Raw genomic sequence first — 111,049 nt, 5'->3', positions numbered from 1 at the left:
CAGCATCACCGGGCGCGGCACCTTCTTCGAGGGCGTACTGACCTCCGGCTACCCGTCGGCGGCCACTGAGAACGCCGTGCAGGCCAACATCACCGCCGCCGCGTACGCCCCGGCGACCGGCAGCAACCCGCAACAGAACGTCCAACTTCTGGGCGGGCAGTCCGGTCGCTGCGTCGACGTGCCGAACGGCGTCTCCACCAACGGCACCCAGGTGCAACTGTGGGACTGCATCAGCAACAGCACGGCCCAGCGCTGGACCCATACCGCGGCCAAGCAGCTCCAGGTCTACGGCAGCAAGTGCCTCGACGCGAACGGAGCCGGCACCAGCAACGGCACCCAAGTGATCATCTGGGACTGCCACGGCGGCACCAACCAGCAATGGAACGTCAACGCCAACGGCACCATCACCGGCGCGCAATCCGGACTCTGCCTGGACGCGAACGGTGCCGGGACCGCGAACGGCACCAAGCTCATCCTCTGGTCCTGCAACGGCGGTGCCAACCAGCGATGGACCCCGCGTAGTTGATCCCGGTCGGGTGCGTCGCCCTCGTGAACGCCACGAGGGCGACCCCGGCTGGATCAACCGATGCCGTCGACCGCAGCCCTGAGTGCGTTGATCGACGGGTCCCAACTGAAGTTCAGGACCGGGATGCCGGAGGCGGCGGCGTTGCTGTCGCCACCGAGGACCACCGCCCGCGGCTTGCTGGTGCCCTGAGGGACCACCAGGTACCAGTTGCCCTTCACATTCGCGATGAACACTTCATCTACCTCCTGGTCGGGCGGGTTCGGGTTGGTGACGTCCCCGACGTGGTTCTCGAAATCCACCGTCGCGCCGAAGTTCGTCGGACTGCCGGTGTTCAACCACAGACTCGTGTGTACATGCGGTCCGACGCCGGAGTCACTGCCGCTCGCCGAGGCGCCGGAGTACGCGATGGTCTGGCCCCGCGACACACGTTGTCCGGTGGAGACGGTGATCGACGACAGGTGCAGGTGCCGGGTGTAGTTGCCGTCGTCGTGGGCCATCCCCACGACGCGTCCGGTCGCGGTGGAGGTGTCGGTCTTCACGTACCGGATCGTGCCGTTCGCCGCGGCCATGACGGGAGTGCCGGTCCCGACCGCGTAGTCAGTGCCCGGCTCGCCCGAGGGAGGCGTCCGGTTTCGGTGATCCTGCCAAGAACTGGAGATCCGGACATTTCCGCATGGCCTCTGATAGCTGCCGGCAGCCTGAGCGGAGCGGGGCAGCAGACCGAAGGCGGCCGACACCCCGGACGCCGCCAGTGCGGCGCTGGTGAGGAAGCCTCGTCTCGAAAGTCCACGCAGGTAGGCGACGCCGCCGAGATCCTCGGGCCGCGGGCCGCCGGGGCCGACGAGCCGGGAAGGGTTCGGGCGAGGCTCCTCGTAGAGGATCATCGATGAAACGTAAGGCTACTCGTGTTGAACGGCAAGGGCCTATCCCGGGTCTGGGCGTCGTGCGGCAGCCTGCACCACTGTCCGGGTCCGCATCTCCCGTGCCGCCGCCGCCCCGCGCGCCGGGTAGGCGGAGACGACGGCGCTCCCGGTGACGTGGTCCGCAGGCCGATGACCTGCGGCTTTCCCGTCTTCCCCTGTTGCGTGCCGGTCGCTTCGCGGGCTCGCTGCGATCGCTTGCCGGAGATCAGCAGGCCACGCCTCTCGTTCTTCGGTAGCCCTTAGGGGCTGAGGAGTGACTTGGTGAGCGGGCTCAGTCTGTTGTCGAGGCGGAAACCTCCCACAGGGCGCTGACAGGCATCGCGCGGAGCCTGTCGCCGAACGGCAGCGTGGAGGTTCCGGTGTAGAGGACGATGCCGGCGATGAAGTCCTCGCCGAGCCGGTCGGCGAGGCGGCGTAGCCCGCGGAAGTCGTCGGGTCCGACGGTGGTGGCTGCTTTGACTTCGATCCCGACCACCTGACCAGCTCGGTTCTCGAGCACCGCGTCGACTTCGTACCTGCTCTGATCGCGGTAGTGAGAGAGGTCGACGGGCTGCTCGGACCAGGTGAGCTGGCGGGAGAGTTCGGACAGGACGAATGACCCGAGGAGTGGGCCGAACGGTGCGCCCGGCCGGAGCAGTGCCCGGGCGTCGGTCGCGGTCTCGTTGGCGGCGATGCCCGAGTCGACAAAGATCAGTTTGGGCGCGGCGGTGGTGCGGGTGCCCAGGTTGCGGGACCAGCCGGGGATCCGTTTGACCAGGAATATCTCTTCCAGGGCCTGGAGGTAGCGGGCGATCGTCGGTCGACTGAGCCCGAGGGCGGATTCGAGGGAGTTGGCGGCGATGATGGTCGCGGACCTGGCCGCGAGCAGGCGTACCAGTTTGCGTAGCTCGCCCTTGTGCTGGATGTCGGACAGCTGCCGGACATCGCGGTCGATGAGCGCCTGGACGTAGGCGTCGAGGAACCGTTGGCGGCGGCGCGGGTCGGTACGGGTGGTGGCCTCGGGTAGGCCGCCACGCACTATCCTGGCCGCGTAGTCGGCGCGGGTCACCTCCGACTCGTGTCGCAGGTCCGGACCGAGCGTGAAGACGGCGTCGACGAATCCGTCCGGCGCTGCGTCGAGTTCTCCTTGGGAGAACGGCCAGAGCTCCACGGTCTCCATCCGGCCGGGCAACGCGTCCGGTGCAGCCACCATGCCGAACAGCCGTGACGATCCGGTGAGCAGGTACCGGCCCGGACGGGGGTCCTCGTCGACCGCAGCCTTGATGGCCAACAGGAGTTCCGGAGCGCGTTGGATCTCGTCGATGACCAGGAGTTCGGAGGAGTCCACGAACCCGACGGGATCGGCGATAGCCGCTGCCCGGTCCTGAGCACGATCAAGATCGCGGCGTTCGGCTAGACGATCGCCGGCGACGAGGCGGACCAGGGTGCTCTTGCCTGCTTGACGCGCTCCGCTGATCAAGACGACGCGAGTGTCCGCCAGAGCGGCATTGACCTGCGCGGCGGCGCGGCGGGGGATCAGGTGCCGTGTGGGCACGGCAGCAGCATAACGGGCGAACCTTCGATCTGCGAGGGACTCGGCTTTCGATTTGCGGCACCAGGTGCGTTCGTTATGCGGTCATCTGGTGTTCGATCTGCGGGCCCGTCAGCGGGGGCGGCCGTGGAAGAGGTCCGCCGCTACGCCGTGTTGCTGCGGGTCGCGGCGAGTTCGGGGGAGGCTTCTTCCCAGCGCTGCCGGAGCTGGGGTGGCAGCCAGAGGGTGGGCCAGAGCCGCCGGAGGAGTTCGGCGTTGAGCCAGGTGTTCAGATCCTCGGTCGTGCTGGCTTCGGTGAGCACCACCTTGTACATGCTGGCCAGGCGTGCGGGTCGGTTCAGGTCGTATTCGGCGTGCCCGGACCAGTCAAGATGGCGCGGAAGCGTCACCGTCCCGTCGGTGGGACCGTGCAGCGCGGCAAGGGCTGCACGCCCGCAAGCCCAGCCTGCTCGAACGCAACCTCGCAGGCCTCGACACCTGACGGCATGGTGCGCCGCCCGGTGACTATCACCGAGGCGCGCAAGATCGTGAACCGCTCGGCGTTCCGGCGCGACGCCCCTGACGGCGGCGGCTTGTGCTCCGGGTGTCCGCAGGACCGCAACCGTACATCGAAGTTCGTCGTTTGCCGTGTGGACCCGGAGGGTCGGGTGACTGTCTGGGTGTGTGCTGCCGATGTCATGGCCAGCTTGGAGTAGGACGCCCCGGCCCTCGCTGACGACCGCTGCATCAGCACTGGATGGAGACTTGCGACCGATCGCCCTTTCCGAAGTTGTGGCTACTCGCCGCCCACGCCGGGCTCGCCCCGGTATCCCGCGACTCCGGCCGCAGGCAGGGTCACCAGATCCGACCGCACCGCTACCACCGCGGCCTACGCCGGGTGTTCAGCATGTCCAGCTTCACCGCCCTGACCCACTGCCCACGATCACGCGCCTACTACGACAAGAAACGAGCCGAGGGGAAGACCCACCGCCAAGCCACCGCCGCCCTGTCCAGACAACGCCTCAACGTCCTCTGGGCCTGCATCCGCGACAAGATCCCCTACCAGCCCAAACAACCAAGATCAGCAGAGCTGGCACCATGCGAACTCGCGTAGAGACTCCCTGGGCTGGGAGAACGGCGGTCCGGGGAACGTGGGTGAACGGGGGCCGCTCCCTGCCACCCCAGGTGAACCCCAAGGTCGCTAGACTGTGCCCTCGCGCCCCCGTAGCTCAGGGGATAGAGCATCGGTTTCCTAAACCGTGTGTCGCAGGTTCGAATCCTGCCGGGGGCACCCAGAAGGGCCATCTGAGCCGGCAATACCCATCCCGTTCCATGGAAACAGGTGTGCGACACCGCAGGCCGGGGCCCGGCCGCTGTCGGTCACCGCATGGTCCCGTCTCACCCGGCCCAGCGTGTACGGACGTCGCCTGCTCCGTCGGCGGCGGTGGCCCTGGCCGGACCGATGATCCTGCCGCGCCGTGTCGCTCTTTACGCCGAGTGCCGAATCACGCGAGGCTGACACCATGCGGGAACTGACCTTCGGTATGAGCGTGAGCCTGGACGGCTACGTCGCCGCCCCCGGCGACGATCTCGGCTGGGGTGTGCCGAGCGACGAGCTGTTCCAGTGGTGGTCCGACCGGGTGGCGGCGACGGGCACGGCGCTCTACGGGCGCAGACTGTGGGAGGCGATGAGTTCCCACTGGCCGACCGCCGACCAGCGGCCGGGCGCCAGACCGGCGGAGATCGAGTTCGCCGGCCGCTGGCGGGACATGCCGAAGGTGGTGTTCTCCTCGACGATCAGCTCGGTCGACTGGAACGCCCGCCTGTTCAGCGGCGACGCGATCAGCGAGATCACCCGGCTCAAGGCCGAGGACGGCGGCACCCTGGACATCGCCGGCGCCACGCTCGCCGCGGCGGCCATGCGGGAGGGGCTGATCGACGAGTACGCGGTCGTCACCCACCCGGTCCTGATCGGTGGGGGCAAGCCGTTCTTCACGGCCCTGGACAGGTGGGTGAACCTGACCCTGGTGGAAACCCGCACGTTCCCCGGCGGTGTGGTCTTGACCAGGTACGAGACCAGGCGCTGAGCACCCGTCTGAACCGGGTCACCAGTGGTGGGCGAGGTTCACCACCAGCGCGGCGATCGAGGTCACGAAGAAGACCGCCCATCCCACGAGTTTGCGCGAGCCGACCCGCAGGTGTGCGATGAGCGCGCCGACGAAGTACAGGACGAGGCCGGCGGCGGCGAGTGTTCCGAGCAGTGGCACGGCGAACCCGACGAGCAGTCCCAGGGAGCCGGCGGCGAGCGTCGCACCCAACCGCGGTAACCACGAGTGCGGCACCCGCTTCATGTCCGCCTGGGCCTTCGGGTAGTCGTGGCCCATCAGGTAGGTGACGGCGGCGATGCCGGTGAAGACCGAGGCGAGGATGGTGACGGTGACGTACGTGGCGAACATGTGCCCTCCCTTGTGGCTGTCTGCCTCAAGGACGGGGTGGGGCTGCGAGATGTTACGAGCGAGGCTGTGACCTGCGGCACAGCGTGGGCTACGGGAGGTCCGCAGCCCACGCTGGGCCGGTGCGGCCGAGGTCGTACCGGCGGGTCAGAGGAACTTGTACATGTCCGCGGAGGCCGCTTCGGTCTCCGCGGCGGGCGGTGCCTCCACCGTGACGGGCTTGCCGAAGTCGCTCATCCGCATGTCGGTGACGAGGTCACCCAGGGACTTCGTGGCGATGGTGTAGGAGAGCGCGGTGAGGCGCCCGTCGGCGTCGACAGCCGCTTCGAACGGGATGGCCTTGGGGTCCTTCGCCAGCTTGGCGGTCGATTCGAGGCCGGCGCGCATTCCGCCGTCCGTGTTGGCGGCGGCAGCGGCCTTCTCCAGGTCGGCGACGCCGGTGTAACGGCCGTTGCCCACCTCCTGTGCGGAGACGACGCCGCCGATGAGGCCGGTCTGCGCCTTCAGGTCGAAGGACTGGCGCAGCGAGCTGTTCGGCCTGAGCTTGGTGAGGTCGATCTTCATCCACGGCTTCTCGCCGTCGGCGGAGTCCGACTTGATGTAGGCGGCGTCGCCGATGATGCGCGCCTCGACCGGTTCCGGGGCCTTGCCGGTGACGTGGAGGGTGCGGGCGACCGTGTCGATCTTTCCGCTCATGGTGATCGACTGGTTGCCGGCCTTCACCGAGGCGTCCATGGTGAGCGTGCCGGCGAGGCTGCTCTCCATGCCCTGCTGGACGGCGGCCACCGGCTCCAGTTTGGGCGCGGCGGAGGAACCTGACGCCGCAGGTGTGCCGGAGTCGGTGCCGCAACCGGCCACCAGGGTCGCGGCGAGGGCAATCGTGAGGGCGGGGATCAGTCGACGCATAGACGTGACCCTAACGGGCGACCGCCACCCGATTTCGCGAGCGGCAGTCGCCACGCGGGTCGGCCGGGGCGGCAGGGCGGGGATCAGACGGTCGCCAGCTGGTCGGCTCGGCTGAGCACATGGTCGACGAGGCCGTACTCCCGCGCCTCCTCGGCGGTGAACCACCGGTCCCGGTCCCAGTCGCGTTGGATCTCCTCGAGCGTCCGTCCACTGTGCTGGGCGATCAGCTCCTGCATCGTCCGCTTCACGTGCAGCATGTTCTCCGCCTGAATGGTGATGTCCGAGGCGGTGCCGCCCATCCCTCCGGAGGGCTGGTGCATCATGATCCGCGAGTGCGGTAACGCGTACCGCTTGCCGGCCGCGCCCGCGCAGAGCAGGAACTGCCCCATCGAGCCGGCGAATCCGAGCGCCAGCGTGGCCACGTCGTTGCGGACGTAGCGCATCGTGTCGTAGACCGCCATCCCGGCGCTCACCGAACCGCCTGGGGAGTTGATGTAGAGGTAGATGTCCGAGTCGGCGTCCTCGGCGGCGAGCAGCAGGATCTGCGCGCAGATCTGGTTGGCCGACTCCTCGGTCACCTCGGTGCCGAGGAAGACGATCCGCTCCCGCAACAGCCGCTCGAACACCTGGTCGCCGAAGGACGGCTGCCCGCCGTCCCGCATGGTCGTGTCGTACCAGATCATGTGCCGCCACCCTCCACCGTGCCGGCGGGCGGTCGAGCCACCCGGGGGACCGGCCTCTCCAGCGTGCGGCCAGCGGTGGCGGCCGGCCCAGTGATTCTGCCGCCGGCAGATCCGCCGACGGCAGAACCCGCGCGGCCTACGCGACTGTCACCCGCCGCGCACCCGCCCGGGCCCGCACACAGGCCGACAACGCGGCGGTACGCGGACCGGGGCGTGCGCCACCAGCGGAGGCCGCCGCCCCGACGCGGAGGGTCGGCCCGGTCGCACCGGGGGCCCGGTGCAGGACGGGTCGGCTCGTCCGGAGGGCGTGTTGGCTCGCGTCGCGTCGGGCCACCCCGGCCTGCTCGAAGCGGCCGAGTGTCGCCCGTGGGGTGGCCGGGATGCGCGGCTCGACGCGGCGCAGGTCGTCGCGGGCCTCCTCCAACAGGTCGGAGAGGCGGATGCCGAGCGCTCGGCAGATCGCCGCGAGCACCTCCGAGGAGGCTTCCTTGCGGCCCCGTTCCACCTCGGACAGGTAGGGCACGGAGACCCCGGCGGCAGCGGCGACCTCGCGCAGCGTGCGGCCCTGGCTCTGGCGTAGTCGGCGCAACACTCCGCCGATGACTCGTCGCAGCAACGACATGCCGGCCTCACTCTCGCGGTCGTCGTCGGGAACACCCTCATCATGCCTGTCCACGGCCGTCCGGGCCGACCCATGCGGGGCCCGTACCGTCTCGTCGGACGCGACCCGGACGTGCGAACCGCGGCGTACCCGCTATGTTGTGGGCGTGCAGGCGACGGCGGGGGAGCAGGTTCGACGGTGATCCATTTCCCCGCGCAGCGTCGGGGCCCGCTGAGCGCGCTGAGCCTACGGCTCGCCGCCGCCCTGGGCCTGGTCTTCGCCGTGGTCGCCGCGGTCTACCTGGGCCGGGACGGCTACCGCGACGTCAACGAGGACGGCCTCACCCTGCTCGACTGCTTCTACTACGCGGTCGTGTCGCTCTCGACCACCGGTTACGGGGACATCACCCCGGCGACGCCGTCGGCCCGGCTGGTCAACGTCCTCTTCATCACCCCGGCCCGAGTGATCTTCCTGATCATCCTGGTCGGCACCACCCTGGAAGTCTTGACCGAGCAGTACCGGACCGGCCGTCGCCTGTCGCGCTGGAGGAGAGCCGTGAAGGACCACGTCATCATCTGCGGCTACGGCACCAAGGGGCGCAGCGCGGTCTCCGCCCTGATGGAGAACGGTCTGGACCGCTCCCGGATCGTGGTGGTGGAGCGCAGCGCCACCGCGCTGCGGCAGGCCACCTCCGCCGGGCTGGTCGCCATCGAGGGTTCGGCGACCCGCTCGTCGGTGCTGAACGAGGCGCACGTCAAGAGCGCCAAGGCCGTGATCATCGCGACGGACAGCGACGACGCCTCGGTCCTGGTCGCGCTGACCGTTCGGCAGCTCACCGCCGGCCAGGTGCGGATCATCGCGGCGGCACGGGAGGCGGAGAACGCCCCGTTGCTCAAGCAGAGCGGCGCGCACCACGTGATCGTCTCCTCGGCGACCGCGGGCCGGCTGCTCGGTCTCTCCACCTCGGCACCGCCGCTGATCGACGTGGTGGAGGACCTGCTGACTCCGGGGCAGGGCATGGCGTTGGCGATGCGTTCGGCGGAGCGGGACGAGGTGGGCCGATCGCCGCGTGAGCTGGACTCACTGGTGATCGCCCTGGTGCGGCGGGGCAAGGTGGTCACCCTGGCCGACCGGGCCGGTGCGGTGATCGAGACCGGCGACATGCTGGTGCACGTACGCGACGACCGCCCCCAGTCGGCGACGACCGCCTGACGGCTACCCGCGCCCCGTCAGCAGGAGTCGACGTCGGCGCGGAGCGCCTCTGTGCAGATGGCCGGTGACGTGTTGACGGCACGTCGAAGCAATTCGTAGAGCGTTTCCCGGTCGGCGGGCCCCAACGCTCCCAGCACCTCGTCCTCAGCACTCGCGAGGGCGCATTCCGCCTCGCTGAGGCGTTTCGCACCGTCTTCGGTGAGTTCGACGACGTGTCGCCGACGGTCCTCGGGCGAACGGCGTCGCTCGACCAGTTGGTCGGCTTCGAGGTCGTTGAGCAGCCCGACGATGTTGGTGCTGTCCATCTCCAGTGTGCTGGCGAGCGCCTGCTGGCTGCTCCCGCCGCTGTCGCGGAGCACGGTGAGCGCGACCAGGTGCCGGGGGCGGAGCCCCAGCGGTGCCAGCACCGACTCCGACCGCAGCCGCATGCGCCGGGCCAGGTGGTCCAGGAGTGCGCCCGAGCGGTGCTCCGAGGTGTCGAGCGGCTGCGCGGACATGTGACCCAGTCTACCGACTCGGAGGAACATCGGCCTGCTATAAATAGTTGGTGCTGCACAGACGATCCTTGGAGGAGGAATAATGCATCTGCTGCATATCGACTCAAGCATTCGGGGTGACTGGTCGGTCAGCCGGAAGCTCACCGCACGCGCCGTCGCCAACTGGCGCGCGGCTCACCCAGACGGCACGGTGGCCTACCGAGATCTGGGCAAGGACCCGCTGCCGCACCTGGACGCGGATGGCGGTCTGGCTCGGATGACGCCGCCGGAGCAGCACAGCCCGGCGCAGCGCGAGTCCTGGGAGCTCAGCGAGCGGCTGGTCGACGAGGTCAAGCAGGCCGACGTGGTGCTGCTCGGCCTGCCGCTCTACAACTTCGGCGCGCCCAGCAGCGTCAAGTCCTGGGTCGACCACCTGATCGTGCCCGGGTTGGCCTACGACCCGACGACCCAGCAGGGCCTGCTCGGCGACCGCGAGTTCGTGGTGCTGGCCACCCGGGGTGGCGGCTACGGCGAGGGCACCCCACGAAACGGCTGGGACCACGCCGAGCCGTGGCTTCCGCACGGCCTGTCGATGACCGGCCTGCAGCCGCGTTTCATCAGCGCCGAGCTGACCCTGGCGCCGTCGGTGCCGGCGATGGCCGAGTTGATCCCGCTGCACGAGGCGAGCCTCGCGGCGGCCGAGAAGGAGATCGACAACCTCTGGCTGCCGGCCTCCGCCCAGCGCTGACTCAGCTCCGGTACGACGAGAGCGGCCGCCCCCGGACCGGGGACGGCCGCTCTCGTCACGAACCGTTGATCAGAGAATCGTCCAGGTGTCGCCGCTGCCCAGCAGGCCCGCGAGCTGCTGCTCGGGTGTCTCGGTGACCGTCGCCTTGGCCGCCGCGAGCTGACCCTGCACCACGCTGTCGTAGGACGGTCGGTCCACCGAGCGGAACACCCCGATCGGCGTGTTGCGCAGGTCCAGGCCGGGCAGCCGGGACAGCGCGAACGCGTACGCCGGGTCGTTGACCGTCGCGTCGTGCACGACGATCTCCTCGGGGCTGACCGAGTTGGTCTCCCTGACCTCCAGGCCGAAGCCGCCCGGCGGGTGAACCACGCAGAACCGCCCGTCGCCTCCGCCGGGCTGGCCGTTCGGCTCGCGAGCAGCGCCGAAGGTGATCGGCTTTCCGTGCTCCAGGCGGATCAGGTAGTCGTCCCGGGTGGACGGGTCCTTGAGCTGGTCGAACGCCCCGTCGTTGAAGATGTTGCAGTTTTGGTAGATCTCCACGAAGGCCGAACCCTCGTGTTCGGCGGCGGCCCGCAGCACCGACTGCAGGTGCTTGCGGTCGGAGTCGATGGTCCGGCCGACGAAGCTGGCCTCCGCGCCGAGCGCGAGCGAGAGCGGATTGAATGGCGCGTCCGCCGAGCCGGCCGGGGTCGACTTGGTGATCTTGCCGACCTCGGAGGTGGGCGAGTACTGACCCTTGGTCAGACCGTAGATCCGGTTGTTGAACAGCAGGATCTTGAGGTTGACGTTGCGCCGCAGGGCGTGGATCAGGTGGTTGCCGCCGATGGAGAGCGCGTCACCGTCGCCGGTGACCACCCAGACCGACAGGTCCGGCCGGGACACCGACAGGCCGGTCGCGATCGCCGGGGCGCGACCGTGGATCGAGTGCATGCCGTACGTGTTCATGTAGTACGGGAAGCGGGACGAGCAACCGATCCCGGAGACGAAGACGGTGCGCTCCCGGGGGATGTTCAGCTCCGGCATGAACTGCTGGATGGCCGCCAGGATGGCGTAGTCACCGCAGCCGGGGCACCAGCGCACCTCCTGGTCGGACTTGAAGTCCTTGGCGGTGAGCTTGAGGGCGACGGGCTCAGACATTCTTCAGGACCTCTTCCAGCGTCGTCTCCAGCTCGGCGGCCGTGAACGGAAGGCCGCGGACCTGGTTGTAGCTGATCGCGTCGACCAGGTAGCGGGCCCGGATGACGTGGGCGAGCTGGCCCAGGTTCATCTCGGGGATGACCACCTTGTCGTACGAGCGCAGCACCTCACCGAGGTTGGCCGGCATCGGGGCCAGGTGCCGCAGGTGCGCCTGGGCGACGGACAGCCCGCGCTGGCGCACGCCGCGGCAGGCGGCGCCGATCGGCCCGTACGTCGAGCCCCAGCCGAGGACCAGCACCCGGGCGTCGCCGTCCGGGTCCTCCACCTCGATGTCCGGCACCGGGATCGTCTCGATCCGGGCGGCCCGGGTGCGCACCATGAAGTCGTGGTTGGCCGGGTCGTAGGAGATGTCGCCGGTCTTGTCGGCCTTCTCCAGACCGCCGATCCGGTGCTCCAGCCCCGGGGTGCCGGGGATGGCCCACGGACGGGCCAGCGTCTCCGGATCGCGCAGGTAGGGCAGGAACGTGCTGCCGTCCTCGCCGTTGGGCCTGGTGGCGAACTCGACCCGCAGGTCGGGCAGCGACTCCACGTCGGGCAGCAACCACGGCTCCGAGCCGTTGGCGACGTAGTTGTCGGACAGCAGGATCACCGGCGTGCGGTAGGTCAGCGCGATCCGGGCCGCCTCGAGCGCCGCGAAGAAGCAGTCCGACGGCGAGCGGGGCGCGATGACCGCGACCGGTGCCTCGCCGTGCCGACCGAACAGCGCCATGTTGAGGTCGGCCTGCTCGGTCTTGGTCGGCATGCCGGTCGACGGGCCGGCCCGCTGCACGTCCACGATGACCAGCGGCAGCTCCAACGCGACCGCCAGCGAGATCGTCTCGCTCTTGAGCGCCACGCCGGGGCCGCTGGTGGTGGTCACGCCGAGCGAACCGCCGTACGACGCGCCCAGCGCGGCACCGACGGCGGCGATCTCGTCCTCGGCCTGCATGGTGAGCACGCCGAAACGCTTGTGCTTGCTCAACTCGTGCAGGATGTCCGACGCGGGAGTGATCGGGTACGCGCCGAGGAAGACCGGCAGCCCGGAGCGCACCCCGGCGGCGACCAGCCCCAACGACAGCGCGGCGTTGCCGGTGATGTTGCGGTAGGTGCCCGGCTTCATCTTCGCCGGCTTGACCTCGTAGCGGACCGCGAAGTCCTCGGTGGTCTCGCCGAAGTTCCAACCGGCCTTGAAGGCGGCGACGTTCGCCGCGACCAGCTCCGGACGGGACGCGAACTTGCGCTCCAGGAAGCGCAGCGTCGACTCGTAGGGCCGGGAGTACATCCAGGAGAGCAACCCGAGGGCGAACATGTTCTTCGACCGCTCGGCGTCCTTCTTGGACACCTCGAACGCGGCGAGCGCACCGACGGTCATCGAGGTCAACGCCACCGGGTGCACGACGTAACCGGCCAGCGACTCGTCGTCCAGCGGGCTGGTCTGGTAGCCGACCTTGGCGAGGTTGCGCTTGGTGAACTCGTCGGTGTTGACGATGATGTCCGCGCCGCGCGGCAGATCGGCCAGGTTGGCCTTGAGGGCCGCCGGGTTCATCGCCACCAGCACGTTGGGCGCGTCGCCCGGGGTGAGGATGTCGTAGTCGGCGAAGTGCACCTGGAAGCTCGACACGCCGGGCAGGGTGCCGGCGGGGGCTCGGATCTCGGCGGGGAAGTTTGGCAGCGTGGAGATGTCGTTGCCGAGCTGCGCCGTCTCCGAGGTGAACCGGTCGCCGGTCAACTGCATGCCGTCGCCGGAGTCACCGGCGAACCGGATGACGACCCGGTCGAGTTGACGGATCTGCTTGGTCACTGTGCCACCTTCGTTCGCGACTGCGGGGCTCTCGCCTTGCCCGGCCACGGAACCTCCTCGACGCAACGTGTCACCGCACCGCCCCAGGCTGGTCCGGCCGTTGTCGTACCTCACCTCAGAGCCTACTTCTAAGGGAGCCCTAACAATCCCCGGAGGTCCGCCGACTGGGACCAGACTCGATGGAGGTTTGCCCCGGTTCACGGGCTTACGCCCCGGCCGCCGTAATTCAGATCACCACCGGAACCCTCCGGTGGCCCCGCCGCGCGGGTCGGGGTCACCTCGTCCGCTCAGTCGACCGGCTCCGGTGCCGGCCCGGGCACCGGGCCGTTGAGTCGGCGCCGTAGCGAGGTGGTGGCCAGCGCGATGGCGAGCACCACCAGCAGCGCGGAGACCACGATCAGGGCGATCGCGGTGCGCCGCACCGAGGTCGTCCCGCCACCGTCACCGGCGGCACCCCCGGGGAGTACGCCCTGGGAGCCGGTCGGCGCGGGCGGCGAGACCACCGGCGTGGCCAGTGCGGCCGCCGCGGTGATCCGGAAGCTCATCTGCACCTGGCGGGTCGCGCCGCTGCGCGGGTCGAGTCGACCGATCACCGCGCCGGACAGCGGCGCCTCCCGCTGGGCCTCCGGCGTCGCCTCCACCGGCAACCGCAGCTCGGCCGTCCTGCCCGCCGCCACCACGCCGGCGTCGCAGCGGGTCCGGGTCGGGTCGACCGCCACGCAGCCTTCCGGTGGAGTCGGAACTGTCACCCCGGCCGGCAGCACGACCTCCACCCGTCCGGCGGCGTCCACCGATCCGGTGTTGCCCAGCCGGAGCGCGAGGACGCTGGCGGCGCCGCTGATGTCGAACGCCACCTCGTCGGCGGCGAGGGCGATCCCGGGCACCGGCGGGCCGGGCGGGAAGAGCACCGCGAAGCCCTGGTCGTCGGACGCCTCCCCGGGTGCCCCCGGCGAGTCGGCGACGACCCGGACCGAGCCGGCCAGCGGCATCCTTTTCCACGCCTCGCCGTCGACCCGCAGGCGGAGCAGGGCGCTGAAGCGCGCGCCGGCCTCGGTCGCCCAGGCCCCACAGCGGTACGTGCCGGCACCGGCGTCGGCGCAGCCCTTCGTCCCGGCGTCGGACAGCCCGGTCGGCAGCGTGTACGACAGGCGGATCCGCTCCGCGGTCGTGCCGGTGTTGTGGACGGTGACCTGCAACGTGGCGGCCGTGCTGGCCGCGTTCCAGTACGCCTCGCCGAGGGTGACGTCCTGGGTGGTGACCTGGACGCCCAGTGGGCTCGGCGGTGGCACCGGACCGGAGGCGGGCGGGCGGACGGGCGGCACCGGCGGCGCCGGCGGCGTCGGCGGAACGGGCGGCGCGGCCGTGGTCGGCCCACCCGGTGCGGGTGCGGTGGCGGTCGGCGCGGGCGGCACGCCCGGAGCAGTGGTCACCGGTGGCGGCGGTGTCGTCTCCGGTGCGGGAGCGGTGGTCTCCGGTGCCGGATCGCTCGGCGTCGGTTCGGCCGGCCCCTCGGTCGGGGGTGGCTCCTCCGAGGCGGTGGCCTCCGGTTCGCTGACCGGGTCGGTCGCCACCACCACCGGTTCCGGCTCCAGCGTCGCCGCGCCTGCCCAGGCCGGTCCCACGGCGAGCGCCGCGAGAAGGCCGAGCGCGAGCGCGGTCGCCAGCCGGGGCGCGGTACGTCGCCCCTCGGCCCGGAGACCGGGCGATGCCTTCAGGCGGGCCATCTGTCCTCCGGTGCCATGGGTGGGGGTCCAGTATTCGGTAACAGTTGCCTGGGAGCACTAGTCCCGTCTGGAAACGAATCCGTAACGTGTTTGGGACGGCGCTTCCAGGCGGGCGGTAGGCTCCCGAACTGTGACCGGATACCTGGGCTCGTACGCGACGCTCGGGCTCTTGCTGCTCGCCAGCGTCCTGTTCTTCGTTACGGCGTTCTCGGCCAACCGGGTGTTACGTCCGGCGCGTCCGGCCGACCCACCCGGCAAGCGGGCCGGCTACGAGTGCGGGCTCGACCCGGTGGGCGCGGACTGGGCGCAGATGCAGATCCGCTACTACGTCTACGCGTACCTGTACGTGCTGTTCGCGGTCGAGGCGGTCTTCCTCTTCCCCTGGGCGGTGGTCTTCGACCGGCCGGGCTTCGGCCTGGTGACGGTGGTGGAGATGGCGGTGTTCGTGGCGGTGCTCGCGCTCGGCATCCTGTACGCCTGGCGTAGGAACATCCTGCGCTGGACCTGAGCGTCGAGACCTCCGGCGATCGTGCCGGTCGCCCCGACCGTTCGCGGTCGGTGACGGCGACGACAGTCAGGCCAGGCCCCGGCGAGTCGCAGCCGGGGGGCGGTCGCCCCGGATCGAGGCCACCATGTCCAACACCCGGCGGGTGGGGCCGACCTGGTGGGCCCGGAAGACCCGGGCGCCCAGCCAGGCCGACACCGCCGTCGCGGCGAGCGTCCCCTCCAGGCGTTCGGCCACCGGCAGGTCCAACGTCTCCCCGACGAAGTCCTTGTTGGAGAGCGCCACCAGCACCGGCCAACCGGTCGTGGTCAGCTCGTCCAGTCGTCGGGTGATCTCCAGCGAGTGCCTGGTGTTCTTGCCGAAGTCGTGTGCCGGGTCGATGAGGATCCCGTCGGGGCGTACCCCCTCCGCGACCGCGCGCTCGGCGAGCCCGGTCACCGTCGCGACCACGTCGGAGACCACGTCGTCGAAGGCGGCCCGGTGCGGCCGGGTCCGCGGGACCAGGCCGCCGGCATGCGAGCAGACCAGCCCCGCGCCGGTCCGCGCGGCCACCCGGGCCAGCGCCGGGTCGGCGCCCGACCAGGTGTCGTTGAGCAGGTCGGCGCCGGCGGCCACGGCCTCCGTCGCCACCTCGGCGCGCCAGGTGTCGATGGAGATCACCACCTCGGGGAACGCGGTCCGGACGGCGGCGATGGTGTCCACCGTGCGGCGGATCTCCTCGGCCACGTCCACTTCCACGCCGGGGCCGGCCTTGACGCCGCCGATGTCGATGATGGCCGCGCCCTCGTCCACCGCCCGCTCCACCGCGCGCAGCGCGTTGTCGGCGGCGAAGGTGGCCCCCCGGTCGAAGAACGAGTCAGGTGTGCGGTTGATGATCGCCATCACCACCAGTTCGCCGGGGGCGAACGTGCGCCCACCCAGCCGAAGCGCCCCCGCCATGCCCGCCTCCTGACAGTCCGCGCCGTCGCCGCGGCGGCCGAACCCGACGCTAGTCGGTCGTCGGTGGCGAACTGTGGGCGGGCGTCGACACCGATCATGATCGGGACGGGTGGCGGGGTCGCTCCCGGACGGCTGCCATGCCACGATCAGTACATGGGTCAGCTTCTGCTCCTCCTGGTCGTGGCATTGACCGTCGCGGCGGTTGTCTTCGGCGTGACGGTGCTGGTCAGCGGCCGTGATCCCGGCCTGGTGCCGGCCGAGCCGGATTCCCAGGCCGTGGCGTTGCCGAGCACCCGCCCGCTGCGCGAATCCGACGTGGGGGCGGTCCGTTTCGACACCGCCCTGCGCGGGTACCGGATGGCCCAGGTCGATCAGGCGATGCGCCGTGCCGCCTACGACATCGGCTACAAGTCCGAGCTGATCGGCGTACTGGAGTCGGAGGTCATCGCGTTGCGTGAGGGGCGCACCGACGACGCGGACGCGCTGCGTCAGGCCCGCGAGCAGTCCGCCGTCAAGGTGACGGACGCCGACGCGGCACAGCCGCGCGAGGACACGCCGCTGGACGGCGACGCCGGGTCCGGCTCGTCGCCGGTCGGCTCGGCCGGCGCGGCGGAGCTGCCCGCCGCAACCTCGTCCCCGGCGGATTCCGACGGCGTCGCACCGGCCGTGGCGCCGACCGGCGGTGACCCGGCCGACCGTGAGCAGACCGACGGCGTGCCCACCGACGGTGCCGGGCAGCGCGACGCGGTGGTCCGGTCGGAGACGGCGTGACCGACCCCGGAGGCGTCGACGACCTTCGGGAGGCGGCCCAACCCGGTGCCGGTGAGGTGACCGCCACGGTGATCGTCGACGCTCCGGCGGAGCGGGTCTTCGCCGCGCTGCTCGCCTGGGAGCGTCAGTCCGACTGGATCCCCTTCACCCGCGTGCGGGTGGTCGAGGGCGACGGCCGCGAGGGCAGCCGGATCGAGGCGGTGACCGCGCTCGGCCGGGCCACGCTGCGCGACGAGATGCGGGTGGTCCGGGTCGACGAACCCTACGAGATCGGCGTGGTGCACCACGGCCAGTTGCTGCGCGGCCCGGGGGTGCTGCGCTGCACCCAGCTCGGCCGGGCCCGCACCCAGGTGGTCTGGCACGAGTGGTTCCACCTGCCGGGTGGCCGGGCCGGTCGGGTGGCCTGGCCGCTGCTCTGGCCCGGCTCCAAGATCGGTCTCACCCAGGCGCTGAAGAGGTTCGCCCGTCTGGTCGAGCAGGGCCGGCTGCCCTGACCACACCCGGTACGGGCTGCCAGCCCGGCGCCCGGAAGAGGTACCCCGCCCGATGCCGCCAGGTCACCGCGGCGCGGAGGTCCCGGGCGATCGAGGCGTACTCGTGGAAGGCCACCCGGAGCGGGTTGTAGCTGCCCACGTTCTTGGTGAGGCCGTACACGCAGCGCTCCCGCTCCGGCGCGAACGAGCCGAAGAGCCGGTCCCAGACGATCAGGATGCCGCCGAAGTTGCGGTCCAGGTAGCCGCCCTGCGAGGCGTGGTGGACCCGGTGGTGCGACGGGGTGTTGAAGACCGCCTCGTACCAGCGCGGCAGCTTCTCGATGCGCTCGGTGTGGATCCAGAACTGGTAGAGCAGGTTGACCGAGCCGCAGAACGCGACCACCGCCGGGTGTACGCCGGCCAGGATCAACGGGATGTAGAAGACCCAACTGGTCAGCCCGGTCCACGGCTGGCGCAGCGCGGTGGAGAGGTTGAACCGCTCGGATGAGTGGTGCACCACGTGCGAGGCCCAGAGGATCCGGATCACGTGGTGGCCGCGGTGGGACCAGTAGTAGCAGAAGTCCTGGGCGAGCAGGATCACCGGCCAGGTCCACCAGATCTCGGCCACCCGCAGCGGGGTGAGCGCGTAGAGCAGCGCGTACGCGGCGGCGATCGGCACCTTCCAGAGCAGGTCGGTGAAGATGCTGCCCAGACCCATCGCCAGGCTGGTCGCGGTGTCGGCGGCGCCGTAGCCGACCTCGTCGTCGTCGCGGTGCAGCAGGTAGGAGACCCGTTCCAGCACGATGAGCAGCACGAAGGCGGGGATCGACCAGGCGATGACGTCGGGGAACTCCTTCATCGCGCGGCCTCCGCTCGCCGTCGCCGGGCGGGACGCACCGCTGCGTGACCCCGACTTACCGGCCGGTAACAAGCACCATAGGCAGCCGAACGGCGGGTGGCAATGGGGTGTCGGTGCGATGCCCTAGCGTGTACGAGGTGACGGACCTGGTGATCGGTGCCGACGGGTTGGCTCGCTGCGCGTGGGGGTCGAGCACCCCCGACTACGCCGTCTACCACGACACCGAGTGGGGGCGGCCCCTGCACGGCGACGACGCGCTCTACGAGCGGATGACGCTGGAGGCGTTCCAGTCCGGGTTGTCCTGGCTGACCATCCTGCGCAAACGTCCGGCGTTCCGGCTGGCCTTCGACGAGTTCCACCTCCCGACCGTCGCCGGATACGACGACGCCGACGTGGCCCGGCTGCTCGCCGACGCGGGCATCGTCCGCAACCGGGCCAAGATCGAGGCGGCGATCGCCAACGCCCGTGCCGCCCTGGAGGTGCCGGAAGGGTTGTCCGCGCTGCTCTGGTCCTTCGCGCCGGAGCGCCGACCGGCCCGCCCCGCCTCGTTCGCCGAGCTCGCACCGATCACCGCCGAGTCGACGGCGATGGCCAAGGCCCTCAAGAAGCGCGGCTTCCGGTTCGTCGGGCCCACCACCGCGTACGCGCTGATGCAGGCGACCGGCATGGTCGACGATCACATCGTCGGCTGTCACGTCACCCTCCCACCGGCGGCATGATGGGATGGCAGGCATGACGACCGAGACCGCGTACCGGGCCGACGGATCCGGCCGCGCCGACGGGGTGGGCACCTGGGCGGTGCTGCTGCCCGCCGAGCGGTACGAAGCCGAGCGGCTCGTGCACCACGAGACGTTGGAGCTGACCGGGCTGGCCGACGTCGCCCGGCCGGGCCCGGGGGATCAGGTGGCGGTGCTGGTCGACGCGCCACCCCGGCTGGTGGCCCTCGGCCGGGTCGCCGCCACGGGTCGACGCCACCGGGAAGACCCGGACGACCCGCAGTCCGCTGTCGAGCCGGGGGCGCTCGTCGTGGCGTACACCCGTCGGGCCTTCGACGAGCCGGTGCCGGCCGACCTGCTGACCCTCGACGGGCCGGTGAGCCCGCTGGACCCGGCGGCCTTCCGGGCGTTGGCCGACCAGCTCGGCCCGCCACCGGCCCGGCGCACCTGGCTGGTCAGCCTCGACCTGCCGATCGAGGCCGGCACACCGGCCGAGGCGGTCCGCCTGTTCTGGTCCTACGTGCAGGAGCTGGGCCCGCGTGAGCTGCCCGCCTTCGTGTCACCGGCCGGCGACGAGCTGGCCATGCAGGCGTTCGTGCTGGGCGCCGAGGCCAACCAGGACCCGGAAGAGGACGATTAGAAGAGCTTGTCCAGTCGGCCCTTCCAGTCGGCGAGGACCGGGCCCGGGTCGGTGTCCAGCACGCGTTCGAGCAGCGTGGCGTAGACGTCCCGGAAGTCGGTGGTGAACTTCAGGTCCCCGTCGTCGAGGTCGGTGAGGCTCGGCGCTGCCCCGTGCCAGCCGCCGCGGACGCCCGCGCCGAGCAGCAGCACGTCCGACGCGGTGCCGTGGTCGGTGCCGTCGGAGGCGTTGGCCCGGACGCGACGGCCGAACTCGGAGTAGACCGCGACCACCACCTTCCGCCCCGCCTCGGTGCGACTCATCCGCTCGGCGAACCCGGTCAACGCACGGTCGAGCTGACCCAGCAGGACGGCCTGCAACTGCTTCTCGTCGGCGTGCGTGTCGAAACCGCCGAGCGACACCGAGAAGACCCGCGTGGACACTCCCGCCTCGACGCACTGTGCGACCAGGTCCAGTTGGGCGTCCAGCGGGGTCTTCGCCCCGCCGGTGGCGGTCGCCGGGGCCTGCTCGCCGTCCGCGTCCGCCAGGTCCGGGTCGTCGGAGTCGCGGACCTCGCGGATCATCTCGTCCACCGAGCGCAGGTCGGCGAAGCAGGCGGCGGCCCGGGCCCGCGCGGCGGACTCACCCGGCTCGGCGGCTTCGAACGCGGTGAGTGTCTGCGCCGGCAGCCCCTTGGCGGCCTTCCGGTCGGTGACCGGCACCGCGGCACCGGCGCTCTGCGCCCCGGCCAGCAGCGGTGGCAGCGCCGGCTCGAAGGAGACCGCCAGTCGGGGGTCGCCACCTGCCCGGTCCAACCACCGCCCCAGCCACCCGGTGTTGCCCGGCCGGTCCGGCTGCGCGGTGTGCCAGATGTCCATCGACCGGAAGTGGCTGCGGTCCGGCTTCGGGTAGCCGACCCCGCGCACGATCGCCAGCCCACCCTTCGACCAGCGCTGGTGCAGACCCTCCAGCGCCGGGTTGAGGCCGAAGTCGTCGTCCAGTCGCCGCACCTCCGAGTCCGGGTACGCCAGCTCGGGGCGGGCCGCCCGGTAGGCCGGGTCGCCGTACGGGATGACCGTGTTGAGGCCGTCGTTGCCGCCGTAGAGGGTCACCAGCACCAGCGTGCGGGCCTCTGGATCGCGGTCGCCGCTGGTCTCCAGCAGGTCCCGCATCGTGTACGCGCCGGCCCCGGCGGCCAGCGCACCTGCGCCGATCACACCGCTGGTCACCAGGAACCTGCGTCGGGTCACCGTGTCCATGTCGACTCCTCCGCTCAGCTGACTGTGTACTCGGGGCTGACCAGGCCGGCGGCCAGCAGTTTGCGGGGTTCACCGGCCAGCGGCGTCAGGGCGGCCCGGGTGCGTGGGCCCCAGCCGTCGACCACCAGCAGCCGGGCCAACGCGTCCGGACGGCCGGCGGCGGGGGCGGCGGTCAGTCGGGCCAGCACCGTCGGCGCCGTGGCGGCGGCGAGCATCCCGGCCGTCCGCAGCCGGGCCTGCAACGACGAGGTGGTCAACCAGGCCGCTCCGGCGGGCCAGCCGCCCACGCTCGGCGGTCGCAGCGGCACCTGGTCCAGCGCGTTCAGACCGGCCAGCAGTTGTTTGCGTTGCTGCTCGGGCAGCTCCTTCGGGCGGATGCCGAGCTGCCGTAGCGCGCCCACCAGCCACTCCACCGGCTGCTTGACCAACGTGCCCCGGGTCTGCGCGAACGCCGGGGACGAGAAGATCGCGCGCAGTGTCGCCACGGTGTCCGCGCCGGCCAGGCCGCCCGGTGCCGGGATCTCGGTGCCGGCGTAGCGGAACCAGAGCCGACCGGCCACGAACGTCGCGGCCGTGGGTTGGGCGGCGAGCAGCCCGGCGTACGCCGGAGCGTCGAACCGCCCGGTCTGCCCGAGGATGGTCTTCTCGGAGGGGTCGTGTCGCTTCGCCTCGAAGCGGGCCACGCCGGTCTGCCGGTCGACCAGCCAGCCGGTCAGGGCGCGCGCCCCGGCCTTCACGTCCGCCTCGGTGTAGTTGCCGATGCCGAGGGTGAACAACTCCATCAGCTCGCGGGCCAGGTTCTCGTTCGGTGCCTTGCGGGTGTTCTTCTGCCCGTCCAACCAGATGATCAGGGCAGGGTCGCGCACCATCGCGGCGACCAGCGGGCCCAGCGGCCCCCGCCCGTGCCGCCGCAGCGTGTCCAACTGGCCCAGCATCGTCCCGGCGGACTTGACCTTCTGGGCGCTGGTGGCCCAGTGCCCGTGCCAGAAGAAGAGGAGCTTCTCGGTCAGCCCGTCCTCGGCGGCCACCATCCGGTCCAGCCACCATCCGGTGACCTGCTGGAGTTGCTCGCGGCGTTCCGCGTTCGCCTTCTGCCGCTGCTCCCGGGTGGATTCCTTGGTCAGCGCGGCGTACGGGTCCGGGGCCAGGGTGGGCGGCGGGGTGGCCGCCGCCCCCCGGTCGGCCCGACCCGGGTCGAGCAGCCGATCCAACGTCGCTGCCGGCCCGGCCCGCTCGGCCGCGTCCACCTCGTCGGCGGTCGGACCGAAGGTGGCCCGGCGCAGCAGGTGTGCCACCGCTTCACGATCGCTCATAGCGGCCGACGTTAGGCGGCCCGTGTTCGAGGACGGTAAGGGCGGTGTCCGAATCGCGTTCAGCGTCCCTCGAACACCGGTTTCTGCTTGGCGACGAAGGCGAGCGTGGACGCCCGGTGGTCGGCGGTGGCGCCGCAGATCGACTGGGCCTGCGCCTCGGCCGCGAGGGCGTCGGCGAGGGTGCCGGCGTCGGCGATGGAGAGTTGCCGCTTGATCGCCCCGTACGCGATGGTGGGCCCGGCGGCGAGGCGGGCGGCCAACTCCTGGGCGGTGGGCAGCACCTGCTCGTCGTCGTCGGTCAGCCGGTTGAGCAGCCCGAGCCGGCAGGCCTCCTCGGCGCGGACCGGCTCGGCCAGCATCAGCAACTCCACCGCCTTGGCGTGGCCGACCAGTCGAGGCAGTGTCCACGAGGCGCCGGTGTCGGCGGCGAGGCCGACCTTGGCGAAGGCCATCAGGAAACTCGTGGTCGGACCACCGATGCGGATGTCGGCGAGGAACGCCAGCGACGCGCCGGCCCCGGCGGCCATTCCACGGACCGCGGCGATCACCGGCTTGGGCAGGTTGGCCAGCCGGGCGGCGATCGGGTTGTAGTGCGCCCGCACGGTGCCCAGCGGGTCGCTCGCGGAGCTTTCCAGGGTGGCGACGTGTTCGCGCAGGTCCTGACCGGCGCTGAACGACCCACCCGCACCGGCCAGCACGACCGCGCGGCAGGACCGGTCGGTCTCCAACTGCGCCAGGGTGTCGCGCAACGCCTCCTTGAGCGCCACGTCGAGGGCGTTCATCGCGGTGGGCCGGTTCAGCGTGAGGGTGACGACGGCGTCGGTCCGGTCGACCAGCAGCGGCTCGGTCACGTGTCTAACGACCCTTCTGTCGTACGAGGCGGTTGCCGGAGTCGAGGCACTGCTCGACGTACCGGTCGGCGGCCGGACGCAGACGTGCCGCGTGCCGGTCGAAGAAGCTGGCCGCGGCGGTGCCCGGCCAACGCTCGGGCAGCAGCGCCGGGGGCAGTTGCGGGTCCCGGAAGAGGAACGTACGCCACGCGTGCACGAGTCGGAACCGCGTCGCGTACGCCTCCTCGTCGCTGCTGCGTACGGTGACCGCCGCGAGCAGCGGACGCTGGTCCGCGACGAACCGCTCGTAGGCGTGGCCGATCTCGGTCAGGTTCCACGCGCGCCGGACCACGCCCATGGCGCCGGGGGTGCCGGCGTGGTGCGCGGCGGTGAACCGCTCGAAGCGGATGCCGGCCTCGGCGAGGAGCAGGTCCACGTCGTCGGCCGGGCGGGTGGCGACCCAGGTCTGCTCGTCGAGCGTGCCGTAGCCGAGGAAGCTCAGATTGGCGGCGAGCCGCTGCCGGTCCCGTCGGGAGCCGGGTGCCTCCAGCACCAGCAGATCGAATCGGCCGTCCCAGGTGACCCGGCCGGTCCGGTAGATCCGCGCCGCTGCCTCGTCGAGTCGGCGCGCTGCTTTCGGTGTGATCGAATATCCCGGTCCGGAGACCAACCGGAGGGGTTCGAGCCAACCCTGGCGCACCATCCGGGACACGGCGGTGCGAACGGCGGGCGGTGCGATTCCCAGCGGTGCCAGTAGCTTGACCAGGGCAGCGACCGGTGCCCGGCCACCCCTCGGACGGAGGTGGTCGCCGTACAGGTCGAAGAGTGCCGACCGTGCCTGCATGACCGCACATTGTGACAGGCCTTCTCAAGATAAGCTAGATGCTGTTACATCAATGCTGCTCCGGTTTGGGTCCGGCGGTGTTCATCAGGGAAAATCGTCTGTCGACACCCCCGCGACCGTTGCGGGTGGTCGTGACGAAGTGGCTGTGGGGCAACCCACCGACCCTGGTGTAGGTCTGAGGGGAGACAACATGGCGGCGATGAAGCCGCGGACGGGCGACGGTCCGCTGGAAGTCACCAAGGAGGGTCGGGGCATCGTCATGCGGGTCCCGCTGGAGGGCGGTGGCCGGCTCGTCGTCGAGATGACTCCCGACGAGGCCAACGCGCTCGGTGACGCGTTGAAGGCAGCGGCCGGCTGAGTAAGGAGTGGTCCGGGCGGCGCAGGCCGCCCGGAGCGTTCTTTCGGACCCTGAGCCACCGGTACCGCCGGTGGCTCAGGGTCTTCATCGCTGCGGGCAGGCGGGTTGGGTTCCGCTCCGCGACACTTTCCTGGAGGTACGGTCCCGCGTGCTCGCCATCCGTCTGATCGCCGAGCCCGACCGGCTCGACGTCCTGGTTCTGCCTGTCCGTGCCGCCGACCCGGCCGAGCTCGTCCCGACCGCTGTCGCGCCCCCGGACGGCACTGTCGAGGAGGCCGCCGCGCTGGTGCCCGCCGCCCGACTGACCGGCCGGGCCGGCGAGATCCACACTCAGCTGCGTCCCGGGCGTACCCCCGGTCGGATGCTCCTGCTCGGCGTCGGCGACGGTGGCGAGGCGGCCTGGCGGACGGCCGGCGCCGCACTGGCCCGCTCCGCCACGGATGAGACGCATATCACCATCGCGCTGCCGATCGGGGTGACTCCGGCCGAGGTCCGTGGGTTCACCGAAGGGCTGCTGCTCGCGCCGTACCGGTTCCGACTGACCGAGGCCGACACCGCGCCGGCGCTCGACAGCGTCGACCTCCTCCTCGCCGATCCCACCTCGTTCGAGGCCACCGTGGCCGCCGCCCGGACCACCGCGACGATGACCCACCTCGCCCGGGACCTGACCAACACCCCCTCCTCGGTGAAGACCCCGCAGTGGTTCGCCGACCAGGTGACCTCCGCCGCCGCCGACCTTCCTGACCTGCGACTGCGGGTCCGTGGGCCGGCGGAACTCGCCGCCGAGGGCTTCGGCGGAATCCTCGCCGTGGGGGGCGGGTCGGCCAGCACCCCACGGCTCCTCGAACTGGACTGGCACCCGGCCGACGCACGCACCCACGTGGTGCTGGTCGGCAAGGGCATCACCTTCGACACCGGCGGCATCTCGATCAAGCCGGTGCCGGCGATGAAGCTGATGCGCAAGGACATGGCCGGCGCGGCGGCGGTCGTCGCCGCCACCCTCGGAGCCGCCGAGCTGCGGCTGCCGGTCCGGGTCACCACGTTGGCTCCGCTCGCCGAGAACATGGTCAGCGGCGCGGCGTTCCGGCCCGGCGACGTCATCACGCACTACGGCGGCACGACGAGCGAGACGACCAACTCCGATGCGGAGGGCCGCCTGGTCCTCGCCGACGCGCTGGCGTACGCGGTGCGGCAGCTCAAGCCGGACCTGCTGGTCGACCTCGCCACCCTCACCGGCGCCAACGCCGTGGCCCTGGGCAAGCGCACCGCCGCGCTGTACAGCGAGAACGACCAACTGGCCGCGGACGTGCTGGCCGCAGCCGAGGCGGCCGGCGAGTCGGCGTGGCGGATGCCCCTGCACACCGACTACGTGGAATACCTGGGTAGCGAGATCGCCGACCTCTACAGCGCCCCCACGCAGGGTGCCGGTTCGGTGCTGGCCGCCCTGTACCTTCGCGAGTTCACCGGCGACCTACGGGACCGTTGGCTGCACCTGGACATGTCGGCCCCGTCCTGGGCCGACGGTGACCACGCCGAGGTCAGCCGAGGCGCGACCGGCTGGGGCGTCAGGTCGTTGCTCCGCTGGTTGGCCGGCATCGACTGACCCTGGTCAGCACCTCACCTGACCAGGGTCAGCACTTCACCGCGGCGAGCAGCCCGTGCCCGACCGGAAGCAGCGCCGGAATCCAGTGCTCCGACTCCCGGACCGCCTTGATCGTTTCGCGGACGGTCACCGTCTCGGCGTCCCGAGCCGCCGGGTCGCCGATCCGGCCGCCGGCCAGCACGCCGTTGAGCGCGAGCACTCCCCCCGGGCGCAACAGCCGCAGCGCCGCCTCCACGCAGGCGTGGAAGCCGGTCGCCTCCGCGTCCACGAACACCAGGTCGTACGCGCCGTCGGCGAGCCGGGGTAGCACGTCCAGCGCACGACCGGTGATGATCCGCGTACGGCCGGCGGGGAAGCCCGCCTCGCTGAAGATGCGTCGGGCGATCCGTTGGTGCTCCACCTCCACGTCGATCGTGGTGAGCACCCCGTCCGCGCGCATGCCACGCAGCAACCAGACCCCGCTCACCCCGGTGCCGGTGCCGATCTCCACCACGGCGCGCGCGTTGCCGGCGGCGGCCAGCAGCCGCAGCGCGGCCCCCGCGCCGGGGGTGACCGCGTCGAGGCCCACCTCCCGGGCCAGGCTACGGGCGGTACGCAGGACGAGATCCTCGGTGACGTACGACTCGGCGAACTGCTGAGCCTGGGCCGTCGAACTGCCGGAACCGGCGACCGTGGCGATGGGGCACCTCCGGGGCGGTGCGTGGTGCGGGGGCGGGTTGGCACTGTGAGCGTAGAGGCGACCGCCGTGGGGCGCAGCCGCGCCTCCGACTGTCGCGATCGGCGGGGCAACCGGTGACTCCACCGCGTACATCCGTGCAATCCTGGAGGCGGTATCCCGTCAGGCGCGACCGAACCGGCCCGTGGCCGGGCGACGCGGGCGCGGGATCCGGGACGGACTGGGAGGCACCGACGTGACCGACGGCTGGGACTGGCGCCGGGGCGGTGAGACTCCGGCGCGACCGCCCGGGGCGGGGAATCCTCCGGCCGGGTCGCCGACCACGCCGGAGGCCGGCTACGCGTCAAGCGTGCCGTCAGGCGGGCCGGGGCCGACACCCGGGCATCCTCCGGTGGCCGGTGCGCCGTCGCCGAGTCGGCCGGCACCCGGGCACCCTCCGGCGGCGGGTGGGCCGAACGCCGGGCCGGCGTCGAGCTGGCCGGCCGCGTCCGCGTCCGGGGCGTCGCCCTGGTGGTCGGACGCGCTCGCCGATCCCTGGCGGGACCCGGCGGCCCCGACCGCGGTGGTGGTTCCGGGGGTGGCGGTGGCCGGCATCGAGCCGGAAGCGGTCACCGACCCGGACGCGCCGGGCCGACCGACACTGCGTCACCTGCTGCTCATCCCCGTGATCACCGCGCTGCTGGCCGGCACCCTCGGCGGCGCGCTGGGCTACGCGTTCGCGGTTCGCGGTAACGCGGGTGGGACGGTGCTCGGCGGGGCGCCGGCAGAGGCACCGGCGCTGGCCCAGCGCAAACCCGAGTCACTGGCCGGTGTCGCCGAACGGGTCCTGCCCAGCGTCGTCACCGTCCGGGTGAGCAGCCTCGGCGGGACCAGCGAAGGCTCCGGCTTCATCGCCACCGCCGACGGCCACGTGATCACCAACGACCATGTGGTGGCCGGCGGCACCGGCAAGGCCTCGGTGGTCTTCAACGACGGCAGCAGCGCGCCGGCGACCATCGTCGGTCAGGACCCGGAATCGGACATCGCCGTGATCAAGGTGAGTCGTCCCGGGTTGCAGGCGGTGGAGTTCGGCGACTCGGACGCCCTCGCCGTCGGCGACCCGGTGCTCGCCATGGGTTCGCCGCTGTCGCTCGCCAACACGGTGACCGCCGGCATCGTCAGTGCGCTGGACCGGACGATGCAGGCAGGCGAGCCGGGCGGGCCGGTGCGCTACTACGCGGCCATCCAGACCGACGCCGCGGTCAACCACGGCAACTCGGGTGGCCCGTTGGTCGACGGCGCCGGGCGGGTGGTCGGCGTGAACTCCACGATCAAGTCCCTGGTCGCCGAGGGGCAGGAGGCGGGCAACATCGGCCTCGCCTTCGCGATCCCGATCAACCAGGCCAAGCGGGTGACCCAGGACATCATCGGCACCGGCAAGGCCCGGCGTACGGTAATCGGCGCCCGGGTGGAGGGCCCGACCGGAGTCGTCGGGGGTGGCCTCCGGTTGGCGGCGGTGGAGCCGTCCGGCCCGGCGGACAGCGCCGGCTTGAAGGTCGGCGACGTGATTCTCAAGATCAATGGGCGGCCGATGACCGAGCCGACGGACCTGACCGCGCTGGTCCGCAAGTACGCGCCGGGCTCGGTGGTGACGGTCGAGTTTCGGCGAGGCTCCGCCCGGCAGAACACCTCGGTGAGACTTGCCGCGGACGCGAAGTGAACAGCGGCTCACCCCTTGCCCGAACGCCGCCCGGCGTGCGTAGTCTTGCTGCTGACGCCGAGAGGAGGCCAACGGGATGCTCGACAACCTGAACTGGTGGGAGATCGGAGCGCTGCTGCTTCTGGCGCTACTGATCTTCGGGGACCGGTTGCCCGCGGTCATCACCGACGGCCTGCGGTTGGTGCGCAACCTGCGCAACATGGCCCGCAACGCCACCGGCGACCTGAGTCGCGAGCTGGGCACCGACATCCAGCTCGAGGATCTGCACCCGAAGGCGTTCATCCGTAAGCACCTCCTCAGCGAGGAGGACGAGGCGGCGATCCGCAAGCCGTTGCAGGGTGTCTACGACAACCTCCGCGCGGACGTCAGCAGCGTGCACGACGACCTGAAGGACGTGGCCAACGCCGCCGACGTGCGCTCGGGCGGGGCCCGGCCCAGCACGGCCACCAGCACCCCCTCGGCGCCGGCCCCCCGCGTCAGCTACGACGACGCCACCTGACCGACCCGGCGGCGCCGTCCGTCGCGCCCTCTGCCCGCCCCTCCGCGTCCTCTGCCGGGGGTGATCGACTCGGGTTTCAGGAAGTCGGCCCATCAACCGGCGCGGGATACCGCGACATCTTGAAAACCGAGTCGATCAAGAGCCGATCACGGGCCGGGTCGAGTCGGTCACGAGACGGCTCAGCCCGCCGACCGGTGGGCGGCCGACGGGCTGACGATGTTCGCGCCGGTCAGCGGCCGGCGGGCTTGAGGCCGAGCGGCTTGCCGAGCAGCGACTCACGGCGTACCGCGAGCCGGTCGGCGATCGTGCCGAGCGCCGTCGCGGCCGGGGACTCCGGCTCGGCCAGCACGATCGGGTTGCCCGCGTCGCCGGCCTCACGGACCCGGGTGTCCAGCGGGATCTGCCCGAGCAGCGGCACCTGGGCGCCGATGGTCCGGCTCAGCGACTCGGCGACGGCCGTGCCACCGCCCGCCCCGAAAATCTCCATCCGGGAGCCGTCCGGCAGCTCCAGCCAGGACATGTTCTCGATGACGCCGACCACACGCTGGTGGGTCTGCAGGGCGATCGCACCGGCCCGTTCCGCCACCTCGGCGGCGGCGGCCTGCGGGGTGGTGACCACCAGGATCTCCGAGTTGGGCAGCAACTGGGCCAGCGAGATGGCCACGTCACCGGTGCCCGGGGGGAGGTCCAGCAGGAGCACGTCCAGGTCACCCCAGTAGACGTCGGCCAGGAACTGCTGCAACGCCCGGTGCAGCATCGGGCCGCGCCACACCACCGCGGCGTTGCCGGCGGTGAACATGCCGATCGAGATGACCTTCACGCCGTGCGACTGCGGCGGCATGATCATGTCTTCGACTCGGGTGGGTCGGCCGTCCGCGCCGAGCATCCGGGGCACCGAGTGGCCGTAGATGTCGGCGTCGACCACGCCGACGGAGAGCCCGCGGGCGGCGAGGGCCGCCGCCAGGTTGACGGTCACGCTGGACTTGCCGACGCCACCCTTGCCGCTGGCCACCGCGTAGACCCGGGTACGTGAGCCGGGCTGGGCGAACGGGATGACCGGCTCCTCGGTGGCGCCGCCGCCGCGTAGCTGCGACTGCAACGACTGCCGCTGCTCGGGCGTCATCACCCCGAAGTCGATCTCCACGCCGGTGACGCCGGGCACCGCGGCGACGGCGGCGGTGATGTCGCCCCGCAGCTTGTCCTTGAGCGGGCATCCGGCGACGGTGAGCAGCAGCTCGACGCGTACGACGCCGCTGGCAGCGATCGTGGCGGAGCGGACCATGCCCAGCTCGGTGATCGGCCGGCGGATCTCCGGGTCGTTGACGGTGGCCAGGGCGGCCTGGATCGCGTCCTCGACGGTGCTCACGGGTGCTGACATGCCCGCAATGCTACGTCGCGGGGCATCCCCTGCCGCCGCTGCCCGGGGCGGTGTGAGCCAATCGATGGCCCGCCGGTCAGCCGTCGGACCGGCGCGGCCCGGTGCCGTCCGGTCGGGCCTCGCGGGTGACGTCGCCGTCCAGGTCGTCGCGGGGTTCGTCCAGGCCGACACCGTCGGTCGACCGCTGCCCACGCCGCTCCTGCCGGCTCTCCTTCTCCTGCTGCCGGCGTTCCAGCCGTTGCCGGCGCTGCCCCGCCTCGTCCAGCTCCTCGGCCAGCCGGGTCAGCTCGGAACGGAGGAAGTCGCGGGTCGCCACCTCACCCAGCGCGATCCGTAGCGCGGCGATCTCCCGGGCCAGGTACTCGGTGTCCGCCTTCTGCGCGGTGGCCCGCCGCCGGTCCTCCTCCAACGCCAACCGGTCCCGGTCGGCCTGCCGGTTCTGGGCCAGCAGGATCAGCGGCGCGGCGTAGCTGGCCTGCAACGACAGCACCAGGGTCAGGAACGTGAAGGTGTACGGGTCGAAGCGCAGGTCCGCCGGGGCCAACGTGTTCCAGACGAACCAGATGGTGATCACCACCGTCATGACGACGATGAAGTTCGCGGTCCCCATGCCCCGCGCGATGCCCTCCGACCACCTGCCGAACGCCTCCGCGTCGAAGCGGGGCAGCTTGATGCCCCGGGGCTCGCGGGGCTGGTCCAGCCGTTCGGCCCGCCGCTGCTCAGCCATCCGCGCCGTCCAGCACGACGTCGGTGGCGCCCGGGGCGGGCAGGGCGTCGCGGTCGCGCCAGTCGCGGGGCAGCGAGTGGTCCAGCACGTCGTCCACCGTCACGGCGCCGACGAGCCGGTTGTTCCGGTCGATGACCGGCATGGCGACCAGGTCGTAGGTGGCCATCCGGCGGGTGATCTCCGGCAGCGGCGTGGTGGGGCGCAGCGGGTCGATGTCGTTGACCACGACCTTGCCGAGCAGGTCGGCGGGTGGTTCGCGCAGCAGCGCCTGGAAGTGCACCATGCCCAGGTAGCGCCCGGTCGGCGTGTTCTGCGGCGCTCGGGTCACGAAGACCTGGGCGGCGACGGCGGGGGAGAGTTGCGGTTCCCGGATCCGGGCCAGTGCCTCGGCGACCGTGGCGTCCGGCGGCAGGATGACCGGCTCCGAGGTCATCACGCTGCCCGCGGTGCCGGGGGTGTACTTCAGCAGCTGACGTACCGGGTCGGCCTCGTCCGGCTCCATCAGGTCCAGCAGGACGTCCTGCTCCGGCGGGGGTAGTTCGTTGAGGAGGTCCGCGGCGTCGTCGGGGTCCATCTCCTCCAGGACGTCGGCGGCCCGTTCCCGGTCGAGGGCGGCGAGGATCTCCACCTGGTCGTGCTCCGGCAGCTCGCTGAGCACGTCGGCCAACCGCTCGTCGTCCAGTGCGGCGGCGACCTCGTTGCGTCGCAGGTCGGGCAGGTCCTGCAACGCGTTGGCGAGGTCGGCGGGACGCATGTCCTCCAGTACGGCGAGCAGGTTCGCCGTACCCCGGTTGTCGGCGATGCCGCTGAGCCCGCGCACCCGGTCCCACTCGACCTGGTGCAGGTGGCCACGACGGGTGAGTCGACCGGTCTGCTCCCGTACGGCGACCCGGGTCAGTGACCACTCGCCGCCCCGGGAGCACTCCATCGCGACGTCCACGACCGCGCCGGGCTGGCCGCCCGGGTCGAGTTGCACCCGCCGGTCGAGCAGTTCCTGCAGCACCAGCAGCTCGTTCGGGCGCTTCTCGAACCGGCGCAGGTTGAGGGTGCCGGAGCCGAGCACGACGGCGTCCGCGTCGATGGAGGTGATCCGATTGATGGACAGGAAGATTCGGCGACGCATCGGCATCTCGGCGACGAGGCCGACCACCTCCGGCGGGCGTGTGGTCGCCCGCAGCCGTGCCACGGCGTCACGAACCCGCCCCACCTGGTCACCGTTCGGGTCGAAGACGGCGACTCCGGCGAGACGGGCGATGTAGACCCGGGTCGGCGTGCTCACGGGCACCAGCCTAAGCGCCTAGTGTTTATCAACATGTCGACCTTGGCCTACGAGATCGTGGACGTCTTCACCGACCGCCCCTTCGCCGGTAACCCGCTGGCCGTGGTGTTCGGCGCGGAAGGGCTGGCCACGGAGCAGATGCAGGCACTCGCGCTGGAGTTCAACCTCTCCGAGACGGTGTTCGTGCTGCCACCCACCCAGGTCGGCGTCACCTACCGGGCCCGGATCTTCACGCCGGTGGAGGAGTTGCCGTTCGCCGGGCATCCGAGCGTCGGCGCGGCGGTCACCGCGAGCCGGCGGGGGATGTTCGGTGTGGGGCCGGTCACCCAGGAGTGCCACGCCGGGGTGCTGCCGATCGAGGTGACCTCCTTTGGTGCGACGTTGACCGGTGGCACACCCACCCTCGGGCCGGAGTTGGATCCGGAGCCCCTGCTGGAGATCGCCGGGCTGGTCGCGGACGACCACGTCGGCCCGGCACCACGCGTCGCCGGTTGCGGGTTGGAGTTTCCGTACCTGCCGGTGCGTCCGGAGTCGCTGGCCCGCGCCCAGGTGAACGCGGCCGCGGCGCAGCGGTACGGGGTTTCGCACGTCAGCGTCTTCTCCTGGGACGCGGCCGCCCAAACCGCACACGCCCGGGTCTTCGTGCCGGGGATCGGCATTCCGGAGGACCCGGCGACCGGCTCGGCGGCGCTCGGCCTGGGCGTCTGGCTGGTGGCGACCGGCCTGCTGCCGGGCGAGGGGCTGTCCCGCTTCGCGGTCCGTCAGGGTGTGGAGATGAACCGTCCGTCGGCGCTGGCCTGCACGGTCACCGCGGCGAACGGCGTGGCGGTCGGCGCGACGGTCGCCGGGCAGGTGATGCCGGTGGCCCGGGGTGAGATCGCCGTCCCGCCGTTCGTGGGCTGAGCCCGGACGCCGATGCGGGAGGATGTCACTGTGACTGACGACGGGCACGGGTCGACGCCGCTTGTCGACGAGGCGATGAAGAAGGCCGCGGTGGCCTGGGTGAGCGTCTCGGGTGGGCCGGCGCTCGCGCTCTGGTGCGCGCCACTCGAAGGCGCGCTCCTGGTGGTCAGCGGGCCGGGTGAGCAGGCGGCGCCGGGTCTGGCCGACGCGACCGAGGCACAGGTGTCGCTGCGTGGCGACCACGGCGGTCGGATCGTCACCTGGCCGGCGACGGTGAGCCGGGTGCAGCCGGGCACCGAGGCGTGGGACACCGTCGCGCCGCTGGTCGCGGCGAAGCGCCTCAACGCTCCCGGCCCGACGGCCGACCTGGTGGCCCGCTGGGCCGCCGACGGGTGCGCGGTGAACCGGCTCGTCCCGGCGGGAACGCCGCTGGCCGGCGCGGACCTGCCGGCCGACCCGCAGACCGAGCCACCCCGGGCCACGCCGGCGGTCCGGGCCACCCGCAAGCCGTTCCGCCTGCACCGGGTCCGTCGTCGCTGATCGGTCGTCACCCCGCCCGGCCGCCGACCCCCATCACCTCGGCGTCGCTGTCGACGAGGTCGAGCACCTCGCCCAGGGTGCCGAGCGTGGGCCCCTGCCAATCCAGGTCGGCGTTGAACACCATGTGCGTGGCCAGATCCGGCGCGGCGAGCCGAACGGCGGTCATCCCGGCCCGTTCGGCGCCGGTCAACTCCTGGCTGCCGCCGTCGCCGACGTACAGGCAGTCGCCGGGCGTCAGCCCGAGTCGCCGGCAGGCGGTCAGGTAGAGCGCCGGATCCGGTTTGCACCGTCCGACCTGCACCGAGAAGACCCGCACGTCGAGCAGGGGGGCGATGGCGAGCTGGGGCAGGAAGGCCGGAAGTTCGTGCGTACAGTCGCTGATCACGCCGGTGCGCAGGCCGCGCCCACGGAGGGCCGCGAGCACCGGCACGGCGTCGGCCCGTAACCAGGTGTCCGCGCGGACCGCCCGGTGTCGGGACGCCACGGCCGCCCGCACCGCATGGTCACTGGGGTGTACACCGGCCTGGGCGCACACCCAGCGAAGGGTCGCCTCCGCGTTGCCGAGCAGGCCGGTGGCCCGTTCGTAGTACGTGCGGTCCAACACCTCGGTCAACGTGTCGGTGTGACAGCCGAGCAGCTCGGCGGTGCCGGCGTGCGCGACTCCGCGCTGCACCGAGCGGGTCAGGGTGCCGAAGAAGTCGAACAGCACCGCCTGGTAGGTGGGCATGGGGGAGCGCCTCCGGGCGGTCGAGGGTCGCCGGCGCGGACGCGCGTGATCGTAACGGAGTGATGACCCTCCGTGCTGTCCGTCATACGTGTGAGGATTACGTCCCGTGCCCCCACCTTCGCACCGGCCCTCCCTGGACCCGCTGACCACCGGCGCCGTCGGCCTGGCCGTGGTCGCGGTGTCGTCGTCCGCGCCGCTGATCGCGTACGCCGCCGCGCCCGCGCTGGCCATCGCGTTCTGGCGCAACCTGCTCGCGGTCGCCGTGCTGGGCCCGTTCTCGCTGGCCCGGCGTCGCGCCGAGTTCCGTCGGCTGACCGTCGGCGCGGGCCGTCGGGAGGGCCTGTTCTGCGTCCTGTCCGGGGTCGCGCTGGCCGGGCACTTCGCGACCTGGGTGCCGAGCGCCCAGCTCACCACGGTCGCCACCTCCACCGCGCTGGTGGCCACCCAGCCGGTCTGGCAGGGGCTGATCGCCCGCGCCCAGGGGCGACCGCTGCCCCGGGTGGTGTGGATCGGCATCGCGGTGGCGGTCGGCGGCGCGGCGATCGCCACCGGTGTGGACGTGGGCGTCTCCGGCCGGGCCGTCCTCGGCGACGTGCTGGCGCTGACCGGCGCCATGTTCGCCGCCGTCTACACCGCCTTCGGCGAACGGGCCCGGACCAGCATCAGCACCACCACCTACACCACCATCTGCTACGGGATCTGCGCGCTGATCCTGCTGGCCATGTGCCTGGTCGGCGGCGTACGCCTGACCGGGTTCGACGGGCGCACCTGGCTGGCCATCCTCGCTCTGGTGGTCGGCGCCCAACTGCTCGGGCACTCGATGTTCAACTACGCCCTGCAGAAGATCTCGGCGACCACGGTGAGCGTGCTGATCCTGCTGGAGGCACCCGGCGCGGCAGTGCTCGGGTGGGCCTGGTTGGGGCAGGTCCCCCGCCCGTACGCGCTGCTGGGGATGGCGTTGCTGCTGGCCGGTGTGGCGGTGGTGGTGCTCGGTGGCCGGCGGACCGCCCCCACCGCGCTGCCGACCGACCCGACCCCGCTGCACGACTGATCGCCCGTTGGTTCCCTCCGTGACGGACCCGCCGCGCGTCTATCCCGGTGAGGAGGGCGATCCGTTGACGACTGAGGACCGCACCCGGGACGGCTTCGCCGACTTCGTCCGGGCCGAGACCGCCGGGCTGACCCGGCTCGCGTACCTGTTGACCGGTGACCGGCACCACGCCGAGGACCTGGTGCAGGTGGCGCTGGCTCGGGTCGCGGTGCGGTGGGAGCGGGTCGTGGACCCGCACGCCTACCTGCGTCGGGTGCTCTGCACCCAGGCGGCCAGTTGGTGGCGCCGGAGGCGGGCCCGCCCACCCGAGCGCCTGGACGGGGTGGTGCCGGAACGACCCGACCCGGGTGACGACACCGACGTGCGCCTGGTGCTCTGGACGGCACTGGCCCGGCTGACCGCGCGGCAGCGTGCGGTTCTCGTGTTGCGCTACTACGAGGACCGCACCGAGACCGAGACGGCCGCACTGCTCGGCTGCCGGGTGGGCACCGTGAAGAGTCAGACCCGGCACGCCCTGGGCCGGCTGCGGACACTCGCCCCCGAGTTGGCCGAACTCGTCGGCCGGAGCGCGCAGGAGGTGACCTCCCGATGACCGCCCGACTCTCCGAGACGCTGCGCCGCCTCGCCGCCGACGTGCCACCGGCACGCGTACCGGACGGGCTCTTCGACACGGCGCGGACCCGGCACCGTCGTCGCCGGGCCGTCGTCGCCGGTGCGCTCGCCGTCCTGGTCCTGCTCCTCGGCACCGGGTACGCGCTGCACCCGGTGGCCCTGCCGCTGCCCGCCGGCCCGCGTCACGACAACCCCGGCCTGCCGACCAGGCTCGTCGATCCACCGCTGCGGACCGCCTCCGTGGGCTACTCGGCACCTGGCGTGGCGGCGATGCTCTTCGGTGGTCCCGCCGTGCGCACCAACTGGTTCGAGACGCGGATGGGTGTGGTGGCCGCGGACGACGACCGCTACCGCGTGCTGGACGGCGATCCGGCCGTGGCGGGTTTCGAGGCAGTGCTCTCCCCGGACGGTCGGTACGCCTGGGTGGGTGACTCCCTCATCGATTTGAAAACCGGGAAGACCAGCCCGGAACGCCCGGACGGATACCCGCTCGCCTTCGCGCCGAACGGGAAACGCCTGGTCTACGCCGACCCCGACACCACGTTCACGTCCCCGAACACCTATTCCACCCCGCTCGTCGGGGTCTACGACCGGGATCGGGCGGAGGACGTGCTGCGGGTGCCTGTCGACAGCGCCTGGATCCCGCCGGGGCGCACGGCCGCGCTGTCGCCGGACGGCGGCGAACTCGCCCTCCAGGTTCGCGATGAGGTCTGGCTGACCCGGGTGGACGACGCGGGTGCGGATCGGGTCGCCGAGCCGTACCGGAAGCTGCCGTTGGCCGGCGGGCGGCTCGCCGGTGCCGGCTCCTGGCTGCCGGACGGGCGGTCGGTGGCGATCCTGGGCCGGTCCACCTGCACCGACTGCCCAGTGCCGTCCTACCGGCGCACCTGGACACTGGCAGTGCGGTCCAGTGCCGACGGCACCCCGTCGGTCGGTGCGGCGTTCCCGCCGCTGCGTTCCCGTTCGTTCGTGCAGGTGCTCGGCTGGCGCTCGGCGGACGAGGCGGTCGCGTTGGTCGGCGTGCCGGGGCCGGAGGCGGAGGACCTCCCGGAGGAGCACGACATCGCGTGGGGGCCGTATCACGAGGTCGGCACGGAGGCCGTTGAGCTCGTGGTGCTCCGTCGTGGCGCGACAGCGCCGGACGTGCTCTTCCGGACCCCGGAGGGCATCACCGACCTGTCGGTCGCCGCCGACCTCGCGATCAGCGGAGCGGTACGCGAGTCCGGCCGCCCCCACTACGGGCCGCCGCCGTTCTGGGCGCTCGCGGTGGGGTTCGTCCTGGCGGTCCTGGTCGCTGTGCCCCTGCTGTCGGGACTGCGACGCCGTCGCGACCGGCGACGGGCTCGTGCACCTCGATGACCCGGGTGGTCGGGGCGGCTGACTCGGCAGCGGCGGCGAACTCGACGATCGCGACGAGTGTCAGCATGGCGGCCACGCTAGCCGTCGATGCCGACCGCCTTGGCGCTGGCCTCCCAGAGCCGGGCCGCGAGGTGTGGGTTCGTGGCCTTGCGGTACGGCCGACGCAGCCGACGGTCGACGTAGTAGCCCCCGTCGACCAGCCGGGAACGGTCCTGGTTGGCCAACCACACCAGGGTCTCGGCGCCCTTCTCCGGGCTGCGGAACGGCATGAACCGCATACCGATCGCCACCAGCCTGCTGTCGTTGCCGAAGCGGGTACGCACCACCCCGGGGTGGAAGCTGTACACGGACATCCCCGGCCAGCGCCGGGCCGCCTCGACGGTGAACAGGATGTTCGCCTGTTTGCTGGTGCCGTACGCGCCCGTCGATCGATAGCCGCGCAGTGGCGCGTTCAGGTCGTCCGGGTCCACCGCGCCGAAGCGGTGTGCGCCGGAGGCGGTCACCACGACCCGGTCCACCCGGTCGGCGAGCAGATTGGTCAGCAGGAACGGGGCCAGGTGGTTGGCCTGGATGGACATCTCGAAGCCGTCGACGGTGGTGAGCGGCTGCAACGCGATCGCCCCGGCGTTGTTGGCGAGCACGTCGATCCGGTGGTACGTCGCCCGCAACTGCTCGGCGAGCCGGCGCACGTCGTCGAGGACCGCGAAGTCGGCCCGGAACAACTCGGGACGCTCGCCCGAGGTCTCGCGTACCCGTTCCGCTGCGGCCTGGAGGCGCGCCGGGTCCCGCCCGACCAACGCCACCTGGTCACCGCGGCAGGCCAGCTGCACGGCGGCGGCCAACCCGATGCCGGAGCTGGCCCCGGTCACCACCACCAGCCGACGCCCAGTGAGATCTTCCACAGGTCCATTCACCCCGGTCATGGCGCGAGGTTACCGTGGCGTCACAACGCCCTTTGGGATCGTTAAGTTCTCGGATCCGTCGTCAGGTGGCGTCGGCCTGCCCGCCGGACGCTGGAAGGAGCGCATCCATGGCCGCAGTCGGTCGCCCCCGCAGGTCCTGCCTCGCCGTGCCGGGTTCCAGCGTCAAGATGCTGGGCAAGGCCCAGGGTCTCCCGGCCGACCAGGTCTTCCTCGACCTGGAGGACGCCGTCGCCCCACTGGCCAAGCCGGACGCGCGCAAGAACATCGTGGCCGCGCTCAACGAGGGTGACTGGGCGGGCAAGACCCGGGTGGTCCGGGTCAACGACCTGACCACCCCGTGGACCTACCGGGACGTCATCGAGGTCGTCGAGGGCGCCGGGCCGAACCTGGACTGCGTCATGCTGCCGAAGGTGCAGACCGCCGCCCAGGTGCAGTGGCTGGACCTGACGCTCACCCAGATCGAGAAGACGCTCGGCCTGGAGGTCGGCCGGATCGGCATCGAGGCGCAGATCGAGAACGCCGCCGGACTGGTCAACGTGGACGTCATCGCCGCCGCCTCGCCGCGCGTGGAGACCATCATCTTCGGTCCGGCCGACTTCATGGCGTCGATCAACATGAAGTCGCTGGTGGTCGGCGCGCTGATCCCGGACTACCCGGGCGACCCGTACCACTACATCCTGATGCGGATCCTGATGGCCGCCCGGATGCACGACAAGCAGGCCATCGACGGCCCCTTCCTGCAGATCCGGGACGTCGACGCGTTCCGCGAGGTCGCCAAGCGTTCCGCGGCGTTGGGTTTCGACGGCAAGTGGGTGCTGCATCCGGGGCAGATCGACGCTGCCAACGAGGTGTACCAGCCGGCGCAGGCCGACTACGACCACGCCGAGCTGATCCTCGACGCCTACGAGCACTACACCTCGGAGGTTGGTGGCCGGCTGGGCGCGGTGATGCTCGGCGACGAGATGATCGATGAGGCGTCCCGCAAGATGGCCCTCGTCATCTCCGCGAAGGGCCGGGCCGCCGGGATGAGCCGCACCTCCTCGTTCACCCCACCGGCGGAGTGACGCACGCCGGGCCGGACCGACAGCCACCGGCCGTCGATCCGGCCCGGGTGGTACGTCGACCCGGCCGCCGCCCTCAGTAGCTGCTGCTGCCGCCGCTGCTGCCCGTCGTGACCGCGAAGATGATCGCGACGACGTAGAAGGCGATGCCCAGCACCATCAGCGCCGTGATGATCCAGCCGACGATGATGCCGGCCTTCGCCATGCCCTCACCGCCCTCGCCGCTGAGCCGGATCTGCTTCTGCGCCACGTGGCCGAGGATCGCCCCGATCGGCGCGGTGATGCCGCAGGAGGTGAGGCCGACCAGGGCCAGCACCAGCGACGCGATGGCCAGACCGTTGGTCTTCTGCGGAGGCGGGTAGCCGTAACCGGGGTGCGGTGGCGGATAGCCGGGCGGACCGTACGCCCCCACCGGCTGCACCTTCGCACCCGCGTACGGGTCGGTGGGCGCGTACGGGTCGATGGGGCCGGGCTGGGTGGGTACCGGCTGACCGGCCACCACTGTCGGGTCCGGTGCGGGGCTCGAGGGCTGAGCCGACCACGTGGGGTCGCTCCAACCGCCGGGCGGCGGGGGGTTGGTCATACGAACTCTCCGTCAGGTCGGGTGCGGCATCAGGGTAGCCAGCACTGCCCAAACCCGACGCCCCCGCCACCGGGTGCCGCGTTGCTCGGGCCGGTCGTAGCGGGCAGGATCCTGGCATGGCATTCGACGCGCGCGCCGCGGACCGTTCCGGCAGCCGACCCAGACGGGACGTCAGCCGCCCCGGCGTCGCCCGACGTGCCCGGGTGGCCACGCCGACGGGGAGTCCCGGCCCCGACGAGCCGGTCGCGCTCACCGACCCGGTGACCATGCGGCTGGACGGGCGGGTCGCCCTGGTGACCGGGGCGGGCAGCCCGGACGGCATCGGGTACGCCACCGCCCGGCGTCTCGCCGACCTGGGCGCTCGGGTGGCCATCGTCTCGACCACCCGGCGCATCCACGAGCGCGCCGGTGAGCTGGGGGTGACCGGCTTCGTCGCGGACCTGACCGACGAGTCCGAGGTCGGTGCGCTCGCCGACGCGGTCGCCGAGCAGTTGGGCGACGTCGAGGTGCTGGTCAACAACGCCGGTCTGGCCAGCCGGGCCAGCCAGGGGGTGCTACGGCCGGTCGCCCAGCTGACCTACGACGAGTGGCGCGGTGAGATCGACCGCAACCTGTCCACCGCGTTCCTGTGCAGCCGCGCGTTCATCGGGGGGATGGCCGAGCGGGGCTGGGGTCGGATCGTCAACCTCGCGGCCACGGCCGGCCCGGTCAACGCCCTGCCCACCGAGGCCGCGTACGCCGCGGCGAAGGCCGGGGTCGTCGGGCTGACCCGCGCCCTGGCCATGGAGATGATCGCCGACGGGGTGACGGTGAACGCGGTGGCGCCGGGCACGATCTACACCGCCGCGTCCACGATGGCCGAGGTCAAGCAGGGGCTGGGCACTCCGGTCGGTCGACCGGGCACGCCGGACGAGGTCGCCGCGGCGATCAGCTTCCTCTGCTCGCCGGCTGCTTCGTACATCACCGGTCAGATGCTGGTGGTGGACGGCGGCAACAGCGTCCGCGAGGCCCGGTTCCGCTGACCTCGGTGGCCCACTGTCAGTAGCCCCTGCCGTCGCCGGTGTTGCCCAGTGCGACGAGCGCCAGCCAGCCGCAGCAGGCCAGCACGGTGAGCCCGGTGAAGACGTAGCCGAGGATCAACCCCCAGGTGGCGAGCTGGTCGCCCTCCTCGCCACTGGTGCGGATCTGCCGTTTGGCCACGTGGCCGAGGACGGCGCCGGCGGGCGGGAACACGAACGCGAACACCAGCGACAGGATCGCGAGCACGTTGGTGCCCCGACCCGGGCCGCCGGGCGGTGGGCCGTACTGACCGTAGGGGCCCTGTGGGGGGTACGGCGGCTGCTGGCTCCAGTGCGCCGACTGCTGCGGGCCCTGCTGCGCGTACGGCGACGGGTCGTCCGCCGGTGGCCCGTACGGTGAGCGTTCCGCCGGTAGCTCGAACGCCGGCTGGTCCGGCGGCGGCGCGTACGGCGGCTGGCCGGGTGGCGGCGGCGCGTACGGCGACTGGTCCGGTGGTGGCTCGTAGGGCGACGGTGGCGGCTCGTCCCCTGGTGGTCCCGACGGCGGCGGGTGGCTCACGGCTGCACTCCTCCTGCCGATGCCGGAAAAGTCCTTCTTGCCGGACGCTACCCGCAGCGGTGAACCTTTTCACAGCGGTTGTGTGGACTGGTCACCTTGGCCTCGTCGGTCCCCGAGGTCGATACTTACCCAGCGTTCAGTTACCCATGAGTAGTGCGCGGAGCCCCGGAGGCTGAGATGGCCCGACTCGCCCAGACGCCCGGCCTGACCGATGTGCAACAGTCGATCCTGGAGACCGTTCGGGACTTCGCCGACAAGGAGATCATCCCGCACGCGCAGCGGCTGGAACACGCCGACGAGTACCCCACCGACATCCTCGACGGCATGCGCGAGATGGGTCTGTTCGGCCTCACCATCGACGAGGAGTACGGCGGCCTGGGCGAGTCACTGCTCACCTACGCGCTGGTGGTGGAGCAGTTGTCCCGGGGCTGGATGTCGATCTCCGGCATCGTCAACACCCACTTCATCGTGGCGTACCTGATCTCCCAGCACGGCTCCGCCGAACAGAAGGCCCGCCTGCTGCCGAAGATGGCCACCGGCGAGGTCCGCGGCGCGTTCTCCATGTCCGAGCCGGAGACCGGCTCCGACGTCTCCGCCATCAAGTCCCGGGCCGTTCGCGACGGTGAGCACTACGTGCTCAACGGACAGAAGATGTGGCTGACCAACGGGGCGTACTCCTCGGTGGTGGCCACCCTGGTCAAGACCGACACCGGCGCCGACTCGGTGTACGGCAACATGAGCACCTTCCTGCTGGAGAAGGAGCCGGGCTTCGGCGAGACCGCCCCCGGCCTCACCATCCCCGGCAAGATCGAAAAGATGGGTTACAAGGGCGTCGAGACCACCGAAATGGTCCTCGACGGGGTGACCGTGCCCGACTCCGCGATCCTCGGCGGCGCCGACCAGGTGGGCCGGGGCTTCTACCAGATGATGGACGGCATCGAGGTGGGCCGGGTCAACGTGGCCGCCCGCGCCTGCGGTATCTCCATCCGCGCCTTCGAGTTGGCGGTCGGCTACGCCCAGCAACGCAAGACGTTCGGTCAGCCTCTCGCCAAGCACCAGGCCATCGCCTTCAAGCTCGCCGAGATGGGCACGAAGATCGAGGCAGCGCACGCCCTCATGGTCAACGCCGCCCGTCTCAAGGACGCCGGCCAGCGCAACGACGTCGAGGCCGGGATGGCCAAGCTGCTCGCCTCGGAGTACTGCGTCGAGGTCGCCCAGGAGGCGTTCCGCATCCACGGCGGCTACGGCTACTCCAAGGAGTACGAAATCGAGCGGCTGATGCGGGAGGCGCCGTTCCTGCTCATCGGCGAGGGCACGTCGGAGATCCAGAAGACCATCATCTCCCGCGGCCTCCTGAAGGAATACAAGCTCTAACCCGCCCCCGCCCCCGCCGATCATGGAGTTGTCGGGCGGGGTCGGGCTGGGCCGGGCTGGGCGGGGTGGGGTGGGGGCGTCGGGTTCAGGCGAAGCGGGTGAGGTCGCCGGCGGCGCGTTCGACGATGAGGCACCGGTCCTCGACGTACTCCATGCCCGCCTCCTCGGCGATCCGCCGCGCCTCGGCCGAGACGATGCCCAACTGCAGCCACACCGCCGGGGCGCCGATCGCCGCCGCGTCGCGGACCACCTGCACGGCGTCGGCCGCCGGCCGGAACACGTCCACCAGGTCGACCGGGTGCGGGATGTCGGCGAGCGTCGGGTACGCCCGCTCCCCGAACAGCTCGTCGACAGTGGGGTTGACCGGGATGATGCGCCAGCCGTACCGCTGCATCTGCAACGGCACGGAGTGCGCGGCCTTCAACGGGTCGCGGGACGCACCCACGACGGCGATCACGGCGGAGTCGGCGAGGATCTGCTGAGCGGTACGCACCCGCCGACTGTAGCTCCGCCCTAGAGCAGGGTCAGTTGCTCGGCCGTCGAGGGTGGTGGTGGTTCGGGCAGCTTGCGGTTGTCGCCGCGCTCGCCGCGGTGCATCCCGTGTCGGCGGGCGGCGATCCGCACCCGCGCGGTCACCTCCCGCTGGTACGCCTGCGGCGCGTACGCACCGGCCCGGTACAGCTCGCGGTAGCGGGGCACCAGGTGTGGGTGCTCACGGGCGAGCCAGGGCGCGTACCACTCCCGTGCGCCGGGGCGCAGGTGCAGAGGCAGTGCGGTCACGCTGGTCGCCCCGGCCGCCGCGATCGCCGACACGGTGGCGTCGATCGACGCGTCGTCGTCGCTGAGGCCGGGCAGGATCGGGGCCATCAACACTCCGACGGAGAAACCGGCGTCGGTGAGTGCCCGAACCGCGTCCAGCCGGCGGCGCGGGTGCGGTGTGCCCGGCTCGACCGACCGCCAGAGCTGCTCGTCGACGAAGCCCACCGAGAACGAGATGCCCACGCTGGTGACCTCGGCGGCCTGGCGCAGCAGGGGCAGATCGCGCAGGATCAGCGTGCCCTTGGTCAGGATCGAGAACGGGTTCGCGAAGTCCCGTAGAGCCGCGATGATCTGCGGCATCAACCGGTAGCGGCCCTCGGCCCGCTGGTAGCAGTCGACGTTGGTGCCCATCGCCACGTGCGCGCCCCGCCACTTCGGCGCGGCCAGCTCCCGCCGTACCAGCTCACCGGCGTTGACCTTGACGATCACCTTCCGGTCGAAGTCCGCACCGGCGTCGAGGTCGAGGTAGGTGTGCGTATTTCTCGCGAAACAGTTGTGGCTGACCACACCGTTGGCGATGAAGTCGCCGGTGCCGGTCGTGATGTCCCAGAGCGGTAACTCCAGCCCGAGCGCCTGAATGTTGACAACCCTGAGGTCGGCCTTGCACTTCACCGCGGCACCCGCGATCGACCGTTTGCGGGTGATCGCCGGGTCGGTCAGGTGAAAGAAGCGGAGTCGGGCGGCGAGGCCTCCGGTCAGCCGTACATAGCGCAGGCGGTTCGTCCGCCTACGGTCCTCGAGGACGGTGGCGAACCCAAAGGCGTGCAGTGCTTCCGTCGTGTGGCTGATGACCTCATCGTCGCAGTTGGCAATTCTCAGGATGCCCTGGCTGCAACTGCCCTCGGCATCGAAGATTCCAGCAAGGAACCCTCGTTGCCAGTCAGGAGTCGAATGGTGCGGCCATTGGACGACCTCCCTGATTGCATCGACCTGCTGCTTTGTCGAGGCGCGGATCGCCTCCATCGGCCGCCGGTCGGGCCTGGTCTTTCCAAACGAGGTGCGGCTTGTCTCGATGCCCTCTTCCTTCAGATACTGCTCGGTACGATCGAGGGCCTCGCTGTCCGCGAGTGCCAAGCGGAACTGGTGACTCCAGCTCCTGCCTGTGGCGTAGGTGCCTATGGTTCCGTCGCCGCGCACCATGCCGCAGAGATAGCCGCGACGGTAGTCGTGTGAAGCCTTCGGAGTTGTCTCGAACGCCCCGGTGCCGATCAGGCGATTGTTGGTGGTGAGGTAGGGCCGTTGATCGGCGCCGAACGTGCCGCCAGTGATGTGTTTCCAGCCTCGCTCCGTCAGGAAGCGGTGGTCCCCGCTCGCGACGAGTGTGGTGCCGTCCTCCAGGGTGACGCGGTAAGCCGGTTTCACGGTGGACCACTTGTCGAGGACAGTGGTGACGACGTATCGACGATAGGCACCTTGCCGCTCGGTCCCGTAGATGCGGTCGCCGGGCTCCAACTCGCTGATCGGCTTCGTGCGACCGTCCGCCATCAGAATGGGGGTGTCGCCCGAGACGCAGTACACACACGCATGACTGCATCCACGGTACGGATTGATGGTCCACTCGAACGGCACGCGGGACTGCCCGGGCACCCGGTTGAGGATGGACTTGGCCTGCACCTCGTAGAAGGTCATCCCGGCGAAGTCGGGGGTGTCGAAGGTGCGGACGACGGCACCGGGCAGCGCCAGCGGCAGGGGTGGCGTCGCTGGCGCTGCCCGCTCGGGGTCTCCCTCGACCGGGGGAGCGGTGAGGTTGTCCCAGCGCATGGGCACTATTCGAACACGTGTACGAGCACGGCGCAAGTGACCCGCCGTACACCGGTGGGTGTTCGGGTGTTCGTAGAGGGGAGGATGGAGCCATGGAGACGTCGACCTTCGTCTACGACGGTGACTGCGCGTTCTGCACGACCTGTGCCGAGTTCATCGAACGCCGGATCTCCACCACGGCGCGCGTGGTGCCCTGGCAGTTCGCCGACCTGGACGCGCTCGGCCTCACCGTGGCCGAGTGCGAGGAGGCCGTGCAGTGGGTCGGCGCGGACGGCGTACGCGCTGCCGGCCCGGATGCCATCGCGCGGCTCCTCGCCGGCAGTGGCCCGGTCTGGCGGATGGCCGGTGCCGGCCTGCGGTTCCCGCCGGTGCGGGTGGTGGCGTGGCCGGTGTACCGCTGGGTGGCGCGCAACCGGCACCGCCTGCCCGGCGGCACGGCGGCCTGCTCGCTGCCGCAGGAGGCTCGCGAACGGCTCTACGGCCCGGCTGGGCGCCCGACCACCGGGGCCTGATCAGCGAGCGGCGGCGACTCCGTACCTGTGCCCGCCCGGGTCTGATCCGGCGGCGTGGGCGCGGCGGGGCCGCGGCCCACGAGCCGGCGGGCCCAGACCAGCGGGCGGACCCGTTCCAGCGGCAGGAAGCTGGTCATCGCGGCCAGGTGCGGCGCGAACGAGATCGTGATGGTCGCGATGGTGACCACGTGGAACGAGTAGAAGAAGCCGACCATGGCGTGTCGCCAGCGGGGCGGCAGGAAGAAGACCGCCGGGCTGAGCAGTTCGAACGCCACGATGCCGAACTGGGCGACGATCAGCAGGTACGGCACCTGGGCGATGAGGTCGGCCAGGTCGGTGCCGCGCCGGATGATCGCGCGGGCCAGGACCGAGCCGGTCAGCCAGTCGAGGCCGCCGAAGCGCAGCTTGGCGAAGGCGGCGAGGAAGTACGTGCAGATCACCGCGATCTGGGTGACGCGGAGCGCCCACCCGCCGGCCTCGGTGCGGGTGCTGTCGCCGTGCCGGGCCCGGCCGACGGTGGGCAGCACGGCCAGCGCGACGAGCAGCCCGAACCGGTCGTGGTCGACCTTTCCGTAGCTCATCGCGATGATCATCCACTCCAGGTACAGCGCGCAGACCGCCCAGCCGAGCAGTCGGGGGGCTCGTCCGGTCGCGGCGAGGAGTGCCAGCGCCAGCAACGCCCAGAAGATCACCGTCACCAGCGTCTCGGTCGGCGTCGGCAGGGGAAGCAGGCGACCGACCAGCAGTGGCTGGTAGAGGTCGCCGGGCACGCCGACCCGGGTGCGCACCCAGGGAGTGAAGATCACCAGGTCGGCGGCGACGAAGAGGTAGATCAGGGTCCGGAACGCGGCCACCCGGCCCCGGGGGACGGCCTCGGTCAGCCAGTCGGTCATCGGGTCGCCCGCCAACTGACGACGGTCTGGTCGGTGTGCTGCCCGGTCGGGCGACCGGCGCGGATGCCGTGCCAGCGGATGACGATGCGGACCTCGACCAGCGCGGGGGCGTCCGGGTGGCGTTCGGCGTACGCGTCGGCGACCTCGGTGAGCAGCGTCGGGTCGGCGGCGTACCGGGCCTGCTGACCCTCGATCTCGGCGCGGCGGATGCCGGTCGCGTCCTGGTCGAGGTCAATCACCGTGCCGGCGCTGTTCACTCCCTCGACGCGGGTGTCGGGGGCGGGCGCGTTCGGCGGGTTGGAGGTGGAGTACATCCGGAACGGGCCGAACGGGAAGTCGTCGTCGCTGCCCCAGAAGGTGCCGACCAGTAGCAGGGCGAGGCCGAGTGCGGTCGCGCCGAGCCGGGTCACGCGCCCGCGGGTGGTCAGGGTCTCCATCGGGTCGTGACGATACGGGATGTTCCGGCCGCGCCGGGTCCCACCGACGGTCAGTTCGGCCTGCCCGGGCAGGTGATCATGCAAACGCTTCCGGGAGTACGACGAAGGCCGGGCCCGCATCGGGCCCGGCCTTCCGTGTCGTACGAACCACTCAGTGGTTGTGCTCGGCCAGCTGCTTACGGACGTCGTCCATGTCCAGCGCCTCGACCTGCTCGATCAGGTTCTCCAGCGCGGACTCGGGAAGCGCGCCCGGCTGGGCGAAGACGATGACGCCGTCGCGGATCGCCATGATCGTGGGGATCGACCGGATGTCGAACTTGGCGCCCAGCTCCTGCTGCGCCTCGGTGTCGACCTTGCCGAACACGATGTTCTGGTGCTTCTCCGAGGAGCGCTCGTAGACCGGGGCGAACCGCTTGCACGGACCACACCAGTCGGCCCAGAAGTCGACCAGGACGATGCCGTCGTTGCCGGTCACCTCGTCGAAGTTCGCCGAGGTCAGCTCAACGGTTGCCATTGCACTCTCCGATCACCGCGGTTTGTCTACGACCCGTAGAACCAGGGCTGACCGTATCGAATTCCCGGGGGGTGGGGTACGAAACGTGCCCGGTCCAGCCAGGGGGTCGGAGGTCATCGACCCACGTCTGTTTGCCGGTGGCCTGCGGAACGCAAATGCATGACGCACTTGCGTGACCTGCGGTAATGGGAGCGTTTCCAAGGAGATCCACCCGATTGAGCTGTACGAATCGGTAACTTGGCCTGTGACGAGGAGGTATCTGGCCTGCGGAGATCGCTTATCAACCTCCGAATCGTCACCGAGAGTAGTGTAACAAAAAGATAAATGTGACGCCGATCTCTGTTGAACCTACGCCGCCGTAGGGCAGACTTCTCGGCATCAGAGCGTGGGCGGCGGGTGCCGGGGAGGGCCCCGCCGCTCATTGCGTCTCCCCTCGGGTGCCAGCGACAGGTGTGACTTTTCCGCCGCCGACGCGCCCCACCGGTCGCCTTAACCTTCGGTAAGGCATGCTGTGCCGAACTCCATCGCCGCCCGTCGAAGGGGACCAGGATGCAGTTCGGCCGCTACTACGAGGAGTTCGAGGTCGGCGCGGTGTACCGGCACTGGCCGGGCAAGACCGTCACCGAGTACGACGACCACCTCTTCTGCCTGCTCACCATGAACCACCACCCGCTGCACATGGACGCGCACTACGCCGAGACGGCCAGCCAGTTCAAGCGCAACGTGGTGGTCGGCAACTACATCTACTCCCTGCTGCTCGGCATGTCGGTGCCCGACGTGAGCGGGAAGGCCATCGCCAACCTGGAGGTCGAGTCGCTGCGGCACGTCGCGCCCACGTTCCACGGGGACACCATCTACGGCGAGACCACCGTGCTGGACAAGCGTGAGTCCGGGTCCAAGCCCGACCGCGGCGTGGTGTCGGTGGAGACCCGCGGCTACAACCAGGACGGCACCATGGTCTGCGTCTTCCGGCGCAGGGTCATGGTGCCCAAGCGGGAGTACGCGGCGAGCGCCGTCCCCGACGGGGTGGACCCCGAACGGCCCAGCTTCCCCGAGCCGCGCTGAGCGACGCGCCGCAGCCCGCGGGGCGGCATGCTCGTGAGCCGGGCTGAGCGCCGACGGACTCCGGGCCCCTTCCGCAGCGCGTTTGCGGCGGAAGGAGCCCTGCTCCCGTGCACGGCGCATATGCTGACGCCGGAGGTTCCGATGAGCCACTCCGTCGCCGGAGAGCCGCCCTCTGCCGGCCGTCGAGCCGCACCGTCGACCACGGCTGCCTATTCCGCCGCCGAATGGGACCTGCTCACCAGCCTGCCCGGCCGGGTTCTCGTGGCGGCTGCCGCCTCCGGGCCCGGCCGCGTCGAACGGGGGGTCATGGCCGGTCTCGCCGGCCTGGACGCCGTGGCCGCGGGCCGAGCCTTCGACAGCGATCTCGTCCGCGCGGTGGTCGCCGCGATCTACGCCCGGCACGACGGCACCCCGCAGGCCACCGAGCAGCTCACCGATCTGGTGGACGTGTTGGCCGCCTGCCGGGCGGCACACCGGGTTCTGCGTCGGCACGCCGACCCCGCCGACTCGGCCGCGTACCGCCAGTGGGTGCAGTCGGTCGCGGCCCGGGTGTGCCGCGCGGTGCCCAGCCCCGGCGAACGCCGGGCCGACCACCTCGCGACCCCCGCCGACCGTCGTTTCCTCGACCGGCTCGGCGCCGCACTCGGGCTGCGGTGACCCGGCAGGTCGTCGCACCGGGTGCCGGCGTGGTCCGTACCCTCTGATGACCGTGACCGAAGACCAGCTTGAGGTGGGTGTGGGCCCCTGGCCGGGGGACCCGCCCGAGGACCCGCGTTACGACAGGCAGTTGCTGGCCGAGGGGGACCGGCGCAACGTCGTCGACCGCTACCGCTATTGGCGGCACGAGGCGATCGTCGCGGACCTGGACCAGCACCGGCACGGTTTTCACGTCGCGATCGAGAACTGGCAGCACGACTTCAACATCGGCACCGTGGTCCGCAACGCCAACGCGTTCAACGCCGCCGAGGTGCACATCGTCGGGCGGCGTCGGTGGAACCGGCGCGGCGCGATGGTGACCGATCGCTACCAGCATGTGCGACACCACGAGACGATCGAGGAGTTCGTGGCCTGGGCGGCCGAGCGCCGACTGCCGGTGGTCGGCATCGACAACCTGCCCGGGTCGCGTCCGCTGGAGACCGGGACCCTTCCCCGGGACTGCGTACTGCTCTTCGGTCAGGAGGGGCCCGGGCTCTCCGCGCCGGCCCGTGCGGCGTGCGACCAGCTCTACTCCATCGCCCAGTACGGCTCGACGAGGTCGATCAACGCGGGTGTGGCCAGCGGTATCGCGATGCACGCCTGGATTCGTGCCCACGCCGGCCCGCCGCCGGACTGAGCCGCGCCCGGACGCCGAATTGGACGTTCCCGCTTGACGTGCCGACGGTACGGGGTGACGGTGGGGATGTGAGTGTCGCGGTGAGTTGTCCGAGATGCGGGGGCCCGGTACGGGCGCCGGATCTGATGCACACCGACTCGAGATGCCTGCGCTGCGGCCCGGTGCCGCCGCTGCACGTGCCCGAGCACATCGGAGCGGACATCGTGGCGAGCGTGGTGGAGCGGATCACCGCGACCGCCGATCCGCCGGTGACGCCGCTGTGGTGTCCGTGGCCGCTGCCGCCCGGCTGGACGCTCACCGGCGTGGCGTACGCGGGGGACGACCGGACGGGCGTGCGGGCGACGGCGGTGGCCTGCGCGGGCCCGGCGCCGCTCGGCGGTGGTCCGGCCGATCTGGTCTTCGTGGCCGAGGAGCCCGGCGTCGGCCTGGGCACCCGACTCGCCGGGCTGGCCGGGCCGGACCCCGGGCCGGAGTTGGCCGACGCGTTGACCGAACCCGGGCCGGGTCACCCCGACCATGTCGGGCAGGCCAGGATCAGGGTCGCCGGGCACCCGACTCCACTGTGGTTGGTGAATTCTCCAACAGATCGAAGCGCGTACGCCGGCGAAGCTCGGGGAATGTGGCTCCATGCGATAGCCTGGCCGGCGAGTGCGGGTCACCTGCTCGCGGAAGACGTCGTGCTACACGACCTGACCGAGTGGACTCCACCCGAGCTCGTGTACGGCGCACCATCCCCGTACTTACCGGGGAGACCTTGACAAGTCTCCCGGTTTGACGGAGAACGGACGCAGATATTCACTGTACGACACCACACTGATACTCTGGGTGCCGCTGCGGTAATGGGACCCGGCGCCGCGCGAGAGGATGGCCCGCCATGGTCAAGAAGGTCCTCACCTGGGCCGGAATCGCATTCTTGATCTTCTTCGTCGCCTACCGGCCAAACTCCGCGGCTGACGTGTTCAAGTCGCTCGGCGGCGGGATCATGGATATTGCGCAGGGGTTCGGCGACTTCTTCACCAGCCTCGTCGCCTAGCCGCCGATGGGCAGCCCCTCCGGTCCACCCTTCGACCCGGACGACCCCGACCGGGAGCGCCGCGAGCGCGACACCGAGCCGATCCCGCGGGTCGGGCCCGATGACGGCCCGGGCTACGGGGCCGGAGCCGGCCTGTCCGACGGTCCGTCCCTATCGGACGACGTCGGCTACGGCGACGGGCCCGGCTACGCGGGTCAGGGTCGATCCGGTCGGGCCTGGATCCGTGATCCGGAGGCCGGTTACCAGCCGCCGCAGATCTCCGAGGACGAGTTGGCCGGGTTGCGCGCCGACGCGACCGGAGCGACTCCCCGGCGGGTGCTGCCACTGGAGGACGAGCCCAGTTCGCTGGTCGCCCGCTACCTCTTCCCCACCGAGCGCTACCGGGGTGAGTGGAAGCGGCACTGGATCCACCTCACCACCCCGCTGCTGGTCGGCATCGCGGCGACCTTCGTGCTCGGCTACCTCTCCGGCTTTCTCGCCGGGCAGAACGTGGGCGCGCTGACCACCATCGCCGTGCTCCTCTGGTTCGCCGTGATGGGCTGGGTGGCGTGGAAGGTCGCCGACTGGTGGTATGACCGGTTCATCCTGACCAACAAGCGGGTCATGGTGGTCAACGGCATCATCACCCGTCGGGTCGCGATGATGCCGCTGGTCCGGGTCACCGACATGAAGTACGAACAAACCCCGACCGGGCGAGCGCTCAACTACGGCACCTTCGTGCTGGAGTCCGCCGGCCAGGAGCAGGCCCTCCGCGAGATCAAGAACCTACCCAACCCGAACGAGCTCTACCTGCGCGTCGTCGAGGAGATGTACGAGCCGCAGGCGGTCGAGGCGCGGCTCGGCAAGGAGGCCGACGAAGCCAAGGCCGACGACGGGGCGTGAAGGTTTTCGACCGAACATCGGAGTAAGTGCGCACCTTTCGTCATGGACTGGAACGCCCCTGACGTGGCACTCTGCCAGGGCAACTGGGGTGTGGAGGTGTGCGGTGACGAGCAGGGACTCGTTGGAGGAGCAGTTCCGCGAGTTCGTCGCGGCGCGCTCCGCCGCGCTCCTACGCACCGCCTATCTGCTTTCCGGCGACTGGGCCACGGCCGAGGATCTGCTCCAGACGGCGCTCACCAAGACGTACCTCGCGTGGAAACGGCTCGGCGGGATCGAAGCCGTCGAGCCGTACGCGCGGCGTGTGATGGTCAACACGTCGACGAGTTGGTGGCGGCGGCGTTGGCACGGTGAACGCCCGACCGAGGTGCTGCCGGAACGCGCCGGAGTCGACGAGATCGAGCAGCAGCTCGACCGTGACCTGCTCTGGCGGCATCTGAAGCAGCTGCCCAACCGGCAGCGGGCGGTGTTGGTGCTGCGCTACTACGAGGACATGTCGGAGGCGCAGACCGCCGCGATGCTGGACATCTCACCGGGAACGGTGAAGAGCCAGACGTCCCGAGCCCTGGCCACGCTGCGTCGCCGGATGGGAGCCGACGCGGCGGACCTTCCCGCCGCAGCCGGTGCCGCCGGTCGACCAGCAGCCGGTGCCGCCCGACCGGTCGGCCGGGGTGTCCCCGGCGGGCAGCCCTCGGTGGCCGGCGCCACCGCGACGCCCCGACCGCGGCCGGCAGCCGGACAGGCCCCACCCCGCCCGGCCGTCCCGCAGGTCGTGCTGCCCGCCGTGCCGGTCAGCCCGCAGGTCGTGTCGCCCACCGCCCCGGCGGCCGTGCCCGTCGGCACGGGCTCCGGGGAGCAGCAGTGAGCGGATTGCCAGGCCGCCGCGACAACCTGACGGCCGGGCCGAAGCGTTCATCCCAGGTGCGGCCTGACGATCTGGAAGGTGCGGTGCGGGAGAGCCTCTCGCGCCAGGTGGCCCTTTCCCGTCCGCTGAGCGCCGACCCCGCCGGCCAGGCGATTCGACGGGCGAACCGGATCCGGCGTCGGCGAACCGGGGCCGGGCTCGCGCTCGCGACGGCCGTCACCGTGCTGCTCGGCGCGGGCATGGTCCAACTCGGCGCGGGAACCGGGCGGGACGGCACTCCCATCGTGGTGATCGGTGATCCGGACGGTGCCAACCGGCCCGTCCCGACGGCGAGCGTGCCAGGTGCCGAATCCTCGTCCGGGACGTCCGCCTCCCTGGTCGTCACCGAGACGCTGGTCGACCCCGACGGGAAGCGGCTGGTGTTGCGCGACATCGGGGCGGCCGAACGGGCGCAGCTGCTGCCCGGCGGGGGCGGCTGGTTGGTGGTCAGTAGACCGACCGCCGCCGGTCGGACCCTCTGGGTGGTGCAGGACGACGGCCTGGTGCAGGTGCTGCTCGCCGGTGCGGGCCCGATCGCCCTGGCACCGGACAGCCGACAGGTCGCCTGGCGCGACGGTGACGACCTGCTCGTGGCGGGGGTGGTCGGCACCCAGCTCATCGGCGCGGCACGCACCCCGGTGCCCGAGGCCGCGGAACCCGTCCGGTTCGTCGGTGACAGCGTGCTGGTCCGGCTCGACCCCGGGAGTACCGGTCACACCCTCTGGCGGCCGAGCGCCGGGCAGATGCCGACAACCGTCGACCGGCAGACCCTCAACGTCTACGGATCGCTGCCCGACGGGCGACTGGTCGGGCAGACCGTCGGGACCGACCCCGGCGGGACCTGCCTGGCCGTTCTCGACCCGACCCGGCACCTGGCGCCGGTGGAGTCCAGCTGCGGCGCGGACCTGAGCCGGGACGGCGTGGGCGGGGTCTCCGCCGACGGGCGGTGGCTGCTGGTGAACGGACGGGTGGGCAAGGCCGGCCACGCGCTCCTGGTCGACCTGCGGCGACTCGGGCCGGCGCCGACCGCCGTGCCGGCCGGGCCACCGATGGCCGGCGCGATCGTCTGGAGCAACGACACCCAGGCCGCGTACCTCGACGGTGGCGGTGACCTGGTCCGGGTCGACGTCGGCCGGGTACGGGCCGGGAAGCCGGCGGCTCCCGCGCCGGTGCCCGACCTGCCGGCCGGGGACCGGCCCGTCCTGGTGAGCGGCTTCTGACCCACCCGGTCGAGGTGAGCCTCGGTAACGTCATGAGGTGACCTCGCGTACCGGCGCCGCCCCGCGGATCGACCTGCACACCCACTCGACGGCCAGCGACGGCACGTTGACCCCGACCGAGCTGGTCCGGGCCGCCGCCACGGCCGGGCTGGACGTGTTGGCGATCACCGACCACGACACCACCGCCGGTTGGGCGCCGGCCGTCGCCGCGCTGCCGCCCGGGCTGCGCCTGATCCGGGGCGCCGAGCTGTCCTGTCGCTGGTCCGGCACCCGACCGGCGGTGCCGCTGCACCTGCTGGCGTACCTGTTCGACCCGGATCACCAGGAACTGGTGGCGGAACTCGCCCGGGTGCGGGCCGCCCGGGAGGATCGTGGCGAACGGATCGTCGCGTTGTTGCGTGCCGACGGCATCGACGTGAGCTGGCCGGAGATCCTGGCCGGTGCCGACGGAGGGACCGTGGGCCGGCCGCACCTCGCGCAGGCGCTGATCCGGGCCGGCCTGGTCCGCAGCACCTCGGAGGCGTTCGGCTCGGACTGGCTGGGCGAACGGTACCGGCTGCCCAAGGACGACATCGACGTGTTCCAGGCGGTCCGGCTGGTGCGATCGGCCGGTGGCGTGCCGGTCTTCGCCCACCCCCGGGCCACCCGCCGTGGCCGGGTGGTGCCCGACGAGCTGATCGGCGAGTTGGCGGCCGCCGGACTGGCCGGCCTCGAGGCCGACCACGAAGACCACAGCCCCGCCGAGCGGGCGCACGTCCGGGCGCTCGCCGCCGACCTGGGCCTGCTCGTCACCGGCTCCTCCGATTTCCACGGCACGCACAAGACCGTCCAACTCGGTGCGTTCACCACCGGCGTCGAGGCGTACGAGCGGATCGTCGCCGAAGGGGTGACCGAGGTCGCTTCCGGCTGATCCGCGTTTCGGCGGATCACGGCGCGGCTAGGTTGATCACGTGGATCTGAAGTTGTTCGGCGAGGTTTTCGTGACCCTGCTGGTGATCACTGACCCCCCGGGCATGATGCCGATCTTCCTGGCGTTGACCGGTCCGCTGCCCGCCCGCGACCGGAACCGGGCGGCCTGGCAGGCCGTCGCGTTGGCGCTGGGCGTGATCGTGATCTTCGCGGTGGCGGGACAGACCCTGCTGGACTACCTGCACGTGGACCTGCCGGCGTTGCAGGCGGCCGGTGGGCTGCTGCTCGTACTCGTCGCACTGGAGTTGCTCACCGGCAAGACCGACGGTCCCAGCGCGGACGCCACCTCGAACATCGCCCTGGTGCCGCTGGGCACCCCGCTGCTGGCCGGCCCGGGCGCCATCGTCGCCACGATGCTCTTCGTCCAGCAGGCCGACGGCCTGGGCGACTACACCGCCATCGCCGTGGCGATCCTCGCCGTGATGGTCGCCGTCTGGATCGTCCTGCGCTTCTCCGGCGGCATCGTGAAGATCCTGCGTCCGGGCGGCATCGAGGTGCTGACCAGGATCGCCGGTCTGCTGCTGGCCGCGATCGCCGTCCAGCTCATCGCCGACGCCGTGTTCGCCTTCGTCACGCACTACGTGAACATGACCTGACCGGCGCACCCACCCTGTCGGAGGTGGATGGCAGGATCGCAGGGTGCGACGATCCTCCTCAGCGGGCCGACCGGCGGCCGGTGGCCGCGCTCCCCGACCACGCGACGGCGGTGCCGAGCAACTCGGCTTCGAAGGCATGCCGGAGCGCCTGTTCGTCTGCACACCGAGCAAACTCGGCGCGTTCGTGGACTGCCCGCGTCGCTACCGCTACTCGTACGTCGACCGGCCGACACCGCCCAAGGGTCCGCCGTGGGCGCACAACTCGCTCGGCGCCAGTGTGCACACCGCCCTGAAGAACTGGTATGCGCTGCCCGCCGACCGGCGTCGCCCCGAGGTGCTGGCGACCCTCCTCAAGGGCACCTGGGTCCGCGAGGGTTACCGCGACGACGAGCAGGAGCGGGCCGCCTACCGGCGGGCGTTGAGCTGGCTGGAGGCGTACGTCGAGACGCTGGAAGCCGACTCCGACCCGCTCGGCGTGGAGCGGGTGGTGGCGGTCAAGACCGCCGTGCTGGCGTTCAACGGCCGAGCCGACCGGATCGACTCGCGACCCGGGCCGGAGGGGCCGGAGCTGGTCATCGTCGACTACAAGACCGGTCGCAGCGGGTTGGACACCGACGACGCGCGGGGTTCGCAGGCGTTGGCGCTCTACGCGTACGCGGCCGAGCGGGTGTTCCGCCGACCGTGCCGTCGGGTGGAGCTGCACCACCTGCCCACCGGCACGGTCGCCGGCCACGACCACACGGTCGAGTCGCTGGCCCGGCAGTTGACCCGTGCGGAGGAGACGGCCCGCGACATCATGGCCGCCGAACGGGCGGTCGCGGACGGTGCCGACGCCGACGAGGCGTTTCCGACGGCCCCCAGCCCACGCTGCGGCTGGTGTGACTTCCGCCGACACTGCCCGACCGGGGCGCAGGTGCCGGGCAAGGAGCCGTGGGCGGCCGTGGACCGGCACGCCGACGGCTGACGCCCGCCAAGGACCGGCCGGTCAGCCGGCCATCGCGGTGGCGGCGTGGCGCGCGGCCCGCTCCTTGGCGGCCTGCAACAACGGCCCCTCCAGATACCGGCGGGGCACGGCGGCGAGCGCGAGTCGCAGGGCACGCACCGTCAGATCCGCCGACAGCGCGGTGGTGGGCAGGCCGAGTCCGCCGTACATTCGGCGCGCCCACGCCGGCAGCAGGCCGAACGCGGTGCCGGCGATCCCCAGGTACGCCCAGCGCGGCGGGCCGAGGGTGAGCCCCAACCGGGCCGGCAGGCTGAGCTTCCACGGCAGTGGCGGTGCGGTCAGGAAGATCGCCGTCTCGGCTGCCTCCCGGGTCATCCGCAGCTCCGGCCGTACGGCCCGGTAATACTCCGCCACCTCGCTCGCGGTGCCCGGAACGGTCGCCGGGTCCAGGCCGACCAGCGCGGCGGACCGGCGCTGTTCCGTGTAGTAGCCGTGCACCTCGTCGTCGGTGAGCGGCAGACCGGCGCGGCGGGCCGTGCTGAGGAACGACTCGACCTCGGTGACGTGCACCCAGCGCAGCAGGTCCGGCTCGTCGATCCGGAACGACTCCCCGGTCAGCGGGTCGGTGGCTCGCAGCCGGTCGTGCAGCCGTCGCAGCCGGGCGCCGGCCGCCTCCGCCTCGGCGGTGGTCCCGTAGACAGTGGTCGCGACGTAGGTGGCGGTGCGGACCAGTCGGCCCCAGGCGTCGGTGCGGTAGTTGCTGTTCTGCGCGACCCCGGCCATCGCCCGGGGGTGCAACGCCTGGAGGTAGAGCGAACGCAGGCCGGCGACGATCAGGATCGGCTCCTCGTGCACCTTCCACGTGACCGAACCCGGACCGAAGAGGCCGAGGTCATCGGAGTCCACGGTCCAAGAGTGCCACGGGCCGCCCGGCCTCGTCGGGCACGTCTCGTCTGCGCCGGTCAGACGTCGGCGGAGCGGCGCGCCCGGCAGCCCGGGCAGAGACCCCAGAAGGTCACCTCCGCCTCGTCCACCTCGAAGCCGTGCGTCACGTTCGGGTCCAGGCACGGAGCACTGCCCACCGCGCAGTCGATGTCGGCGATCTCGCCGCAGCCCCGGCAGACCACGTGGTGGTGGTTGTCGCCGACCCGTGCCTCGTAGCGGGCGGGACCACCGGCCGGCTCGATCCGGCGGGACAACCCGGCGCGCGACAGCGCGCCCAGCACGTCGTAGACCGCCTGCGTGGAAACCGAGTCGAGGCGTTCACGGACCCGCCGGGCGATCTCGTCGACCTCCAGGTGCCCGCCGGCACTCAGCACGTCGAGCACCGCGAGGCGGGGCCGCGTGACACGCAGGCCCTTCGATCGCAGCAGCTCCTCGGCACCGGACATCGGCCAATGACAGCACGCCCGATCGGCATCGACAACCGTCGCCCGCCCCGGGTGGCCACCGACACAGCCTCCGAAGATCGGGAGCGCGTCCCGAGACGGTGAACCCGATCGTCGGGTTACGCGTGTGTCCGGTCGAAAGCCTGGGGACGATTCGGCGGACCGTACGCCGACCACCCCCTGACCGTGATCCACCTGGAGGGTTGGATGTTCGAGGAGATCCTGGGTCTACCGGCACACGTCCTGGTGGTCCACGCGGTCGTCGTGTTCGTACCGCTGCTGGCGGCGCTGGCCATCGCGTACGTGGGTCTGCCCCGGTGGCGGCACCGGCTGGACTGGGCTGTGGGTCTCCTCGCCGTGGCCGCGCCGGTGACCGCGTTCGTGGCCGTCAAGTCGGGTGAGGTGTTCACCGACGCCCTGGTCGCCTGGGGCTTCCAGGGACAGATCCTCGATCAGATCTTCGAGCACTCCCGCTACGGCGACATCCTGTTCCGCATCGTGGTGCCGCTCGGGATCGTGGCGATCCTGCTGCTCGTGGCGACCAGTGGGCACCCCCGGGTGCCGCGGTTGCCGGGGTTGGTGATCCCGGTTCTGGGGGTGGCGACAGTGGGGCTGTCCATCGCCGCACTGGTCTACGTCTACCTCACCGGCCACTCCGGGGCCGAGGCGGTCTGGGGCACCACCCTCTGACCCGCCCGCTCGCACCTCAGAAGATGATCCGCGAGCAGAGCAGGCAGACCAGGAACACCAGCACCACGCCGGCCGCCGCGCCGAAGCCGTAGGTGACCCGCTGCGAGCGCTGCTCGGCCGCATCCAGGTAGGCCATGTCCTGCGGCGGCAGCTGCCGAGGTGGTGCCGGCTGAAGGTGTACGGGTGGACGCCAACCCGTCGGCGGCGGCACGCTCGGCGGCGGACCGGTGTATCCGCTCACGGGGGCGGTGGGAGGTTGGTCCGCCGCCGCGTCGGTGCCGGGCCGTCGCCAGTAGTCGTCCGGGGCGCTGCCGCCGCTGGGGGTCGTCACGCCGTCCGACGCTACCAACGCGAGCAGCGGCCCGGTCGCCTCTTGCCGGCGTGCCACAGTCGGCGGGCCGTTCCGCCGCCGCCGGGGTGGCAGTGGAACCGACACGCGTCGGCACGGTGGAGGTGGCCGATTGCGCTAGTCTTGCCGCTCGTGAGCACCGAGGACCCCGGCCGGCAGGGCGTACGCGGCGACGACGACCGGACCGTCGACCTGAGCGAAGACTTCGTGGTGCTGCCCGAGCAGACGTCCGACGACACGGACCGTGGCTGGGGTGAACGGTCGGGCGGCAACGACGACTGGCTGCTCGCCGAACGCCCCCCACACTGGGACTGACCCGACGGTGGTGCGCGGACTGCTCAGCCCGGCGTCCGGTGGCGCGGCGGGCGCTCAACCGCGCACGACGACGGCGAACCGGGTGCCCTCGGGGAGCCCGACGGCGCGTTGTGCCTGGTCGGGGCGAAGGGCCAGGTAGAGCGCTGTGGACCCGTCGGTCGCGTCGGCGCCCAGGACGTCCAGCACCAGAGCCGCGGGCGCGAGCAGCGCGACGTCGGCGCCCGCCCGGTCGGGTGTCGCGGCCAGCAGATCGACCCGGGTGCCGGGGCGGGCCACCGCGAGCGCGGCCGGCTCGGCCAGCCGGATCGGCACCCCGACCGCGCCGGTGGGCAGCGGCAGCGGTCTGACCGGCCCGTCGCCGGTAGCGGTGCGGTCCTCACCGGCCGGGCCGGTCGGCGGCCCGCCGTTGCCACCTCCGTCGGTCGCGCTCTCGTCAGGCTTGCTCGACCCGCTCTCGTTGGCTTCGGTCGAACGAGCGTCGTCGGGGCTGGGTGAGTCGTCGGGGCTGGGTGAGCCGCCTCCGTCGACCGGACCGTTGGTGCCGTCGGCCCCTGCCGAGGCGGGGGAGGACGCGGCGCTCGGCGGGCAACCGGGCGGGGTGTGCAGGACGGCGGCGGCCAGGCCGAGCAGCGCGGTGACCAGGACGGCCCGGAGCAGGGCGTGCCCGCCGGGAATGGTGAACCGGCGCAGGGGACGCAGCGCCCGCGCGGAGTCTGGATCACTCATCGCCGCTGCCGCCTCCCGTCCGGAGGGTGTCGCCGTGACACCCTCGGCGGCAGGTTAGGCCGTTCCAGGCGTGATTCGCCGACCGTCGGCCGGGACCTGTGGATAACCGGCCGGCCTGTGGACAACGCCCGGCAGTGGGTTGGACCTGCTAAGGCGCAGCCATGATCGACTCGGGGTTCACGGAGACCGGGCGGTCAGGGTGACCGGGACGGGCCGTCTTCCGTGAACCCGAGTGGATCAAGCTGAAGGACGAAGGGGGCCGCTGGAGGTCAGGATGCGGAGCTGGCCGCCGGGGCCTTGCCGCCGCTGGACCCGCCCGACGACGACCCACCCGAGGAGGACCCGGCGGACGAGGACGACCCCGACGAGGAACCGGACGACGAGGACGACCCGGACGAGGACGACCCGGACTTATCGGCGGACGACGAGTCGGACTTCGCCGGCTTGGCGGCCGTGCCGCCGGCCGTCGTCTCGGAGCCGGAGGCCCGCGAGTCGGTGCGGTAGAAGCCCGAGCCCTTGAAGACGATTCCGACCGAGTTGAAGACCTTGCGCAGCCGCCCCTGACACGCCGGGCACTCGGTCAGCGGCTCGTCAGAGAAGGACTGCACCGCCTCGAGCTGGTGACCGCACGTGGTGCAGGCGTACTGGTACGTGGGCACGTTCTCCTCCGGATCTGGGCTCGGCCAGTTGGCACTCGACGTATTCGAGTGCCAATGGTGCGTCATTCGCCCCGGGTTCGTCCAGCGGACGTGTGGGGCGCGACACCATGCGCCGCACCCGGGCCGCCGTCAAGCGTACGCACCCCGTCGGCGGGGGTGACGACCGCGCGGACCAGCCGGTCGTGCGGCTCCGCCGGAAGCGCGTCGACCAGCTCGCCGTCGTGCAGGGGCACCACTGTCAGCGTCGCCTCCGGCACCCGGGCGAGGGCCCGGTCGTAGGAGCCGCCGCCCCGCCCGAGCCGCCGACCGTGGCGGTCCACCGCGAGGGCCGGTACGACCACCAGTTCCGCGTCCGCCACGGCGTCCACCCCGAGGCGGACGCCGGTGGGTTCGCGGATGCCCCGACCGGCGGCGACCACGTCCGCCGGCCCGGTGTACGCCGCCCAGTCCAGATCCAGGTCGGCGAGGAGCACCGGCAGCAGCAACTCGGCGTCGGCCGACAGCGCCGCCCGCAGTGCCTCCGGTAGGTCGGCGCCGCCCGGTTCGGAGCCGATCGGCACGTACGCCGTCATCCGGCGGGGGCGCAGTCTGCGTACCAACCCGACCAGCTCAGCCTGCACGCGCCCGGCGGCGGCGGCCCGGATGGGACCGGGCAGCGACCGGCGGCGGGCGAGCAGTTCCACGCGTGCGTCCCGCTTCGCGGCACGCGTCACTTCCGCTTCATCAGAAAATTCCGGCACGCAACACTCCTGACGCAACGCCTCTCCCACGGTTGCTCTGTGTCAGCATCGCAAGCAACGGAGGCGGAACTTCCGGGGGGACCGAGTGACGCTACGCGGGCGGTTGACGGCAGCCTTCCTCGTGGTGGTGCTCGGGCCGGTCCTGCTCGGCGCGCTCTTCGTCGCCGCCACCGTCGCGGCCGTGGACCGCAGCCGCTCCACCGAGCGACTGGCGGTGGCGGCGTCCGCCGTGCGGACCTCGGTCGACGCGCTCTGCCAGCAGCTGAGGGCCACCGCCGACGCGGTGGCCCTCACCGCCGACCCGGCCGTCGCCGCCGCCCAACTGGTCGGCCGTGGCCTGGCCGCCGCGGTGTTGATCACCGACGTGAGCGGCACGGTCAGCTACGTCTCGCCCGGCGCTCCGGCGGCCCCCTGGCGCGACTGCTCCGGCCCGACAGGTCGCGAGACCGACGGCCCGGCGGGCGGCGAGACCAACGGCCCGGCGGGCGGCGAGACCGACGGCCCGGCGGGCGGCGAGACCGACGGCCCGGCGGGCGGCGAGACCGACGGTCCGGCCAACGGCTCGGCCGGCCCGGTCCGGGCGCTCGCCGCGCAGGTCGACCTCCGCGACCGTTCCGGAACCCTGCTGGGCACCGTGACCGCCGCACAACTGGTCGACCCGGCCTTCGTGGCCCGGCTGGCGGCGGTGACCGGGGTGGCGGTCACCCTGCTCGACAGCGGTGCCAGCGCCGCGCGGGTCACCCACACGACCGAGTCCCGCGAGGTACGCGACGCGGTGCTGGCCGCCGCCAGCGCCGTCGACGGCGAGCGGGTCACCGAGACCAGCGAGGGCCGGTACGTGCGGAGGATCGGGCCGTCCGACTCGCAGCCGCTGCCCCTGGTGCTCTCCGTGCCCAGCGAACGGCCACCCGGGCTGCACGCCACGCTGGTGGGTGTCGTCGTCCTGGCCGGGCTCCTCGCCGTGCTGAGCGCCTGGCGGTTGGCCCGGGTCACCACCCGGCCGCTCGTGGAGCTGGCCGGTGCGGTGGACCGGGTCGCCCACGGCGACCTCACCGCCCGGGTGCCGGTCCGCAGCCGCGACGAGCTGGGCCGGCTGGCCGCCGCCTTCAATCGGATGACGAGGGAGACCGGCTCCTACGTCGCGGCGTTGACAAGCAACCGGGACCAGCTCCGCGGGCACCTCGGTGTCCTCGGCGACACCCTGGCCAGTACGCACGACCTGCAACGCATCCTGCGGGTGATCCTGCACAGCGCCATCGGAGCCACCGGGGCGCGCGCCGGTGCGGTGCTGCTGGTGGAGGCGGGCGGCGTGCTCGTCGCGCAGTGCACAGAAGGGCTGGACGGGCGGTGGCCGGAGGACGACCCGGACGGGCCGTCGACGCTCCGGGTGCCGGTGGGCGTCGGCGTGGTCGGTGCCGTCGCCGCCACCGGCGAACCGCAGCGGGGGAGGATGGAGGCGGCCGACGCCCCGTCGGGTGAGCCGCGCTGTCGCACCTACGTCGCAGTCCCGTTCGCCGCCCCGACCGGCGGCGCGGCGACCCCCTCCGCGTCCGCGTCGCCGACCGACGAGGCCGGCGCGGCGGCGGCACTCGGGGTGCTGGCCCTCTACGACCGGTTGGGCGCCGACGAGTTCGACGACGACGACCTCGTCACCCTGCGCACCTTCGCCGGTCACGCGGCGGTGGCGGTGGACAACGTCCGGGTGCACGAGGAGGCGCAGCGGCTCTCGCTCACCGACCCGCTCACCGGGTTGTGGAACTACCGCTACCTGCGCGAGTCGATCCGGCGGGAGGTGGAACGGGCCAGCCGGTTCGGGCGGATGCTGAGCATCCTCGCGCTCGACCTCGACCGCTTCAAGGACGTCAACGACACGTACGGGCACGCGGCCGGGGACACCGTGCTGGCCGAGTTCGCCAGGCGGGTACGCGGCGAGATCCGCGAGGTCGACCTGGCCTTCCGGCAGGGCGGTGAGGAGTTCGTGCTGCTGCTGCCGGAGACCGACGCGCGGGGCGCGGCGATCGTGGCCGAGCGACTCGGCGCGGTGGTGCGCGAGACCCCGATCGCCGTCGAGGCGGACGCCGGGCCGGTCCTGGTGACCGTGTCGGTGGGCATCGCCGTCTACCCGGACAACGGCAGCACCGGGCGGGAGGTGCTGGAGGCCGCCGACGACGCGCTCTACGCCGCCAAGGCGGCCGGCCGGGACACGTACCGGGTCGCCGAGGCGCGCCCGGACGTGACCACCCGGGAGTTGCCGGTGCTCGCGGGCGCGGTGAGCCCCTCCGACGTGCTGCCGCGCGCCGGCCGACACGTGCAGGTCGACCGGGAGCCGGGCGGGCCCGCCCGGTCGGAGTCGGCGGCGGGCGTACCCGAATCGTCGCCGACCGGCCCGACGCACGCCCGGCCGGACGCGGCCGGCGACCCACCGGACAGCGCGGGGGCCGGCCCCGACGCCGCGCGACCGGGGTCGGGCGGCGGCGCGTCTTCTGGGCCACACCCGCCGCGGCAGAGCCGTGGCCGATAGTCTCGCGGCATGTCGGAGCACTCAGCGAACCCCTCATCGACGGCCGCCGCAACCGGCCGTCCCCTGGCGGTCAAGGCCGTCATCCCGGCCGCCGGACTGGCCACCCGGTTCCTGCCGGCCACCAAGGCGGTGCCCAAGGAGCTGCTGCCGGTCGTGGATCGGCCGGTTCTGCAGTACATCGTCGAGGAGGCCACCCAGGCCGGCATCGGTGACGTGTTGCTGATCACCGGTCGGGGTAAGACGTCGATGGTGGACCACTTCGACCGTCGCCCCGACCTGGAGACCAGGCTGGAGGAGAAGGGCGACGCCGAGCGGCTGGCCGCCGTGCGTCGGCCCAGCGAGTTGGCCGAGATCTACACGGTGCGGCAGCCCGAGCAGCTCGGGCTCGGCCACGCCGTCGGGTATGCCGAGTCGCACGTCGGCGACCAACCCTTCGCGGTGCTGCTGGGCGACGAGTTCGTCAAGCCGTCGGAGCCGCTGCTTCCGGCGATGCTGGAGTTGCAGGCCCGCACCGGTGGTGTGGTGCTCGCCTTCTTCGAGGTCGACCCGGCCGACACCAAGCGGTACGGCATCGCCTCGGTCGAACCCGCCGAGGCCGAGCTGACCGACATCGGCGAGGTCGTCAAGGTGACGGGGATGGTGGAGAAGCCCCAGCCGGAGGACGCGCCGAGCAACCTCGCGGTGCTCGGCCGCTACGTGCTGCCCGGCAAGATCTTCGACGCGATCCGGCGGACCAAGCCGGGCAGCGGGGGCGAGATCCAGTTGACCGACGCGATGGAGTTGCTGCGTACCGAGGGCACCCCGGTGCACGCGATCGTCTACCGGGGCACCCGCTACGACACCGGCATGCCGCTGGGCTACCTCCAGACGGTGGTGCAGATCGCCGCCGACCGCGACGACCTGGGCGGCGAGTTCCGATCCTGGCTGGCCGAGTTCGTCAAGGCCGACGCGGCAGGCGGATCTGGTACATGACCGCGACGGCCGACGCCGAGGCGGCCGCGAACGAGTTGACGCCGCTCGCCGACTACCTGGGCAGCGTGCTGCGCAGGTTACGAGCGCTGCCGCCACTCGACCTCGACCTCACCCAGGCGCACGGCAACGTCCTCGCCGAGGACGTCGTCGCGCCGCACGCCTTCCCGGCCTTCGACCAGGCGGCCGTGGACGGCTACGCCGCCCGCTGGGAGGACATCTCCGGAGGTGGCCGGGGCCCGAGCTACGTCCCGGCCCCCTCCGGCACGCCCGGTGGGCGGACCATCCGGCTCAACGTGGTGGGTGATCTGGGGGCCGCGAGCTGGCGGCCGGTCCGGCTGACCCCCGGTTCGTGCTTCTCGGTGGCCGCCGGGGCGCCGCTGCCGGTCGCCGCCGACGTGGTGGTACCGGTGGAGTGGACCGACCAGGGCATGGCCGCGGTGGAGATCTTCCGCACCCCCAAACGGGGGTACGGGGTACGCCGCGCCGGTGAGGAACTGCCCGCCGGCACGCTGCTCGCCCGCGCCGGCACGTACGTCTCCCCGGCGCTGGTCGCGGTCTTCGCCGCCACCGGTATCGGGCACGTGGTGGTCCGGCCCAGCCCCCGGGTGGTCATCGTGGCCACCGGTGACGAACTCGTCGACGTGGGCCGGGGCAGCCAGCCCGGCCAGGTCGTCGACGCGAACTCGCACGCGTTGACCGCCGCGGCGGCGGAGGTGGGCGCCCTGGCGTACCGGGTGGGGATCTGCGACGACGACCCGGAGGGGCTGCGCGGGCTGCTGGAGGACCAGACCCTGCGCGCCGACCTGATCATCACCACCGGAGGCACCGGCACCGGCCCCGGTGACATGGTGCGTCGGATCCTGTCCCGCCGCGAGGGCGGCCGGGCCGGGCCGGTCACGTTCACCGACGTCGCGCTCTATCCCGGGACCGCGCTCGGGTTCGGCACGGTGGGCGCCGAGGAGGTGCCGGTGGTGTGCCTGCCCGGCGACCCCGGCGCCGCGCTGATCGGTTTCGAGGTGTTGGCTCGCCCGGCCATCCAACTGCTCGCCGGCGCGGAGCCGGTGTTCCGACCCAGCGTGCGGGCGCACCTACTGGAGACCGTGTCGTCACCGGTGGGGCTGCGGGAGTTCCGGCCGGCGCACGTCGCCGAGCGTCGGGGCGGCGGATACACGGTCCAACCGCTGCGCGGTGGGCCGTTCACCCTCTCCGGGCTGGCCGAGGCGAACGGGCTGCTGGTCCTCGGCGAGCGGGTGACCACCGCCGCCGCCGGATCCACCGTGGACGTCCTGTTGCTGGACCGTCGCCGGTGACGGTCTCCCGGCCGAGCCGCAGGCGCTCCACTCGGGAGGCGCGCCGTCACCGGATCGGGGCGGTCGGTCCACTTGCGCGCGACACGGTCCCGCGCGGGAGACTGTGCGGGTGAGTCTCTTCGGACCTCCGCGGGCACCCGGCTGGCCGGTGGAGTTGGCGGACGGCCCGGTGTTCCTGCGGCCGTACCGGCGCACCGACGCCGCGGCGTGGTCGGAGATCCGGCGGGCCAACCGGGCCTGGCTGGCGCCCTGGGAGTCGTCGCTGCCCGGCGCCTGGGACGACATGAACTCACCGGCCGCGTTCCGCTGGGTGCACCGCGACCAACGGCGGTCGGCCCGCGAGGGTGAGGGCATGCCGTTCGCTGTCTGTCTGCGCGAGGCCGACCGGGATCGACTGGTCGGTCATCTCAACGTCGGCAGCATCGTGCGACGAGCCCTCTGCTCCGGCTACGTCGGCTACTGGGTGGACGCCCGGGTCGCCGGACGAGGGGTGATCCCGACGGCGCTCGCGCTCGCCGTGGACCACGCGTTCGGCCCAGGCGGGTTGCACCGGGTGGAGGTCAACATCCGCCCGGAGAACCGACCGTCCCGGCGGGTGGTCGAAAAACTGGGCTTCCGCGAGGAGTCGTACCACGTGCGCTACATGCACATCGACGGCGCGTGGCGGGATCACATCGGGTACGCGATGACGAGCGAGGAGATCGCCGCCGAGGGTGGCCTTCTGGCCCGCTGGCACCGGGTACGCGCCGACGCGCGCTAGGGCGCCGTCGCGATCTGCGGGTCGGGGCGGTCGGGGGCGGAATTTCCGACCCTCGGCCAGGCGTCCCACGGACGGGATCGGCGCGGCGCGGTGGCAACCCGGTCGACGCGCCGTAACCTCAAGTAACTGCAAGCTGCGGCAAGCGCTCCCCGGCCGGACGATCCACGCACCCAGGCGGGATCGATGGAAGATCCTGCGGTCGGAGAGCGGTTGCTTCGAATTCGGTGACGGGAGGGGTGAGGGTGCCGACCTCGGTGCTCCTCGCCGTCCTCGCCGCCGCCGGCCTGCTCGCCCTGGCCCCGGCGCTGGTTCGCCGTTACGACGCCACCGAGCGGTTGGTGGCGGAGCGGGCGCAGTCGACGGCGCGGGTGCTCCAGCGCCGCCGGCGGCGCCGCACTGTGCCCGGACGGCGACCCGTCCACCCACCGCGTTCACTGATCGTCACCTTGAGTGAGGATGCGACTACCGGAACGCTTGCTCCGCCGGTCTCCGCACCGCCGGCCGTCCGCCGCTCCGGTCGGCTCCGCGCCGTGCCACCCGCACCGAAGAGGTCGCGCCGCCGCCCACCGCCCCGACGACAGCACACCCCCGCCGTGTACCGGCGGCGTCGGGTCCTCGCCGCCCTGCTGCTCCTCAACGTCGTCGAGCTGATCGGCGTGGTGTTCGTCAGCCCGGGCTTCTGGGTGAGCTTCGGGGTGACCTTCCTGCTCCTGGCCCTGTACGTCGTCCACCTACGCCGCCGGGCCCTGGCCGGCCGTCGCCGTCGCCGCGCCCGGGCCCGGGAAGCCGCCTGGCTCGCCGACCGGCAGGCCGAGGTACGCCGGGAGCAGGCTCGTCGGGCGGCGGCCCGCCGGGAGGCGCAGCGCCGCCTCGCCGCCCAACGCGAAGGGGTACGCCGCGCCGCGATGGGCCTGGACCGACCGGGCGACCTGCCGGCGGCGGTCAACGGCGGGTCGGTCTCCTACCGGCGCTCGGGCGGGCTGCGCGGCCGCCCCTACGAGGCCGGCCGAGGCGCCTGACCCCGCCCCCAGGCGGCACGCCGGCCGGTGGCGTGGCCGGGCTCCGGCCGGTCGGGCTGCAGCAGGCGTTGCTTGCCGGCGTTGATCGACTCCGTATCGGCGATGTGGCGGTGTCGGCGTGCGGGGATGCCGCCGTATCGGCGATCTGGAGTCGATCTTTGGGCTGGCGTGACGCCGCACCGGGGGCGGATTCGCGGTGGGGGCGGGCGACCTGTTAGCCTTGGCGCCGGCCCGCCCGGTGTAAGCCGGGTGGGACCGAAGCCGGTTCGCCGGTGGGGGGCTGTGGCGCAGACTGGTAGCGCACCTCGTTCGCATCGAGGGGGTCAGGGGTTCAAATCCCCTCAGCTCCACCAAGAAACAGCAGGTAAAGGGCGGGTTCTCGGACGATCGAGGGCCTGCCCTCGATCGTTTGCCCGTCTTGAGGTCGGCAGCGACGGTGACCGGTGGGCTGACCCCCGGACGGCGCGCCGGCACGTACTAGCCTGTCGCGGTGGCGAGTAATTCTCAGACGAGCGGCGGGCTCTCCGGCACGCTACGGGCGACCCTCAGTTGCGTGATCGCGCTAGCGGTCGGTGTCGGTGCGATCTACGTCCTCGGGCCCTGGTCGACCGAAACGGCCGGACCACCTGCCCCGCCCCGTCCGGTGGGCGCCTCGGTGGAGGTCGCCGGCCGTACGGTCTCCGTGCTCGGCGCGGGGGACATCCTGCCGCACCCCGAGCTGTGGGACCAGGCTCGGCGCGACGGTGGCGGCGAGCTCGACTTCGGCCCGATGCTGGCACCGGTGCGGGAAACCGTCTCCAGCGCGGATCTGGCCCTGTGTCACCTGGAGACCGCGCTGGCACCGCCGGGTGGCCCGTACATCGGCTTCCCGAAGTTCAGCGTGCCGCAGGAGGTGCTCAAGGGCATCAAGAGCGTCGGGTACGACGGTTGCTCCACCGCCTCGAACCACACCATCGACCAGGGGTACGACGGTGTCAAGCGGACCCTCGATGCGCTGGACAAGGCGGGGCTGGGGCACACCGGCAGCTACCGGACCGAGCGGGAATCCCGCATCGCCAAGATCTATCAGGCCAAGGGCGTGAAGATCGGGCACCTCAGCTTCACCAAGAGCTTCAACGGCCTGCGCCCGCCGCCCGGCAAGGACTGGGTGGCGAACCTGATCGACGTGAAGGCGATCCGGCGGGACGCGGCGGCGGCGCGGAAGGCGGGCGCGGAGATCGTGGTGGTCAGCCTGCACTGGGGCACCGAGTACGAGCACGAGCCGGACGTCGACCAGCAGACCTGGGCCCGCCAGATCGCCGCGATCGACGACGTGGACGTTGTCTTCGGGCACCACGCGCACGTCGTTCAGCCGGTGGAGCGGATCGGCGACACCTGGATCGTCTACGGGATGGGCAACCAGATCGCCCGGCACGCCGAGCCGGTCAACGCCAACCGTGACGGTGCGATGACCCGGGTGACGTTCGGTCCGGTAGGTAAGACGAAAAGGTGGAAGGTGGTGGCCATCGAGGCGATCCCCACCTTCGTGGATCTCAATCCGAACATCCGTCTGGTCGATCTGGAGCGGGCGATGGCGGATCCCGCCCTGTCCCCGGGGCGACGCCGGATCTACGAGGCCGCGGTCGAGCGCATCGAGGGCAACTTGTTGACCAGGGCAGCCGGCGCGGCGGGCCTGGTGGTGCGCGGGGTGCCGCGTAGATAGCGGCCACGATTCGGCCGAGAGCCGATCCACATCGGCCCAGCTCGCGTGGTTGGGCGCCTTGCTAGCATTCGCGACGGCCGGCGGCTGTGCCTGGCTGACGAGCTGGATGGATCGCGGTCCAGAGCGCAGCTCCACGGGGGAAGGTAGTCGTTTCGGTGTCAGGCAGGTCGGCTCAGTACGCGCCATGGCAGTCGGCAGCTGGGTCCGCGAATGAGCAGGAACAGTTGCTGGCGTGGCGGCGACGGGCGCTGGACCAGCAGTTGCCGGCGGCGGCCTTCCCGGCCGGCACCAGCGCGCCCTCACTGGTCTATCTCTGGACCACGATGTTCGTGGTCGCCGTGGCGATCCTCGGGTTCGCCGTCAGCGCCCAGCGCGGGGTGCTCCCGGCTGTCGTCGATTCCCAGCGTGACGTAGTGTCGAAGCTGGCGTCGGGCATGCAGGTCGAGGCCCGAGGTCGGGCGACCGAGCTGGACCGGACGGTGCAGGAGCGCGGCACCACGAGTGACGCCGACCTACTCACCCGGTTGGTCGACCCGGGCGCCGGCTTCGCCGGGGCGGCGATCGTGGAGACCGCCTCCCGGCGACCTCTTGCCGCCAAGGGCGCGGCGCTCCCGATCGACCTGTTGCCACCGGTGCTGCAGAGCGACAAGACGGTCGCCGTCACCACGGCGGACGGCCCCGCGCTGGTCTACTCCGTCCCGCTGGACGACACCCGCGCGCTGCTCGCGACCCATCCGGTCACCATGCGGAACCTGCGGCTCAACCCCGACGCCGGGCACGGCATTCACATGATCACCGCCGACGGCAAGAGCAGCCTGATGCAGGGGGCCAACGCGGTCGACGCCGTACACCTGCCGACGGTCTTCGCCGGCTTGGCCGGCACCGACTCGCCGCAGAGCCGTGAGGTGATCGTCAAGGAGTGGGCGGACCGCAGGCTGGTGGTGTCGTCCGCGCCGGTGGGTGAGACCGGCCTCGTGGTCGTCTCCCTGCTCGCCTCGGATCTGAGCGTGGGGACCTCGGGCACCAAGGGGGTGGTGCTCGGGCTCAGTCTGCTGGTCGTGACCCTGCTCAGCTTCCTGCTCATGCGCAAGTCCCTGGTCCGGCCCGTCCGGGCGCTGCTGGACCAGGCCAAGGCCGACGCCTGCGGCGCGATGACGCGGCACCGCGCGCCGATGCGCATTCGCGAGGCGCACCGGATCGCGCGGGCGTTGGCGCTGACCTCCGGCGACCAGTACCCACCGGACCGGCGGTGGCGACCGACCGTCCTGCAGGGCCTGACCGCGGCCGTGGTGGTCGCGATGCTCTGGCCGGCGGCGGCCGCGGCGCTCGCGTTGCAGGCTTCCGACCCGACGATTCCGGTGCAGTTGGTTCGGGACGAGGAGAACCGGGCCGAGGAGGCCAGCAACGCTCTGGGGCGCCTGCTGGACGACGGCCTGGCCACCGTCTCGCGGGTGTCGCAGGGGGTGCCCGTCAAGGACCTCGCGCAGGCGGATCGGACGCTCGATCGGGAACTCGCCGACGAGCAGCGGCTCCGGGCGTTGTACCTGGTCGACCGGGACGGCAAGGTGGTGGCCGGCGCCGGTCGGGATCCGCTGCGGGCTGTCGCGCCACTGCCCGGCGAGATCGGCATCCACCTCGACGACACGGCCGACCGCCTGCCACTGGTGTATGCCTTCAACCAGCGTGCTGACGGCTACGCGGTGGTCGGTGAGTTCGACCCTGACCGCCTTCTCGGGCTGGTCCGTCGGGTCGACGGCCGGGTCCGGGTCGTCGACGCCGAGCTGCGGACGATCTTGGACTCGGAGGGCTTCCGGGCGTTCCAGCCGCTCCAGGGCGAGGTGGCCCGGAAAATCGCCGTCGAAGTACTCCCGGGCAGCACGGTTGGTCAGTCGACCACCGAGGACGGGGCCCCCGCGCTGGTCGCCGCCTCCGGTCTGACCGCGCCGGAGACGGTCGCCCACCTCGAGTGGGCCGTCGTGCTGGAGCAGGACGTCGCCGGGTTGCGCCTGCCGGCGATGGTGGAGCGGCGTTGGACCCTGCTGGTGGCGGGTGCGGTGGTGGGCATCGCCCTCCTTACCCACGTGTGGCAGCTCTACATCTTCGTCCGCCCGTTGCGGAGGTTGAGCTCCTTCGCCGAGCAGATGAGCGATGGAACCGTGGAACTGCCCGTTCCGCCGCAGCGGCACGACGACATCGGCGCGATCGCGATGTGCCTGGAGATCTGTCGTCAGGTCCGGCACACCGGGTCCGCCCGGTTCGGTGGAGCGCTGCGGCTACGCGGCGCGGGCACCGATCGGACCACCGTCCTTGCGCGCGTCCGGCACGCGGCCGGGACACGCAGCCGGGCGATGAAAGGCTGAGCATGTTCTACCTCTACACCGTCTACAGCCTCTGTTGCCTCGCGCTGCTGGTGGCCGGCGTGATCGAGCAGCGGAACCACAACCGCAACCTCAACACCATCCCGCACCGGGTGCTGGTCAACGGGATCCGTGGCAAGAGTTCGATCACGCGACTCTGCGCGGGTGCGCTGCGCGGTGGCAGCAAGGTCGTGGTGGCGAAGACCACCGGCACCGCCGCGCGATTCATCTTCCCGGACGCCAGCGAGGAGCCGGTTCACCGCAAGTTCGGGATCGCCAACGTGGTCGAACAGATCGGCATCGTCCGCCGAGCCGCCGTCTACCATCCGGATGCGCTGGTCATCGAGTGCATGGCGGTCATGCCCGCGTTGCAGGAGATCAACCAGAGCAAGCTGATCCGGTCCACCATCGGGGTGCTCTGCAACGTCCGCGAGGACCACCTCGCGGAGATGGGGCCGACTCTCGACGATGTGGCTCGTTCGCTGAGCCGGTCGATGCCCGAGGGCGGCATCTGCATCACCGCGGAGAAGGACCGGCTGGAGATCCTCCAGCAGGAGGCCGCCAAGCGGAACTGCCAGCTGATCGCGGTCGACCCGGAGTCGGTGACCGATCGGGAGATGGCGGGCTTCGGCTGGATCACCTTCAAGGAGAACGTGGCCATCGCGCTCGCCGTCGCCGAACAGCTCGGCGTCGACCGGCGCAGCGCGCTCAACGGCATGTGGTCGGCGCCGCCCGATCCCGGCGTGCTCTCGGTGGCCCGAGTCCTCCACGGCAGCAAGCGGGTCCGGTTCGCCAACATCTTCGCCGCCAACGACCCGGAGTCGACGTACATGAACATCGAACAACTTGAGAAGCAACGGCTGATCAGCCAGCCGCTGACCATGGTGATCAACTGTCGGCCGGACCGGATGGAGCGAAACGGACAAATGGGTACGCTCGCCGGCCGGGTCCAGCCGCAGCACATCGTGCTGATCGGTGAGATGACCCGCAGCGCCCGGGTCAACGTGCCCGCCGACCTACAGAGCCGGGTGGTCGACCTGGGTGGCAAGCTCCCGCCGGAGCGGCTGGTCAGCGAGGTGATGGCGGCGACCGCAGGGGACGGGTCCATCGTCGCCGTCGGGAACATCCACGGGCAGGGCGAGGTGCTGCTGCACGAGCTGGCCGCCCTACCGAGTTGGGAACCGCAGGACCACGCCCAGGCCGAATCGATGCTTCGTCCGCCGACCGCGCGCAGTTTCGACGTGGACGGCGAGACCGTGTTCCTGGGAAGGACCCGCCGGTGACATTCGGAGGAGAACTCAGCGCCCAGCTCGCCACCGCCTGCCTCGGCATCGGCCTGGTCTTCGCGCTGCTCTGCTATCTGACCACCAACCTGTCGCCCGGAGGGATGATCACGCCGGGCTGGATCGCGCTCGCGCTGATCGAGGACCCGCTGCAAGCCGCGGTGATCGTGGTCATGACGGTCGTCACGTACGCCCTCACCAAGGTGATGCAGCGCATCGTGATTCTCTACGGCAAGCGCCTCTTCGCCGCGATCGTCCTGCTCAGCGTCCTCCTCCAGATGACGCTGTTCGTGATCGTCCAACGCGACCTGCCGCTGCTCTTCGCGCATCAGACCCTGGGCTTCGTGGCACCCGGCCTGATCGCCTACCAGCTCGTGCGGCAGCCGCCGAAGGCAACGGTGCTGGCCACCGTCATGGTCACCGTCATCACCTACGGCGTGGCGTTCAGCGGCGTCGTGGCCGGCTTCGTGCCGGTCACCTGAGGCCGTCATCACCGAAAAGGGGCAGGCATGAACTACCGCACTTACTCCCGCGGCCGGGCCTTGCTGATGACCGTCGCCGCCTTCGCGTTGCTGACCGGTGGCAGCACCTTCACCTACGTCGCCGTCCGGCACTCCGCGACGGACCCGATCGAGCTGAGTCTCGGTGCCCAGGCCGCCCAGGCCGCCGCGCCGAGTTCGTCCGGCTACAGCTACCGTCGGCTGACCGCGCCGGACCGGACGCAGATGCTCGACGCCAAGGGAAACACCGTTGCGATCATGACCGACGGTGCCCGTACGGTGCACATCAGCGGCCCGAAGCGGACCTTCGCCGAACCACGGTTCACCAAGGCCAAGGTGCCCACCGATTTCTGGGTGCGACTGGCCCCGCGGGAGTGGCGGGCGGGCGCCGAGAAGGACAAGTGGTTCACCGACTGGTTCGCCAAGGCTCGCACGGACCGCTCACCGGACGTGCTGGCGGTGGCCCGGGAGTACACCTACGTCGCCCAGCCGAAGAAGGATGCGAAGGGTCGGCAGTACTCCGGCGACGCCGCCTTCGGGCCACTCTCGGACATCGATCCGGACGGTCGCGCGGAGAACTCCGACTTCTACGACTATCTCGGGTTGTCGTGGGAGTTCCCCGACAAGAAGGAGAAGCCGACCCCGTCGCACATCCGCAGCCTGGACTGCTCCGGCTTCTTGCGCATGGTCTACGGCTACCGGATGGGCTATCCGCTGCTCGGCACCAACAACGCCGGCCCCGGCCTGCCCCGCCGGGCGACGGCGATGGCCTCGGTGGGACCAGGGGCTCTGCTGATGCCGAACACCGGCAAGCGGGCCCGGGAGCTGGATCGGCTGCTCCCCGGCGACCTGCTGTTCTTCAACGCCGGGCCGGTGCAGGGCGCGAACATCGAGCACTCCGGCATGTACCTCGGCGTGGACGACCGGGGACACCACCGGTTCATCTCCAGCCGTACCACCGCCAACGGCCCGACCATGGGTGACCTGGGTGGTGAGTCCATCCTGGACGGCACCGGCTACTGGGCCCTGCGCTGGCGGACGGCTCGCCGGCTCTGACCTCGATAACGATCCGGCACCGGCTCAGGCCACGGTGAGCTGCTCCGCGAGCACTGTCGCGACGCGGCTCCGGGCCTCGGCGTCCCGCCGGACCGACCAGCTCAGCTCGAGGTGGATGAAGACGGCTTTTAGCGCTGCCGCGGCGCGGCCCTGCTCGTTGGTCTTGCCCTCAAGCTGGCCGCACTTCTCCGCCCACGCCCGGCAGGTGCTCAGGCCGGACCCGGAGAGACCGTCCGCGATCCGGCGGGCCACCGGAGTCACCGGAGCCGAACCGGTCGACACCACCGCGTCGGACGAGGGCAGGTTCCGGTCGGCGAAGCCGTGCAGCTGGATCTGATCGAGGCCGCTCCTGGCGAACTCGGCAGCCAGGGTGTGGAACAGCGACCGATCGTTGTGGGCGACGTCCGCATCGCCGCCGGCGGCCTGCCGATGGGCCCCGGCGACAAGCAGCACGCTGGCCGGCACCTTCCGGTGCACCGCCAAACCCAGCTTCTCCGTGTTGATGTCGAAGCCGGGGTGCGGCACCTCGATGACCGTACCCGGGGTCGCGCTCCGATCCACCAGCACGGCGCCCCAGGCACGATCGTCGGACCCGGTGGCGAGGTAGAGGTCGAACGGGCGGCCGGTGGCCGGGTCCGTACCACGGTGCGCCCGAAAGCCGAGATCATCGAAGATCTGGTCCACATCGGCGCCGTCACTCGGACCGGTGACCAGGGATCGCGCTGCCCGCCGGGCCGCCGCTCGCTCCGCCGTGTCGGGGTCGCGGTAGGGGTTGTCCCGGGAGAGGCTTGCGGTCAGCTCGTCGATGAGAAGCTCCGGATCAGGCCCGCGCTGCCCTCCGGACGTCGGCTTGGCCTCGGCGCACGCCCCCGACCCGAGCATCACCAGCGTCGCCGCCGCCAACAGTCCCCGGCGAGTCGGGCTCACGGCCGGAAGCGGTGTAGGCACCCGTGCAGGTTATCCGACCATCCCCGGGGGATCTCTTCGACTCGTGCCCCCGCGGCGCTGATCATCGAGTCGATGTCGGTCGACGGCATCCGGGCCAACTGCTGTCTCGGCCTACGAGGAAGCTGGCGTGGGCGGCGACCTGAAGGGCTGGCCCAGTCGAGTGACCGTGGCGCCTGGCGGCCGGGCCGTGCCGGCCGCCAGGCGTGGACGGATCAGGACCGGGTGAGCTTCACCGTCGTGGTGTCGCTCACCCTGACGTACTCGTCGTACTCGGTGTCGTAGCCGTTGGCCTGGGTGACGGCCTCGGCCAGACCCTTGGCGAACGGTGTGGTGCCGCCCGGGACGGCGGCGGCCGTCCACGGGGTCGGGCTGCCCGGGGTGCAGGTGACGTGGGTGGAGAAGCTGCCGCGGACGATCACCTTCTTGACGACCTGGGTGACAGTGCCGTCCATCGTCACGGAGGCGGGCACGTTGCAGGTCACCGTGCCGTGCAGGACCGCGTTGCCGTTCACCCGGTTGGCGATGCCGTCGGTCGCCACGGCGAGTTCGAGCTCCAGCTGCGCGGGCGGCGGCGGGTTGGCGATGTGCACCTCGCCGCGGGCGGCCGGCGTCCCGCCCTCGCAGTGCTGCTCGAAGGTGGCGTCGAAGGTCTGCACGTAGCCGTTGGGGCCGAACACCGCGTTGATGACCGTGAAGGTGCCGGTGAGCTCGTTGCAGCCCCGCCCGTTGCCGGACAGGTCGAGGCCGGGGCCGGCCCCGTTGAACGGGTAGCGGGTCGCTTTCTCGTACGTGCCCGGTGCCAGAGCCGCACTGCCGGGCGCGTCGAAGTTCACGGACCACCAGTCGCCGTTGTAGCCGCTGATGCTGACCGACACGCGGCTGTTGTCGACCGAGCCGTTCGTCGTGAGTTGGTCGCCGCCGTCGGTGGAGTACGAGTAGGAGTCACCGCCGGTGATGTAGTCGCCGGGGTCGCCACTGAAGGAGACCGAACCGGATTCGACGACCTGCGCGTGCGCGGGTGCCGCCAGGGCCAACCCACCCGCCACACCGGCGATCGACAAAGCGGCTGCGAGGGCAGCCTTACGCAAGGATCCTTGCATCCCCGTTCCTCTCTGAGAGACGAGACAGCCCCGGGCAGGTGCCCGGTGATTGCTGTCGGTCAATTACCGCACGGCAGGGACGTGTTCGACTGACCGGAGCGACAGATCGTACAAAGTGGAGCCTGCTGCCTCGATCGGTCAGTAGTGGTCGTCAATCGGGCGGCGGGCCTCGTCGAAGAGTGCCGGCCCCTCGTAGCGCACCGGGGGCAGGGCAGGGGTGGCCGGCTTGACCTCATCGAACTGCTCCGAGGACAGGGCGTAGACCACCCGGCCGAGGCCGGAGCGGTCGATGGCGGTCGCGCACATCGGGCAGGGCTGGCAACTGGTGTACATGGTGGTGTCGGCGGCCACGTCCGGGGCGAGTTCCCGGGCGGCCCACCGGGCCAGCTTCAGTTCCGGGTGGGCGGTGATGTCCGAGTCGGAGACCACCGTGTTGTGGTCCTCGATCAGGACGGTTCCGTCCGCGGCGGCGAGCAGCGAGCCGAACGGCCGTTCGCCGGATGCGCCGGCCTCGCCGGCGATCTGCACGGCACGGCGGAGAAGTCGTTCGTCGTCGGGCGTCATCGGTCCTCCTGGCTCTTGGCGTACGCGGCCACGGCCGCGAGGGTTCGCCAGGCGCGTTCGGGCTGGCGGATCTCGGTCAGGTCTCCGTTGAACGGGTCGAGCACCACCGTCTCCGCGCCGAGCAGCCGGATCCGGTCGAGGTCGGCGGTGATCTGCTCGATGGTGCCGACACCGGCGAGCCGGCCCGGGTCGGTGACCGGCGTGCGGGTTTCCTGGAGGGCGATGCGCGGCACCAACGCGGGCCTGGGGAGGCCCAGGTCGGCGGCGACGGCGTCGAGGCGTCCGGCTGCGTCGGTGAGTTGGGTGGGCGTGAGGCGCAGTGGGTGCCAGGCGTCTCCGAGTCGTACGGCTCGACGAATGCCGGCGTCGCTGTTGCCGCCGACCCAGAGGGGGATGGGTTCGGTGTCGTAGTCGTCGCTGTCGCGCCAGGCGTCGCGCATGGCTTGTAGGTGTTCGTCGGTGAGGGCGCCTCGCCGGTGGTACGGGACTCCGAGCGCCTCGAACTCCTGCCGGGCCCAACCGACGCCGACGCCGAGGACGAGCCGACCCCCGCTGAGACGGTTGAGGTTGGCCGCCATCCGGGCGGTGAGCAGCGGATGCCGGTAGGGGACGATGAGCACTGTGGTGCCGAGCCGGACCCGTCGGGTCACCCCGGCCAGCCAGGACAGCGTGGTGAACGGTTCGTAGAACGGCGCAGGATACTGCTCGGCCACGTCCGGGGTCACCACGATGTGGTCGGAGACCATCAGCAGGTCGAAGCCGAGACCCTCGACCGTCTGGGCCCACTGTCGCAGCACGTCGGGATCCGTGCCAGGGGCGAAGTTCGGTACGTTCACGCCGATCTGCACGGCATCGAGGCTAGTCAGTGTGGATCAACTTGGGAACGGGCCCGGCCGCCGCCGGCCACCGAACCCGGTGGAGGGTCAGGCGGATCGCTCGGTCGTGACCGGGATCAGGCCGAGCCGCAGCGGCGCGACGGTCGGGAACGGTTGGTGCTAGCCGAAGAACGTGCGCAGAGTCGCCCCGGTGGGCAACCGGCCACCACGGTAGCGAGAGGCGTAGCCCTCGGAGCGGCTAGCATCCGGATCTCGACGTGAGGAGTGCACACATGGATTCCGCCACCCAGACCCGGTTCGGCATCGTCGGCAGTGGCTGGCGGGGTGAGTTCTTCCTCCGTCTGGCGCGGCTCCTGCCGGAGCGGCTGCGGGTGACCGGGGTGGTAACGCGCACCGAGTCGCGTGGTGCCGCGGTCACCGCCGCGTGGGACGTACCGACCTTCCGCACGACTGCCGAACTGCTCGCCCACGAGCGGCCGGACTTCGTCATCGTGTCGGTGCCCTGGTCCGCGACCCCGGACGTGACCCGGGAGTTGGTCGTGGCCCGCGTACCGGTGCTCGCCGAGACGCCGCCCGCGCCGGACCTGACCGGGCTGCGCGCGCTCTGGGCCGACGTCGGCGGCAGTGACCTGGTGCAGGTCGCCGAGCAGTACCTGCTGATGCCCGGGCATGCGGCCCGGCTGGCGCTGGTCCGTGCCGGGGTGCTCGGTGAACCGACCTCCGTGCAGATCTCCTCGACGCACCTCTACCACGCGGTCTCGCTGATCCGTGGTCTGCTCGGTGTCGGTTTCGACGCCGCCGAGGTGAGCGCCCGCGCCTTCGTCGCGCCGCTCGCCGACCCCCTGTCGCCGTCCGGCTGGAGCGGTGACGACACCCCGCGGCAGCTTTCCACCACCCTGGCGACGATCGATTTCGGTGGGCGGATGGGTCTCTACGACTTCACCGACAACCAGTGGTGGAATCCGCTGCGGGGACGGCGGCTGGTGGTGCGGGGGTCGCTCGGCGAGTTGGTGGACGACCGGGTCGTCCGCCTGCTCGATCCGACCACACCGGTGGAGTCGTCGCTGGTCCGACGTCAGACCGGTCTCGACCTCAACCTGGAAGGGCTCGACCTGAAGCACATCAGCTTCGACGGCGACGTGGTCTACCGAAACCCGTTCGTCGGCAGTGGAATGTCCGACGACGACATCGCGGTCGCCGACATCGTCGTTCGCGCCGGTGCATGGGCGAGGGAGGAGGGCCCCGCGCCGTATCCGCTCGCCGAAGCCTGCCAGGACCATCTGATCAGCCTGGCCATCGGGGAATCCGTCCGCACCGGCCAGGCGGTCACCACCACCGCCGAGACCTGGGCGAGGTAGCTCCGCTTCTGTCCCTTCCCCGACATGCCGCAACCGCGAGGTCCACTCGCGGGTGATTCCCGTATCGACCGACGCCCGGGAGCGCCCGGGCCGACACGGGGAGTAAGGATGATTCGAAGGACTCGGCGCAGGATGCTCGCCGGCACCGCCGCCACCGCTCTGCTGGCCACCTCTCTCGGCGTCGCCGTCTCCGCGACGGCGAGCGCCGCGCCCGGCGGCGTGGCAGTGCGTACCTGCACGATCAGCACGCTGCCGTACCCGGCCGACACCTACCGGGCCGACGCGTACGTCATCGACCCGACGGGTCGTTACGTCGCCGGCACGGCCCTGCGGGTCGGTGAGACCGACAACCAGTACCTGCTGCTGTTCTGGGACGGGCAGCAGGTCACCGAGGTCGAGGTGCCGGGGATGGCCGAGCCGGTCGACGTCAACGCCGACGGCGTCGTGATCGGCAACGGTTCAGGGCTGGGAACCGGCAGCGGGCAGCCGTGGATCTACCGCGACGGCAAGCTCGAGCAGTTGCCGGTGCCGCCGTCCACCGGCACCTACGTCACCGCCATCAACGACGCGGGCGACATCGTCGGCTACGGCTTGGACATCGTGCCCGGGGAGTTCGTCGCGCTGCGCTGGCCGGCCGCTCGTCCGGGCACTGTCGAGGTGCTGAAGGCCCCGGCCAATGCCCAGGCGAGTGGGATCACGGACAACGGAACCATCGTCGGTAGCGCGGGACCCTTCGGAGACTGGAACAGTTGGGTCCGCCGGCCGAACGGCCGGATCGACGCGCTCACGGCCCCGGGCGCCGATTGGAGCATGGCCAGCGCGGCGGCGGGCCGCTGGGCGATCGGGGCGGTGTGGCTGGGCGGCACCAGCTCGACCAAAGTACGGTGGGACCTCCGCAACGGGTCGTACACGAAGCTCGACCCGGAGATGCCGGCGCTGACGGACGTCAACGTCAAGGGCGTCGTGGTGGGCGGTGACCGCGTTGGCCGGGGCGCCACCTCCCGGGTCCTCCCGGGCGGCGGCGAAGGGGTGGGCGTCGGTGCCCGGTCCATCTCCGACACCGGCACCATCGTCGGGTTCCGCAACGTCCACGCCGACCGGGTGACTCCGGTGCGCTGGACGGGCTGCTGACCCACCGGGTCTCGCAACAGCGTGGGGCCGGCCCGTCCGGGTCGGCCCCACGCCGCGTCAGCGGATCACGGCTTCCAGGAGCCCGCGGTCTCGAACATGGGCTGGTACTCCAGCACTCCCGAGGTGTCGTGTACGTCGAACACGACGCTGCCGGTGCGCCTGGTGCCGGCGGGCAGCTCCTCGGCGGACGGCATCGGCTTGCCGCAGCCGGAGAAGGCCCCGGCGATCGCGTTGGCCTCGCTGCCGTCGGCGGCGACCCAGTTGAAGAAGAGAGGATTCGCCGAGGCGGTGCCCTTGGTGACGGTGAGCGTCACGTCGGCGATCACGTACATCCCCTCGTCGGGCTTGAGGCCGTAGGCCGTGCAGGGCTTGGTGGCGGTGCTGAACCTCGTCACGGTGATCTCGATGGTGCCCTCGTCGCCGTCGACGACGAGGGTGTCGCCGGGCGACATGTTGCGGGTGTCGCCGCTCGGCAGCGCAGACGAGGGGGCCTCGGCGGGCGGCTGGATCGCGCGCCGGGTCACCCCGGGGGTGGGGCCCGCCTCGGTCACCCTGGGCGCGACCCGGTTGGCGCCGATGACGACGGCCACGATGCCGCCGGCGCAGACGAGCAGGGTGAGTACGGCGGCGGTGACCGCGACGACCACGACGGTCTTCTTGGACCCCTGCGCCGGCACCGTTGGGGGTGCGGCGAGCGGATAGCCGGGCCCGCCCGCCACCGGGTACGCGGCACCCGAGAACGGCGGCTGCGACGCGCTCCCCGCCGCCGACCACGGACTGGGCGGCGGTGTCTGCGGACCCGCCGGGTCACCGGCCGGCTGCGGCGGTGTCGTCGGGGACGGCTGCGTCGGCGGCTCCTGGTTCGGCTGTTGGGGGTCCTGCGGCCCGGCGGAGGGCTGGGGGTGGGTCACCGTACTCCTTGACGCCTCGGTACGTGTGGTTCGGGGAACCCGCCGACGCTACCGTGCGTGGCGAATTGCCCGATCGCCGCGCCGGAGCCCGTCCCACGGCCGGTGTCGCGTTCCTCCGGACAACCTGGACGGCCGTCAGCCGATCGTTTTCGGCCACTGTGGCCGCTGCCGGATCAGCGCCGCGGCAGGACGGCGGCGGTGCGAACGAGCCCGTCGGCGACGACGAACCGGCCGGTGACGGTGGCCGGCGGATCCTCGACCGACGCCTCGTCGAGGCGGGCCGGTGCGATGCGGGCGGTGAAGGTGCCCGCGTCCGGGTCGATGTCGAGGTGGGCGTCGAAGAAGCCCAACCACGTCCCGACGACCGGATACCAGACCTTGTAGACGGTCTCCTTGGCGCTGAACACGACGACTGGCCAGGAGGTGTCGCCGGGCAGCCCCGCGCAGAGGGCTTCCTCCTCGGGCAGCAGCACCATTCGGCGTACACCCGGATTGATCTCGTGGTGTTGCTCGGCGTCCATGCCGACGGACCGGACGTCGGTGGTGTGCGCCGCCGCGGCGGCGCAGTAGCCGGTGGTGTGGGTGATGGTGCCGACCACCCCGGCGGGCCAGACGGGCGAGCGGTCGGGGGCGGCCGGCACGGCCGTCGGCGGCAGGCCCAGATCGGTCATGGCCCGGCGGGCGCATGACCGGCCGGCGGCGAAGTCCCGCCGACGGGTCTCCACCGCCCGTTCGCCGAGGCATGCCTGCTCGGCGGGGAGCAGCGCGCCGAGCCAGTCGTCCGATCCGGCGACCGCCACGGCGACTGTCGCGGGAAAAATGTCACGCACGGTGTCGGCCTACTGATCGGTAGTGCTGGACCATGCGGTCAAGCGTCAACTTTCCGACTCCCATGACCGGAGAAGCTACCGCAAAGATGTAACACCGGAGGGACGTGTAGCGCCCTCTCTGATGGCTCCGGGGGGACCACCATCAACAACTGGCCGGGCACGGCAGCCGCCCAGTCCCGTGGACATCTGGAAGAAGGACGTGCGATGACCGATGGTGCCGAACGGCCGGGGGTGCAGGTGGACGATCACGCCCCGAAAACCCCCTGCTGGAGCTGCGGCTCCTGCGGTGACGAGTGGCCCTGCGCGACGAAGCGCAGCCGCCTGCTGGCGGAGTACGGGGGAGACCGGGCGATGCTCAGCGTCTACCTGGGCTCGTGCCTCGCCGCCGCCACGGAGGACCTGCGGACCGCCCCGGTCATGTCGCTCCAGGACCGGTTCATCGGCTGGTTGCCACGCGGTTCCCGGCGCGCCTGACCGCTGGTGGCCCCGCCGAGGCGGGGCCACCAGCGGCCCGAGCTGCTTTCAGCGACGCCGGGGCCGCCTGGTCATCGCGAAACCGACCACGCCGGCCACCGCGGCGAGCACGCCGCCGACGCCGGTCCAGACCCAGCGCGACCCGAGGTCCGGCAACCAGTCGGTGAGCGGGTCGCTGTCGTCGTCGGCCTCCGGATCCGCCACGGGTACGGCGTTGAGCACCGTGCCCGCCTTGGTGTTCGGCACCAGCGGTGCGGCCAACTCACCGTCGTCGGCCGACGTGCCCCGGTCGGCCACCGTGCCGACCAGCAGGTCCACGTCGACAGGTGCGCCCAGGTCCGGCTCGGGCAGGTCGATCACGGAGAGCCGGATGACGTACGTGCCGGGCAGCGGGTCGGCCGACCAGGGCTCCGCCCACGCCCGCACCTCGCGCAACGTGCAGCCCAGCGTCACGTTCGACGCCTTCGCGTCGACCGTCGGGGTCTGCGCCCCGGCGGTGCACGCCTGGCGGCGGCGCAGCCCGTCGAAGACGTCGACCGTCCAGGTGGAGGCGCCGCTGCGTCCCTTCGGGAAGGTGACGGTCGCGGTGATCTCGTGCACCTGACCGGCCTTCGCCGAGAACGCCCAGTAGAGGTGGTCACCGATCGAGGCGTCCACCCGTACCGGTTGGCCGGCGGAGATCGGGGTGGCGGTGAGGAACGACGTGCCGGCCCGGTTCACCGGCGTGGCTCCCGGCGAGGGGCTCGGAGCGGCGACGGCGGCGACCGGGAGCAGGGCGGCCCCACCGACGGCGAAGAGCGCCGCCAGCGACCGGAACAGTGCGCTGCGCATCAGTTCTCCCTCCAGGTGGCGACCCACCAACGGGTGAGCAGTCCGGCGAGCAGGCCGGTGATCAGCCCGGCGACGGTGAGCAGGGCGAGCAGCACCCAACCCCGGCCGAGGTCCGGCCCGTCCGGAGCGGGCGCGGCGGCGACCACGTCGACTGTCAACTCCACCGGCATGCCGGGGGTGGCCGCGGTGCCGGGGCGCGGGGCGAACGAGTTGCTCACCACCAGGCAGACGGTGGTGGGTTCGACGACCGGCGCGGAACTCTCCGCGGTCTCGGTGGCGTCCTCGTCGTCGGCGGTGGCCGACCAGCGCAACCCGGCGGAGAGCACGTCGGCGCGTCCGCTGCCGGCGTCCGCGCCCCGGACCAGTTCCCGTCCGTCCGCCGCGGTGGCCCGCAGCAGCACCCCGTAGTCCCGGTTCACGGGTCGGTCCAGCGCGATGCTCACCGAGGCCCGCAGCTCCTGCCCGGGGCGTACCGGCACCCGGTAATAGCGGTGCTCGGAGAACGCCTCCCGGTCGGCGTAGACACCGGGGGCGAGCAGCGGTGCCGAGTCGCAGGCGGTCGCGCCGCCGACGACGGTCGGGGCGCGGGTGTGCGTGTCACCGGCCCGCTCGACGAGCTGCTTGATCCGACCGGTCAGCTCCTCGGCGCTCTGCGCGGCGGTGTAGGTGCCTCCGGTCGCGCCGGCGATGCAGAGCAGTTGCCGGCGGACCTTCTCGTCGGGGGCCAGGCCGAGGGTGTCGACGACCAGGCTGGTGCCCTGGGCGGCCAACTCGCGGGCCACCTCGCACGGGTCGGGCGGAGCGCAGGTGTCCTCGCCGTCGGTGATCAGCACGATCCGACGGGTGGTGGCTCCGGTGCCCAGGTCCTGTGCGGCGGAGCGCAGTGCGAGGCCGACGGGTGTGAACCCGGTCGGCCGTAGCGTCGCCACCGCCGCCTTGGCCGCGCTCCGGTCCACCGGGCCGACCGGCACGATCTGCTGGGTGTCCTGGCAGCCGACCTTCTTGTCCTTGCCCCGGTAGGTCGCGCCGAGCACCCGGATGCCGAGCTGGGTCTCCTCCGGCAGCGCGTCCACCACCTCGTTGAAGGCCTGCTGGGCCACCGAGATCCGGCTGCGCCCGTCGATGTCGGCGGCGCGCATCGAGCCACTGACGTCGAGTACCAGTTCGACCCGGGGTGGTTCGGGTGCCGGCTCCTCGTCGGCCCGCGCCGGGGTGGGCCCGGCCAGCGCGGTGGTCGCCAGCAGTCCGAGAAGGACGGCCGTCGATCGTCTGAAGTTGATCACGGCCCGCAGTGTAGTGAGATCCACTTTGGATGATCGTTCGGGTGGCGAAGATCGAGATCCGATGGGTCGTCAGCCTGGTCGCGTCCAGGCCGTCGCGCTCGACCGCCGGCCGGATCGGCGACAACCCCTGACAGTGAGGATGTAGGAGCGGATCACCCGGCTGGTCTGACTCAGCCTCTGACTGACGTTGGCGTCTTCTAGCGGATTCGTCGGCCTGTCCGGGTGACCCGTTCCTGCACTCACCTGCGGGGCGTTCGTGACCTGATAGGAGCCTGTGCAAGAGGTCCCATCACTGTCCTGTCCGCCCGTCCCGGCGGTGCGTGCCGACCCTGTTCGGTGCAAGCGAGAGGGACGACGGTTTCAGCATGGCAGCCAGGAAGCGTCAGGTCACAGGCGGAGTCGATACCCACGGCAAGACTCATCACGCGGCGGCGGTTGATCAGGCCGGCCGGATTCTGGGTGATCAGGAGTTCCCGGCTACCACCGCCGGCTACCAGCTCCTGCTGGCCTGGCTGCGGGGGTTCGGTGCGGTGGTGAAGGTAGGCGTGGAAGGCACCGGCACCTACGGCGCCGGACTTGCCCGCTTCCTCACCGCTCGTGGCATCGCCCTGGTCGAGGTCGACCGCCCCGATCGGCGGGCCCGCCGCGCCAAAGGTAAGTCCGACCCCTTGGACGCGCTCGCCGCTGCCCGCGCGGCCCTGTCCGGGCAGGCCAACGGCACACCCAAGACCCGCACCGGCCCCGTCGAAGCCATCCGCGCCCTGCGGGTCGCCCGACGCGGAGCGGTCAAGGCCCGCACCGCTGCCCTCAACCAGCTGCACGGGCTGATCGCCTCCGCGCCCGACACGCTGCGCCAAGAACTCAACGGTCCGGCAACGACACTCGTCAACCGATGCGCCGCACTGCCCGTCAACGAGACCCGGCTCACCGACCCTGTGGAAGCCACCAAGGCGGCCCTGGCCGTGATCGCCACCCGGATCCAGACCCTGACCACCGAGATCAACCAGGCCGATCGCCGGCTACGACCCGTCGTCGCCCGCACCGCCCCACACCTGAGCGCCGTCTATGGCGTCGGCCCCGACGTCGCCGGACAGCTCCTGACCACCGCCGGCGACAACCCCGACCGGCTGCGTTCCGACGCCGCCCTGGCCCACCTCTGCGGAGCCGCACCCATCCCCGCCAGCAGCGGACGCACCGATCGGCACCGCCTCAACCGCGGCGGCGATAGAGCCGCCAACTCAGCCCTGCACACCATCGCCCTGGTCCGCATGCGCTACGACCCCCGCACCCGCGCCTACGTCGACAAACGCACCAAACAAGGACTCAACAAAAAAGAGATCATGCGCTGCCTCAAGCGCTACATCGTCCGCGAGGTCCACACCGCCCTCCTCGCCGACTTCACCGCCCTCAACACCCCTTGACTTCTATAGGAGCATCCGGGCGCCTCCGCGCTCTGGGTCCACGCCAGGTCACCCTCGGTCAACTGGAGAATGGCGGTTGTCGGTCCGGCCGCCATCCGTCGGAAATCTGACCCAAGTCGACCCGTTGTGCCGGTGGTGCGCGGTGGTTAAGCTCTTCATGCGCGCCCCAATCGCCCGCTTCCCCCGTGGCAGGCGATCGGGGCGCGCGTCTTTGTTCAATAAGGGCCCGCACGCCGAAGCGTGCGGGCCCTTATTCGTCGCGCTGTGCGGCGCGTCGCCTGTCGGTGCTTATATCCACCGACCGTCGAGCCACATCCGGGACAGCCAGTCCGAGTACGGGATCACCTTGCCGACGAAGATCGGATAGAAGTACGCGAAGCAGAGCCCCACCAGCAACACGTACGCCCCGGCGGCGATGCTGCCCACCAGTCGACGTTCGTAACTCGGGTCGCCGGGCACCAAAGGCGCCACCTCACCCACGTCACCCCCGGCGGGAGCGATCAGCGCGCCCAACACGTACACCACGGCCAGCACGAGGAACGGCACCGCCGGGGCGGCGTAGAAGGAGAACATCGTCCGGCCGTCGAGGGCGAGCCAGAACCACGGCAGCAGCCCGGCCGCCACGGTCAGCAGGATCGCCCCGGCCCGCCAGTCCCGACGGGCCAGGCCGAGCCAGGCCAGCGCCACCAGGGCGGGCAGGAACGACCACCAGAGCAGCGGGGTGCCGAGCAGCAGGATCTCAGAGGCACAGGTCGGCGCGCCGCACGCGCCGTCACTGGCGTAGTGGAACGCCACCGGGCGACCGAGCAGCAGCCACTGCCACGGCCAGGACTGGTACTTGTGCGCGTCGTCGAGTTGGGCGTGGAACCCGTACGCCGCGCGGTGGTACTCGTAGAGGTTGATCAGCGGGCCGATCACCGGGCGGTCGCTCAACTTGTCGGTCGCGTACTGCGTCGACGACGCCAGCCGGTAGTAGCCGTCGTCGGTGACCAGCCAGCCCGTCCAGGTGGCCAGGTAGGCGCCGACCATGAGCACACCGGCGAGCACCACCCAGGGCAGCTCGTCGAGCACGGTGTCCCGCCAGGGCCGGCGGACCCCCGCCGAACGGCGGACGCCGACCTCCCAGAGGAGCACCAGCAGCGCGAAGGCCGGGACGAAGTACAGAGCGCTCCACTTCACCGCGCAGGCGCAGCCGAGCAGCACCCCGGCGGCCAGTCGCCACCACGGCCAGGTGCGCCAACCGGTCGGCGGTCGGCCGGCCCGGCCCGGCCGGCTCGGGTCGAGCCCGTCGTCAAGGGCCCGCGCCCAGCGGCGACGGCGCGCGTCCCGGTCGAGCACCAGCGCCCCGAACGCCGCCAGCACGAAGAAGAGCAGGAAGATGTCGAGCAGCGCCGCGCGGGACAGCACCATATGGAAGCCGTCCAGGGCGAGCAGCAGGCCCGCCGCACAGCCGAGCACCGTCGAGTGGAACATCCGCCGACCGATGCGCACCAGCAGCAGCACCGACAGGGTGCCGATCACGGCCGCCGAGAACCGCCAGCCGAACTCCGGCGCGGTGGTGATCAGGTGGCCCGGGACGGAGACCTTCGACTCGGCGTCCTGGTAGCCGAAGGCCCACTCGCCGAGGCCGATCAACCACTTGCCCAGCGGCGGGTGCACCACGTACGACGGGACGTTGTCCTTGTAGTTCCACTCGACGGCCCGGCTGATCAACCCGTAGGCGTCCTTGGCGTAGTACGTCTCGTCGAAGATCTTGCCCTTCGGGCTGGACAGCCCGACGAAGCGCAGGATCGCCGCGATGGCCACCACCACCGCCGTGGCCAGCCAGGAGAACCGGTCCAGTTTGGTGTCGACGGTGGCGAACCTCCGCCGGACCACGGCGGACACGCCGCCGCCGTCGGCACCCGGTGCCGTCGGCTCCTGGCTGGGGCTGGGATCGCCGGTCACCTCGACCATCTTGGCCGGCTCGGCGCTCGGGCTCTGCGCTGTCGACGCACTCGTCACCCGGCGATCGTAGGCTGCCAACGTGTCCGGTGGCGCCCGTCGTCCCTGATACCGGTATTCGCTGTCGATGAAGGAGACGAATCCGTGGGTGAAATGTCCGAAGCTGGGCGCCTGGTCCTGCTCGGTGCCCCGCTCGGCAACGCCGCCGACGCCTCGGCCCGCTTCCGCGAGGTCCTGAGCAGCGCCGACGTGGTCGCGGCGGAGGACACCCGCCGGCTCACCCGGCTGGCCCGCGACCTCGACGTCACCGTCGGCGGTCGCATCGTCTCGTACTTCGAGGGCAACGAGGAGCGGCGCACCCCGGAGCTGGTCGAGGTCATCCTCGGCGGGTACGTGGTGGCCCTGGTCACCGACGGGGGGATGCCGAGCGTCTCCGACCCCGGTTACCGGCTGGTCCGCGCCGCGTTGGACGCCGGGGCGCCGGTCACCGTCGCCCCCGGGCCGAGCGCGGTCACCACCGCGCTGGCGGTCTCCGGTCTGCCCTGCGACCGGTTCTGCTTCGAGGGCTTCCTGCCCCGCACCCCCGGTGCCCGCCGGTCCCGGCTGCGCGCGCTCGCCGCCGAGGAACGCACCCTCGTCTTCTTCGAGGCCCCGCACCGGATCGGTGCGGCTCTCGCCGATCTCGCCGACGCGTTCGGCGCGGACCGACCGGCCGCGCTCTGCCGCGAACTCACCAAGACCTACGAGGAGGTGCTCCGCCGTCCGCTCGGCGAGCTGGCCCGGTGGGCCGCCGAGGGAGACCCGCGCGGAGAGATCACAGTGGTGGTGGCCGGAGCGCCGGTCACCGCCCCGGAACGCCCGGACGACGACACCCTGCGCGCGGCGGTCGCCGAGCGGGAGGCCGCCGGCCGGTCCCGCCGGGACGCCATCACCGAAGTCGCCACCGAGTACGCGCTGCGCCGCCGGGACGTCTACACGATCGTGCACAGCTGACCCTCGGCGGCCACCCGCTCACCAGGCGGCGGCCAGGAAACCGACTGTGATGATCACGGGGCCGGCGACGGCGGCGGCCACCGCCCAGCGGCGGTGCCGACGGCCGGGCAGCCGGGCCGACCCGGTCCACCTGACGATGCCGGCGGTGCAGCCCAGCACCACCAGCAGGCCGGGCAGCCAGCGCAGGTGCCGACCCAAGCCGGTGTCGGCGTACGCGGTCGTCGCGTCCGGGCCGGTCATTCGCGCCGACAGCGCCGTACCGGTCGCCTTCGCGGCGTCGGACACCCCGCTCACCCGTATCCCGTGCGCGATGAACCGCCCGTCCTGCGCCGTGAACGTGCCCCGGCACCGCTGGGTGAGCCCGTCGCCGGTGCAGCCGTCGATCACCACGGTGCCCGCTCGGGCGTGCCCCACCGCCAGCCAGAACGGACCGGCGCTGACCCAGGCGAAGAAGGCCGCGGCCAGGCTCAGCGCCACCAGCGTGGCGAGGCCGGGCAGCGGGTCGGGCGGCGGGGCGGCCCGGCCGGGTGTCCGGCGTCGCGACGGGCGGGAGTCCCGGTCCCGGTCCGGTTCCGGTTCCGCGCGGACCGGGGTGCCGTCCCAGTGCACCTCCTCGATCGGCGCCCAGGAGGCGACGTCGTCGTCCGGTGCGTCGCTCTCCACCCGTCGGCCCCGATGCCGGCGGCCCTGCTGCCGGACGGGCACGCGACGCGGCACCGCGTCCACCGGAGCCCCGGTGGTCGGCTCCACCTCGACGGCCTCGCTGGCGGCGGCCGCCGAGTCGACTGTCGGGCCCGGCGGGCCGGGTCGGGCCGGGCTCGGTGCTGGTGCCGCCGGCGTCGGCCGGGCCGGGGTGGGTGTCGGCGCGGTCGGCGCGGGCCGGGCGGGAGTGGCGGCGTGTCCGGACGACGCGGTCCGCTGCGGTGTCTCCGGCCGGTCGGCCCCGGTCCGGTCGGTGGGTTTCGGCCGGGGGATGGGACTGGGCCGTGCCGTGGAACCCGGATCGCTGCCGGGCCGTGCCGTGGAACCCGGATCGGTGCCGGGCACCAACCGGGGCTGCGGTGCTACCCCGGCACTCCGGGGCGGTGCCGAATCGGGGACGGGGTCGTCGACCGCCGGCCCGGTGCTACGGTCCTCGTGCTCCCGTGCCGCTCGTCTGCCAGTCACGATGTTCATTGCACACCGGTCCGGGGGCCGGAACCGGCAGCTCGGCCGCGTGTCGGCGACAAATCGGACCATTGGTCGAGGTGGTCGGCCCGGTCCGCTGGCGCGGCACCCCCCATTGGTTCGCGGGCGCCCCGGACGGGTCACTAGGCTTGCTGCTCATGAGTCACGTTCTCGCGGCAGTGGCCTGGCCGTACGCCAACGGCCCCCGCCACATCGGCCACGTCTCCGGTTTCGGCGTTCCCTCCGACGTCTTCGCCCGGTACATGCGGATGGCCGGCCACGACGTGCTCATGGTCTCCGGCACCGACGAGCACGGCACCCCCATCCAGGTGCAGGCCGACGCCGACGGGGTCACCCCGCGCGAGCTGGCCGACCGGTACAACAGGGTGATCGTCGAGGACCTGCACGGCCTGGGCCTCTCCTACGACCTGTTCACCCGCACCACCACCCGCAACCACTACGCGGTGGTGCAGGAGTTGTTCGAGGGGATGTACCGCAACGGCTACATCGTGCCGAAGACCACGATGGGGGCCATCTCCCCGTCCACCGGGCGCACCCTGCCCGACCGTTACATCGAGGGCACCTGCCCGATCTGCGGGTACGACAGCGCCCGGGGCGACCAGTGCGACAACTGCGGCAACCAGCTCGACCCGATCGACCTGATCAACCCGAAGTCGCGGATCAACGGCGAGGCCCCGAAGTTCGTCGAGACCGAGCACTTCTTCCTCGACCTGCCCGCCCTGGCCGACGTGCTGCGGCAGTGGCTGGACACCCGCGAGGGGTGGCGGCCGAACGTGCTGCGGTTCTCCCGCAACCTGCTCGACGACCTCCAGCCCCGGGCGATCACCAGGGACCTGGAGTGGGGTGTGCCCATCCCGCTGGACGGCTGGCGGGACCGGTCGGACAAGCGGATCTACGTCTGGTTCGACGCGGTGATCGGCTACCTGTCCGCCTCGATCGAGTGGGCCCGCCGCTCCGGCGACCCCGAGGCGTGGCGGAAGTGGTGGTCGACCGACGACGCCGGCAAGGACGCCCGGTCCTACTACTTCATGGGCAAGGACAACATCGTCTTCCACTCGGTGATCTGGCCGGCGCTGCTCTCCGGCTACTCCGGTGCGGGCTCCCGCGACGGTGAGCCGGGCGAGCTGGGTCGGCTCAACCTGCCCACCGAGGTCGTCTCCAGTGAGTACCTGACCATGGAGGGGCGCAAGTTCTCCTCGTCCCGCAAGGTGGTCATCTACGTCCGGGACTTCCTGGAGCGATACGACGCGGACGCGTTGCGCTACTTCATCGCCGCCGCCGGCCCGGAGAGCAACGACACCGACTTCACCTGGGCCGAGTTCCTCCGCCGCAACAACGACGAGTTGGTCGCCGGCTGGGGCAACCTGGTCAACCGGTGCGTCTCCATGGCGGCGAAGAACTTCGGCGCGATCCCGCCGGTCGACCCGGCCGGGCTCACCGAGGCCGACGAGGCGCTGCTCGCGGTGGCCCGGGCCGGGTTCGCCACGGTCGGTGACCTGATCGGCCGGCACCGGCAGAAGCAGGCCATCGGTGAGGCCATGAAGGTGGTCGCCGAGGCCAACAAGTACCTCTCCGAGCAGGCACCGTGGAAGCTCAAGGGCGAGGCGGACAAGCCCCGGATGGGCACCATCCTGCACGTCGCCCTCCAGGTGATCAGCGACGCCAACACGCTGCTCACCCCGTTCCTGCCGCATTCCGCGCAGCAGGTGTACGAGCTGCTCGGCGGCACCGGTGTGCACGCACCCATGCCCGTCATCGAGCAGGTCGACGACCTGGACGGCGGGCCGGCGTACCCGGTGCTCACCGGTGACTACACGGTCGGCGCGCGCTGGGAGTCGGTGCCGATCGAGGTGGGCCGGCCGCTGGCGGCGCCGAAGCCGGTGTTCCGCAAGCTCGCCCCGTCGATCGTCGACGAGGAGCTGGCCCGGCTGGCCGGATGACAGTGTGACGCGCGGCGGCAGCCGGTTCTGCCGCCGCGCGGCGTCACATCGCGTACCGGGTGTCCATCACCTGGTCGTCGGTCACCTCGGTGCCCAGCGCCCACGCCTCGTAGACGCCCCGTTCGTGGCACTGCGCGCCGGTCGTCACCACCGCCTCCGGGTTCGGGAAGCGCAGGCGTACCCGCAACCACCCGGCCTCCTCCCGCAGCACCAGGCAGGGCACGCCCCGCCACTGGGCGAACCGGACCCGGCGGGCCACCGCGTCCACCGGGTAACGGGCCGCCCGGGTCATCGCCAGCACCCGGAACCCGCCGGGCAGGTCGGCCACCGCCTCGTACTCGTTGTCGCCGTAGAGACCCACCAGCTGGGTGGAGCGCGGCGCGTCCCCGTTCGGCACGTACTCCTGGTCCGGCGAGAGACCCGGCACACCGGCCAGCAGGTGCCGCCACTGCGGGCCCACCATCCGCAGCCATCCGCGCTGCTCGGCCTGGTAGGTGTAGAGCACCACCTCCACCCCCTCCGCCGGGTACGCGATCAGGGCGGCGTTCGCCGGCATCGGCAGATCGGCGAAGTCGCGGGTGATGAACTCCGGGATGAGCTGACCGTTGCTCGGCACGAAGCCCGTGCCCAGCACCGGCGCACCGAGCCGGTCCCGGGACGCCAGCGCGGTCAGACCGCGGTGCGCCTCGCCCACCGGCACGTCGTAGTCGCCCGGGTCGGACGCCCGCCACCGCAGCGCGTACGCCACCTCCGGCCCGTCCCGGCCGACGTCACCGTCGGTGCGCAGCACCGTCGTCGTCGCGGGCGTACGCAGGTGCGCCACGTCGTACTCGCGGTAGCAGAAGCCGTGCGGCAGCCAGCCCCGCACGTAGCCGGCGAGCTGCTGAGCGGAGAGCACCTTCACCATCCGGGTGCCCCGCCGGACCACCGCCGACGCCCGCGCCGCCGCCAGCACCGGGTCACCCGCGGCGGCCGGCTGCTGGCTGAGCTGGTGCAGGTACGCCCAACCCCGCTCGCGGTGCGCGGGCATCATCAGCGGGTGCTCCGGCTCGTCGGCCGGCTCGCCGGCCCCGTGCACCGCGGTCACCTCGCTGACGTGCACGAACCGACGCCACGGCAGCGCGCTGCCGGGTCGGGGCGCCCACTCGAAGCCGGCCACCTCGTCGGCGCTGAACAGCTCGTACGCGGCGCCCCGGGCGATCTCCTCGGCCGGGTACACGCCGCCGCCGAACGCCACGTGCAGCCCGGTACGTTCGCCGGCGGCCCCGCCGGTCTGGGGGGTGAGGCTCATGCCGCCGTCTCCCTCTCCCTCGACGAGATGCCCTGCCGACCCGGTTCGCTCGCTCCCCGGCGACGGTAGAGTCGCGCGGCGTAGTCGAGGTGAACGTCGGGTGGCGGGCAGATGGACAGGCCCGGTGTGTAAGGCTGTCGCTGATGAGCGAGCCCACTGAATCGCGCCGAGAGCGCGCCGCGCGGCGGGCCGGAGAATTTCCGCCCGCCCCCGAGCCGCTGCCCCGGGCGGTACTGGACAGCCACACCCACCTGGACATCACGGTCAGCGAAGCCGGTGTGCCCGGCGGCGGACCGGCCGACGATCCGGTCGCGGTGGCCATCGAGCTGGCCACCGAGGTCGGGGTGGACCGGCTGGTCCAGGTGGGCGTCGACGTCGCCTCGTCCCGGTGGGGCGCGGACACCGCCGAGCGGTATCCCGCGGTGCTGGCCACCGTCGCCCTGCACCCCAACGAGGCGCCCCGGCTGAGCGACCTCGACGAGGCGCTGCGGCAGATCGAGTCGCTGGCCGCCCGCGAGCGGGTCCGGGGGATCGGCGAGACCGGGATGGACTTCTTCCGGACCGGCGACGAAGGGCGTGCCGCGCAGGAGGAGAGCTTCCGGGCGCACATCGCCATCGCCAAGCGGTACGGCAAGGCGTTGGTCATCCACGACCGGGACGCCCACGCCGACGTGCTGCGGATCCTCGACGACGAGGGCGCTCCGGACCGGGTGGTGCTGCACTGCTTCTCCGGTGACGCCGAGTTCGCCCGCGAGTGCGTCCGCCGTGGTTACCTGCTCAGCTTCGCCGGCACCGTCACCTTCGGCAGCGCCGCCGCGCTGCGTGCGGCCGCCGCGCTCACCCCCGTCGACCAGATCCTGGTGGAGACCGACGCCCCGTACCTCACCCCGACGCCGCACCGAGGGCGACCCAACGCCTCGTACCTGATCCCGCTCACCGTCCGGGCGCTCGCCCAGACCACCGGCACCGACCTGGAGGAGCTGTGCGCGGCGATCTCCGCCACCGGCGACCGGGCCTTCGGCCCGTGGTGAGCCCGGCCCGACGGTCGGCACCGACCCCGTCGCTACGCTTCCCGGCATGACCGGTCTCCTCGGCCCGGCGGAGATCCGGGAACTCGCCGCCCGGCTGGGCGTCGCGCCCACCAAGAAGCTGGGCCAGAACTTCGTGCACGACCCGAACACCGTGCGCCGGATCGTCACCGCCGCCGGTCTGACCCCCGACGACGTGGCACTGGAGGTCGGTCCGGGGCTCGGCTCGTTGACGCTGGGGCTGCTGCCGGTCGCCGCGCACGTGCACGCCGTGGAGATCGACCCGGTGCTGGCCGGGGCGCTGCCGGAGACCGCCGCGCGGCACGCGGCGGCGGACGCCGACCGGCTCACCGTGCACCGCGCCGACGCCCTGCGCGTCGACGCCGCCGCGGTGGCCGACCCACCGCCGACCGCGCTGGTGGCGAACCTGCCCTACAACGTCGCGGTGCCCGTGGTGCTGCACCTGCTCGCCGTGCTGCCCACCCTGCGGCACGGTCTGGTCATGGTGCAGAAGGAGGTCGCCGACCGGCTGGTCGCCGGTCCCGGCTCCAAGGTGTACGGAATCCCGTCGGTCAAACTCGCCTGGTACGCCCACGCCAAGAGCGCCGGACGGGTGCCCCCGAACGTGTTCTGGCCGGTGCCCAACGTCGACTCCGGCCTGGTCGCCTTCACCTGCCACGAACCGCCCCGATCCGACGTACCCCGGGAACGGGTGTTCGCCGTCATCGACGCGGCGTTCGCGCAGCGGCGCAAGACGCTGCGTGCCGCGCTCGCCGGTTGGGCCGGTGGCGCGGACCGGGCCGCCGCCGCGCTCACCGCGGCCGGCGTCGACCCCGGCGCTCGGGGAGAGTCCCTGACCGTCGAGCAGTTCGCCGCCATCGCCGCGTCGGCTCCGGTCGGTACGCGGGCCGCGAAGTAGGCTGACGCCGTGCCCGCCGAGGAGGTGTACGAGTGACTGCGCAGCCGATCGAGCCCACCGCCCACGGGATGTGGACCCCGGATCCTGTCCGGCAGCGGCTGGCCAACCACACCATCGAGGACGTGCTGGCCCTGCCCGACGACGCCCCCCGCGTCGAGCTACGTGACGGAGTCCTCGTCGTGGTCCCTTCCCCGACCTTCGCTCATCAGAACATCGGCAACCTGTTGTGGATGTGGTTGCGGCAGTACGCGCCGGTCGAGCTGACGCCGGCCACCGCCGTCGGGGTGGCGATCGACTACCGAAACTCCCTCGAACCCGACGTCGTCCTGCTGAAGCGTCCGGTGGCGGCCGACCACCACTACTTCGAGGCCGAGCAGGTCGTGCTCGCCGTCGAGGTCGTGTCGCCCGGCACCCGACGCCGGGATCGGTTGGAGAAGCCTGCCGACTACGCGGACGCCGGCGTTCCGCACTACTGGCGGATCGAGCAGAATCCGGTGCACGTGTACGCGTACGACCTGGTCGACGGCCGGTACGAGCTGGCCGCCGACTCCGCCGAGGAGCTGATCGTGGCCAAGCCGTTCGACATCCGCCTGCGCGTGCGGGACATCACCCCGTGACCGAGGCCTGGCGACCGGACGACGACGAGCCACGTGGGGCCATCGGCCCGGTGCGGGTCCGGGTGCCCGCCAAGGTCAATCTGCACCTCGGGGTGGGCCCGCTGCGCCGGGACGGCTACCACGAGCTGAACACGGTCTACCACGCCATCTCGATCTACGACGAGCTGACGGCCCGTCGGGGCGACACGCTCGCCCTGACCATGGAGGGCGAGGGCACCGGCGAGTTGGCCCTGGACGACTCCAACCTGGTGATCCGCGCGGCGCACGCCCTCGCCGGGTACGCGGGCGTGCTGCCGCACGCCCGGCTGCACCTGCGCAAGCAGATCCCGCTCGCCGGCGGGCTGGCCGGTGGTAGCGCCGACGCGGCCGCCGCGCTGGTGGCCTGCGACGCCCTGTGGGGCACCGGGTTGTCCCGCGACGAGCTGGCCGGGATCGCCGCCGACCTCGGCTCCGACGTGCCGTTTTTGATCTACGGTGGCACCGCGCTGGGCACCGGCCGGGGTGAGGCGATCAGCCCGGTGCTGGTCCGCCCGACCACCTGGCACTGGGTGGTGGCGATCGCCGACGGCGGCCTCTCCACCCCGGTCGCCTACCGCGAGCTGGACCGGCTGCGCGACTCCGGTGCCGCCGGTGTCCCGCTGGGCCCCACCGACGAACTGCTGGCCGCCCTGCGCCAGCGCGACCCGCGGGTGCTCGCCCGGACGCTCGGCAACGACCTGCAGGACGCCGCGCTGGCCATGCGCCCGGCGCTGGCCGACACCCTGAAGGTCGGCGAGGAGGCGGGCGCGCTCACCGGTATCGTCTCCGGCTCCGGCCCGACCTGTGTGTTCCTGGCCGCCGACGCGGCCGACGCGGAGCGGATCGCCGCCGAGCTGACCGCCGCGGACGTGTGCCGGGAGGCGCGGGTCGCGCACGGGCCGGTCGCCGGCGCCCGCGTCGGCTGACGGCACGTCCGACCGGTCCCACGGGCGCGCGGCGCGGTCGCCCGGGGTGTCCGCGTACCCTTGGGGCAGGCGTCCAGGTGCCCGCCGGCACCCGGACGCCTTGATCATGAAGGGTGGATCGTGGCGAACATCGTCAATCTGGACCGGGTGTCCAAGGGGTACGGCGCGGCTGGGCGGCTGCTCACGGACGTCTCGCTCGGCCTGGACGACGCCGACCGGATCGGCGTGGTCGGCCTCAACGGCGCCGGCAAGTCCACTCTGCTGCGGCTGCTCACCAAGCAGGAGGGCCCCGACGAGGGCCGGGTGACCCACCGTCGCGACCTGCGCGTGCTGTGGCTGCCGCAGCAGCTCACGCTCGCCGCCGACGCCACCGTCCGGGACGTGGTGCTGGGCACCGCCTGGCTCGACGAGGGCATGGGCGCCGAGCACGAGTGGGCCGGTGACGCCGGGGTGCGGGCCATCCTCGACGGTCTCGGCATGCCGCACCTGGGCCTCGACCAGCCGGTCGGCCCGATGTCCGGTGGCGAACGACGCCGGGTGGCGCTCGCCGCGCTGCTCGTGCGCGACTCCGACCTGCTCATCCTCGACGAGCCCACCAACCACCTCGACGTCGGCGGCGTCGACTGGCTGGCCCGGCACCTGGTCGGTCGCAAGGGCGCCCTGGTGGTGGTCACCCACGACCGGTGGTTCCTCGACGCGGTCTGCACCACCACCTGGGAGGTCGCGGACCAGACCGTCCGCGCCTACGAGGGCGGCTTCGCCGCCTGGACCCTGGCCCGCGCCGAGCGTGAGCGCGTCGCCGCCGCCACCGAGGCCCGCCGGCAGAACCTGCTCCGCAAGGAGATCGCCTGGCTGCGCCGTGGCCCTCCGGCCCGGACGTCCAAGCCCCAGTTCCGGATCGACGCCGCGAACGCGTTGATCGCCGACGTGCCACCGGCGCGGGACACCATGTCCCTGCAACGCATGGCCGTGTCCCGGCTCGGCAAGCAGGTGTACGAGCTGGAGAACGTCGAGCTGCACGCCGGCCCGAAGGAGATCCTGCGCGACGTCACCTGGCTGGTCGGCCCCGGCGACCGGATCGCCATCCTCGGCGCGAACGGCGCCGGCAAGACCACGTTGCTGCGGATGCTCGCCGGCGTCACCCGCCCCGACGGTGGCCGCCTCGGCACCGGCTCCACGGTGCGGCCCGCGTTCCTGTCCCAGGAGCTCGCCGAGCTGCCCGGGCACCTGCGGGTGCTCGAAGCCGTCGAGGAGGTCGCCCGCCGGGTCCAGCTCGGCGACCGCGAGGTCTCCGCGTCCCAGCTCGCCGAGGTGTTCGGCTTCGACGACCGCCGGCTCTGGACGCCGGTCGGCGACCTCTCCGGTGGGGAGCGTCGTCGGTTGCAGATGCTGCGGCTGCTGGCCGGCGAGCCCAACGTCCTGCTGTTCGACGAGCCCACCAACGACCTGGACACCGACACCCTCGCCGCGTTGGAGGACCTGCTCGACTCGTGGCCCGGCACGATCATCGTGGCGAGCCACGACCGCTACCTGATCGAGCGGGTCACCGACACCGCGTACGGGATGTTCGGCGACGGCCGACTGGTGCACCTGCCGGGCGGCGTGGACGAGTACCTGGCGCGGACGGCGGAGCGGGCCGGCGCCACCCGACCGGGCGCCACCCGACCGGGCGCCACCCCGACCGCCGCCGCGCCGACCGCGAGCGGCATGTCCGCCGCCGAGGTCCGCCAGGCCCGCAAGGAACTCACCCGGCTGGAACGGCAGCTCGGCAAACTCGACCAGCGCGAGACCACGTTGCTCGACCAGTTGGCGGCGGACGCCACCGACTACGCCCGGGTCGCCGAGTTGGACGCCCAGCTCAAGGATCTGCGCGCCGAGCGGGAGCGGATCGAGGAGAGCTGGATGACCCTCGCCGAGGACCTGCCGGAGAGCTGAGCGTTCCGGGCGCGCCGGTCCGGGACCGTGTGCGGCGTCACACCGCCACATGCGAGACAATCGTCGGCGACACCTCACCCCACGGCGTTGGAGACACAGACATGGCCCACACCCCCGTCAACCACCCCGCGCGGCCGATCTACCGGGCGATCGGCGGGCTGACCGGTCTGTACCTGGTGGTCTTCGGTGTGCTCGGCATCGTCGAGAGCACCGGCAACGAGATCCTCGCCCAGGACAGCACCCGGGTCCTCGGCCAGGGCACCAACCTCGGCTTCTCGCTGCTCAGCGTGCTGCTCGGGGTCGTCGTGCTGGTCGGCACCGCGCTCGGCCGCAACATCGACGTGGCGATCAACCAGTGGCTGGCGTACACCCTGATGGTGATCGGCCTGGGTGCCCTCGCGTTCATCCGGACCGACGCCAACATCTTCAACTTCAGCATCACCACCGTGATCGTCGTGCTGACGGCCTCCCTGGTGCTGCTCATGGTCGGCATGTACGGCAAGGTCGGCACGGACGAGGAGGCGGAGGCGTTCCAGAAGGCTCGTCTCGTGCTCTGAGGGTTTCTCTGTGGTTGCTGTTGGGGTTTTCGCCGGAGCCCGAGCTGCTCCGGGCGGTCAGGCTTGATCCCTGCGCAGCTCGGGCTCCGGCGAAGACCTGACTCGGTCCAGCCTTCGGCGGACCGCGCGACCCTCGGTGTTTTGCCTGACATGCCCGTTTTCCTGGGCGACAATTCCCCTGAAACGGTCAATCAGGGGGTCAGGGGTATGCCGCACTTTCCGGTGAACCATCCGGCACGGCCGATCTACCGGGTGCTCTCCGGTCTGATCGGCGTCTACATCCTGGTCTTCGGCGTCTGGGGTACCGCGGAGACGATCGGCGAGCCCCTCTTCGGCCGTAACGGCACCTGGGCCCTCGGACTACGGACCAACCTGGCCTTCTCGCTCGCCTCGGTGGTCTTCGGAATCGTCCTGATCATCGGGGCGTCGCGGCGGAGCAACCTCGGCCACTACATGAACCTCACCGCTGGTGTGGTGTTCCTGGTGACCAGCATCGTGATGATGTCCGTGCTGCAGACCGACGCGAACTTCCTCAACTTCTCGATGTCGACAGTGATCGTGTCGATGCTGTTCGGCCTGATCCTGTTCGGCACCGGCCTGTACGACAAGGTCGGCCCGGCCGAGCACGCGGAGGCGGAGCTGGAGCGCCGTAAGCACCCGGTGGCCGACGCGCACCGCCGCTGAGCGGGTCGGCGGCGGTGCGGCACGCCGGTCAGCGTCGGCGGGCCGTGATCAGCGTCGGCTTCGCCTCCAAGTGCGACAGCCCGTTCCAGGCCAGGTTGACGAGGTGCGCCGCCACCGTCTCCTTGCGTGGCTTGCGCACCTCCAGCCACCAGCGCCCGGTCAGCGCCACCATGCCGACCAGCGCCTGCGAGTACAGCTCGGCGAGCTTCGGGTCGTACCCGCGGCTCTTGAACTCGGCGCCCAGGATGTGCTCGACCTGGTGCGCCACGTCGTTCATCACGCTGCTGAAGTTGGCCGTGCCGGACATCAGCGGCGACTCGCGGACCAACACCCGGAAGCCGCTGGTCTCCTCCTCGATGTAGCCCAGCAGGGCCAGCGCCGCCTGCTCCAGCAGCTCCCGCGGGTGCCCGGCCGTCAACGCCGTGGTGATCCGGTCCAGTAGGGCCCGGACCTCCCGGTCGACCACCACCGCGTACAGGCCCTCCTTGCCGCCGAAGTGCTCGTAGACCACCGGCTTGGAGACCTTGGCGCGGGCGGCCACCTCCTCGATCGAGGTGGCGTCGAAGCCGCGTTCGGCGAAGAGTTGCCGGCCGGTCGCGATCAGCTGCTCCCGTCGCTGGGCCGCCGACATGCGGACCCGGGAGGTGGGTTTGGCCTTGGGTGCCGCGGTCGAGGCCGGCGGAGTCACCCGTCGGCCCCCGACACCATCGCCGTCATTGGTCTCGGGCATGTCGCCGCCTCGCTGGCGCTCGGTGACGCCCTGCCGTGGGATGGTGCCTCCGCTGTGCCCGTTCACGTCGTCGCCTCACTGTCGGGCGGTCGGGACCGCCCCGCCGCGCCGTCCGACCGATCCGGACCGACCGTGGCTCCCCGTCCGCCGAGCCGTCCGGTCCCCCCGCGTGGCTCGGTCATCTGGCCATCCTGCCAGGCGGCATCCCGGCGCACCGCCCGGTTTTACCGGGGTGCGACGGGCTTCACCAGCTTCGCGGCGAGGCGTTCCGGCTTCGGCCAGCGCACCTGCGTCGCGGCACCGACCTTCTCGAACAGCCAGATCACCCGGGCGGAGATGTCGATCTGGCCACGCAGGACGCCGTGTCGGGCGCTGGTCGGGTCGGCGTGGTGCAGGTTGTGCCAGCTCTCGCCGAACGACAGGATCGCCAGCGGCCAGAAGTTCGACGCGCGGTCGCCCTGACGCATCGCGAAGGGCCGTTCACCGTAGACGTGGCACACCGAGTTGATCGCCCAGGTCACGTGGTGCAGCAGGCCGATCCGGACCAGCCCGGCCCAGAAGAACGCGGTCAGCGCGCCCTGCCACGACCAGGTCACCAGGCCGCCGATCAGCGCCGGGCCGAGCAGCGAGACGGCCACCAGCGCCGGGAAGAGACGGTCGACCCGGCTGATGTCGCGGTCGGCGATGAGGTCCGGCGCGAAACGCTCGCGGTTGGACAGTTCGCGGCGGAACAGCCAGCCCACGTGTGCGTGGAACAGGCCGCGGGTCAACGCCCAGAAGCTGGTGCCGAACCGCCATGGCGAGTGCGGGTCGCCCTCCAGGTCGGAGAACGCGTGGTGCCGGCGGTGGTCGGCGACCCACTGGATGATCTCGCCCTGGACCGCCAGCGAACCCGCGACCGCGAGCGTCACCCGCAGCCACCGCTTGGCCTTGAACGACCCGTGGGTGAAGTAGCGGTGGAAGCCGACCGTGATGCCGAGCCCGGAGACGACGTACCAGACCATGCCGATGATCACGTCGGTCCAGCCGAGCCAACCACCCCAGGCGACGGGGACGGCGACCAGCAGTGCGACGAAGGGGATCACGACGAAGGCCCAGAGGGCCGCCAGGATGCCGGGGGACTGGCTGCCGTCGGTGAGGGGTTTGGGGCCGGGCGCGGCGGTGTTGGGATCGAGCAGAGCGGTGGACATGGGACCTCGCAGGGGGATGGTGACGAGCACGAAGTTACGCCTACGTCACCGTAACTTACGGAACCGTAGATCGCACGGGAACGTTCGGACAGAGTGTCGTACGTCAGTCCTAAAGTGCTGTTCATGACTGATTCTCTGGCCGCCGAAGTGCGTCGGTTACGCACTGAGGAGCAGTTGTCCGTCCGCCAGATCCAAGCCCGGACCGGCATCGGCAAAGATCGTGCACGTGCGATGCTGCGCGGGGTTCCTCCGCCAGCCTGGACCCGGCGACCGAATGCGAAGGACGAGTTGCGTGATCAGGCTGAGCGCCTGCGGCTCGGTGGCCTGTCGATTCCGGTTATCGCCGAGCGACTGGGGATCAGTCGGTCCACCGCATACCTATGGCTGCGCCACCTTCCACTCGACGCGAACAGTGCGGCGGCTCTGGTTCGGCGCAGAGCGCATTCGAAGGCCATGACCGACGCCCGATGGTCAGCTCATCGGGAGGCGCGGGATGCCGCGCGGCAGGAGACGATCGAGGCAGCTGCGGCCTGGGTGAAGCAGCTGCGCTACCGAGAGCTGATCGCGGTCGGTGCGGCGATCTACTGGGCCGAGGGTGCCAAGGCCAAGCCGTGGCGCCCCAACGACTGTCGAGTCCGGTTCGTCAACAGCGACCCGATGCTCATCGGTCTCTTCCTCCGCTTCGCAGGGGCGATGGGGGTGGACAAGCGGACCCTGCGGTACCGCGTCAGCATTCACGAGTCAGCCGACCCGGCGGCCGCGGCCTGTTGGTGGGCCGAGCAGGTCGGCGTGTCAGTCGACGAGTTCCAGCCCACCGCGCTCAAGCGTCACAACCCGGGCACCAATCGACACAACACCGGGATCGATTACCGGGGCTGCCTCGTGGTCGAGGTGCTCAAGTCGACGCGGCTCTACTGGAAGATCGAAGGGATCATGAAGGGGATGAGTGATGGCGTTGCGGCGGATGAGCGCTAAGGTGTAGCCGCAGGATGTCATCCTGAGGCGACGTGTTCCGACGTCGTGATCGGCCGTGGTGAAATTGGCATCACCCAAGATTTTGGCTCTTGAGTTTCAGGTTCGAACCCTGGCGGCCGAGCAGCTAGTCAACAACCTCTGGGCGGGGGTATCGGACAATCCTCCCACTCCGGCTGGTTAGCATGGCCGCGAGAGTGTCCGCCGTCCCGACGGGAGCCACGTCGTGCCCCAGTCCCACCTCCGTACCGTCGTCGTTCTCGCCGCCGGTGAGGGCAAGCGGATGAAGTCGACACTGCCCAAGGTGCTGCACCCGCTGCTCGGTCGGACGCTGCTCGGTCACGTGCTGAGCGCTGCCGCGCCGCTGGCCGCGGACCGCACCGTCGTCGTGGTGGGGCACGGCGCCGACCAGGTCCGGGAGCACCTGACCGCTGTCGCACCGGACGCCACGCCGGTGCTCCAGGCCGAACAGCTCGGCACCGGGCACGCCGTACGAATCGCGCTGGACGCGGCCCCCGACGGGCCCGGCACCGTCGTGGTGATCAACGGGGACGTGCCGCTGCTGCGGCCCGAGACGGTGGGCGCGCTGGTGACCGCCCACGAGGAGGCCGCCGCCGCGGCCACCGTGCTGGCCGCGGAGGTGCCCGATCCGACCGGGCTCGGCCGGATCGTCCGGGACGCCGACGGCCGCCTGGAGCAGATCGTCGAGGAGCGCGACGCCGACGCGACGCAGCGAGCGATCCGGGAGATCAACGCCGGCATCTACGCGTTCGACGCGGTGCGGCTGCGTGACGCGCTGGGCAAGCTCTCCACCGACAACGACCAGGGCGAGGAGTACCTGACCGACGTCTTCGGCCTGCTCCGTTCGGCCGGCGAGCCGGTCGCGGTGCACGTGGCGGTCGATTACGTCGAGACGTTGGGCTGCAACGACCGGGTGGAGCTGGCGACGCTGCGGCGGCTGCTGCGCGACCGGGTCAACGAGGCGTGGATGCGCACCGGGGTGAGCCTGCTCGACCCGGCGACCACCTGGATCGACGTGACGGTGGCCCTGGACCGCGACGCCGTGGTCGACCAGAACACCCAGCTCCGCGGTGCCACGGTGGTCGGCTCGGGTGCGTTGATCGGGCCGGACGTCACGCTGATCGACACGATCGTCGGCCCCGCCGCGTCGGTGCTCCGAAGCCACGCCGTCGGCGCGGAGGTCGGCGCGGGCGCGACCGTCGGGCCGTACGCGTACCTGCGGCCGGCCGCCCAGCTGGCCGAGAAGGCGAAGGTCGGCACGTTCGTCGAGGTCAAGAACTCCGAGATCGGCCCGGGTGCGAAGGTGCCGCACCTTACCTACGTGGGTGACGCGACGATCGGTGCGAAGGCCAACATCGGCGCGGCGACGATCTTCGTGAACTACGACGGGGTGAACAAGCACCGCACGATCGTTGGCGAGGGTGCCTTCGTCGGCTGCGACACGAGCTTGATCGCGCCGGTCGAAGTGGGTGCCGGGGCGTACGTGGCGGCGGGTAGTGCCATCGCCCAGGACGTGCCGCCGGGCGCGCTCGGGGTGACCCGTGCGCCGCAGCGCAACATCGAGGGCTGGGTGGCCCGCAAGCGCCCGGGAACGGTCTCCGCGGCGGCGGCCGAGCGGGCGCAACGCGGCACCGAGGGTGCGTCGGTGGCGCCGGGCGCCGCAAGCGACAGTGAGGCAATCCACGAGGTGACCGAGACGGTGGGCGGCGCGAGCGGCCCGGGAGATACTGCAACCGAATAGTCCCTGACCCACCACCACCGGGTCGGGTACCGCCGACATAACGGGAGCAGACGGGCCCATGGGCAGCATCGTCGCCGAAAACCGCAAAAGCCTGATGCTCTTTTCCGGACGTGGCTTTCCGGAGTTGGCCAAGGAGATCGGCGAGGTGCTCGGCGTGGCGCCGACCCCGGCCGACGCGTACGAGTTCGCCAACGGCGAGATCTTCGTACGGTTCAAGGACTCGGTACGTGGTTCGGACGCCTTCGTGGTGCAGTCCGTCACGCACGGGGTGAACACCTGGGTCATGGAGACCCTGATCATGGTCGACGCGCTGAAGCGGGGGTCTGCCAAGCGGATCACCGTGGTGCTGCCGTTCTACCCGTACGCCCGACAGGACAAGAAGCACCGGGGCCGGGAGCCGATCTCGGCCCGCCTGGTGGCGGACCTGTTGAAGACCGCCGGAGCCAACCGCATCCTCACCGTCGACCTGCACACCGCGCAGATCCAGGGCTTCTTCGACGGCCCGGTGGACCACCTCTTCGCGATGGACATCCTGGCCGAGTACGTCGAGCACAAGTACGCCGGCCGACCGATGACAGTGGTGGCGCCGGACTCGGGCCGGGTACGGGTGGCCGAGCGGTGGACCGACCGGCTCGGCGGCTGCCCGCTGGCGTTCATCCACAAGACCCGGGACCCGTTGAAGCCCAACCAGGTCGTGGCGAACCGGGTCGTCGGCGAGGTCGAGGGTCGGGTCTGCCTGATCGTCGACGACATGATCGACACCGGCGGCACGATCGCCAAGGCCGCCGACATCCTCAAGGAGCAGGGTGCGGCGGAGATCGTTGTCGCGTCCACCCACGCGCTGCTGTCCGACCCGGCCACCGAGCGGCTGAAGAACAGCTCGATCAGCGAGATCGTGGTGACGAACACGCTGCCGCTTCCGCCGGAGAAGCAACTGGACAAACTCACCGTGCTGTCGATCGCGCCACTGCTGGCGCGGGCGATCCGGGAGGTCTTCGACGACGGTTCGGTGACCACCCTCTTCGGTGGCCTGAGCTGATCGTCCAGCCCCGTTTCCGCCACTCGGCGTTTCGGCGGGTCGGGGGCTGTCAAACTGGTGGAAACGGGGCCGGCGCGCTGGTGGGAACACCACCGACGCGCCGGTCTGGAGCCGTGAACGGGGACTGCCGGAAACCCTGGAAACAGCTCGGGTAGACTGGTGCGGTTGCCACGGCGAGGGTGCCCGGCGGGCCGCTGAGAAGCGCCGCACGGAGGCACCGTCATCGACGCGGTGCTCCGGGCAGTCGTTCATGACGCATGAGCCCCAGCGAGCCCCTCGCCCCAGCACCGCCAGACGACAAGCCGCCGCAGCGAAAAGCATCAGGAGTTTCCCCGTGTCCGAGGTAAAGATCAGCGCCGAGCCCCGCACCGAGTTCGGCAAGGGTGGTGCCCGTCGTACCCGCCGGGCCGGCAAGGTGCCCGCCGTGCTGTACGGCCACGGCGAGAAGCCCAAGCACATCGCGCTGCCGTCGCGGGAGTTCGCCGCGGCGATCCGCAAGGGCGGTGCCAACCAGCTCTTCGCGATCGACATCACCGACGGCACCCAGGTGCTGGCGCTGCCGAAGGCGATTCAGCGTGACCCGATCCGCGACACCTTCGAGCACGTCGACCTGCTCCTGGTTCGCCGGGGCGAGAAGGTCACCGTCGAGGTTCCGGTCCAGCTGACCGGCGAGGCCGCGCGGGACACTCTGATCGTGCACGACCACGACACCCTCTCGGTGACCGCCGACGCCACCAAGGTGCCGGACCACCTGGAGGCGTCGATCGAGGGTCTGGAGGCGGGCACCCAGGTGACCGCCGGTGACGTCGAGCTGCCGGCCGGCGTCGAGCTGGCTGCCGACTCGGAGCTGACCGTCGCCTCGGTGACCGCCGCCCCCACCGCCGAGCAGCTCGAGGCGACGCTGCCCGAGGTCGAGGTGGCCACCGAGGAGGAAGAGGCCGAGGTCGGCGAGACCACCGAGGGCTCCGAGGGTGCGGACGCCGCTCCGGCCGCCGAGGGCGACGAGACCACCGAGGCGCGCACCGAGGCCTGATCGGTTCGTACTCTGCGACAGGCGTCCCCGGATGGTCGGGGGCGCCTGTCGGCGTATCGGGAGGTCACTGGATGGGCGTCGGGAGGGGCGGGTCGTGACGGACGAGGCGGGGCCGTGGCTGGTGGTCGGCCTGGGCAACCCCGGTCGGGAGTACGCGGGTAACCGGCACAACGTCGGCTTCATGGTGGCCGACCTGCTGGCCGGTCGGGTCGGTGCGCGGTTCGGGCGGCACAAGCGGGCGGTGGCCGAGGTGGCCGAGGCGCGGCTGGGGTTCGGTGGACCGAAGTTGGTGCTGGTGAAGCCACTGACGTACATGAACCTCTCCGGTGGGCCGGTGGCGTCCCTGGCGCAGTTCTACAAGGTGCCGGCGGCGCAGGTGATCGCGGTGCACGACGAACTGGACATCTCCTACGGCCAGGTGCGGGTGAAGTTCGGCGGCGGCGAGGGCGGGCACAACGGCCTGCGGTCGATGTCGAAGTCGTTGGGCACGAAGGACTACGCCCGGGTGCGGTTCGGCGTCGGTCGACCGCCGGGGCGGCAGGACCCGGCGGATTACGTGCTGTCGGATTTCGGCGCGGCGGAGCGTAAGGAGCTGGATTTCCTGGTGGACCGGGCCGCCGACGTGGTGGAGTCGGTGGTCGTCAAGGGCGTGGAGCCGACGCAGAACCTCTACCACGGCAGTTGAGGTCGGGTCGGAAGGCCCCAGATCGGGACCTTTCGACCCGGTCCGGCCGGGCGGGGCGTACCGGATCGGAAACGCTGGGCCGGTAGTCTGCGCCTTTCGGCGTGCCGCGACCGGCGACGCGGGTCGCGGCGAATCGGCCTGTGCGGGCACGGGTCGCGGCGAGGCGACGGGAGCAGGCAGATGGGCAGTCCTCCGATGATCGACGGCGCGTTCGCCCGGTGGTTGGCGTCCCGCGCCGGGCAGGCGTTGCTCGACCTGCGTACGGAGATGGGCTTCGCGGACACCGGTGCGCTGAAGTCGGCCGGGGACAAGGTGTCGCACGACCTGATCCGCACGGAGTTGGCGAAGTGGCGACCGGGCGACGCGGTGCTCTCCGAGGAGGACGAGGGGTCGCGGCTGGCCTGGGCGGCGGAGGTGAACACCGGGGCGGTGTCGCGGTTGACCGCCGACCGGGTGTGGATCATCGATCCGTTGGACGGCACCCGGGAGTTCTCCGAGGAGGGTCGTTCGGACTGGGCGGTGCACGTGGCGCTCTGGGCGCGTAGCGCGCCGACCCCGCACGGGCTGGTCGCCGGGGCGGTGGGGCTGCCGGCCCAGCACCGGGTGCTGGGCACTGACTACCCGCCGGCGTACCCGCCGATGACCGTGGAGGCGGCGACGGCCGGCGAGCGGAAGATCCGCCTGGCGGCGAGCCGGAGCCGGCCGCCGGTCTTCCTCACCGACCTGGCCGAGGACGTCGGGGCGCACCTGGTGCCGATGGGCTCGGCGGGAGCGAAGATCGCCGCCGTGGTCACCGGCGAGGTCGACGCGTACATCCACGCCGGTGGGCAGTACGAGTGGGACTCGGCGGCCCCGGTCGCTGTGGCGACGGCCACCGGACTACACGCTTCCCGGATCGACGGATCTGCGCTGAGATACAACGAGGCGGATCCGCGCCTGCCGGACCTCCTGGTCTGCCGCAAGGATCTCGCCACCCGGTTGCTTGCAGCGCTGCAGAGACATTCCGGGTAGCCTGAGCGGACTTTCTTGACATGCCCGACCGGAAAGGTCTGGAAATCGGATGAGCGAGCGAATCGAGCCGGCGTCATGACCACCCCGGCGGCGTACCGGGTCTCCCACCTGGACGCCCTGGAGGCGGAGAGCATCTTCGTGATGCGCGAGGTGGTCGCCGAGATGGAACGCCCGGTGCTGCTCTTCTCCGGCGGCAAGGACTCGATCGTCATGCTGCGGTTGGCGCAGAAGGCGTTCGCCCCGGCCAACATCCCCTTCCCCGTCATGCACGTCGACACCGGCCACAACTTCCCGGAGGTCCTGGAATACCGCGACCAGCGAGTCGCCGAGCTGGGGTTGCAGCTCGTCATCGCGAGCGTGCCGGACGCCCTGGCGAGCGGCATGGTCCGGGAGTCCGGCGACGGCATGCGCAACCGGATCCAGACGCCGGTGCTGCTGGACGCGGTGGAGAAGCACCGCTTCGACGCGCTCTTCGGTGGGGCGCGTCGGGACGAGGAGAAGGCCCGGGCGAAGGAGCGGGTCTTCAGCTTCCGTGACGAGTTCGGCCAGTGGGATCCGAAGAACCAGCGGCCGGAGCTGTGGTCGCTGTACAACGGCCGCCACCACCCCGGCGAGTCGATCCGGGTCTTCCCGCTGTCCAACTGGACCGAGCTGGACGTCTGGCACTACATCGCCCGGGAACGCATCCCGCTGCCCTCGATCTACTACGCGCACGAGCGTGAGGTGATCGAGCGGGACGGCATGCTCTACGCGGTCAACGAGTTCTTCCGCCCCCGGGCGGGCGAGGAGCGGTTCAAGGAGCAGGTGCGCTACCGCACCGTCGGCGACGCCTCCTGCACCGCCGCGGTCCGTTCCGACGCGGACACCGTGGAGAAGGTCATCGAGGAGGTGGCGGCCACCCGGATCACCGAGCGCGGCGCGACCCGTGGTGACGACCGGGTCAGCGAGGCCGCCATGGAGGACCGCAAGCGGGAGGGCTACTTCTGATGACCACCGAGACCATGGCGAATGCGGAGGACCGGGCTGTCACCGGGGCCGGGCCGGAGGCCCGGGCGATGGACCTGCTGCGGTTCGCCACCGCCGGCAGCGTGGACGACGGCAAGTCGACCCTGATCGGTCGCCTGCTCTACGACACCAAGTCGCTCTTCACCGACCAGTTGGCCGCCGTGGAGGCGGTCAGCGCGGCCCGCGGCGACGAATACACCAACCTGGCGCTGCTCACCGACGGCCTGCGCGCCGAGCGGGAGCAGGGCATCACCATCGACGTGGCGTACCGGTACTTCGCCACCCCACGGCGCAAATTCATCATCGCCGACACCCCCGGGCACATCCAGTACACCCGCAACATGGTCACCGGGGCGTCCACCGCCGACCTGGCGCTGATCCTGGTGGACGCGCGCAAGGGCCTGGTCGAGCAGTCCCGTCGGCACGCGTTCCTGTGCTCACTGCTGCGGGTGCCGCACCTGGTCCTCTGCGTCAACAAGATGGACCTGGTGGACTGGTCGCAGGAGGTCTACGAGCGGATCGCCGACGAGTTCACCGCGTTCGCGGCGAAGCTCGACGTGCCCGACCTGACCGTGGTGCCGATCTCCGCGCTGCGCGGTGACAACATCGTCGCCCGGTCGGAGAACATGCCGTGGTACGAGGGTCCGTCGCTGCTGCACCACCTGGAGCGGGTGCACATCGCGAGTGACCGCAACCTGGTCGACGTCCGGTTCCCGGTGCAGTACGTGATCCGCCCGCAGTCCAAGACCGTCACCGACTACCGTGGGTACGCGGGCCAGGTGGCCTCCGGGGTGCTCAAGCCGGGTGACGAGGTGATGGTGCTGCCGTCCGGCTTCACCAGCCGGATCGCCGCCGTGGAGACCGCCGACGGTC

General features: G+C 71.6%; 115 protein-coding genes, 3 tRNA genes and 2 pseudogenes (2 of these 120 only partly in view). 71 read left to right on the top strand and 49 right to left on the bottom strand.

Annotation, left to right across the window (positions count from 1 at the left end; genetic code table 11):
• Nucleotides 1-526: the final stretch of an arabinofuranosidase catalytic domain-containing protein gene (locus O7617_RS09160; RefSeq protein ID WP_282262820.1), read on the top strand. 944 nt of this gene lie to the left of the window's left edge; the window shows 526 of its 1,470 coding nt (coding positions 945-1,470); its start codon lies beyond the left edge, outside the window; the stop codon is at nt 524-526.
• A gap of 53 nt (nt 527-579) precedes the next feature.
• Here the strand turns inward: O7617_RS09160 and O7617_RS09155 are convergent, their stop codons facing one another.
• From O7617_RS09155 to O7617_RS09145, 3 genes and pseudogenes are all read right to left on the bottom strand, one after another.
• Nucleotides 580-1,410: a M23 family metallopeptidase gene (locus O7617_RS09155; RefSeq protein ID WP_282262819.1), complete on the bottom strand. Its 831-nt coding sequence runs from the start codon at nt 1,408-1,410 to the stop codon at nt 580-582.
• A gap of 310 nt (nt 1,411-1,720) precedes the next feature.
• Nucleotides 1,721-2,983 (bottom strand): ATP-binding protein, encoded by a 1,263-nt coding sequence (locus O7617_RS09150; RefSeq protein WP_282262818.1) that lies wholly within the window; start codon nt 2,981-2,983, stop codon nt 1,721-1,723.
• 140 nt (nt 2,984-3,123) lie between these two features.
• A pseudogene (locus O7617_RS09145) lies at nt 3,124-3,402 on the bottom strand (hypothetical protein); the annotation flags it as partial.
• A gap of 314 nt (nt 3,403-3,716) precedes the next feature.
• On the opposite strand from O7617_RS09145, the gene O7617_RS09140 reads away from it, so the two are divergent.
• The 3 genes from O7617_RS09140 to O7617_RS09130 all read left to right on the top strand — a co-directional run bounded on the left by O7617_RS09140 (nt 3,717) and on the right by O7617_RS09130 (nt 5,046).
• The gene (locus O7617_RS09140; protein WP_282262815.1) at nt 3,717-4,073 is read left to right on the top strand and encodes a transposase; all 357 of its coding nucleotides are present in this window, start codon (nt 3,717-3,719) and stop codon (nt 4,071-4,073) included.
• Nucleotides 4,074-4,177: 104 nt separating this feature from the next.
• Nucleotides 4,178-4,250 (top strand) — tRNA-Arg (locus O7617_RS09135).
• 232 nt (nt 4,251-4,482) lie between these two features.
• Nucleotides 4,483-5,046, top strand: coding sequence for a dihydrofolate reductase family protein (locus O7617_RS09130; protein WP_282262814.1), 564 nt, complete (start codon nt 4,483-4,485; stop codon nt 5,044-5,046).
• A gap of 18 nt (nt 5,047-5,064) precedes the next feature.
• Here O7617_RS09130 and O7617_RS09125 read toward each other — a convergent pair whose 3' ends face one another.
• The 4 genes from O7617_RS09125 to O7617_RS33440 all read right to left on the bottom strand — a co-directional run bounded on the left by O7617_RS09125 (nt 5,065) and on the right by O7617_RS33440 (nt 7,623).
• The gene (locus O7617_RS09125) at nt 5,065-5,415 is read right to left on the bottom strand and encodes a DoxX family protein (protein WP_282262812.1); all 351 of its coding nucleotides are present in this window, start codon (nt 5,413-5,415) and stop codon (nt 5,065-5,067) included.
• A gap of 144 nt (nt 5,416-5,559) precedes the next feature.
• Nucleotides 5,560-6,318 carry a hypothetical protein gene (locus O7617_RS09120; protein ID WP_282262811.1) on the bottom strand — a complete coding sequence of 253 codons (759 nt, stop codon included), beginning with the start codon at nt 6,316-6,318 and terminating at the stop codon, nt 5,560-5,562.
• 83 nt (nt 6,319-6,401) lie between these two features.
• Nucleotides 6,402-7,001, bottom strand: a complete 600-nt coding sequence (locus O7617_RS09115) for an ATP-dependent Clp protease proteolytic subunit (RefSeq protein WP_282262810.1) — start codon at nt 6,999-7,001, stop codon at nt 6,402-6,404.
• Nucleotides 7,002-7,137: 136 nt separating this feature from the next.
• Complete coding sequence (locus O7617_RS33440; RefSeq protein WP_348774188.1) at nt 7,138-7,623, bottom strand: helix-turn-helix transcriptional regulator; 486 nt, start codon at nt 7,621-7,623, stop codon at nt 7,138-7,140.
• A gap of 177 nt (nt 7,624-7,800) precedes the next feature.
• Here O7617_RS33440 and O7617_RS09105 point away from each other — a divergent pair, with 177 nt between their 5' ends.
• Nucleotides 7,801-8,814, top strand: coding sequence for a potassium channel family protein (locus O7617_RS09105; protein ID WP_282262808.1), 1,014 nt, complete (start codon nt 7,801-7,803; stop codon nt 8,812-8,814).
• 17 nt (nt 8,815-8,831) lie between these two features.
• Here the strand turns inward: O7617_RS09105 and O7617_RS09100 are convergent, their stop codons facing one another.
• A complete protein-coding gene (locus O7617_RS09100; RefSeq protein ID WP_282262807.1) occupies nt 8,832-9,311 on the bottom strand; it encodes a MarR family winged helix-turn-helix transcriptional regulator in 480 nt (159 codons plus the stop codon).
• A gap of 82 nt (nt 9,312-9,393) precedes the next feature.
• On the opposite strand from O7617_RS09100, the gene O7617_RS09095 reads away from it, so the two are divergent.
• Nucleotides 9,394-10,038: an NAD(P)H-dependent oxidoreductase gene (locus tag O7617_RS09095; RefSeq protein WP_282262806.1), complete on the top strand. Its 645-nt coding sequence runs from the start codon at nt 9,394-9,396 to the stop codon at nt 10,036-10,038.
• A gap of 69 nt (nt 10,039-10,107) precedes the next feature.
• On the opposite strand, the gene O7617_RS09090 is transcribed toward O7617_RS09095, so the two are convergent.
• The 3 genes from O7617_RS09090 to O7617_RS09080 form a co-directional block, all read right to left on the bottom strand.
• A complete protein-coding gene (locus O7617_RS09090; protein WP_282262804.1) occupies nt 10,108-11,175 on the bottom strand; it encodes a 2-oxoacid:ferredoxin oxidoreductase subunit beta in 1,068 nt (355 codons plus the stop codon).
• Nucleotides 11,168-13,015, bottom strand: coding sequence for a 2-oxoacid:acceptor oxidoreductase subunit alpha (locus O7617_RS09085; protein WP_282262802.1), 1,848 nt, complete (start codon nt 13,013-13,015; stop codon nt 11,168-11,170). Before O7617_RS09085 ends, O7617_RS09090 begins: the two co-directional genes overlap by 8 nt.
• Before the next feature lie 287 nt (nt 13,016-13,302).
• Nucleotides 13,303-14,739 (bottom strand): hypothetical protein, encoded by a 1,437-nt coding sequence (locus O7617_RS09080; RefSeq protein ID WP_282262801.1) that lies wholly within the window; start codon nt 14,737-14,739, stop codon nt 13,303-13,305.
• Nucleotides 14,740-14,869: 130 nt separating this feature from the next.
• Between O7617_RS09080 and ndhC the strand changes: the two genes are divergently transcribed.
• Nucleotides 14,870-15,247 (top strand): NADH-quinone oxidoreductase subunit A, encoded by a 378-nt coding sequence (ndhC, locus tag O7617_RS09075; RefSeq protein ID WP_282262800.1) that lies wholly within the window; start codon nt 14,870-14,872, stop codon nt 15,245-15,247.
• Nucleotides 15,248-15,313: 66 nt separating this feature from the next.
• Here the strand turns inward: ndhC and folP are convergent, their stop codons facing one another.
• Nucleotides 15,314-16,183 carry a dihydropteroate synthase gene (gene folP / locus O7617_RS09070; protein ID WP_282262799.1) on the bottom strand — a complete coding sequence of 290 codons (870 nt, stop codon included), beginning with the start codon at nt 16,181-16,183 and terminating at the stop codon, nt 15,314-15,316.
• A gap of 153 nt (nt 16,184-16,336) precedes the next feature.
• Between folP and O7617_RS09065 the strand changes: the two genes are divergently transcribed.
• The gene (locus tag O7617_RS09065; protein WP_282262798.1) at nt 16,337-16,954 is read left to right on the top strand and encodes a DivIVA domain-containing protein; all 618 of its coding nucleotides are present in this window, start codon (nt 16,337-16,339) and stop codon (nt 16,952-16,954) included.
• The gene (locus O7617_RS09060; protein WP_282262797.1) at nt 16,951-17,448 is read left to right on the top strand and encodes an SRPBCC family protein; all 498 of its coding nucleotides are present in this window, start codon (nt 16,951-16,953) and stop codon (nt 17,446-17,448) included. The genes O7617_RS09065 and O7617_RS09060 overlap by 4 nt, the downstream gene beginning before the upstream one ends.
• On the opposite strand, the gene O7617_RS09055 is transcribed toward O7617_RS09060, so the two are convergent.
• A complete protein-coding gene (locus O7617_RS09055; RefSeq protein WP_282262796.1) occupies nt 17,393-18,286 on the bottom strand; it encodes a sterol desaturase family protein in 894 nt (297 codons plus the stop codon). The two genes, O7617_RS09060 and O7617_RS09055, sit on opposite strands and share 56 nt — an antisense overlap.
• Before the next feature lie 137 nt (nt 18,287-18,423).
• Here O7617_RS09055 and O7617_RS09050 point away from each other — a divergent pair, with 137 nt between their 5' ends.
• Both O7617_RS09050 and O7617_RS09045 read left to right on the top strand, forming a co-directional pair.
• Nucleotides 18,424-19,005, top strand: a complete 582-nt coding sequence (locus O7617_RS09050; protein WP_282262794.1) for a DNA-3-methyladenine glycosylase I — start codon at nt 18,424-18,426, stop codon at nt 19,003-19,005.
• A 13-nt stretch (nt 19,006-19,018) separates the two neighbouring features.
• A complete protein-coding gene (locus O7617_RS09045; protein ID WP_282262792.1) occupies nt 19,019-19,642 on the top strand; it encodes a hypothetical protein in 624 nt (207 codons plus the stop codon).
• Here O7617_RS09045 and O7617_RS09040 read toward each other — a convergent pair.
• The 4 genes from O7617_RS09040 to O7617_RS09025 are packed head-to-tail and all read right to left on the bottom strand — an operon-like array spanning nt 19,639 to nt 23,867.
• On the bottom strand, nt 19,639-20,880 hold the full coding sequence (locus O7617_RS09040; RefSeq protein ID WP_282262789.1) for a DUF1501 domain-containing protein: 1,242 nt from the start codon (nt 20,878-20,880) through the stop codon (nt 19,639-19,641). The genes O7617_RS09045 and O7617_RS09040 overlap by 4 nt on opposite strands.
• 14 nt (nt 20,881-20,894) lie before the next feature.
• Nucleotides 20,895-22,193: a DUF1800 domain-containing protein gene (locus O7617_RS09035; protein ID WP_282262787.1), complete on the bottom strand. Its 1,299-nt coding sequence runs from the start codon at nt 22,191-22,193 to the stop codon at nt 20,895-20,897.
• 59 nt (nt 22,194-22,252) lie between these two features.
• The gene (locus tag O7617_RS09030; protein WP_282262786.1) at nt 22,253-23,044 is read right to left on the bottom strand and encodes an enoyl-CoA hydratase-related protein; all 792 of its coding nucleotides are present in this window, start codon (nt 23,042-23,044) and stop codon (nt 22,253-22,255) included.
• Between the two features lie 4 nt (nt 23,045-23,048).
• Nucleotides 23,049-23,867 (bottom strand): PaaX family transcriptional regulator C-terminal domain-containing protein, encoded by an 819-nt coding sequence (locus O7617_RS09025; protein WP_282262785.1) that lies wholly within the window; start codon nt 23,865-23,867, stop codon nt 23,049-23,051.
• A 190-nt stretch (nt 23,868-24,057) separates the two neighbouring features.
• Here O7617_RS09025 and O7617_RS09020 point away from each other — a divergent pair, with 190 nt between their 5' ends.
• On the top strand, nt 24,058-24,225 hold the full coding sequence (locus O7617_RS09020) for a DUF3117 domain-containing protein (protein WP_007455245.1): 168 nt from the start codon (nt 24,058-24,060) through the stop codon (nt 24,223-24,225).
• Nucleotides 24,226-24,373: 148 nt separating this feature from the next.
• The gene (locus tag O7617_RS09015) at nt 24,374-25,828 is read left to right on the top strand and encodes a leucyl aminopeptidase family protein (protein WP_282262784.1); all 1,455 of its coding nucleotides are present in this window, start codon (nt 24,374-24,376) and stop codon (nt 25,826-25,828) included.
• 28 nt (nt 25,829-25,856) lie between these two features.
• On the opposite strand, the gene O7617_RS09010 is transcribed toward O7617_RS09015, so the two are convergent.
• Nucleotides 25,857-26,507 carry an O-methyltransferase gene (locus O7617_RS09010; RefSeq protein ID WP_282264684.1) on the bottom strand — a complete coding sequence of 217 codons (651 nt, stop codon included), beginning with the start codon at nt 26,505-26,507 and terminating at the stop codon, nt 25,857-25,859.
• A 388-nt stretch (nt 26,508-26,895) separates the two neighbouring features.
• Here O7617_RS09010 and O7617_RS09005 point away from each other — a divergent pair, with 388 nt between their 5' ends.
• Nucleotides 26,896-28,203, top strand: a complete 1,308-nt coding sequence (locus tag O7617_RS09005; RefSeq protein ID WP_282262782.1) for a trypsin-like peptidase domain-containing protein — start codon at nt 26,896-26,898, stop codon at nt 28,201-28,203.
• 76 nt (nt 28,204-28,279) lie between these two features.
• A complete protein-coding gene (locus O7617_RS09000; protein WP_282262780.1) occupies nt 28,280-28,702 on the top strand; it encodes a preprotein translocase subunit TatB in 423 nt (140 codons plus the stop codon).
• A gap of 229 nt (nt 28,703-28,931) precedes the next feature.
• On the opposite strand, the gene O7617_RS08995 is transcribed toward O7617_RS09000, so the two are convergent.
• The 3 genes from O7617_RS08995 to O7617_RS08985 form a co-directional block, all read right to left on the bottom strand.
• Nucleotides 28,932-30,080: an Mrp/NBP35 family ATP-binding protein gene (locus O7617_RS08995; RefSeq protein ID WP_282262778.1), complete on the bottom strand. Its 1,149-nt coding sequence runs from the start codon at nt 30,078-30,080 to the stop codon at nt 28,932-28,934.
• 76 nt (nt 30,081-30,156) lie between these two features.
• Complete coding sequence (locus tag O7617_RS08990) at nt 30,157-30,807, bottom strand: DUF1003 domain-containing protein (protein ID WP_282262776.1); 651 nt, start codon at nt 30,805-30,807, stop codon at nt 30,157-30,159.
• On the bottom strand, nt 30,800-32,086 hold the full coding sequence (locus O7617_RS08985; RefSeq protein WP_282262774.1) for a CBS domain-containing protein: 1,287 nt from the start codon (nt 32,084-32,086) through the stop codon (nt 30,800-30,802). The genes O7617_RS08990 and O7617_RS08985 overlap by 8 nt, the downstream gene beginning before the upstream one ends.
• A gap of 33 nt (nt 32,087-32,119) precedes the next feature.
• On the opposite strand from O7617_RS08985, the gene O7617_RS08980 reads away from it, so the two are divergent.
• Together O7617_RS08980 and O7617_RS08975 are read left to right on the top strand one after the other, a co-directional pair.
• Nucleotides 32,120-32,989: a PhzF family phenazine biosynthesis protein gene (locus O7617_RS08980; protein WP_282262773.1), complete on the top strand. Its 870-nt coding sequence runs from the start codon at nt 32,120-32,122 to the stop codon at nt 32,987-32,989.
• A gap of 12 nt (nt 32,990-33,001) precedes the next feature.
• Nucleotides 33,002-33,529, top strand: coding sequence for a hypothetical protein (locus O7617_RS08975; RefSeq protein WP_282262772.1), 528 nt, complete (start codon nt 33,002-33,004; stop codon nt 33,527-33,529).
• Between the two features lie 7 nt (nt 33,530-33,536).
• On the opposite strand, the gene O7617_RS08970 is transcribed toward O7617_RS08975, so the two are convergent.
• Nucleotides 33,537-34,256, bottom strand: a complete 720-nt coding sequence (locus O7617_RS08970) for an HAD family hydrolase (RefSeq protein ID WP_282262770.1) — start codon at nt 34,254-34,256, stop codon at nt 33,537-33,539.
• 106 nt (nt 34,257-34,362) lie between these two features.
• Between O7617_RS08970 and O7617_RS08965 the strand changes: the two genes are divergently transcribed.
• The 3 genes from O7617_RS08965 (at nt 34,363) to O7617_RS08955 (ending at nt 37,278) form a co-directional block, all read left to right on the top strand.
• Complete coding sequence (locus tag O7617_RS08965; protein ID WP_282262769.1) at nt 34,363-35,307, top strand: DMT family transporter; 945 nt, start codon at nt 34,363-34,365, stop codon at nt 35,305-35,307.
• 64 nt (nt 35,308-35,371) lie between these two features.
• Nucleotides 35,372-35,899 (top strand): SigE family RNA polymerase sigma factor, encoded by a 528-nt coding sequence (locus O7617_RS08960; RefSeq protein WP_282262768.1) that lies wholly within the window; start codon nt 35,372-35,374, stop codon nt 35,897-35,899.
• Nucleotides 35,896-37,278 carry a hypothetical protein gene (locus O7617_RS08955; protein ID WP_282262767.1) on the top strand — a complete coding sequence of 461 codons (1,383 nt, stop codon included), beginning with the start codon at nt 35,896-35,898 and terminating at the stop codon, nt 37,276-37,278. Before O7617_RS08960 ends, O7617_RS08955 begins: the two co-directional genes overlap by 4 nt.
• A gap of 77 nt (nt 37,279-37,355) precedes the next feature.
• Here the strand turns inward: O7617_RS08955 and O7617_RS08950 are convergent, their stop codons facing one another.
• Nucleotides 37,356-38,180 carry an SDR family NAD(P)-dependent oxidoreductase gene (locus O7617_RS08950; RefSeq protein WP_282264683.1) on the bottom strand — a complete coding sequence of 275 codons (825 nt, stop codon included), beginning with the start codon at nt 38,178-38,180 and terminating at the stop codon, nt 37,356-37,358.
• 128 nt (nt 38,181-38,308) lie between these two features.
• Between O7617_RS08950 and O7617_RS08945 the strand changes: the two genes are divergently transcribed.
• Nucleotides 38,309-39,265, top strand: a complete 957-nt coding sequence (locus O7617_RS08945) for a CoA ester lyase (RefSeq protein ID WP_282262766.1) — start codon at nt 38,309-38,311, stop codon at nt 39,263-39,265.
• Between the two features lie 73 nt (nt 39,266-39,338).
• Here O7617_RS08945 and O7617_RS08940 read toward each other — a convergent pair whose 3' ends face one another.
• The gene (locus O7617_RS08940; protein WP_282262765.1) at nt 39,339-39,845 is read right to left on the bottom strand and encodes a DUF4190 domain-containing protein; all 507 of its coding nucleotides are present in this window, start codon (nt 39,843-39,845) and stop codon (nt 39,339-39,341) included.
• Between the two features lie 116 nt (nt 39,846-39,961).
• Here O7617_RS08940 and O7617_RS08935 point away from each other — a divergent pair, with 116 nt between their 5' ends.
• Nucleotides 39,962-40,867 carry an SDR family NAD(P)-dependent oxidoreductase gene (locus O7617_RS08935; RefSeq protein ID WP_282262764.1) on the top strand — a complete coding sequence of 302 codons (906 nt, stop codon included), beginning with the start codon at nt 39,962-39,964 and terminating at the stop codon, nt 40,865-40,867.
• Nucleotides 40,868-40,883: 16 nt separating this feature from the next.
• On the opposite strand, the gene O7617_RS08930 is transcribed toward O7617_RS08935, so the two are convergent.
• Complete coding sequence (locus O7617_RS08930; protein ID WP_282262763.1) at nt 40,884-41,423, bottom strand: DUF4190 domain-containing protein; 540 nt, start codon at nt 41,421-41,423, stop codon at nt 40,884-40,886.
• Nucleotides 41,424-41,600: 177 nt separating this feature from the next.
• Between O7617_RS08930 and O7617_RS08925 the strand changes: the two genes are divergently transcribed.
• Nucleotides 41,601-42,797, top strand: a complete 1,197-nt coding sequence (locus O7617_RS08925; protein WP_282262762.1) for an acyl-CoA dehydrogenase family protein — start codon at nt 41,601-41,603, stop codon at nt 42,795-42,797.
• An 85-nt stretch (nt 42,798-42,882) separates the two neighbouring features.
• On the opposite strand, the gene O7617_RS08920 is transcribed toward O7617_RS08925, so the two are convergent.
• Both O7617_RS08920 and O7617_RS08915 read right to left on the bottom strand, forming a co-directional pair.
• Nucleotides 42,883-43,290 (bottom strand): CoA-binding protein, encoded by a 408-nt coding sequence (locus tag O7617_RS08920; protein WP_088986484.1) that lies wholly within the window; start codon nt 43,288-43,290, stop codon nt 42,883-42,885.
• A gap of 20 nt (nt 43,291-43,310) precedes the next feature.
• Entirely contained in the window at nt 43,311-45,377 is a 2,067-nt protein-coding gene (locus tag O7617_RS08915; protein ID WP_282262761.1) for an intein-containing Rv2578c family radical SAM protein, read from the bottom strand.
• 92 nt (nt 45,378-45,469) lie between these two features.
• On the opposite strand from O7617_RS08915, the gene O7617_RS08910 reads away from it, so the two are divergent.
• Nucleotides 45,470-45,889: a DUF393 domain-containing protein gene (locus O7617_RS08910; protein ID WP_282262760.1), complete on the top strand. Its 420-nt coding sequence runs from the start codon at nt 45,470-45,472 to the stop codon at nt 45,887-45,889.
• On the opposite strand, the gene O7617_RS08905 is transcribed toward O7617_RS08910, so the two are convergent.
• From O7617_RS08905 to trxA, 3 genes are all read right to left on the bottom strand, one after another.
• Nucleotides 45,853-46,782, bottom strand: coding sequence for an HTTM domain-containing protein (locus O7617_RS08905; protein WP_282262759.1), 930 nt, complete (start codon nt 46,780-46,782; stop codon nt 45,853-45,855). The genes O7617_RS08910 and O7617_RS08905 overlap by 37 nt on opposite strands.
• Nucleotides 46,779-47,219, bottom strand: coding sequence for a hypothetical protein (locus O7617_RS08900; protein ID WP_282262757.1), 441 nt, complete (start codon nt 47,217-47,219; stop codon nt 46,779-46,781). The genes O7617_RS08905 and O7617_RS08900 overlap by 4 nt, the downstream gene beginning before the upstream one ends.
• Nucleotides 47,220-47,370: 151 nt before the next feature.
• Nucleotides 47,371-47,733, bottom strand: coding sequence for a thioredoxin (gene trxA, locus O7617_RS08895; protein ID WP_030329190.1), 363 nt, complete (start codon nt 47,731-47,733; stop codon nt 47,371-47,373).
• A gap of 549 nt (nt 47,734-48,282) precedes the next feature.
• On the opposite strand from trxA, the gene O7617_RS08890 reads away from it, so the two are divergent.
• The 11 genes from O7617_RS08890 to O7617_RS08840 all read left to right on the top strand — a co-directional run bounded on the left by O7617_RS08890 (nt 48,283) and on the right by O7617_RS08840 (nt 56,696).
• A complete protein-coding gene (locus tag O7617_RS08890; protein WP_282262755.1) occupies nt 48,283-48,798 on the top strand; it encodes a MaoC family dehydratase in 516 nt (171 codons plus the stop codon).
• Nucleotides 48,799-48,918: 120 nt separating this feature from the next.
• Entirely contained in the window at nt 48,919-49,455 is a 537-nt protein-coding gene (locus O7617_RS08885) for a hypothetical protein (protein ID WP_282262753.1), read from the top strand.
• A gap of 52 nt (nt 49,456-49,507) precedes the next feature.
• Nucleotides 49,508-50,131, top strand: coding sequence for an RNA methyltransferase (locus O7617_RS08880; RefSeq protein ID WP_282264682.1), 624 nt, complete (start codon nt 49,508-49,510; stop codon nt 50,129-50,131).
• Between the two features lie 38 nt (nt 50,132-50,169).
• The gene (locus O7617_RS08875; RefSeq protein WP_348774174.1) at nt 50,170-50,889 is read left to right on the top strand and encodes a DUF6758 family protein; all 720 of its coding nucleotides are present in this window, start codon (nt 50,170-50,172) and stop codon (nt 50,887-50,889) included.
• A gap of 116 nt (nt 50,890-51,005) precedes the next feature.
• Entirely contained in the window at nt 51,006-51,164 is a 159-nt protein-coding gene (locus O7617_RS08870) for a hypothetical protein (protein WP_007455302.1), read from the top strand.
• A gap of 6 nt (nt 51,165-51,170) precedes the next feature.
• Nucleotides 51,171-52,046, top strand: a complete 876-nt coding sequence (locus O7617_RS08865; RefSeq protein ID WP_282262751.1) for a PH domain-containing protein — start codon at nt 51,171-51,173, stop codon at nt 52,044-52,046.
• A gap of 103 nt (nt 52,047-52,149) precedes the next feature.
• Entirely contained in the window at nt 52,150-52,908 is a 759-nt protein-coding gene (locus O7617_RS08860) for a SigE family RNA polymerase sigma factor (RefSeq protein WP_282262750.1), read from the top strand.
• Nucleotides 52,905-54,167, top strand: a complete 1,263-nt coding sequence (locus O7617_RS08855) for a hypothetical protein (protein WP_282262749.1) — start codon at nt 52,905-52,907, stop codon at nt 54,165-54,167. The genes O7617_RS08860 and O7617_RS08855 overlap by 4 nt, the downstream gene beginning before the upstream one ends.
• 37 nt (nt 54,168-54,204) lie before the next feature.
• Entirely contained in the window at nt 54,205-55,077 is an 873-nt protein-coding gene (locus O7617_RS08850; protein WP_282262748.1) for a PHP domain-containing protein, read from the top strand.
• Nucleotides 55,078-55,117: 40 nt separating this feature from the next.
• Nucleotides 55,118-55,732: a MarC family protein gene (locus O7617_RS08845; RefSeq protein WP_088986470.1), complete on the top strand. Its 615-nt coding sequence runs from the start codon at nt 55,118-55,120 to the stop codon at nt 55,730-55,732.
• Nucleotides 55,733-55,775: 43 nt separating this feature from the next.
• Complete coding sequence (locus O7617_RS08840; RefSeq protein ID WP_282262747.1) at nt 55,776-56,696, top strand: PD-(D/E)XK nuclease family protein; 921 nt, start codon at nt 55,776-55,778, stop codon at nt 56,694-56,696.
• A gap of 21 nt (nt 56,697-56,717) precedes the next feature.
• Here the strand turns inward: O7617_RS08840 and O7617_RS08835 are convergent, their stop codons facing one another.
• Nucleotides 56,718-57,581: an oxygenase MpaB family protein gene (locus O7617_RS08835; RefSeq protein WP_282262746.1), complete on the bottom strand. Its 864-nt coding sequence runs from the start codon at nt 57,579-57,581 to the stop codon at nt 56,718-56,720.
• 56 nt (nt 57,582-57,637) lie between these two features.
• Complete coding sequence (locus tag O7617_RS08830) at nt 57,638-58,066, bottom strand: Fur family transcriptional regulator (protein WP_282262745.1); 429 nt, start codon at nt 58,064-58,066, stop codon at nt 57,638-57,640.
• 204 nt (nt 58,067-58,270) lie between these two features.
• Here O7617_RS08830 and O7617_RS08825 point away from each other — a divergent pair, with 204 nt between their 5' ends.
• Nucleotides 58,271-58,753, top strand: coding sequence for a hypothetical protein (locus O7617_RS08825; RefSeq protein WP_282264681.1), 483 nt, complete (start codon nt 58,271-58,273; stop codon nt 58,751-58,753).
• Nucleotides 58,754-58,769: 16 nt separating this feature from the next.
• Here O7617_RS08825 and O7617_RS08820 read toward each other — a convergent pair whose 3' ends face one another.
• Complete coding sequence (locus O7617_RS08820; RefSeq protein ID WP_282262744.1) at nt 58,770-59,084, bottom strand: hypothetical protein; 315 nt, start codon at nt 59,082-59,084, stop codon at nt 58,770-58,772.
• A gap of 150 nt (nt 59,085-59,234) precedes the next feature.
• On the opposite strand from O7617_RS08820, the gene O7617_RS08815 reads away from it, so the two are divergent.
• A complete protein-coding gene (locus O7617_RS08815; protein WP_282262743.1) occupies nt 59,235-59,417 on the top strand; it encodes a hypothetical protein in 183 nt (60 codons plus the stop codon).
• A 54-nt stretch (nt 59,418-59,471) separates the two neighbouring features.
• Here O7617_RS08815 and O7617_RS08810 read toward each other — a convergent pair whose 3' ends face one another.
• Nucleotides 59,472-60,143 carry a flagellar biosynthesis protein FlgA gene (locus tag O7617_RS08810; RefSeq protein ID WP_282262742.1) on the bottom strand — a complete coding sequence of 224 codons (672 nt, stop codon included), beginning with the start codon at nt 60,141-60,143 and terminating at the stop codon, nt 59,472-59,474.
• Nucleotides 60,144-60,440: 297 nt separating this feature from the next.
• Between O7617_RS08810 and O7617_RS08805 the strand changes: the two genes are divergently transcribed.
• Nucleotides 60,441-60,647 (top strand): hypothetical protein, encoded by a 207-nt coding sequence (locus tag O7617_RS08805; protein ID WP_282264946.1) that lies wholly within the window; start codon nt 60,441-60,443, stop codon nt 60,645-60,647.
• 14 nt (nt 60,648-60,661) lie between these two features.
• Here O7617_RS08805 and O7617_RS08800 read toward each other — a convergent pair.
• A pseudogene (locus O7617_RS08800) lies at nt 60,662-60,868 on the bottom strand (FmdB family zinc ribbon protein); the annotation flags it as partial.
• Nucleotides 60,865-61,542 (bottom strand): 5-formyltetrahydrofolate cyclo-ligase, encoded by a 678-nt coding sequence (locus O7617_RS08795; RefSeq protein ID WP_282262741.1) that lies wholly within the window; start codon nt 61,540-61,542, stop codon nt 60,865-60,867. The pseudogene O7617_RS08800 and the gene O7617_RS08795, both read right to left, overlap by 4 nt.
• A gap of 85 nt (nt 61,543-61,627) precedes the next feature.
• Between O7617_RS08795 and O7617_RS08790 the strand changes: the two genes are divergently transcribed.
• The 11 genes from O7617_RS08790 (at nt 61,628) to O7617_RS08740 (ending at nt 75,022) form a co-directional block, all read left to right on the top strand.
• Nucleotides 61,628-64,063, top strand: a complete 2,436-nt coding sequence (locus O7617_RS08790) for a diguanylate cyclase (protein WP_282262739.1) — start codon at nt 61,628-61,630, stop codon at nt 64,061-64,063.
• A 9-nt stretch (nt 64,064-64,072) separates the two neighbouring features.
• Nucleotides 64,073-65,035 (top strand): UTP--glucose-1-phosphate uridylyltransferase, encoded by a 963-nt coding sequence (locus tag O7617_RS08785; protein ID WP_282262738.1) that lies wholly within the window; start codon nt 64,073-64,075, stop codon nt 65,033-65,035.
• Complete coding sequence (gene glp / locus O7617_RS08780; RefSeq protein ID WP_282262737.1) at nt 65,032-66,345, top strand: gephyrin-like molybdotransferase Glp; 1,314 nt, start codon at nt 65,032-65,034, stop codon at nt 66,343-66,345. Before O7617_RS08785 ends, glp begins: the two co-directional genes overlap by 4 nt.
• A gap of 109 nt (nt 66,346-66,454) precedes the next feature.
• Nucleotides 66,455-67,105, top strand: a complete 651-nt coding sequence (locus tag O7617_RS08775; RefSeq protein ID WP_282262735.1) for a GNAT family protein — start codon at nt 66,455-66,457, stop codon at nt 67,103-67,105.
• Nucleotides 67,106-67,341: 236 nt separating this feature from the next.
• Complete coding sequence (locus O7617_RS08770) at nt 67,342-68,124, top strand: hypothetical protein (RefSeq protein WP_282262734.1); 783 nt, start codon at nt 67,342-67,344, stop codon at nt 68,122-68,124.
• Between the two features lie 276 nt (nt 68,125-68,400).
• A tRNA-Ala gene (locus O7617_RS08765) sits at nt 68,401-68,477 on the top strand.
• A gap of 137 nt (nt 68,478-68,614) precedes the next feature.
• The gene (locus O7617_RS08760) at nt 68,615-69,826 is read left to right on the top strand and encodes a CapA family protein (RefSeq protein ID WP_282262733.1); all 1,212 of its coding nucleotides are present in this window, start codon (nt 68,615-68,617) and stop codon (nt 69,824-69,826) included.
• A 224-nt stretch (nt 69,827-70,050) separates the two neighbouring features.
• Complete coding sequence (locus O7617_RS08755; RefSeq protein ID WP_282262732.1) at nt 70,051-72,186, top strand: HAMP domain-containing protein; 2,136 nt, start codon at nt 70,051-70,053, stop codon at nt 72,184-72,186.
• A 2-nt stretch (nt 72,187-72,188) separates the two neighbouring features.
• Entirely contained in the window at nt 72,189-73,466 is a 1,278-nt protein-coding gene (gene pgsB / locus O7617_RS08750; RefSeq protein WP_282262731.1) for a poly-gamma-glutamate synthase PgsB, read from the top strand.
• Nucleotides 73,463-73,948, top strand: coding sequence for a poly-gamma-glutamate biosynthesis protein PgsC/CapC (locus O7617_RS08745; protein WP_282262729.1), 486 nt, complete (start codon nt 73,463-73,465; stop codon nt 73,946-73,948). The genes pgsB and O7617_RS08745 overlap by 4 nt, the downstream gene beginning before the upstream one ends.
• 27 nt (nt 73,949-73,975) lie before the next feature.
• A complete protein-coding gene (locus tag O7617_RS08740) occupies nt 73,976-75,022 on the top strand; it encodes an NlpC/P60 family protein (RefSeq protein WP_282262727.1) in 1,047 nt (348 codons plus the stop codon).
• Nucleotides 75,023-75,046: 24 nt separating this feature from the next.
• Here O7617_RS08740 and O7617_RS08735 read toward each other — a convergent pair whose 3' ends face one another.
• The 4 genes from O7617_RS08735 to O7617_RS08720 form a co-directional block, all read right to left on the bottom strand.
• Nucleotides 75,047-75,970, bottom strand: coding sequence for a hypothetical protein (locus tag O7617_RS08735; protein ID WP_282262725.1), 924 nt, complete (start codon nt 75,968-75,970; stop codon nt 75,047-75,049).
• A gap of 212 nt (nt 75,971-76,182) precedes the next feature.
• Entirely contained in the window at nt 76,183-77,070 is an 888-nt protein-coding gene (locus O7617_RS08730; protein ID WP_282262724.1) for a hypothetical protein, read from the bottom strand.
• A gap of 138 nt (nt 77,071-77,208) precedes the next feature.
• Nucleotides 77,209-77,634: a nucleoside deaminase gene (locus O7617_RS08725; RefSeq protein WP_282262723.1), complete on the bottom strand. Its 426-nt coding sequence runs from the start codon at nt 77,632-77,634 to the stop codon at nt 77,209-77,211.
• A complete protein-coding gene (locus O7617_RS08720) occupies nt 77,631-78,482 on the bottom strand; it encodes an LLM class flavin-dependent oxidoreductase (protein ID WP_282262722.1) in 852 nt (283 codons plus the stop codon). The genes O7617_RS08725 and O7617_RS08720 overlap by 4 nt, the downstream gene beginning before the upstream one ends.
• Nucleotides 78,483-78,742: 260 nt before the next feature.
• Here O7617_RS08720 and O7617_RS08715 point away from each other — a divergent pair, with 260 nt between their 5' ends.
• Both O7617_RS08715 and O7617_RS08710 read left to right on the top strand, forming a co-directional pair.
• Nucleotides 78,743-79,828: a Gfo/Idh/MocA family oxidoreductase gene (locus O7617_RS08715; RefSeq protein WP_282262720.1), complete on the top strand. Its 1,086-nt coding sequence runs from the start codon at nt 78,743-78,745 to the stop codon at nt 79,826-79,828.
• Between the two features lie 108 nt (nt 79,829-79,936).
• A complete protein-coding gene (locus O7617_RS08710) occupies nt 79,937-80,959 on the top strand; it encodes a hypothetical protein (RefSeq protein ID WP_282262719.1) in 1,023 nt (340 codons plus the stop codon).
• Between the two features lie 65 nt (nt 80,960-81,024).
• On the opposite strand, the gene O7617_RS08705 is transcribed toward O7617_RS08710, so the two are convergent.
• A complete protein-coding gene (locus O7617_RS08705) occupies nt 81,025-81,870 on the bottom strand; it encodes a hypothetical protein (RefSeq protein ID WP_282262717.1) in 846 nt (281 codons plus the stop codon).
• A gap of 173 nt (nt 81,871-82,043) precedes the next feature.
• Nucleotides 82,044-82,700 carry a 4'-phosphopantetheinyl transferase superfamily protein gene (locus O7617_RS08700; RefSeq protein WP_282262715.1) on the bottom strand — a complete coding sequence of 219 codons (657 nt, stop codon included), beginning with the start codon at nt 82,698-82,700 and terminating at the stop codon, nt 82,044-82,046.
• A 204-nt stretch (nt 82,701-82,904) separates the two neighbouring features.
• On the opposite strand from O7617_RS08700, the gene O7617_RS08695 reads away from it, so the two are divergent.
• Nucleotides 82,905-83,174: a hypothetical protein gene (locus tag O7617_RS08695; protein WP_282262713.1), complete on the top strand. Its 270-nt coding sequence runs from the start codon at nt 82,905-82,907 to the stop codon at nt 83,172-83,174.
• Nucleotides 83,175-83,222: 48 nt separating this feature from the next.
• On the opposite strand, the gene O7617_RS08690 is transcribed toward O7617_RS08695, so the two are convergent.
• Together O7617_RS08690 and O7617_RS08685 are read right to left on the bottom strand one after the other, a co-directional pair.
• Nucleotides 83,223-84,005: a peptidase gene (locus tag O7617_RS08690; RefSeq protein WP_282262711.1), complete on the bottom strand. Its 783-nt coding sequence runs from the start codon at nt 84,003-84,005 to the stop codon at nt 83,223-83,225.
• A complete protein-coding gene (locus O7617_RS08685; protein ID WP_282262708.1) occupies nt 84,005-85,288 on the bottom strand; it encodes a VWA domain-containing protein in 1,284 nt (427 codons plus the stop codon). Before O7617_RS08685 ends, O7617_RS08690 begins: the two co-directional genes overlap by 1 nt.
• Nucleotides 85,289-85,653: 365 nt before the next feature.
• On the opposite strand from O7617_RS08685, the gene O7617_RS08680 reads away from it, so the two are divergent.
• Nucleotides 85,654-86,709 carry an IS110 family transposase gene (locus O7617_RS08680; RefSeq protein WP_282257763.1) on the top strand — a complete coding sequence of 352 codons (1,056 nt, stop codon included), beginning with the start codon at nt 85,654-85,656 and terminating at the stop codon, nt 86,707-86,709.
• Between the two features lie 288 nt (nt 86,710-86,997).
• Here O7617_RS08680 and O7617_RS08675 read toward each other — a convergent pair whose 3' ends face one another.
• Nucleotides 86,998-88,665 carry a phospholipid carrier-dependent glycosyltransferase gene (locus tag O7617_RS08675; protein ID WP_282264680.1) on the bottom strand — a complete coding sequence of 556 codons (1,668 nt, stop codon included), beginning with the start codon at nt 88,663-88,665 and terminating at the stop codon, nt 86,998-87,000.
• A gap of 132 nt (nt 88,666-88,797) precedes the next feature.
• Between O7617_RS08675 and rsmI the strand changes: the two genes are divergently transcribed.
• Nucleotides 88,798-89,646: a 16S rRNA (cytidine(1402)-2'-O)-methyltransferase gene (gene rsmI, locus O7617_RS08670; RefSeq protein WP_282262707.1), complete on the top strand. Its 849-nt coding sequence runs from the start codon at nt 88,798-88,800 to the stop codon at nt 89,644-89,646.
• A gap of 18 nt (nt 89,647-89,664) precedes the next feature.
• On the opposite strand, the gene O7617_RS08665 is transcribed toward rsmI, so the two are convergent.
• Complete coding sequence (locus tag O7617_RS08665; protein WP_282262705.1) at nt 89,665-90,813, bottom strand: hypothetical protein; 1,149 nt, start codon at nt 90,811-90,813, stop codon at nt 89,665-89,667.
• 158 nt (nt 90,814-90,971) lie between these two features.
• Between O7617_RS08665 and metG the strand changes: the two genes are divergently transcribed.
• Nucleotides 90,972-92,774: a methionine--tRNA ligase gene (gene metG, locus O7617_RS08660; RefSeq protein ID WP_282262703.1), complete on the top strand. Its 1,803-nt coding sequence runs from the start codon at nt 90,972-90,974 to the stop codon at nt 92,772-92,774.
• A gap of 43 nt (nt 92,775-92,817) precedes the next feature.
• Here metG and O7617_RS08655 read toward each other — a convergent pair whose 3' ends face one another.
• Nucleotides 92,818-94,065 (bottom strand): hypothetical protein, encoded by a 1,248-nt coding sequence (locus O7617_RS08655; protein WP_282262701.1) that lies wholly within the window; start codon nt 94,063-94,065, stop codon nt 92,818-92,820.
• Between the two features lie 143 nt (nt 94,066-94,208).
• Between O7617_RS08655 and O7617_RS08650 the strand changes: the two genes are divergently transcribed.
• The 7 genes from O7617_RS08650 (at nt 94,209) to O7617_RS08620 (ending at nt 100,749) form a co-directional block, all read left to right on the top strand.
• Nucleotides 94,209-95,096, top strand: coding sequence for a TatD family hydrolase (locus O7617_RS08650; protein ID WP_282262699.1), 888 nt, complete (start codon nt 94,209-94,211; stop codon nt 95,094-95,096).
• Nucleotides 95,097-95,142: 46 nt separating this feature from the next.
• A complete protein-coding gene (rsmA, locus tag O7617_RS08645) occupies nt 95,143-96,012 on the top strand; it encodes a 16S rRNA (adenine(1518)-N(6)/adenine(1519)-N(6))-dimethyltransferase RsmA (protein ID WP_282262697.1) in 870 nt (289 codons plus the stop codon).
• 32 nt (nt 96,013-96,044) lie between these two features.
• Complete coding sequence (locus O7617_RS08640; protein ID WP_282262696.1) at nt 96,045-96,629, top strand: Uma2 family endonuclease; 585 nt, start codon at nt 96,045-96,047, stop codon at nt 96,627-96,629.
• Nucleotides 96,626-97,573, top strand: coding sequence for a 4-(cytidine 5'-diphospho)-2-C-methyl-D-erythritol kinase (locus O7617_RS08635; RefSeq protein WP_282262695.1), 948 nt, complete (start codon nt 96,626-96,628; stop codon nt 97,571-97,573). Before O7617_RS08640 ends, O7617_RS08635 begins: the two co-directional genes overlap by 4 nt.
• Before the next feature lie 120 nt (nt 97,574-97,693).
• Nucleotides 97,694-99,508 (top strand): ABC-F family ATP-binding cassette domain-containing protein, encoded by a 1,815-nt coding sequence (locus O7617_RS08630; RefSeq protein ID WP_282262694.1) that lies wholly within the window; start codon nt 97,694-97,696, stop codon nt 99,506-99,508.
• A gap of 101 nt (nt 99,509-99,609) precedes the next feature.
• Nucleotides 99,610-100,065, top strand: a complete 456-nt coding sequence (locus O7617_RS08625) for a DUF4383 domain-containing protein (protein ID WP_282262692.1) — start codon at nt 99,610-99,612, stop codon at nt 100,063-100,065.
• Nucleotides 100,066-100,272: 207 nt separating this feature from the next.
• The gene (locus O7617_RS08620) at nt 100,273-100,749 is read left to right on the top strand and encodes a DUF4383 domain-containing protein (RefSeq protein ID WP_282262690.1); all 477 of its coding nucleotides are present in this window, start codon (nt 100,273-100,275) and stop codon (nt 100,747-100,749) included.
• A 28-nt stretch (nt 100,750-100,777) separates the two neighbouring features.
• Here the strand turns inward: O7617_RS08620 and O7617_RS08615 are convergent, their stop codons facing one another.
• Together O7617_RS08615 and O7617_RS08610 are read right to left on the bottom strand one after the other, a co-directional pair.
• Nucleotides 100,778-101,479: a TetR/AcrR family transcriptional regulator gene (locus tag O7617_RS08615; protein ID WP_282262688.1), complete on the bottom strand. Its 702-nt coding sequence runs from the start codon at nt 101,477-101,479 to the stop codon at nt 100,778-100,780.
• Between the two features lie 224 nt (nt 101,480-101,703).
• Nucleotides 101,704-102,669, bottom strand: coding sequence for an acyl-CoA desaturase (locus O7617_RS08610; protein ID WP_282262687.1), 966 nt, complete (start codon nt 102,667-102,669; stop codon nt 101,704-101,706).
• Nucleotides 102,670-102,792: 123 nt separating this feature from the next.
• Here O7617_RS08610 and O7617_RS08605 point away from each other — a divergent pair, with 123 nt between their 5' ends.
• From O7617_RS08605 to O7617_RS08565, 9 genes are all read left to right on the top strand, one after another.
• Entirely contained in the window at nt 102,793-103,644 is an 852-nt protein-coding gene (locus tag O7617_RS08605; RefSeq protein WP_282262685.1) for a helix-turn-helix domain-containing protein, read from the top strand.
• A gap of 49 nt (nt 103,645-103,693) precedes the next feature.
• Nucleotides 103,694-103,765 (top strand) — tRNA-Gln (locus O7617_RS08600).
• 102 nt (nt 103,766-103,867) lie between these two features.
• Nucleotides 103,868-105,403, top strand: coding sequence for a bifunctional UDP-N-acetylglucosamine diphosphorylase/glucosamine-1-phosphate N-acetyltransferase GlmU (gene glmU / locus O7617_RS08595; protein WP_348774173.1), 1,536 nt, complete (start codon nt 103,868-103,870; stop codon nt 105,401-105,403).
• A 58-nt stretch (nt 105,404-105,461) separates the two neighbouring features.
• The gene (locus tag O7617_RS08590; protein ID WP_088986429.1) at nt 105,462-106,442 is read left to right on the top strand and encodes a ribose-phosphate diphosphokinase; all 981 of its coding nucleotides are present in this window, start codon (nt 105,462-105,464) and stop codon (nt 106,440-106,442) included.
• Nucleotides 106,443-106,776: 334 nt separating this feature from the next.
• Nucleotides 106,777-107,475 carry a 50S ribosomal protein L25/general stress protein Ctc gene (locus tag O7617_RS08585; RefSeq protein ID WP_282262684.1) on the top strand — a complete coding sequence of 233 codons (699 nt, stop codon included), beginning with the start codon at nt 106,777-106,779 and terminating at the stop codon, nt 107,473-107,475.
• A gap of 94 nt (nt 107,476-107,569) precedes the next feature.
• Nucleotides 107,570-108,160 carry an aminoacyl-tRNA hydrolase gene (gene pth / locus O7617_RS08580; RefSeq protein ID WP_282262683.1) on the top strand — a complete coding sequence of 197 codons (591 nt, stop codon included), beginning with the start codon at nt 107,570-107,572 and terminating at the stop codon, nt 108,158-108,160.
• Between the two features lie 180 nt (nt 108,161-108,340).
• Nucleotides 108,341-109,171, top strand: a complete 831-nt coding sequence (locus tag O7617_RS08575) for an inositol monophosphatase family protein (protein ID WP_282262682.1) — start codon at nt 108,341-108,343, stop codon at nt 109,169-109,171.
• Between the two features lie 75 nt (nt 109,172-109,246).
• Nucleotides 109,247-110,158: a sulfate adenylyltransferase subunit CysD gene (cysD, locus tag O7617_RS08570; protein WP_282262681.1), complete on the top strand. Its 912-nt coding sequence runs from the start codon at nt 109,247-109,249 to the stop codon at nt 110,156-110,158.
• A gap of 14 nt (nt 110,159-110,172) precedes the next feature.
• Nucleotides 110,173-111,049 carry the 5' portion of a GTP-binding protein gene (locus O7617_RS08565; RefSeq protein ID WP_282264678.1) on the top strand. The gene runs 431 nt beyond the window's last position, so the window shows 877 of its 1,308 coding nt (coding positions 1-877); its start codon is at nt 110,173-110,175; its stop codon lies beyond the right edge, outside the window.

This window comes from Micromonospora sp. WMMD1155 (assembly GCF_029581275.1).
Lineage (GTDB): Bacteria > Actinomycetota > Actinomycetes > Mycobacteriales > Micromonosporaceae > Micromonospora.
This window is presented reverse-complemented; position numbering and strand designations above follow the sequence as displayed.

What these genes read in the sequence shown, in the direction of transcription:
- O7617_RS09155 (WP_282262819.1), bottom strand. Translation starts at nt 1,410, where the DNA reads ATGATCCTCTACGAGGAGCCTCGCCCGAACCCTTCCCGGCTCGTCGGC.
- O7617_RS09140 (WP_282262815.1), top strand. Translation starts at nt 3,717, where the DNA reads ATGGAGACTTGCGACCGATCGCCCTTTCCGAAGTTGTGGCTACTCGCC.
- O7617_RS09130 (WP_282262814.1), top strand. Translation starts at nt 4,483, where the DNA reads ATGCGGGAACTGACCTTCGGTATGAGCGTGAGCCTGGACGGCTACGTC.
- O7617_RS09125 (WP_282262812.1), bottom strand. Translation starts at nt 5,415, where the DNA reads ATGTTCGCCACGTACGTCACCGTCACCATCCTCGCCTCGGTCTTCACC.
- O7617_RS09120 (WP_282262811.1), bottom strand. Translation starts at nt 6,318, where the DNA reads ATGCGTCGACTGATCCCCGCCCTCACGATTGCCCTCGCCGCGACCCTG.
- O7617_RS09115 (WP_282262810.1), bottom strand. Translation starts at nt 7,001, where the DNA reads ATGATCTGGTACGACACGACCATGCGGGACGGCGGGCAGCCGTCCTTC.
- O7617_RS33440 (WP_348774188.1), bottom strand. Translation starts at nt 7,623, where the DNA reads ATGTCGTTGCTGCGACGAGTCATCGGCGGAGTGTTGCGCCGACTACGC.
- O7617_RS09100 (WP_282262807.1), bottom strand. Translation starts at nt 9,311, where the DNA reads ATGTCCGCGCAGCCGCTCGACACCTCGGAGCACCGCTCGGGCGCACTC.
- O7617_RS09095 (WP_282262806.1), top strand. Translation starts at nt 9,394, where the DNA reads ATGCATCTGCTGCATATCGACTCAAGCATTCGGGGTGACTGGTCGGTC.
- O7617_RS09090 (WP_282262804.1), bottom strand. Translation starts at nt 11,175, where the DNA reads ATGTCTGAGCCCGTCGCCCTCAAGCTCACCGCCAAGGACTTCAAGTCC.
- O7617_RS09080 (WP_282262801.1), bottom strand. Translation starts at nt 14,739, where the DNA reads ATGGCCCGCCTGAAGGCATCGCCCGGTCTCCGGGCCGAGGGGCGACGT.
- folP (WP_282262799.1), bottom strand. Translation starts at nt 16,183, where the DNA reads ATGGCGGGGGCGCTTCGGCTGGGTGGGCGCACGTTCGCCCCCGGCGAA.
- O7617_RS09065 (WP_282262798.1), top strand. Translation starts at nt 16,337, where the DNA reads ATGGGTCAGCTTCTGCTCCTCCTGGTCGTGGCATTGACCGTCGCGGCG.
- O7617_RS09055 (WP_282262796.1), bottom strand. Translation starts at nt 18,286, where the DNA reads ATGAAGGAGTTCCCCGACGTCATCGCCTGGTCGATCCCCGCCTTCGTG.
- O7617_RS09045 (WP_282262792.1), top strand. Translation starts at nt 19,019, where the DNA reads ATGACGACCGAGACCGCGTACCGGGCCGACGGATCCGGCCGCGCCGAC.
- O7617_RS09040 (WP_282262789.1), bottom strand. Translation starts at nt 20,880, where the DNA reads ATGGACACGGTGACCCGACGCAGGTTCCTGGTGACCAGCGGTGTGATC.
- O7617_RS09035 (WP_282262787.1), bottom strand. Translation starts at nt 22,193, where the DNA reads ATGAGCGATCGTGAAGCGGTGGCACACCTGCTGCGCCGGGCCACCTTC.
- O7617_RS09025 (WP_282262785.1), bottom strand. Translation starts at nt 23,867, where the DNA reads ATGCAGGCACGGTCGGCACTCTTCGACCTGTACGGCGACCACCTCCGT.
- O7617_RS09020 (WP_007455245.1), top strand. Translation starts at nt 24,058, where the DNA reads ATGGCGGCGATGAAGCCGCGGACGGGCGACGGTCCGCTGGAAGTCACC.
- O7617_RS09000 (WP_282262780.1), top strand. Translation starts at nt 28,280, where the DNA reads ATGCTCGACAACCTGAACTGGTGGGAGATCGGAGCGCTGCTGCTTCTG.
- O7617_RS08995 (WP_282262778.1), bottom strand. Translation starts at nt 30,080, where the DNA reads ATGTCAGCACCCGTGAGCACCGTCGAGGACGCGATCCAGGCCGCCCTG.
- O7617_RS08990 (WP_282262776.1), bottom strand. Translation starts at nt 30,807, where the DNA reads ATGGCTGAGCAGCGGCGGGCCGAACGGCTGGACCAGCCCCGCGAGCCC.
- O7617_RS08980 (WP_282262773.1), top strand. Translation starts at nt 32,120, where the DNA reads ATGTCGACCTTGGCCTACGAGATCGTGGACGTCTTCACCGACCGCCCC.
- O7617_RS08975 (WP_282262772.1), top strand. Translation starts at nt 33,002, where the DNA reads ATGCGGGAGGATGTCACTGTGACTGACGACGGGCACGGGTCGACGCCG.
- O7617_RS08970 (WP_282262770.1), bottom strand. Translation starts at nt 34,256, where the DNA reads ATGCCCACCTACCAGGCGGTGCTGTTCGACTTCTTCGGCACCCTGACC.
- O7617_RS08955 (WP_282262767.1), top strand. Translation starts at nt 35,896, where the DNA reads ATGACCGCCCGACTCTCCGAGACGCTGCGCCGCCTCGCCGCCGACGTG.
- O7617_RS08945 (WP_282262766.1), top strand. Translation starts at nt 38,309, where the DNA reads ATGGCCGCAGTCGGTCGCCCCCGCAGGTCCTGCCTCGCCGTGCCGGGT.
- O7617_RS08940 (WP_282262765.1), bottom strand. Translation starts at nt 39,845, where the DNA reads ATGACCAACCCCCCGCCGCCCGGCGGTTGGAGCGACCCCACGTGGTCG.
- O7617_RS08935 (WP_282262764.1), top strand. Translation starts at nt 39,962, where the DNA reads ATGGCATTCGACGCGCGCGCCGCGGACCGTTCCGGCAGCCGACCCAGA.
- O7617_RS08925 (WP_282262762.1), top strand. Translation starts at nt 41,601, where the DNA reads ATGGCCCGACTCGCCCAGACGCCCGGCCTGACCGATGTGCAACAGTCG.
- O7617_RS08915 (WP_282262761.1), bottom strand. Translation starts at nt 45,377, where the DNA reads ATGCGCTGGGACAACCTCACCGCTCCCCCGGTCGAGGGAGACCCCGAG.
- O7617_RS08910 (WP_282262760.1), top strand. Translation starts at nt 45,470, where the DNA reads ATGGAGACGTCGACCTTCGTCTACGACGGTGACTGCGCGTTCTGCACG.
- O7617_RS08905 (WP_282262759.1), bottom strand. Translation starts at nt 46,782, where the DNA reads ATGACCGACTGGCTGACCGAGGCCGTCCCCCGGGGCCGGGTGGCCGCG.
- O7617_RS08900 (WP_282262757.1), bottom strand. Translation starts at nt 47,219, where the DNA reads ATGGAGACCCTGACCACCCGCGGGCGCGTGACCCGGCTCGGCGCGACC.
- trxA (WP_030329190.1), bottom strand. Translation starts at nt 47,733, where the DNA reads ATGGCAACCGTTGAGCTGACCTCGGCGAACTTCGACGAGGTGACCGGC.
- O7617_RS08890 (WP_282262755.1), top strand. Translation starts at nt 48,283, where the DNA reads ATGCAGTTCGGCCGCTACTACGAGGAGTTCGAGGTCGGCGCGGTGTAC.
- O7617_RS08885 (WP_282262753.1), top strand. Translation starts at nt 48,919, where the DNA reads ATGCTGACGCCGGAGGTTCCGATGAGCCACTCCGTCGCCGGAGAGCCG.
- O7617_RS08870 (WP_007455302.1), top strand. Translation starts at nt 51,006, where the DNA reads ATGGTCAAGAAGGTCCTCACCTGGGCCGGAATCGCATTCTTGATCTTC.
- O7617_RS08865 (WP_282262751.1), top strand. Translation starts at nt 51,171, where the DNA reads ATGGGCAGCCCCTCCGGTCCACCCTTCGACCCGGACGACCCCGACCGG.
- O7617_RS08830 (WP_282262745.1), bottom strand. Translation starts at nt 58,066, where the DNA reads ATGTCCGGTGCCGAGGAGCTGCTGCGATCGAAGGGCCTGCGTGTCACG.
- O7617_RS08825 (WP_282264681.1), top strand. Translation starts at nt 58,271, where the DNA reads ATGTTCGAGGAGATCCTGGGTCTACCGGCACACGTCCTGGTGGTCCAC.
- O7617_RS08810 (WP_282262742.1), bottom strand. Translation starts at nt 60,143, where the DNA reads ATGAGTGATCCAGACTCCGCGCGGGCGCTGCGTCCCCTGCGCCGGTTC.
- O7617_RS08785 (WP_282262738.1), top strand. Translation starts at nt 64,073, where the DNA reads ATGTCGGAGCACTCAGCGAACCCCTCATCGACGGCCGCCGCAACCGGC.
- glp (WP_282262737.1), top strand. Translation starts at nt 65,032, where the DNA reads ATGACCGCGACGGCCGACGCCGAGGCGGCCGCGAACGAGTTGACGCCG.
- pgsB (WP_282262731.1), top strand. Translation starts at nt 72,189, where the DNA reads ATGTTCTACCTCTACACCGTCTACAGCCTCTGTTGCCTCGCGCTGCTG.
- O7617_RS08740 (WP_282262727.1), top strand. Translation starts at nt 73,976, where the DNA reads ATGAACTACCGCACTTACTCCCGCGGCCGGGCCTTGCTGATGACCGTC.
- O7617_RS08730 (WP_282262724.1), bottom strand. Translation starts at nt 77,070, where the DNA reads ATGCAAGGATCCTTGCGTAAGGCTGCCCTCGCAGCCGCTTTGTCGATC.
- O7617_RS08725 (WP_282262723.1), bottom strand. Translation starts at nt 77,634, where the DNA reads ATGACGCCCGACGACGAACGACTTCTCCGCCGTGCCGTGCAGATCGCC.
- O7617_RS08715 (WP_282262720.1), top strand. Translation starts at nt 78,743, where the DNA reads ATGGATTCCGCCACCCAGACCCGGTTCGGCATCGTCGGCAGTGGCTGG.
- O7617_RS08710 (WP_282262719.1), top strand. Translation starts at nt 79,937, where the DNA reads ATGATTCGAAGGACTCGGCGCAGGATGCTCGCCGGCACCGCCGCCACC.
- O7617_RS08695 (WP_282262713.1), top strand. Translation starts at nt 82,905, where the DNA reads ATGACCGATGGTGCCGAACGGCCGGGGGTGCAGGTGGACGATCACGCC.
- O7617_RS08690 (WP_282262711.1), bottom strand. Translation starts at nt 84,005, where the DNA reads ATGCGCAGCGCACTGTTCCGGTCGCTGGCGGCGCTCTTCGCCGTCGGT.
- O7617_RS08680 (WP_282257763.1), top strand. Translation starts at nt 85,654, where the DNA reads ATGGCAGCCAGGAAGCGTCAGGTCACAGGCGGAGTCGATACCCACGGC.
- O7617_RS08675 (WP_282264680.1), bottom strand. Translation starts at nt 88,665, where the DNA reads ATGGTCGAGGTGACCGGCGATCCCAGCCCCAGCCAGGAGCCGACGGCA.
- metG (WP_282262703.1), top strand. Translation starts at nt 90,972, where the DNA reads ATGAGTCACGTTCTCGCGGCAGTGGCCTGGCCGTACGCCAACGGCCCC.
- O7617_RS08655 (WP_282262701.1), bottom strand. Translation starts at nt 94,065, where the DNA reads ATGAGCCTCACCCCCCAGACCGGCGGGGCCGCCGGCGAACGTACCGGG.
- O7617_RS08650 (WP_282262699.1), top strand. Translation starts at nt 94,209, where the DNA reads ATGAGCGAGCCCACTGAATCGCGCCGAGAGCGCGCCGCGCGGCGGGCC.
- rsmA (WP_282262697.1), top strand. Translation starts at nt 95,143, where the DNA reads ATGACCGGTCTCCTCGGCCCGGCGGAGATCCGGGAACTCGCCGCCCGG.
- O7617_RS08625 (WP_282262692.1), top strand. Translation starts at nt 99,610, where the DNA reads ATGGCCCACACCCCCGTCAACCACCCCGCGCGGCCGATCTACCGGGCG.
- O7617_RS08620 (WP_282262690.1), top strand. Translation starts at nt 100,273, where the DNA reads ATGCCGCACTTTCCGGTGAACCATCCGGCACGGCCGATCTACCGGGTG.
- O7617_RS08615 (WP_282262688.1), bottom strand. Translation starts at nt 101,479, where the DNA reads ATGCCCGAGACCAATGACGGCGATGGTGTCGGGGGCCGACGGGTGACT.
- O7617_RS08610 (WP_282262687.1), bottom strand. Translation starts at nt 102,669, where the DNA reads ATGTCCACCGCTCTGCTCGATCCCAACACCGCCGCGCCCGGCCCCAAA.
- O7617_RS08605 (WP_282262685.1), top strand. Translation starts at nt 102,793, where the DNA reads ATGACTGATTCTCTGGCCGCCGAAGTGCGTCGGTTACGCACTGAGGAG.
- O7617_RS08590 (WP_088986429.1), top strand. Translation starts at nt 105,462, where the DNA reads ATGGGCAGCATCGTCGCCGAAAACCGCAAAAGCCTGATGCTCTTTTCC.
- O7617_RS08575 (WP_282262682.1), top strand. Translation starts at nt 108,341, where the DNA reads ATGGGCAGTCCTCCGATGATCGACGGCGCGTTCGCCCGGTGGTTGGCG.
- cysD (WP_282262681.1), top strand. Translation starts at nt 109,247, where the DNA reads ATGACCACCCCGGCGGCGTACCGGGTCTCCCACCTGGACGCCCTGGAG.